78 protein-coding genes, 1 rRNA gene and 1 pseudogene are annotated in these 85,426 nt (G+C 68.7%); 45 read left to right on the plus strand and 35 right to left on the minus strand.

Annotated elements, in window-relative coordinates; genetic code table 11:
• Positions 1-135, plus strand: a pseudogene (locus ACWEKS_RS33595) (IS110 family transposase); the annotation flags it as partial.
• A gap of 175 nt (positions 136-310) precedes the next feature.
• On the opposite strand, the gene ACWEKS_RS33600 reads toward ACWEKS_RS33595, so the two are convergent.
• Together ACWEKS_RS33600 and ACWEKS_RS33605 are read right to left on the minus strand one after the other, a co-directional pair.
• Positions 311-1,762 carry a DUF222 domain-containing protein gene (locus tag ACWEKS_RS33600; RefSeq protein WP_452343822.1) on the minus strand — a complete coding sequence of 484 codons (1,452 nt, stop codon included), beginning with the start codon at positions 1,760-1,762 and terminating at the stop codon, positions 311-313.
• A 43-nt stretch (positions 1,763-1,805) separates the two neighbouring features.
• A complete protein-coding gene (locus ACWEKS_RS33605; protein WP_452343823.1) occupies positions 1,806-2,525 on the minus strand; it encodes a hypothetical protein in 720 nt (239 codons plus the stop codon).
• Between the two features lie 90 nt (positions 2,526-2,615).
• On the opposite strand from ACWEKS_RS33605, the gene ACWEKS_RS33610 reads away from it, so the two are divergent.
• Positions 2,616-3,401 carry an alpha/beta hydrolase gene (locus tag ACWEKS_RS33610; protein WP_452343824.1) on the plus strand — a complete coding sequence of 262 codons (786 nt, stop codon included), beginning with the start codon at positions 2,616-2,618 and terminating at the stop codon, positions 3,399-3,401.
• Here ACWEKS_RS33610 and rho read toward each other — a convergent pair.
• Positions 3,388-4,560, minus strand: a complete 1,173-nt coding sequence (gene rho / locus ACWEKS_RS33615) for a transcription termination factor Rho (RefSeq protein WP_452343825.1) — start codon at positions 4,558-4,560, stop codon at positions 3,388-3,390. The two genes, ACWEKS_RS33610 and rho, sit on opposite strands and share 14 nt — an antisense overlap.
• A gap of 323 nt (positions 4,561-4,883) precedes the next feature.
• On the opposite strand from rho, the gene ACWEKS_RS33620 reads away from it, so the two are divergent.
• The 5 genes from ACWEKS_RS33620 to ACWEKS_RS33640 all read left to right on the plus strand — a co-directional run bounded on the left by ACWEKS_RS33620 (position 4,884) and on the right by ACWEKS_RS33640 (position 9,071).
• The gene (locus ACWEKS_RS33620; RefSeq protein ID WP_452343826.1) at positions 4,884-5,393 is read left to right on the plus strand and encodes a PspA/IM30 family protein; all 510 of its coding nucleotides are present in this window, start codon (positions 4,884-4,886) and stop codon (positions 5,391-5,393) included.
• A gap of 34 nt (positions 5,394-5,427) precedes the next feature.
• Entirely contained in the window at positions 5,428-6,480 is a 1,053-nt protein-coding gene (locus ACWEKS_RS33625) for a hypothetical protein (protein ID WP_452343827.1), read from the plus strand.
• A gap of 127 nt (positions 6,481-6,607) precedes the next feature.
• Positions 6,608-7,036, plus strand: coding sequence for a hypothetical protein (locus tag ACWEKS_RS33630; RefSeq protein WP_452343828.1), 429 nt, complete (start codon positions 6,608-6,610; stop codon positions 7,034-7,036).
• 99 nt (positions 7,037-7,135) lie between these two features.
• Positions 7,136-8,485, plus strand: a complete 1,350-nt coding sequence (locus ACWEKS_RS33635) for an amino acid deaminase (protein WP_452343829.1) — start codon at positions 7,136-7,138, stop codon at positions 8,483-8,485.
• Positions 8,486-8,813: 328 nt separating this feature from the next.
• On the plus strand, positions 8,814-9,071 hold the full coding sequence (locus ACWEKS_RS33640; protein WP_452343830.1) for a hypothetical protein: 258 nt from the start codon (positions 8,814-8,816) through the stop codon (positions 9,069-9,071).
• Here ACWEKS_RS33640 and ACWEKS_RS33645 read toward each other — a convergent pair.
• The 8 genes from ACWEKS_RS33645 to ACWEKS_RS33680 all read right to left on the minus strand — a co-directional run bounded on the left by ACWEKS_RS33645 (position 9,047) and on the right by ACWEKS_RS33680 (position 17,652).
• On the minus strand, positions 9,047-10,156 hold the full coding sequence (locus ACWEKS_RS33645; protein WP_452343831.1) for a GlxA family transcriptional regulator: 1,110 nt from the start codon (positions 10,154-10,156) through the stop codon (positions 9,047-9,049). The genes ACWEKS_RS33640 and ACWEKS_RS33645 overlap by 25 nt on opposite strands.
• Before the next feature lie 2 nt (positions 10,157-10,158).
• Positions 10,159-11,034 carry an alpha/beta fold hydrolase gene (locus tag ACWEKS_RS33650; protein ID WP_452343832.1) on the minus strand — a complete coding sequence of 292 codons (876 nt, stop codon included), beginning with the start codon at positions 11,032-11,034 and terminating at the stop codon, positions 10,159-10,161.
• Between the two features lie 120 nt (positions 11,035-11,154).
• Positions 11,155-12,714, minus strand: coding sequence for an FAD-dependent monooxygenase (locus ACWEKS_RS33655; RefSeq protein WP_452343833.1), 1,560 nt, complete (start codon positions 12,712-12,714; stop codon positions 11,155-11,157).
• Positions 12,715-12,874: 160 nt separating this feature from the next.
• Complete coding sequence (locus ACWEKS_RS33660; protein WP_452343889.1) at positions 12,875-13,615, minus strand: dienelactone hydrolase family protein; 741 nt, start codon at positions 13,613-13,615, stop codon at positions 12,875-12,877.
• A 189-nt stretch (positions 13,616-13,804) separates the two neighbouring features.
• On the minus strand, positions 13,805-15,436 hold the full coding sequence (locus ACWEKS_RS33665; protein ID WP_452343834.1) for an AMP-binding protein: 1,632 nt from the start codon (positions 15,434-15,436) through the stop codon (positions 13,805-13,807).
• Positions 15,426-16,364 (minus strand): SDR family NAD(P)-dependent oxidoreductase, encoded by a 939-nt coding sequence (locus tag ACWEKS_RS33670; RefSeq protein WP_452343835.1) that lies wholly within the window; start codon positions 16,362-16,364, stop codon positions 15,426-15,428. The genes ACWEKS_RS33665 and ACWEKS_RS33670 overlap by 11 nt, the downstream gene beginning before the upstream one ends.
• Positions 16,364-17,083 (minus strand): TetR/AcrR family transcriptional regulator, encoded by a 720-nt coding sequence (locus ACWEKS_RS33675; protein ID WP_452343836.1) that lies wholly within the window; start codon positions 17,081-17,083, stop codon positions 16,364-16,366. The genes ACWEKS_RS33670 and ACWEKS_RS33675 overlap by 1 nt, the downstream gene beginning before the upstream one ends.
• Before the next feature lie 77 nt (positions 17,084-17,160).
• The gene (locus tag ACWEKS_RS33680; protein ID WP_452343837.1) at positions 17,161-17,652 is read right to left on the minus strand and encodes a nitroreductase/quinone reductase family protein; all 492 of its coding nucleotides are present in this window, start codon (positions 17,650-17,652) and stop codon (positions 17,161-17,163) included.
• 146 nt (positions 17,653-17,798) lie between these two features.
• On the opposite strand from ACWEKS_RS33680, the gene ACWEKS_RS33685 reads away from it, so the two are divergent.
• On the plus strand, positions 17,799-18,677 hold the full coding sequence (locus ACWEKS_RS33685; RefSeq protein WP_452343890.1) for an RNA polymerase sigma-70 factor: 879 nt from the start codon (positions 17,799-17,801) through the stop codon (positions 18,675-18,677).
• 67 nt (positions 18,678-18,744) lie between these two features.
• On the opposite strand, the gene ACWEKS_RS33690 is transcribed toward ACWEKS_RS33685, so the two are convergent.
• A complete protein-coding gene (locus tag ACWEKS_RS33690) occupies positions 18,745-20,499 on the minus strand; it encodes an LCP family protein (RefSeq protein WP_452343891.1) in 1,755 nt (584 codons plus the stop codon).
• A gap of 88 nt (positions 20,500-20,587) precedes the next feature.
• Between ACWEKS_RS33690 and argC the strand changes: the two genes are divergently transcribed.
• The 7 genes from argC to ACWEKS_RS33725 all read left to right on the plus strand — a co-directional run bounded on the left by argC (position 20,588) and on the right by ACWEKS_RS33725 (position 27,280).
• Positions 20,588-21,649 carry an N-acetyl-gamma-glutamyl-phosphate reductase gene (gene argC / locus ACWEKS_RS33695; RefSeq protein WP_452343838.1) on the plus strand — a complete coding sequence of 354 codons (1,062 nt, stop codon included), beginning with the start codon at positions 20,588-20,590 and terminating at the stop codon, positions 21,647-21,649.
• Positions 21,646-22,854, plus strand: coding sequence for a bifunctional glutamate N-acetyltransferase/amino-acid acetyltransferase ArgJ (argJ, locus tag ACWEKS_RS33700; protein ID WP_452343839.1), 1,209 nt, complete (start codon positions 21,646-21,648; stop codon positions 22,852-22,854). Before argC ends, argJ begins: the two co-directional genes overlap by 4 nt.
• Positions 22,851-23,750, plus strand: coding sequence for an acetylglutamate kinase (argB, locus tag ACWEKS_RS33705; RefSeq protein WP_452343840.1), 900 nt, complete (start codon positions 22,851-22,853; stop codon positions 23,748-23,750). Before argJ ends, argB begins: the two co-directional genes overlap by 4 nt.
• A 76-nt stretch (positions 23,751-23,826) precedes the next feature.
• Positions 23,827-25,020 carry an acetylornithine transaminase gene (locus tag ACWEKS_RS33710; RefSeq protein ID WP_452343841.1) on the plus strand — a complete coding sequence of 398 codons (1,194 nt, stop codon included), beginning with the start codon at positions 23,827-23,829 and terminating at the stop codon, positions 25,018-25,020.
• Entirely contained in the window at positions 25,017-25,961 is a 945-nt protein-coding gene (gene argF / locus ACWEKS_RS33715) for an ornithine carbamoyltransferase (protein WP_452343842.1), read from the plus strand. The genes ACWEKS_RS33710 and argF overlap by 4 nt, the downstream gene beginning before the upstream one ends.
• A gap of 29 nt (positions 25,962-25,990) precedes the next feature.
• Positions 25,991-26,488 carry an arginine repressor gene (locus ACWEKS_RS33720; RefSeq protein ID WP_354848599.1) on the plus strand — a complete coding sequence of 166 codons (498 nt, stop codon included), beginning with the start codon at positions 25,991-25,993 and terminating at the stop codon, positions 26,486-26,488.
• A 90-nt stretch (positions 26,489-26,578) separates the two neighbouring features.
• A complete protein-coding gene (locus ACWEKS_RS33725) occupies positions 26,579-27,280 on the plus strand; it encodes a hypothetical protein (protein WP_452343843.1) in 702 nt (233 codons plus the stop codon).
• On the opposite strand, the gene ACWEKS_RS33730 is transcribed toward ACWEKS_RS33725, so the two are convergent.
• Complete coding sequence (locus ACWEKS_RS33730; protein ID WP_354848509.1) at positions 27,273-27,425, minus strand: hypothetical protein; 153 nt, start codon at positions 27,423-27,425, stop codon at positions 27,273-27,275. The two genes, ACWEKS_RS33725 and ACWEKS_RS33730, sit on opposite strands and share 8 nt — an antisense overlap.
• 149 nt (positions 27,426-27,574) lie before the next feature.
• The gene (locus tag ACWEKS_RS33735; RefSeq protein WP_452343844.1) at positions 27,575-28,342 is read right to left on the minus strand and encodes a trans-aconitate 2-methyltransferase; all 768 of its coding nucleotides are present in this window, start codon (positions 28,340-28,342) and stop codon (positions 27,575-27,577) included.
• A 253-nt stretch (positions 28,343-28,595) separates the two neighbouring features.
• On the opposite strand from ACWEKS_RS33735, the gene ACWEKS_RS33740 reads away from it, so the two are divergent.
• The 3 genes from ACWEKS_RS33740 to argH are packed head-to-tail and all read left to right on the plus strand — an operon-like array spanning position 28,596 to position 32,188.
• Positions 28,596-29,798 (plus strand): argininosuccinate synthase, encoded by a 1,203-nt coding sequence (locus tag ACWEKS_RS33740; protein WP_354848500.1) that lies wholly within the window; start codon positions 28,596-28,598, stop codon positions 29,796-29,798.
• Between the two features lie 54 nt (positions 29,799-29,852).
• Positions 29,853-30,770 carry an SAM-dependent methyltransferase gene (locus ACWEKS_RS33745; protein ID WP_452343845.1) on the plus strand — a complete coding sequence of 306 codons (918 nt, stop codon included), beginning with the start codon at positions 29,853-29,855 and terminating at the stop codon, positions 30,768-30,770.
• Entirely contained in the window at positions 30,767-32,188 is a 1,422-nt protein-coding gene (gene argH, locus ACWEKS_RS33750; RefSeq protein ID WP_452343846.1) for an argininosuccinate lyase, read from the plus strand. The genes ACWEKS_RS33745 and argH overlap by 4 nt, the downstream gene beginning before the upstream one ends.
• A 60-nt stretch (positions 32,189-32,248) precedes the next feature.
• On the opposite strand, the gene ACWEKS_RS33755 is transcribed toward argH, so the two are convergent.
• The 5 genes from ACWEKS_RS33755 to ACWEKS_RS33775 all read right to left on the minus strand — a co-directional run bounded on the left by ACWEKS_RS33755 (position 32,249) and on the right by ACWEKS_RS33775 (position 37,228).
• Positions 32,249-32,431 carry a hypothetical protein gene (locus tag ACWEKS_RS33755; RefSeq protein WP_354848491.1) on the minus strand — a complete coding sequence of 61 codons (183 nt, stop codon included), beginning with the start codon at positions 32,429-32,431 and terminating at the stop codon, positions 32,249-32,251.
• A 182-nt stretch (positions 32,432-32,613) separates the two neighbouring features.
• The gene (locus ACWEKS_RS33760; RefSeq protein ID WP_452343847.1) at positions 32,614-34,329 is read right to left on the minus strand and encodes a hypothetical protein; all 1,716 of its coding nucleotides are present in this window, start codon (positions 34,327-34,329) and stop codon (positions 32,614-32,616) included.
• A 254-nt stretch (positions 34,330-34,583) separates the two neighbouring features.
• The gene (locus ACWEKS_RS33765) at positions 34,584-36,137 is read right to left on the minus strand and encodes a DUF222 domain-containing protein (RefSeq protein ID WP_452343848.1); all 1,554 of its coding nucleotides are present in this window, start codon (positions 36,135-36,137) and stop codon (positions 34,584-34,586) included.
• Positions 36,138-36,360: 223 nt separating this feature from the next.
• Positions 36,361-36,831 (minus strand): iron chaperone, encoded by a 471-nt coding sequence (locus tag ACWEKS_RS33770; protein WP_452343849.1) that lies wholly within the window; start codon positions 36,829-36,831, stop codon positions 36,361-36,363.
• Between the two features lie 49 nt (positions 36,832-36,880).
• Complete coding sequence (locus ACWEKS_RS33775) at positions 36,881-37,228, minus strand: VOC family protein (protein WP_452343850.1); 348 nt, start codon at positions 37,226-37,228, stop codon at positions 36,881-36,883.
• Between the two features lie 189 nt (positions 37,229-37,417).
• Here ACWEKS_RS33775 and ACWEKS_RS33780 point away from each other — a divergent pair, with 189 nt between their 5' ends.
• Complete coding sequence (locus ACWEKS_RS33780) at positions 37,418-40,339, plus strand: ATP-binding protein (RefSeq protein WP_452343851.1); 2,922 nt, start codon at positions 37,418-37,420, stop codon at positions 40,337-40,339.
• Positions 40,340-40,725: 386 nt separating this feature from the next.
• Positions 40,726-41,049, plus strand: coding sequence for a DMT family transporter (locus ACWEKS_RS33785; protein ID WP_452343852.1), 324 nt, complete (start codon positions 40,726-40,728; stop codon positions 41,047-41,049).
• A 27-nt stretch (positions 41,050-41,076) separates the two neighbouring features.
• Here the strand turns inward: ACWEKS_RS33785 and ilvA are convergent, their stop codons facing one another.
• Positions 41,077-42,291, minus strand: a complete 1,215-nt coding sequence (gene ilvA / locus ACWEKS_RS33790) for a threonine ammonia-lyase (protein ID WP_452343853.1) — start codon at positions 42,289-42,291, stop codon at positions 41,077-41,079.
• A gap of 150 nt (positions 42,292-42,441) precedes the next feature.
• Between ilvA and ACWEKS_RS33795 the strand changes: the two genes are divergently transcribed.
• The 3 genes from ACWEKS_RS33795 to ACWEKS_RS33805 all read left to right on the plus strand — a co-directional run bounded on the left by ACWEKS_RS33795 (position 42,442) and on the right by ACWEKS_RS33805 (position 45,839).
• Positions 42,442-43,932: an NCS1 family nucleobase:cation symporter-1 gene (locus tag ACWEKS_RS33795; RefSeq protein WP_452343854.1), complete on the plus strand. Its 1,491-nt coding sequence runs from the start codon at positions 42,442-42,444 to the stop codon at positions 43,930-43,932.
• Between the two features lie 168 nt (positions 43,933-44,100).
• The gene (locus ACWEKS_RS33800) at positions 44,101-44,559 is read left to right on the plus strand and encodes an RrF2 family transcriptional regulator (protein WP_452343855.1); all 459 of its coding nucleotides are present in this window, start codon (positions 44,101-44,103) and stop codon (positions 44,557-44,559) included.
• Between the two features lie 8 nt (positions 44,560-44,567).
• Positions 44,568-45,839: a globin domain-containing protein gene (locus ACWEKS_RS33805; RefSeq protein ID WP_452343856.1), complete on the plus strand. Its 1,272-nt coding sequence runs from the start codon at positions 44,568-44,570 to the stop codon at positions 45,837-45,839.
• A gap of 37 nt (positions 45,840-45,876) precedes the next feature.
• Here ACWEKS_RS33805 and idi read toward each other — a convergent pair whose 3' ends face one another.
• The 4 genes from idi to ACWEKS_RS33825 all read right to left on the minus strand — a co-directional run bounded on the left by idi (position 45,877) and on the right by ACWEKS_RS33825 (position 50,755).
• Positions 45,877-46,443 (minus strand): isopentenyl-diphosphate Delta-isomerase, encoded by a 567-nt coding sequence (gene idi / locus ACWEKS_RS33810; RefSeq protein WP_452343857.1) that lies wholly within the window; start codon positions 46,441-46,443, stop codon positions 45,877-45,879.
• The gene (locus ACWEKS_RS33815) at positions 46,440-47,312 is read right to left on the minus strand and encodes a geranyl diphosphate 2-C-methyltransferase (RefSeq protein ID WP_452343858.1); all 873 of its coding nucleotides are present in this window, start codon (positions 47,310-47,312) and stop codon (positions 46,440-46,442) included. The genes idi and ACWEKS_RS33815 overlap by 4 nt, the downstream gene beginning before the upstream one ends.
• A gap of 68 nt (positions 47,313-47,380) precedes the next feature.
• Positions 47,381-49,333 carry a family 2 encapsulin nanocompartment cargo protein terpene cyclase gene (locus tag ACWEKS_RS33820; protein WP_452343859.1) on the minus strand — a complete coding sequence of 651 codons (1,953 nt, stop codon included), beginning with the start codon at positions 49,331-49,333 and terminating at the stop codon, positions 47,381-47,383.
• Between the two features lie 15 nt (positions 49,334-49,348).
• Positions 49,349-50,755, minus strand: a complete 1,407-nt coding sequence (locus tag ACWEKS_RS33825) for a family 2B encapsulin nanocompartment shell protein (protein ID WP_452343860.1) — start codon at positions 50,753-50,755, stop codon at positions 49,349-49,351.
• A 366-nt stretch (positions 50,756-51,121) separates the two neighbouring features.
• On the opposite strand from ACWEKS_RS33825, the gene ACWEKS_RS33830 reads away from it, so the two are divergent.
• The 3 genes from ACWEKS_RS33830 to ACWEKS_RS33840 all read left to right on the plus strand — a co-directional run bounded on the left by ACWEKS_RS33830 (position 51,122) and on the right by ACWEKS_RS33840 (position 55,786).
• A complete protein-coding gene (locus ACWEKS_RS33830; RefSeq protein WP_452343861.1) occupies positions 51,122-54,085 on the plus strand; it encodes an AMP-binding protein in 2,964 nt (987 codons plus the stop codon).
• 114 nt (positions 54,086-54,199) lie between these two features.
• Complete coding sequence (locus ACWEKS_RS33835) at positions 54,200-54,832, plus strand: TetR/AcrR family transcriptional regulator (RefSeq protein WP_452343862.1); 633 nt, start codon at positions 54,200-54,202, stop codon at positions 54,830-54,832.
• Between the two features lie 81 nt (positions 54,833-54,913).
• Complete coding sequence (locus tag ACWEKS_RS33840) at positions 54,914-55,786, plus strand: sterol desaturase family protein (RefSeq protein WP_452343863.1); 873 nt, start codon at positions 54,914-54,916, stop codon at positions 55,784-55,786.
• A 70-nt stretch (positions 55,787-55,856) separates the two neighbouring features.
• Here the strand turns inward: ACWEKS_RS33840 and ACWEKS_RS33845 are convergent, their stop codons facing one another.
• A complete protein-coding gene (locus tag ACWEKS_RS33845) occupies positions 55,857-57,332 on the minus strand; it encodes an MFS transporter (RefSeq protein ID WP_452343864.1) in 1,476 nt (491 codons plus the stop codon).
• A 115-nt stretch (positions 57,333-57,447) separates the two neighbouring features.
• Between ACWEKS_RS33845 and ACWEKS_RS33850 the strand changes: the two genes are divergently transcribed.
• Positions 57,448-57,918 (plus strand): MarR family winged helix-turn-helix transcriptional regulator, encoded by a 471-nt coding sequence (locus ACWEKS_RS33850; protein ID WP_452343865.1) that lies wholly within the window; start codon positions 57,448-57,450, stop codon positions 57,916-57,918.
• Positions 57,919-57,971: 53 nt separating this feature from the next.
• Here the strand turns inward: ACWEKS_RS33850 and rffA are convergent, their stop codons facing one another.
• Positions 57,972-59,111, minus strand: coding sequence for a dTDP-4-amino-4,6-dideoxygalactose transaminase (gene rffA / locus ACWEKS_RS33855; protein WP_452343866.1), 1,140 nt, complete (start codon positions 59,109-59,111; stop codon positions 57,972-57,974).
• Positions 59,108-60,163 carry a glycosyltransferase gene (locus ACWEKS_RS33860; protein ID WP_452343892.1) on the minus strand — a complete coding sequence of 352 codons (1,056 nt, stop codon included), beginning with the start codon at positions 60,161-60,163 and terminating at the stop codon, positions 59,108-59,110. Before ACWEKS_RS33860 ends, rffA begins: the two co-directional genes overlap by 4 nt.
• A 403-nt stretch (positions 60,164-60,566) precedes the next feature.
• Between ACWEKS_RS33860 and ACWEKS_RS33865 the strand changes: the two genes are divergently transcribed.
• Genes ACWEKS_RS33865 through ACWEKS_RS33875 form a run of 3 tightly spaced genes read left to right on the plus strand, consistent with a single transcriptional unit; the run spans position 60,567 to position 63,485 of the window.
• Positions 60,567-62,768 (plus strand): hypothetical protein, encoded by a 2,202-nt coding sequence (locus ACWEKS_RS33865; RefSeq protein ID WP_452343893.1) that lies wholly within the window; start codon positions 60,567-60,569, stop codon positions 62,766-62,768.
• On the plus strand, positions 62,765-63,253 hold the full coding sequence (locus ACWEKS_RS33870) for a GtrA family protein (protein WP_452343867.1): 489 nt from the start codon (positions 62,765-62,767) through the stop codon (positions 63,251-63,253). Before ACWEKS_RS33865 ends, ACWEKS_RS33870 begins: the two co-directional genes overlap by 4 nt.
• A 10-nt stretch (positions 63,254-63,263) precedes the next feature.
• Positions 63,264-63,485 carry a Trm112 family protein gene (locus ACWEKS_RS33875; protein WP_452343868.1) on the plus strand — a complete coding sequence of 74 codons (222 nt, stop codon included), beginning with the start codon at positions 63,264-63,266 and terminating at the stop codon, positions 63,483-63,485.
• Between the two features lie 404 nt (positions 63,486-63,889).
• Here ACWEKS_RS33875 and ACWEKS_RS33880 read toward each other — a convergent pair whose 3' ends face one another.
• From ACWEKS_RS33880 to ACWEKS_RS33890, 3 genes are read right to left on the minus strand one after another with little or no spacing between them, the layout of a single operon-like run.
• Positions 63,890-64,501 (minus strand): TetR/AcrR family transcriptional regulator, encoded by a 612-nt coding sequence (locus ACWEKS_RS33880; RefSeq protein ID WP_452343869.1) that lies wholly within the window; start codon positions 64,499-64,501, stop codon positions 63,890-63,892.
• Between the two features lie 16 nt (positions 64,502-64,517).
• Positions 64,518-65,306 (minus strand): ABC transporter permease, encoded by a 789-nt coding sequence (locus ACWEKS_RS33885; RefSeq protein WP_452343870.1) that lies wholly within the window; start codon positions 65,304-65,306, stop codon positions 64,518-64,520.
• The gene (locus tag ACWEKS_RS33890; RefSeq protein ID WP_452343871.1) at positions 65,303-66,037 is read right to left on the minus strand and encodes an ABC transporter ATP-binding protein; all 735 of its coding nucleotides are present in this window, start codon (positions 66,035-66,037) and stop codon (positions 65,303-65,305) included. The genes ACWEKS_RS33885 and ACWEKS_RS33890 overlap by 4 nt, the downstream gene beginning before the upstream one ends.
• Before the next feature lie 229 nt (positions 66,038-66,266).
• On the opposite strand from ACWEKS_RS33890, the gene ACWEKS_RS33895 reads away from it, so the two are divergent.
• The gene (locus tag ACWEKS_RS33895; protein ID WP_452343872.1) at positions 66,267-67,325 is read left to right on the plus strand and encodes an NAD-dependent epimerase/dehydratase family protein; all 1,059 of its coding nucleotides are present in this window, start codon (positions 66,267-66,269) and stop codon (positions 67,323-67,325) included.
• 15 nt (positions 67,326-67,340) lie between these two features.
• Here ACWEKS_RS33895 and ACWEKS_RS33900 read toward each other — a convergent pair whose 3' ends face one another.
• Positions 67,341-68,726 carry a hypothetical protein gene (locus ACWEKS_RS33900; RefSeq protein WP_452343873.1) on the minus strand — a complete coding sequence of 462 codons (1,386 nt, stop codon included), beginning with the start codon at positions 68,724-68,726 and terminating at the stop codon, positions 67,341-67,343.
• Between the two features lie 125 nt (positions 68,727-68,851).
• Between ACWEKS_RS33900 and ACWEKS_RS33905 the strand changes: the two genes are divergently transcribed.
• The 4 genes from ACWEKS_RS33905 to ACWEKS_RS33920 all read left to right on the plus strand — a co-directional run bounded on the left by ACWEKS_RS33905 (position 68,852) and on the right by ACWEKS_RS33920 (position 72,144).
• The gene (locus tag ACWEKS_RS33905) at positions 68,852-69,517 is read left to right on the plus strand and encodes a glycosyltransferase family 2 protein (RefSeq protein ID WP_452343874.1); all 666 of its coding nucleotides are present in this window, start codon (positions 68,852-68,854) and stop codon (positions 69,515-69,517) included.
• On the plus strand, positions 69,514-70,203 hold the full coding sequence (locus tag ACWEKS_RS33910; protein WP_452343875.1) for a TIGR04282 family arsenosugar biosynthesis glycosyltransferase: 690 nt from the start codon (positions 69,514-69,516) through the stop codon (positions 70,201-70,203). Before ACWEKS_RS33905 ends, ACWEKS_RS33910 begins: the two co-directional genes overlap by 4 nt.
• Before the next feature lie 382 nt (positions 70,204-70,585).
• Complete coding sequence (locus ACWEKS_RS33915) at positions 70,586-71,692, plus strand: molybdopterin-dependent oxidoreductase (RefSeq protein WP_452343876.1); 1,107 nt, start codon at positions 70,586-70,588, stop codon at positions 71,690-71,692.
• On the plus strand, positions 71,689-72,144 hold the full coding sequence (locus ACWEKS_RS33920) for a hypothetical protein (RefSeq protein ID WP_452343877.1): 456 nt from the start codon (positions 71,689-71,691) through the stop codon (positions 72,142-72,144). Before ACWEKS_RS33915 ends, ACWEKS_RS33920 begins: the two co-directional genes overlap by 4 nt.
• Here ACWEKS_RS33920 and ACWEKS_RS33925 read toward each other — a convergent pair.
• Positions 72,071-73,102, minus strand: a complete 1,032-nt coding sequence (locus tag ACWEKS_RS33925) for a sensor histidine kinase (protein WP_452343878.1) — start codon at positions 73,100-73,102, stop codon at positions 72,071-72,073. The two genes, ACWEKS_RS33920 and ACWEKS_RS33925, sit on opposite strands and share 74 nt — an antisense overlap.
• Complete coding sequence (locus ACWEKS_RS33930) at positions 73,092-73,805, minus strand: response regulator transcription factor (RefSeq protein WP_452343879.1); 714 nt, start codon at positions 73,803-73,805, stop codon at positions 73,092-73,094. Before ACWEKS_RS33930 ends, ACWEKS_RS33925 begins: the two co-directional genes overlap by 11 nt.
• Before the next feature lie 278 nt (positions 73,806-74,083).
• On the opposite strand from ACWEKS_RS33930, the gene ACWEKS_RS33935 reads away from it, so the two are divergent.
• Positions 74,084-75,292: a low temperature requirement protein A gene (locus tag ACWEKS_RS33935; protein ID WP_452343880.1), complete on the plus strand. Its 1,209-nt coding sequence runs from the start codon at positions 74,084-74,086 to the stop codon at positions 75,290-75,292.
• Positions 75,293-75,298: 6 nt separating this feature from the next.
• Here the strand turns inward: ACWEKS_RS33935 and ACWEKS_RS33940 are convergent, their stop codons facing one another.
• Positions 75,299-76,018, minus strand: a complete 720-nt coding sequence (locus ACWEKS_RS33940; RefSeq protein ID WP_452343881.1) for a DsbA family oxidoreductase — start codon at positions 76,016-76,018, stop codon at positions 75,299-75,301.
• A 179-nt stretch (positions 76,019-76,197) separates the two neighbouring features.
• Here ACWEKS_RS33940 and ACWEKS_RS33945 point away from each other — a divergent pair, with 179 nt between their 5' ends.
• The 5 genes from ACWEKS_RS33945 to ACWEKS_RS33965 all read left to right on the plus strand — a co-directional run bounded on the left by ACWEKS_RS33945 (position 76,198) and on the right by ACWEKS_RS33965 (position 80,248).
• The gene (locus ACWEKS_RS33945; RefSeq protein WP_452343882.1) at positions 76,198-77,385 is read left to right on the plus strand and encodes an NAD(P)/FAD-dependent oxidoreductase; all 1,188 of its coding nucleotides are present in this window, start codon (positions 76,198-76,200) and stop codon (positions 77,383-77,385) included.
• Between the two features lie 120 nt (positions 77,386-77,505).
• Complete coding sequence (locus ACWEKS_RS33950; protein WP_452343883.1) at positions 77,506-78,429, plus strand: RNA polymerase sigma-70 factor; 924 nt, start codon at positions 77,506-77,508, stop codon at positions 78,427-78,429.
• Between the two features lie 122 nt (positions 78,430-78,551).
• Positions 78,552-78,845, plus strand: a complete 294-nt coding sequence (locus ACWEKS_RS33955; RefSeq protein ID WP_452343884.1) for a DUF3761 domain-containing protein — start codon at positions 78,552-78,554, stop codon at positions 78,843-78,845.
• Positions 78,846-78,936: 91 nt separating this feature from the next.
• Complete coding sequence (locus tag ACWEKS_RS33960; RefSeq protein WP_452343885.1) at positions 78,937-79,560, plus strand: DNA-3-methyladenine glycosylase; 624 nt, start codon at positions 78,937-78,939, stop codon at positions 79,558-79,560.
• Between the two features lie 112 nt (positions 79,561-79,672).
• Positions 79,673-80,248, plus strand: coding sequence for a Clp protease N-terminal domain-containing protein (locus tag ACWEKS_RS33965; RefSeq protein ID WP_452343886.1), 576 nt, complete (start codon positions 79,673-79,675; stop codon positions 80,246-80,248).
• A gap of 6 nt (positions 80,249-80,254) precedes the next feature.
• On the opposite strand, the gene ACWEKS_RS33970 is transcribed toward ACWEKS_RS33965, so the two are convergent.
• The gene (locus tag ACWEKS_RS33970) at positions 80,255-81,862 is read right to left on the minus strand and encodes a 2-isopropylmalate synthase (protein ID WP_452343894.1); all 1,608 of its coding nucleotides are present in this window, start codon (positions 81,860-81,862) and stop codon (positions 80,255-80,257) included.
• A 214-nt stretch (positions 81,863-82,076) separates the two neighbouring features.
• On the opposite strand from ACWEKS_RS33970, the gene ACWEKS_RS33975 reads away from it, so the two are divergent.
• From ACWEKS_RS33975 to ACWEKS_RS33990, 4 genes are all read left to right on the plus strand, one after another.
• Positions 82,077-82,778, plus strand: a complete 702-nt coding sequence (locus ACWEKS_RS33975; protein ID WP_452343895.1) for a FadR/GntR family transcriptional regulator — start codon at positions 82,077-82,079, stop codon at positions 82,776-82,778.
• A 76-nt stretch (positions 82,779-82,854) separates the two neighbouring features.
• Positions 82,855-83,280, plus strand: a complete 426-nt coding sequence (locus ACWEKS_RS33980; protein ID WP_452343887.1) for a DoxX family protein — start codon at positions 82,855-82,857, stop codon at positions 83,278-83,280.
• A gap of 208 nt (positions 83,281-83,488) precedes the next feature.
• Positions 83,489-84,778, plus strand: a complete 1,290-nt coding sequence (gene tyrS, locus ACWEKS_RS33985; RefSeq protein ID WP_452343888.1) for a tyrosine--tRNA ligase — start codon at positions 83,489-83,491, stop codon at positions 84,776-84,778.
• 560 nt (positions 84,779-85,338) lie between these two features.
• Positions 85,339-85,426: ribosomal RNA gene (locus tag ACWEKS_RS33990) — 16S ribosomal RNA — on the plus strand; the annotation flags it as partial.

Raw genomic sequence — 85,426 nt, forward strand, 5'->3', positions numbered from 1 at the left:
CGCAAACGCGCCGAAGGCAAGAAACACACTCAAGCCGTCCTCGCCCTGGCCCGCCGCCGCGTGAACGTGCTCTGGGCACTGATCCGCGAGCACCGAACCTACCAGCCAGCGCCACCCGCCGCAGCAGCCGCCTGAACCACCCATCGAACGTCAACTTCCAGGCTTGACAACTTCATTGGGAAGCAGTCCCTGGGCCGGGATCGGCGGGAGACGGCTCTCAACCCGGCGTCAGCTCGAGTCCGGTAGGGCAGACGACCCAATCACACCTCCCCGTCCCTGCGCACACCAGCAGCACACGAGCAGCCGGGAATCACGCCGCCCGTGAACCCCACCTCCGGCAACTGGAATCGATCGCAGCGGCGACCCACTGCCCCACGTGATGTCGATCGTTCACCCGAGAAATGCCGGTCGGGTCAAGACGTTTCGGGGCAATCCATCCGGTGCGTCCCCGATACGGGGAATCCTTGCCCATGACAACGGTTTTCCAACCCTCGGCACTGTCGTTGACCAGCGCATGGCAGTGATCGCAGGCCAAGGTCAGGTTGGTCAGATCGGTGGGGCCGCCCTTGGCCCAGTCGGTGATGTGGTGCACCGCGCACATCGAGGCGGGTGCCTCGCATCCCGGTCGGGTGCAGCCCTTGTCGCGGGCGATCAACGCCAAACGCTGGACGGGGCTGGCCAGGCGCTGGCAGCGACCCAGGTACAGCGGCAGCCCGTCGGCGTCGAGGACCGCCAGCACCGGGCGGGTACCCTCGGCCATCTTCAACGCCTCATTGATCGACACGTGGCCGCCGGAAGCGGTGGTCGCGACCCCGGCCCCATGCTCGAGATCCGCGACGGACATGGTCAGGATGGCCTGCACCGGCAGGCCACGGTGGGAGCCGAGCTTGGCGGGGTCGACACCGGGCTGCAGCAGCGCGAACAACGCGTCGTGGGTGCGCTGACCGGCATCGCGACGGTCGCGACGGGCCGCGGCCTCGAGGACCTTCGAGTCGACGACCTTGATTGTGGCGGCAACGCTGTCGGCGTCGTCGATGTTGCACATGCCCGGGCGCGCGAGCTTGGCGAACACCGCATCCAACAGCGCCCGCAGTTCCGGGGTGATCCAGCCCTCGATCCACGACATGCCATCCACCCCGGGACGACCCAGGATCAAGCCACGGCGACGACGACGATCGGCGTCGGAGACGACCTTGCCGTCGGGGTCGATACGGGCGAGGATGTCGCGGCCGATCTTGGGCAGGTCATCAGGCCACCCGACCCGCGAGTGGCCGACCAGAATGTCCTCGGCCTCGGCACGGGTCTCGGCGGGAATGTCAGCAGGCAGGTGGTTCATCACGTCGATGATGTTGCGGACATGATCACGTGAGATATCGCCTGTCTCATAGGCTTCGGCAGTCTCGGCGAGGGTGGCTGGGCGCAGGTGGCCGGTGGGTTCGAAGAATTCCCCGCACTGGTGGGTGATCTTCACCCGCACCGACGCGTCGTACCTCGACAACCCCAAGGTCTGCCGCAGGAACGGCACCACATTCTTCGCTCCACTGCCTTCGGGCAGCGAACGGTTGCAGGCTTCGATGATCAGGCGTGAATCCAGCGCCGACAGTTGACGTTTGCAGGTTTCCAACCGCTGCATCAACTCCACGACATCACTGTCGGAGAACGGGTTCAGGTTGCCGTGGAGGACGGAATTCGTCAGGGATTGCACGGCGGCTGCCAGGTCGGCGATGCCGCACGTGTCGAGTGTTACCCCCTTCGAATCCATGTGTCAATTCTACCGCTTACATGATCGCGATATGAGGCGAATTCTATTGTGATGCAATTTGTTTCAGAATTTCATGTGTTTCAAGCGAATTGAGTCGAGTGAGGTGAGCTGATTCGCGTGGCGGGAGTGCGAAGAAGGAATTGCTGAGGGTGGCTCGGTCGGCGGCGGGTATGTGGAGGGTCGGGTGGTTGTGGATGATCAGGTGGCCGTGGAGTGCTGACAGGTGGAGGTCCAGTTGAAGCGGTCGAGGTGGGTGTATCGGGCGGTTGAGCGGTTCAGGTCGAGTTCTGCTTGTCGGCGGGACCAGCGGTTCAGGCGGCACAGTCGCTCGATAACCTCTTGCTCCCGGCCTTTTGCTCGGGGCCAGGCCGGAGTGTTGGACCTGGTGGCAGCCGGGGCAGGGGGCAATCAGGCGTTGCAGGCGTTGGATTGGGCGGTCGGCGTGGAACTCGAAGATCCATTTCTCGTGGCAGTCGGGCCGTCCGATGCGGCCGTTGCGGATCGCCTGGTCGCCGCAGATCTCGCAGCGATCTCCGGCGGCTGTGCAGACCGGAATGCGCAGGGCATCCCAGACCTTCCGGTCCACGAGGCCGCGGACATTGGAACCGTGCGTGCCGGGCGGCAGCAGGTCGGACTGGATGGCCACGCCGTCGGGGGATTCCGGACCGGCGAGGGTGTCTGTCTGCATCAAGTCATACTCGTCGAATATGGTGTGCCGCAACATATCTCGAGTCACTAACAGAACCGTCCGGTTCGAATTCATCGTTCGAATCGAAGGTGACGAATTGGTCGAATCGGGAATTGGAGGTGAGGTCTCTCGCCGGGCGGGGAGGCAGGGAGGTAAGAAAGAACCATGTGGCATCCGGCGACCCCCATCCTCAATGCGCTCAGCTATCAGCCGGGCGACCGGCGGATTCTGGAGACTCCGGAAACATATGGCCTCGACTACGAGGAGATGTCGCTGCGCACGGCCGATGGCGAGACCGTCGAGGCCTGGTTCGTGCCGGCGGTGGGGGAGCCGCTGGGGCACATTCTGTTCGCGCACGGGAACGGCGGGAACATTGGGGATCGGTCGCCGATGCTGGGCATGCTCGCGGCGGTCGGGTTCGATGTGATGATTTTCGATTACCGCGGGTATGGGCGCAGTACCGGCCGGACGGACGAGCGTGGGACGTATCTGGACGTGCGGGCGGCGCGGGAGGCATTGCTCGCGCAGCCCGGTGTGGATGCCAACCGGTTGGTGTATCTGGGAAAGTCGCTCGGCGGCGGCGTGATGCTCGAGCTGGCGAATGCCTTACCGCCCGCCGCGCTACTGCTCATGTCGACTTTCACCGGCATGCGGGACGCGGCGGTCGCGGTATATCCGTTCCTGCCGAAGCTGTTCGTGCCCAACGCCTATCCCAGCCTGCCGCGAATTCGCAGACTGACCTGCCCGGTCATGATCATGCACGGCGACATGGACGAACTCCTGCCCGTACAGATGGGCCGCGACCTGTACGCCGCCGCGCCCGAGCCCAAACAGCTGGTGATCTATCCCGGCGGCATGCACAACGACCTCATCGGATTCCCGGGCTGGGCGGAGACGGTGGCGACCTGGGCGGCTGGGGTGCTGCCGCCCAAGCGCCTCACTTCCGGATGATATTGGCGAGGAATTCGGCATTGCTGCCGGTCTTGCGCAGGCCGTCGAGGAGCAGGTCGAGGGCGCGCTGATCGTCCAGTTCGGCCAGGGTGCGGCGGAGCCTGTCCACAGCGAGCCGCTCGTCGGGGGCGAACAGCAGTTCGTCGCGGCGGGTGCTGGACCTGGCGATGTCCACGGCCGGGAAGACGTGGCGGCTCGCCAGTCCGCGGTCGAGTTTGAGCTCGGCATTGCCGGTGCTCTTGTACTCCTCGAAGATGACGGTGTCGGCGAGCGAACCGGTTTCGACGAGTGCGGTGGCGATGATGGTCAGCGATCCGCCGTGTTCGATATTGCGGGCCGCGCCCAGGAACCGCTTCGGCGGCGTCAATGCCATGGAATCCACACCGCCGGAAAGGATTCGGCCCGAGGCGGATCCGGTCATGTTGTAGGCGCGGGCGAGTCGGGTCAGAGAGTCGAGTAGGACGACGACGTCGCGGCCCTGTTCGGCCAGCCGCTGGGCGCGTTCGATGGCCAGTTCGGCCAGCGCGGTCTGTTCGGCGGGGGAATGATCGAAGGTCGCGGCGATCACCTCGGCGGGCACCCCGCGCGAGAGGTCGGTGACCTCCTCGGGGCGCTCGCCGACCAGCACCAGCATCAGGTGCGCCTCCGGGTGGTTGGCGGCGATGCCGTGTGCGATCGCCTGCAGCACAGAGGTTTTGCCCGCCTTGGGTGGTGCCACGATCAAGGCGCGCTGGCCCTTGCCGATCGGCATCATGAGATCGGTGACGCGGGTGGTGAGCTGGTGTGGCCCGGTTTCGAGTCGCAGCCGCTCATTGGGGTGGATGGGGGTCAGGTCCTGGAAGTGCGGTCGCGGGGAGATCTCGGCGACCGGGAGGTCGTTCACGGTGTCGACCCGTACCAGGGGAGCGAGCTTGCCGTTCTTGGTGTTCGGCTGCGCCAGGCCGGTGAGGGCATCGCCGCGGCGCAGGCCGTGGCTCCGGATCAATCGGGTGGGCACGTGGATGTCGTGGGGGCCCGGCAGGTAACCGCTGCGGCGCAACACACCGCTCTGGCCATGGATATCCAGGATTCCCGCTGCGGGCGTGAGGGTTTCGATGTGTTCGAGGGCCGGGGTCGCGTCGGTGTGGGCGACCTGCGGCGTGGGATCGATGGTGGTCATGAGAGTTCTCCTTGTAAGGATCAGGTGACTTGTGCACCGGGAGTGAGTGATTGGTGTGGCCGGATGCGGCCGAAGGCGGCAGGAGACCGCCGGTGAATCCGAGTGGTTCGCCAGTGGCGGTGCAGCACCGGGCGGGAGCTACAGCGCCACCGGGTAACCGGCTCGGGGAGGGAAGAAATCGCGTGGGAGGGACTCGGTGTCGACCTGCATCCACGGGATTGCGACGTCCCCACCGTACGCCGTCCCTGAATCCCGCGCAATGTTCCGATCCCGGCGCGCTGTGCCAGGCCCCCGCGGTCCCCGTGATGCGTAGCCTGGAACCCATGAGCGATGCCAAGGAACTCGTGGCGTTGTTGGCGCAGCTGCCGGACGCCGAACTCGCGGCGGTGGTCGAGGCCGCCACCGACGGCAAGGCCGGGCTGGCCGCGCTGCACGCGGTGGCGCAGTCACTGGCGGCCACCCTGGGTCATGCACCCGATGTCATCGATGTGACTCCGGACACGCTGCCGGTGGAAAGCTATCCGCAGTCTGAGACGGTCTCGGCATCCGGGCAGGTGGGAGCGGGTCCCGTGGTCACCGGGATACCGGTACCGCCTGCGGGTATCCCCGCAGGTCCGGCGATCGGCGGCTATACCTCCGGCGGCGTCCCTACTTTCGAGTCAGTTCGCGATAAGGTCGAGCAGCGCTACGGGACATCGCAGGGGATGGGCGAACTCGATCGGCAGACACCAGTGGGCCGTAGCGTCGAGGAACAGTGGGATGCGCGGGCGAAGGCCGCGCGGGAACGTCTGGAACAGATTCGAAAATCGGTGCACGGCAACGATTCCGAGTGATCAGGCGTTCCGTCTTCAATTGATGGGTGGAACCTTGACCGAGTCCGATACGCCGTCCCGGGCGCCACGCGAAATCGCCGAGAAGCTCCTGGATCTCCAGGTCGACTTCATTGTCGCCGAGGTCAGCGGTGACCGCTTCGCCGAAGTGATCGCCCGCGATGTGGAAGCGGTGATCGGTGTCGCCGACACCATCATCGTCCGCGACGTGGTGGAGATCGATCAGGCCAAGCAGACCGTCGCCAATGTCATCGACCTGATCGGCGGCAGCCCGGTACTGGGCGAAATGGTCGGCACGCTGGCCGATTCGCTGTACGAGAACATCGCCGGGAATCATGACTACACCCTCGGTGACGTGGTGGACCGCGAGCCGGTCGAGCAGCTGCTGGAGAAGCTCTTCGGCATGCACCAGGCCCAGGAACGGATCCTGGAGCGGCTGACCGAGAGCCCCCTCATCGCGACCGTGGCCGCCAAGTTCGTGGACAAGCTGGTCGACGATCTGATGGAGACCAACAAGCAGATCGCCTCGAAGATTCCCGGCGTCGGCTCCCTGGTCTCCATGGGCACCAATGCCGCCAAGTCCGCGCGCAAGGCGGCGGAGAAGGCCGGTGGCACCTTCATCGGCGAAATGGCCGGCAAGGGCGCGCAATTCGCGCTCAAACGCACCAACAACGCCATTCGCGAAATGCTGCGCGACGCCCCGGTGCACGACGCGGCCATGGAATTCTGGGACCTGCACGCCGGTGAGCCGGTCAGCGGCCTGCGCGAGTACCTGTCCCAGCAGGACCTCCGCGACCTGGCCCTGATCATCCACCGGATCGCGCTGACCACCCGCAACAAGGAATACGTCGGCGTGCTGGTGGACCAGGGCGTCGAGGTGTTCTTCGAGAAGTACGGCGACCACACCCTGGCGGCCATGCTGCCCGAGCTGGGCCTGTCCGAGGCGGTCATCGCCGAGGAGATCCTGCGCTACGGCCCGGCCGTGGTGGAAGCCGCCAAGCGGAACGGCGTGCTGGCCAAGCTGATTCGCGAGCGGCTGGAGCCGTTCTTCCTGTCCGAGCCGGTGCTCGCGGTGCTGGCCGGGAACTGAGCCGAGTCCTGCGCACAGGGCCGCACGCCCAAACCGCGTGCGGCCCTGTTTCATTCCCTGACGGGAGAACCCGCTCATTCCCTGGAGGGAATCGCGCAGCGCATCGCGCCAACGCAGACTCGATGCCATGACGAACATCGACATCAACGAACTCGCCGACCGGTACCTGGCCATGTGGAACGAGACCGACCCGGAGCCGCGGCGCAAACTCATTCGCGAACTGTGGGCCGAGGACGGCGCGCAGATTCTCGTCGATCCGCCGGAGGATATGCGAGATGCCGCCACTCGCTTGAACTTTCCGATCCCGTCGCTCGAGGTGCGGGGGCATCATGCGCTGGAACGGCGTGTGGAGCGGGCCTACGAGATGTTCCTGGCGGCGGGCGAACACCGCTTCGTCCAGCGTGGGGAAGCGACGGTGCTGTTGAAGCAGGTCATCGCCCTCACCTGGTCGATGGTGACCGCCGATGGCACCGTGGTCGGCGGCGGGATGGACGTCCTCGCGCTGGACGAGGACGGCCGCATCCGCACCGACCACCAGCACATCGGCGTCGAGTAGGGCCTCGAGCCCGCGAGCGGGTGCACACGTCGCGGATCGTGCCGTGCATGATTGCTTCGACTCGAGCAATGCAAGGTTGCTTCGACCGAAAGGAGCGTCGTGGCCCTCGACAAGGGAGTCGCCGCAGCCCTCAGCGACAGCGTCCGCGCCGGTGGCGACGCTGTCCTGGGCCCGCGGCACAAATCGCTGCCCCCGGCCGCCTGGGGGCTGACCGTCCGCGAATACCTGGCCACGAATCCGCACCTGGACGACCTGCAGACGCCGGTCCTCACCATGGACCGCTCCGCGCTGGACACGAACCGGGCCGTCATGGCCGACTGGGCGCGCGCCGCCGGCGTCCGGCTGGCCCCGCACGGCAAGACCTCCATGTCGCCCCAGCTCTGGGCCGAACAGCTCGAGACCGGCTCCTGGGGTATCACCCTCGCCACCGGCTGGCAGGCCCAGCTCGGCCGATCGTTCGGCCTCGACCGCATCGTGCTGGCCAACACGCTCGTGGATCCGATCGGGTTGCACTGGGCGGCAACGGAAATCGCGCGTGACCCCGACTTCGAGCTCTACAGCTGGGTCGACGGCGTCGACGCGGTCCGGGAGATGGAGCGCCACCTCGCGTCCGCCCCCGACGGGGTCCAGCTGAACGTCGTCGTGGAACTCGGTGGTCCGCACGGCCGTACCGGCGCCCGCGGGCTGGCCGCGGCCCACGCCGTTGCCGACGCGGTCCACAAGTCACCGCGCCTGCGACTCGCAGGGGTCGGCGGTTACGAGGCCGCACTCGCCCATGACCGCACCCCGGAAGCCCTTGCGGCCGTGCGGCACTACCTGGACGAGCTCACGATCCTGCACCAGGAGCTGATGGCCGCGGGCCGGTATGACAATTGTGCGATCGTGACCGCCGGCGGCAGCGCATATCCGGACCTCGTCGTGGAGCGACTGGCCGGACTTGCGGATGAGGAGGGCGTGCACGGAGTTCCGACTGTGGTGGTGCTGCGGTCCGGCGCGTATCTGGTGCACGATGACGGGTTCTACTCCGGGATTTCGCCACTGGCCGATGGTCGCGCCGAGCGTCCGCTGCGGTCGGCGATGCACGGATGGGCACGCTGTGTGTCCCGCCCGGAAGCGGAACTCGCGTTGCTCGATGCGGGCAAGCGTGATCTTCCGTACGACTTGGGTTTACCTGTTCCGCAGCGGATCACCGGACCGGTGAACACCGGGCTCTCGGCGGTTGCGACCACTTCGCTGCCGGCCGACGCGCATGTCTCGGCCTTGAACGATCAGCACGCCTTCTTGCGGCTGCCGGGTGCCTCGGACGACCAGGTGCCGGTGGGAAGTGTGGTGCGACTGGGGCTTTCGCATCCCTGCACCGCGTTCGACAAGTGGCGTCTCATCCCGGTGATCGATGACGCCGACGCCGAGCGGCCGCGGATCGTCGACTTCCTGCACACGTATTTCTGAGCGGGATGCCGCAGCCGCTCCGTTTCGGCCGCGGCGGGTGGACCTCGAGGCCCCGTCCACCGCCGCGACGACGGATGCCTCGCGGCACGTGGCGCGATCCATCGGCGACAGCGATGCGGTCCGCGTTCGTGCCGTCCCCTCGCGGACACCCGGTGTCGCCGTGCGGAGTGCCGCACGGCGTGGCAAGCATCCCGATCGGCGCGGGTGCGGGTCAAGGTGAACTCCTGTCCCAATTTGTCCCAGCGGGAATAGCGGCCAGTCGAATGGATGCTGCTGGACCCGACGGGCGCGCGAGGTCATCGACGACTGGGAACGTGAAGCGCACTTCATGGTGTACGGATTCCGCTACATGGCGGCCGCCACCCACTCGCCCGAACGACTCGCGGCCGTCGTCGACCGTTGCCGTGCGGCCCCGGAGTGGGATCGCTTCTGGTCCACCGAGGTTCCGCCCGACAAGGTCGCCCGCCGGCCCGTGCGGGTGCGCGCGCCCGAGACCGGCGAGTGGGTGAGCTACCGCATGCAGATATTCAAATTCGAACTGCCGCAACGCCCCTGGTGGATCTACTCGCTGGTCCCCGCCAATTGAGCCGCGCCGGTGGCGAAATGCTGCCGGTAGCGTTCGGGCGTGGTGGCCAGGCGTCGGCCGAACACCCGGTGCAGGGTCTCGCCGTGGCGGTAGCCGACCTGGCGGGCGATCGCACCGATGGTCAGCTCGGTCGACTCCAGCAGGCGGCGGGCCGCCTCGACGCGCAGATCCTCCACGAAAGCCGCAGGCGTGCTGCCGGTTTCGATGCGGAAGGCCCGGGCGAAGTTGCGTTCGCTCATGCCCGCGCGGCGGGCCAGCTCGGCCACCCCGAGGTTCGCGTCGAGATGATCGGGCAGCCACTGCTGCACCGCGCGAATGGCGGGCGTGCGCGCGGGCTGGGTGCGCAGCTGCGCGCTGAACTGGGTCTGCCCGCCGGGACGCCGGGTGAACACCACGTACAGCCGCGCGATCATGGCGGCGACCTCGCGGCCGTAGTCGTCCTCGACCAGCGCCAGCGCCAGATCGACGCCCGCCGACATGCCCGCTGACGTCCAGCGATTGCGGTCGCGGACGTAGATGCGATCCGGTTCGACCGTGACCCGCGGATAGCGCTGGGCCATCAGGTCGGTCGAGGCCCAGTGGGTGGTGGCCCGGTAGCCGTCGAGCAACCCGGCCGCGGCCAGCAGCAGCGCGCCCGCGCACACCGAGGTCACCCGCCGCGCCTTGCGGGCCAGGGCGGGCAGCTCCCGCACCACCTCCGCCCCGGCCGGCCCGGAGGCCATGCCGCCCACCACGATCAGGGTGTCGAAGTCGTCTCCGGCGGCGATGTCGTGCAGCGAATGCTCCACCGAGAGGGTGAGGCCGCCGTCCGCGGTGATCGGGCGGCCCCCGGGCGAGGCGGTCAGCAGGCGGTAGGGCAGGGCTGCGCCGTCCGAATCCGCCTGGCCGCCCGCTGAACTGATGGGATGCTCCTGCAGGACCGGCGGCAGTTGCGCGGGCGGCCGCTCGCGGACGCCGTTGAGGAGCGCGAACACATCCAGTGGCCCGGCCAGCTCGGACAGCTGCATGCCCTGGTAGACAACGAAAACGATGGTGCGGGGTGCGGGCATCCCGCCATCATCGCAGTCGCCGGGCTCGGCTGCCATGGTCAGTGGCTGACCGATTCGGATGTGCGGCGGGCGGTGTGGCGGTCGAGGAACGGGATGACCAGTTCGGCCACTCGGTCGGCGCACTGCGCGTGCGGGTAGTGGCCGCCGCCCTCCACCATGGCGACACTGCCCAGTCCCGCCGGCATGGCCGCCACGATCGCCTCGGCCTCGGCCCGCGGGTCGGCGAAGTCCGGATCCTGGGTGCCCATGAGCACCAGTGCGGGACAGCGGATGTCGGCGATGCGAGCATGCGCGTCGGCCGGGGTGGTGGCGCCGGTCTTCATGAATTCCGCCCAGCGGTCGGGCTGCCGCAGGATGGTCCGCAGGCCGCCGAGGAACTCCGCGTGGTCGGCGGGCTTGGTCGGGTAGGCGATCTCCAGATAGCGGAACCACCACCGGAACGACCGCAGTCCCTGGGTGGCGAGCAGGCGCACCATGCCGCGGCGGTACCGGCGGCTGGTGATCATCGTGCCGATGTGCAGCTGCTGGGTGAGAGTGAACGGGTCGATTTCGACGATGGCGCTCACCAACTCGGGGGCCTCCGCCGCCGCGATGGTCGCCGAGCCGCCCGACAGCGAATGCCCGACGATGACCGCGGGACCCCCGAAATGCCGGATGACACCCAGCAGGTCGTGGGCCACGTCGGTGCGGCTGATGGCTTCCTTCCCGGTCACCGAGGGCCAGTTCGGGCTGGATTCGCCGTGCCCGCGCATATCGGCGTTCACCACCCGGTATCCGGCCGCGACCAGCGGCCCGACCAGGTGCCGGAACTCCTGCCGCCAGGTTCCCATGCCGTGCGACAGCACCACCAGCGGTCCGTCCCCGGCCACATCACACGCGATCCGCCCGTGCTCGAGCGTTACGAACTCGGTCATTTCCCGGTCCTTCCAAGCGATTTCGTTCCGGCCGCGTTTGCGGCATGCCGGAATTGAACGCCGGAAATCGATGCGGGCCGAGGGCTCGGGCCGGACGGATCAGCGGTGTGGCCGATCCGGTCAGTCGCTGACCGTGTTTCCCGCGCTCGGGACAATTACCCATGTCGGTGCGCCGAACCAGGTGGCCAGTGCGTCCCGCAGCCCGGGTTCGGCGGTGGCGGGGGATTCGCCGACCGTTGCGGCCCAGGCGATGTGGGCGTCCGGGCGGATCAGGACGGCATCGGCGGGCCGGTCGTCGGTGGCAGCGGTCCGGATGTCGACGCGGTCGCCCCACAGCTCGGCGATCTCGCGCAGGTCCGCGCGGTCGGCGAGATCGAGCAGCACCGGGCGGGCGTCGCGCAGGGACTGGGCGACACCGGGGTGCAGGTACAGATCGGGGAGGAAGGCTCCGGTCAGCTGGTGCCCGTTGGGATTCGGCAGCGGATAGCGGATGTCGGCGCCCGCGATCATGGACCCCAGTCGCTGCAGGGCCGGTGCGTCGGTGAGCAGTTCCTGGAACAGGGTCCGGAGTGCCTCGGCCGCCGGATCGTCGCCGCGGCGCAGCGCCGCCTGCGCCTGGGTGTGCACCATGGTCCGGGCCGCCGCGAAGGAACGCTCCGTGTGGTAGGTGTCGAGCAGCCCGTCGGGGGCCCGGCCGTCGATGTCCGCGGCCAGCTTCCATGCCAGGTTGACCGCGTCGAGCATGCCCGCGTTGAGGCCGACACCCGTGGCCGGGAATGCGTGCGCGGCATCGCCGGCCACCAGAATCCTTCCGGCGCGGAAGCTTTCGGCCTGCCGTGCCTGGAACTGGTAGCGGGACAACCGGATCGGCTCACCCAGCGGAAGATCGACGCCCAGGACGCGGCGGATGCTGTCGCTCAGCTCCGCGAGGGTCAGCGGCTCGTTGTCATCGGTCTCGGTGGCGGTGTCCTCGGTGGTCTGCACCATGAGCATGCCGGTGGCGAGTGAGCCGACCGCGAACACGCCGCGCTCGGTACGGGTGAAACCGGCGGGGACGACACCGTGCCCGGCGACGTCCAGATCGCCGTTGTCCAGCATGGTCACCCCGGCCGCCACGGCGACCTGGCCCAGGCGGTTGACCTCCGGATAGGTGATGCCGGGGAAGGCGATTCCCGCCAGCTCCCGGACCTTGCTGCGCGCGCCGTCGCAGCCCACGGCATAGTGGGCGGTCAGCTGATACGGGCCGTCGGGGCCCGACACCGTCACGGTGACCCCGGTGGCGTCCTGATCGATCCCGGTCACCGTGTGTCCGCGCCTGACCTCCCCGCCGCGCTCGCGCACCAGCTCGTCGAGCAGCTGCTCGAGCTGCGGCTGCGGGAGATGGAGCGCGCGCAACGGCGGATCCGCCAGTGGGCTCTGATCCACGTGCAGTCCGCCGAACGGGAAGACCGCCGCCGGAGCGACCGGCGCCCCGGCCGATTCGAACCGGTTCAGCAATCCTCGATAGCCCAGCAATTGCAGGATCTGCCCACTGAATCCATTGGCCTTCGGCACCGTCTGCAGCTGCGGACTGCGCTCCAGGACCACCGGCCGTACCCCGGCCGCCAGCAGTTCGGCGGCCAGCATCAGACCCGTCGGGCCCGCGCCCGCAATGATCACGTCGGCACTCGTCACACGCACTCGCGCTACTCCATTCCACGGATTTCGGCTACGGCCAGCGATTCTGCGGCATACCGTGGGTCTTGCCGCAAGCCCGGGGGTGCGATATATGTTGAAAAGGGAAGCGGATCACCGCTTCCCTCTTGTCGACCGTCATCCGTTGCCGGATGGACTCTTTCGGCTACCGGCCCAGATGGTGGCGCATGAATGCCGCCGCGAAATCGGGCTGGGTCCTGGCCATCTGGTTGTGCCGGCCCGGATTCGCCAGCAGCGTCTTCTCCTCCGACGCGAACGCCTCGAACAGGTCGAAGCTGGGCCGGCGGTCGATTTCCTCATCGTTCCAGGCGACTTGGAGGGTGAGCGGGATGGTGATCTTGCGTGCGGCCTCGAACAGCGCGTCGAATACGAACACGCTGTTGAAGGTCGCGGCCCGGATGCGGGGTTCGGCGGCCACCAGCATCATGCCGATGACGGTGCCCAGGGTGATGCCGCCGTAGCCGACCGGAGCGTCCGGGCCGATCTCCGGCAGCGCCTGCAGCGCGTCCAGGGTGGCCTGCCACTCCGGCACGGCCCGCTCGGCCAGGGACATATTGAACTCGGCGATGATCGAGTCCATCGGTTCCCCGGCCGCCCGCGCCGCGTGCAGCGCGTCGGCCCACCGCTGGTCCTGCTCGTTGCGCGGCCGGTCGCCGTGCCCCGGGGCGTCGATGGCGGCCACCCGGTAACCGGATTCGGTCACGAAGTGACGGGCCGTCGTGACGAGGTTCGGGGCGCGCTTGTGCACGCCGCCACTGTGACCCAGCAGGATCAGGGGTGCGTTCTCGGACGCGGATTCGGGCGACCACAGTACGCCGGTGATCTCGCCCAGCAGGAAATCGCGTTCACGGACGCCGTTTTCCGACGTCTCCGCGGTGAAGTTCAGGTGCATGATGTTCTGCCTCTCGGAATGCCTTGCAACACAGGCGCTCCCGGCGACAGCTACTTCGTACGCCCAACCGCGACCACGATGGGGAGCACCCACCTCGATACGTCGTTCATGGGTCTCACCTCCTTCGTGATGTCACGGTCCACGGCACGGTACCAACGCGGACCGGCGGCCGCAAGCGACGCGTCACGAGGCGGCCTGCTCGCCGAGCTTGTGGCGCAGCACTTTTCCGCCGGGGTTGCGGGGCAGCTCGGGGAGACGGACGAACTGCTTGGGCACCTTGTAGCGTTCCAGGCGGGTCCGGATGTGCTGTTTGAGGGCGTCGTCGCCGGGGTCGGCGTCGTTGGTCACCAGATAGGCCCGCAGTACCTGGCCGTACTCGGGATCGGCGATGCCGACCACGATGACATCGGCGACGGCGGGATGCTCGGACAGCGCGTTCTCGACCTCGCGGGGATAGATGTTCTCGCCGCCGGAGACGATCATCTCGTCGTCGCGGCCGTCGATGTAGAGGCGGCCCTGCGCATCCAGGTGGCCCATATCGCCGATATTGACGTAGCCGTCGCGCACCTCCTTGCTGGGGGCGGAGCCGCCGCGATCGGCGGTGTAGCCGTTGAAGCCCAGGCCGCCGCGCACGAAGACCGTGCCGGTCTCGCCGACCGCGGCCGGGGTGCGGTCGGCGCGCAGAATGCGTACGGAGACACCGAGAATGGGGCGTCCCACGGTTCTGGGGGAGTACGCGAGATCCGCCGGTGTGGCGATGGAGACGACGCCCGCCTCGGTGGAGCCGTAACCATTGACCAGCCGGGGACCGAAGTCGCGCAGGAATTTCGCGATGGTGTTCGGTGAGATCGGCGCCGCGCCGGTCAACGTCAGGCGCAGTGCGGACAGGTCGTAGCGGCGGCGGATCTCGTCGGGCAGGGCGGCGAGGCGCTGGATCATGATCGGGACGCCGATGAACACGGTCGCGCGGTGGCGCTGGATATCGGCCAGGGCCAGTTCGGGATCGAAGCGGCGGCGCGTGACCGCTGTCGCGCCCAGGGCCAGCTGACCGGCCAGCGCGCCGAGGCCGAAACCGTGGAAGAACGGGGGCGCGACGATCGCGATATCGCGGTGGGACAGGCGTGCGGCGGCGGCCAGCGAGGCGGCCGCCTCCAGCGCGGGACGCAGGCCGATCTTGCGGGCGACGCCCTTGGCCATGCCGGAGGTGCCCGAGGTCAGCAGGGTGATCCAGGCGGGCTGCCGGGCCGGGGGCGGGGACGGATGCCGTTGCCGGGCAAGCTGATCCAGCGTCGGCAGCTCGGATCGGACCTCGGGGTCGCGCCAGCCGCGCACCTGGATGCCGGAGTAGCCCGTCTGGGCGAGCGCCGCGAGATATTCGTCATCGTGGACGAGGATGTCCGGCGTGTGCCGTTCCAGGATGCGGGCCAGCTGGGCGGCGGGGAGTTCGGTATTGAGGAAGACCAGCTCGCAGCCCAGACGGCTGCCCGCGATCACCGCCTCGACGAAACCGTGGTGATTGCGGCACAGAATGCCCACGGTGCGCAGGTCCGGCGCGAGCGAATGCAGGGCTGCGGCAATGGCTTCGGAGCGGCGCATGAGCTCGCGGTAGGTGACCGCGCCGGATTCGTCGATCAGGGCGATCCGATCCGGGTGGCGGGCCGCGGAGACGGCGATGAGCAGACCCAGTGACGGGCCGTAGGCGTGGTAGCCGCGGGCGATCGACACCGCGGCCGCCGGTCCGATCGGGCGCAGTGCGCCCGAAGTGGCGATCGCGGAAAGCGCTGTGCCCCAATCGAGGGACGTACTAGTGCGCATCGCCCGTGCTCTTCCCGTGCACCGCGCGGAGAGCGGCCTCGGTGTCGCCGAGCCGCCGGTAGACGGCGGTGAAGGCGATCTCCAGTGGCACGCGCAGGATCGGGGTGAGTATCGAGGTCGCATACCCGTAGGCGGGAATCATCATGCGCGGCTTGGTGATCAGCGCCCGTGCCACGCCCGTGGCGGCCTCGGCGGGGGACTGGCCGGGCATCGCGGACATCCAGCGGCTGGGCGCGCTCATCCGGGTGTGCATGAGCCCGGCGTAGATGGTGGTGAGGGTGACCCCGTCCGGCCGCGCCTCCATGCCCACCGCGCGCATCCACACATCGAAGGCGGCCTTGGCGGACAGATAGAAACCCCACTTCGGGACCACCGGAAAGAGCACGCCGACCGTGGAGATGTTCACGATGTGGCCGCTGCGGCGCGCTCGCATGCTCGGCAGCAGGGCCAGCGTGAGGCTGATCGGGCCGAGGTAGTTGGCGGTCGAGGTGGCGGTGAGATCCTTCGGCCGGTCGTAGGACAGGTGGATCGAGCGGCGTAAGGACTTGCCCGCGTTGTGAATCAGATAGTCGACATGGTCGAAGCGGGCGAGGATGTCCTCGGCGAAGGCCGAGATCGATTCCGGCTCGGCCAGATCCAGGCGGATCGCCACCGCCGTGCCGCCCGCCGCGGTGATCTCCTCCGCCACCGCCTGCAGCTGATCGACCGAGCGCGCGCCGAGCACGACGGTCGCGCCGGCGGCGGCGAGCATGCGGGCGGTCTCGGCGCCCAGGCCGTGGGACGCGCCGGTGACCACGGCGATCTTGCCCTCCACCTCGCGGCGCAGGCGGGCGGGGTCGGAGATGCCGCGCGGGCCGATGAGCCACGCCGCAACTCGGCCGACGGGTCCGGCCGCCAGGGCATTGTTGGGTCGGTGGAGGAGTTCCACTAGCTCGTCTCGCTTCGTTCGGTGCGCTGTTCTCGTGGTTCGGTGCGCTGCTGCGCGCCGGTCGGGTCCAGCAGGGCGGCGATGGTGCGGGAGGTCAGGGTGATGGACGGGTCGAGTGCCAAAGTCGTTTGCACCGTGGCGAATCCGGTGGCGAGCACCAGGCTCTGCAGCTGAGCGCGATCCGGCTCCGGCTCGGTGAGCCAGCGCGCCGTGGCGCCCTCCACGAAAGCCAGCCACCCGTCCATGGCGATCCGGATGGCGGAACTCTCACCCGCGGAGACGATTTCGGTGAGCAGCGCCGCCACCAGCCGGTCCCGATGCCGCTCGTGCTGCGCCAGCAACCGCTCGTCGGCCCCCGTGCGCGGCGTCATGATCAGCGCCGTCCCGTGCTGCTGCACGAAATCCAGATAGATCCCGAACCCCAGCGTCAGCCGCTCCATCGCGGACCCCCGCAACTCCTGCAGCCGATCCCAGAAGTCCTCGAACACGGCCTCGTGCACCGCCAGATACAACTCGTACTTCCCCCCGAAGTGGTATCCGATCGACCCCACCGCGGTCCCCGCCGCCGCCGCGATCTCCGCGATCGACACCTCCTCGTACCGCCGGTCCGAGAACGCCCTCCGCCCCGCCTCCAGCAACGCCGCCCGAGACTCCCGCCCCCGCCGATTCACCTGAACCGGCCGGGCCCCACTTTTTGAACCCCGTTCAACTTCGGCCACCCCCGCAGCCTAGCCAACTTCTTGAACCAGATTCAAGAACTGATTTTCAGCCGTTACCGCCCAGGTCGCTGGCTGGTTCAGGTGTCGGCGCGGGTGAGGACGGCGATGGGGAAGTGGCGGGGGCTGAGGGCTCGGTAGGTGGTGAAGTGGGGGTAGGCGGCGGTGAGGGTTTGCCAGTGGGTGGCGTATTCGGTGTCGTCGGTGACTACGCGGGTGGTGACCGGGAAGGCTTCGCGGCCGATGCGGACCTCGGCGTGGTCGGCGGCCAGGAGGTTTTTCCACCAGTTGGGGGTGCCGGGGTTGCCGCCGTTGGAGCCGCAGACCAGGAGGGTGTCGCCGGAGCGGACCAGCATGAGCATGACGGGGCGGGGCTGGCCGGATTTGCGGCCGGGGACGGTCAATTCGAGGACCGGGTGGCCGAAGAGGGTGGCGAAGCGGGTGCCGCCGAAGCGATCGAAGAGGCGGCGGTGCAGGCGCGCGTAGAAGCGGGCGACCGCGCCGAGATGGGTGCTGGAGTAGTAGTTGAAGCGACCCGCCAGGGTCAGCGGGCCGGAATCGGTGCCGGGCATTGGAGGTCCCCTCGGGTCGGCGGTCGTACGGGCTCAATGTACATGGTGTCCAGTGAGTTGACGTAGTGGCTCCTGAAGGATGGTGTCGTGCTCGCCCGCTTCGTGATTAGGCTTCGGATATGAGCATCGGCGCTGACACCGGACCGATGAGCGGGGTGGACGCGTTCGATCGGCTGCGACCGCTGCTGTTCACCATCGCCTACGAGCTGCTCGGCAGCGCCGCCGACGCCGAGGATGTGTTGCAGGACAGCTATCTTCGCTGGCGCGAGACCGATCCGGCGCGGATCGAGCATCCGCGCGCCTACCTCACCACCATCGTCAGCCGGCAGGCGCTCAACCACCTGCGCACCGTGCGCCGCCGCCGCGAAGACTACGTCGGCAGCTGGCTGCCCGAGCCCATCCGCACCGAATCCGACGCCAGTCACGATGTGCTGCTGGCCGAATCGGTGTCGATGGCCATGCTGCTGGTGCTCGAGACCCTCGGACCCACCGAACGCGCGGTGTTCGTGCTGTCGGAGGTGTTCGGCCACAGCCTCGTCGACATCGCCGGCATGGTCGGCAAATCCGATGCCACCGTGCGTCAGATCGCGCATCGGGCCCGCGCGCACGTGCGGTCCCGGCGCAAGCGCTTCGAACCCGACTCCGAGACCAGCCGCGAGGTGATCGACCGGTTCCTGTGGGCCACGCAAACCGGTGATCTGCAGACCCTCATGGATGTGCTGGCCCCCGATGTCGTCCAGATCTCCGACGGCGGTGGCAAGGTGAGTGCGGCGCGCCGCCCGGTCGTCGGCGCGGAGCGTGTCGCCCACTATCTGATCGGGTTGAGCCGGAAAGCCATGGCGGACATGAGCGTCGAGTTCGGCACCTACAACGCGCTGCCCGCCCTGCTGCTGCGCACCGCCGACGGACGCCTCGACACCGTCGAACTGATCGAGACCTCCGGCGACCGCATCACCGGGCTGTACGCCATCCGCAACCCGGACAAGCTGGGTACCGCCGAACTGACCCGCGCCCTGGAACGGTGACCCGGGCGGTCAGCGGGCCGCTGAACCGTGGTGCGACTGGAGATTTCAGCGACCGGCCGCGGCTGGATCAGTTCACGCAGGGGATCTTCGAACCGATCTGGGTGGTGACGGGATTGCCGGAATCGGGTGCGTCCGTGGTGGTGTCGGTGGCCGCGGCGCTGGTCGAGGAGCCGCCCGCAGTGGTGGTCGGGCTGGTGGTGGCGGCGGTCGGGTCCAGCGACGCCGGAATCTCGAGATCCGCGCCGACGACCAGCTTCACGTGCCCGCTGGACACCTCGGTGGACGGGCTCACCGGGATCCCGCCGAACATCTCCGACAGCTGTTTGGCGTCGGTATCGGCGCCGGTGCCGTAATAGACGGTCGAGGTGGTGCCGTCGGCGTAGGTGGCGTTGGCGACGTCACCGGCCGGGAATCCCTTGGCGGTCAGCAACTTCGACACCTTGGCGGCCTGGCCGGGCGTGCCGCTGGCATTGGCCACGTCCAGCGTCGAGGTGGGCGTGGTGGCCGGCGCGCTGGGCGCGGCCGGGGTGGAGACGCCGAACGCCTCGCGGACCGTCTTCTTGATCGCCACCGGATCGATGACGTTCACGTCCTGGCCGTCGACCGTGTCGTAGCGCAGCACCGGCAGCGTGCGGAACTCCACCGTCGGGTTCTCCGCGCGGCCCAGCGTGGTGGCGAAATCGGTGAGGCTCCAGCCGTCCGACAGCACCACGTCCTTGTGCGCCACATCCATCAGCGCCTTGAGCCGGCCCGGGTTGGCCAACGTGTCCGAGCCCTTCAAGGAATTGGCCACCGAGGTCAGGAACGCCTGCTGCCGGTGGGTGCGGTCGAGGTCGCCGTTCTCCAGCCCGTGCCGCTGCCGCACGAACGCCAGCGCGTCGGAGCCGTCCAGGTGCTGGTGCCCGGCGGGGAACTGCGCGCCGGAGTAGTAGCTGTCGTCCACGGCGTGATTGAGGCACACGTCGACGCCGCCGAGTGCGGTCGCGAGGTCGTAGAAGCCGGCCAGGGAGATCTCCGCGAACCGGTTGATGGGCACGCCTGTGAGCGCTTTCACAGTCTGAACGATGCTGGCGCGGCCCGCTTCCCGGCCCTGACGCTCCAGGTCGGGCCCGTCGGCCATGCCCTTCGCCTTGAGTTTCTCCTCGACCGTGTACTTCTTGAGGCCGTAGGACTCCTTGATCTTGGCGTGGTCGTAACCCGGAATGCCCTGCACCGGAACGTAGTCGTCGCGCGGGATGGAGAACGCGATGATGTGCTTCAGATCCTTCGGAATGTGCACCAGGATCAGCGAATTGGCGTTGTAGCCGCCCTCCGAGCCGTCACCGGCGTGCAGCTGGTCGAGGATCTCCTTGGGCAGATCGTTGCCGTTCAGGTCTTTCCGGGTGTCCAGGCCGATCAGCAGCATATTGATGTCGCCGTCGAGATTGACATCCTCGGGTGCGATCGCGCCCGAGCGGACGAAGCCGGAATCGAAGTCGTTGCGGCCGTACCAGACCAGACCTGTTACGCCGATCACACCTGCGGCCACCAGGGCTGTGATGCCGCGTCCGGCGAGGCGCAGGCGTTTGTCGCGCTCGCGCTGGGCCGCGCTGCGCTCGGGCTTGCCGCCGCTGCGCTCGGGCTTGCCGCCGCTGCGATCACGCTTGCCGGAGGTGTCATCACGCTTACCAGCGGTGCGCCGCTTGTCCGCGCGCCGGCTGGTGGAGTCCGCCTCGGCGCGCCGCGAACGGCGGGGGGTCGGGTTTGGCGTCTCCGGTGCCCGGCGGGTGCGGCCCGGCTGGGGGCCGACGACCGGCAACGGTTGGGTGGCGTCGTCGTACATGGCGCTGTCGAGTGTGCCGTAAGCGGCGCTCTCTGTCAGATTTCCGCCCGGTTGTGAATGAGCTTGCACGGTCGTGCATAATCATCACATGGTGGATACCTCGAACGGGCCCCTGCGGGTCGCGGTAGCTGGTGCGAGCGGATACGCGGGCGGTGAAGTCCTGCGCCTGCTGCTCGGTCATCCAGCCTACCGAAGCGGGCGCCTCGAGATCGGGGCGCTGACCGCGGGGTCCAATGCCGGTACCACCCTGGGTGAGCTGCAGCCACATCTGCTGCCGCTGGCCGATCGGGTGCTCGCGCCCACCACCGTCGAGGAGCTCTCCGGCCACGATGTGGTCTTCCTCGGCCTGCCGCACGGGCAGTCCGCGGCGATCGCCACGGCGTTGCCGGAATCCACGATCATCATCGACTGCGGCGCCGACTTCCGGCTCACCGATCCGGCGGCGTGGGAGAAGTATTACGGCACCCCGCACGCCGGCAGCTGGCCCTACGGGTTGCCCGAGCTGCCCGGCGGGCGCGAGAAGCTGCGCGGCGCCACCCGGATCGCCGTCCCCGGCTGCTACCCGACCGTGTCGAGCCTGGCGCTGGCCCCGGCCGTCGCGGCCGGAATCATCGAACCGCGCGTGAATGTGGTTGCGGTGAGCGGCACGTCGGGCGCGGGACGCAAACTCGATGTGGGCCTGCTGGGCTCGGAGGTGATGGGCTCGCTGCGGGCCTACGGCATCGCGGGCGCACACCGGCACACCCCCGAGATCGCGCAGAACCTGAAGGCCGCCACCGGATCCGGCGCCGACGTGAGCGTGTCGTTCACCCCGGTGCTGGCCCCGCTGCCGCGCGGCATCCTGGCCACCTGCACCGCCCCCACCGCCGTGGACGCCGCCACCGCCCGCGCCGTCTACGAGAAGGCCTACGCCGACGAGCCTTTCGTGCACCTGCTGCCGGAAGGCGTACTGCCGCAGACCGGTTCGGTGCTCGGCTCCAATGCCGTCACCCTCCAGGTCACCGTGGACGCCGACGCCGGGCTGCTGGTGGTCATCGGCGCGATCGACAACCTGACCAAGGGCACCGCGGGCGCCGCGGTGCAATCGATGAATCTGGCTCTCGGAATCGACGAGACCGCAGGACTTTCCACCGTAGGAGTGGCACCGTGACGATCGACAACGGCAAGCTGGTGCGGACCCAGGGCGTCACCGCACCGCTGGGCTTCCGGGCCGCGGGCATCGCCGCCGGCATCAAGAAGAGCGGCAAGCCGGACCTGGCGCTGGTGTTCAACGAGGGCCCGGAGTACGCGGCCGCCGGCGTGTTCACCCGCAACAAGGTCAAGGCCGCGCCGGTGCTGTGGTCGCAGCAGGTGCTGACCGGCGGCCGGCTGCGCGCGGTCATCCTGAATTCCGGCGGCGCCAACGCGTGCACCGGCCCGGGCGGCTTCCAGGACACCCACGCCACCGCCGAGGAACTGGCGAAGGCGTTGAGCAACTGGGGAACCGAGACCGGCGCGGGCGAGATCGCGGTCTGCTCCACCGGATTGATCGGCGACCGGCTGCCCATGGACAAGCTCATCCCGGCCGTCACCGAGATCGTGCACGAGATGGGCGGCGGCCTGTCCGGCGGCGCCGAGGCCGCGCGGGCCATCATGACCACCGACACCGTGCCGAAGGAAACCGCCTTCCATCACCTGGACAAGTGGAACGTGGGCGGCATGGCCAAGGGCGCGGGCATGCTCGCGCCATCGCTGGCCACGATGCTCGTGGTGCTCACCACCGATGTGGTCGCCACCCCGCAGCAGCTGGACGAGGCGCTCCGCAATGCGACGAAGTACACCTTCGACCGGCTCGACGTGGACGGCTCCTGCTCCACCAACGACACCGTGCTGCTGCTGGCCAACGGCGCCTCGGGCGTCACCCCGAGCCAGGCGGATCTGAACGCGGCCGTGCTCGCGGTCTGCGACGACCTGGCCGAGCAGCTCATGTCCGACGCCGAGGGCGTCACCAAGCGCGTGCACATCACCGTGCAGGGCGCGGTCAGCGAAGCGGAAGCGCTCATCGGTGCGCGGGCGCTGGCCCGCGACAGCCTGGTCAAGACCGCGTTCTTCGGCTCTGACCCGAACTGGGGCCGGGTGCTGGCGTCCATCGGCATCGCGCCCATCGAACTGGATCCGAACCGGGTCTCGGTGTCGTTCAACGGATCTCCGGTGTGCATCGACGGCGTGGGCGCGCCGGGCGCCCGCGAGGTCGACCTGTCCGGCCCCGACATCCAGGTCCTGGTCGAGCTGGGTCTGGGCGACGGCGCGGCCACCGTCCGCACTACCGACCTCTCGCACGGCTACGTCGAAGAGAACTCGGCCTACAGCTCATGAGCGATGTGGTGAAACAGCTTTCGGCCCTCGACAAGGCGCACGTCCTCGCCGACGCGCTGCCGTGGCTGCAGAAGTTCCGCGACAAGATCGTGGTCGTGAAGTACGGCGGCAACGCCATGATCGACGACGAGCTCAAGCGGGCCTTCGCGGCCGACATGGCGTTCCTGCGCACCGTCGGCGTGCACCCGGTGGTGGTGCACGGCGGCGGCCCGCAGATCAGCGCCATGCTGAAGAAGCTCGGCATGACGGGCGAATTCCGCGGCGGCTTCCGCGTCACCACGCCCGAGGTCATGGACGTCGTGCGCATGGTGCTGTTCGGTCAGGTCGGCCGGGAACTGGTGGGGCTCATCAATGCTCACGGCCCGTACGCGGTCGGCATCTCCGGCGAGGACGCCCGGCTGTTCACCGCCACCCGCCGCACCGTGCAGGTCGACGGCGCGGCCACCGATATCGGCCTGGTCGGCGACGTCACCGAGGTGAATCCCGACGCGGTGCTGGATCTCATTGCGGCGGGCCGGATTCCGGTGGTCTCCACCATCGCCCCGGACGCCGACGGCGTGGTGCACAACATCAATGCCGACACCGCGGCGGCCGCGCTGGCCCAGGGCATCGGCGCGGAGAAGCTGGTCGTCCTCACCGATGTCGAGGGCCTGTACACGAATTGGCCCGACCGGTCCTCGCTGACCAGCCGCATCGACACCGACGAGCTGGCCAAGTTGCTGCCGTCGCTGGATGAGGGCATGGTGCCCAAGATGGAAGCCTGCCTGCGCGCCGTGGAGGGCGGCGTCCCGACCGCGCACGTGATCGACGGGCGCGTCGCCCACTCGGTCCTGCTGGAACTGTTCACCGGGGAAGGCATCGGCACGATGGTCACCCCCGCACAGGAGATCTCATGAGCGAGCGTAGCGAGCGGAAAATGAACACAGCCACGAGTGTGCTCGTGCTGGAGCCGAGCGCTAGCGAGGTGGAAGCATGAGCACAGCCGACATCCAGCAGCGGTGGAACACCGCGCTGATGAACAACTACGGCACCCCCAAGGTGGCGCTGGTGCGCGGCGCCGGCGCGGTCGTCTACGACGCCGACGGCAAGCGCTACCTCGACTTCCTGGGCGGCATCGCGGTCAACAGCCTCGGCCACGCCCACCCGGCCATCCTGAACGCGGTCACCCAGCAGCTCGGCACCCTGGGCCACGTCTCGAACCTGTATGCCAGCGAACCGGTCATCGAGCTGGCCGAGCGGCTGCTCGCGCACTTCGGCGACGGGCACGGCAAGGCGTTCTTCTGCAACTCCGGCACCGAGGCCAACGAGGCCGCCTTCAAGATGGCGCGGCTCACCGGGCGCCGGAAGATCATCGCCTGCGAGGAGGCCTTCCACGGCCGCACCATGGGCGCGCTCGCACTGACCGGCCAGCCCTCGAAGCGGGAACCGTTCGAGCCCATGCCGCCCGGCGTCATCCACGTGCCCTACGGCGACGCGCTGGCGCTGGCCGCCGCCGTCGACAAGGACACGGCCGCGGTGTTCCTGGAACCCATCATGGGGGAGAGCGGCGTCGTGGTGCCCCCGGCCGACTACCTGGCCAAGGCCCGCGCGATCACCAAAGAGCAAGGCGCGCTGCTGATCCTGGACGAGGTGCAGACCGGCATCGGCCGCACCGGCGCGTTCTACGCGCACCAGGCCGCGGGCATCGTGCCCGATGTCATCACCCTGGCCAAGGGCCTGGGCGGCGGCCTGCCCATCGGCGCCGTGCTGGCCCAGGGCCCGGCCGCGGAGCTGCTGCAGCCGGGCATGCACGGCACCACCTTCGGCGGCAATCCGGTGTGCGCGGCGGCGGCGCTGGCCGTGCTGCGGACCATCGACGAAGACGGCCTGCTCTCGCACGTGGAGACGGTGGGCAAGATCCTCGTCGACGGGATCGAGAACCTCGGCCACCCGCTGGTCGACCACGTGCGCGGCGCCGGTCTGCTCATCGGCATCCAGCTGACAGCCGATGCCTCCACGGACGTGGAGCTGGCCGCCCGGGCGGCCGGGTACCTGCTGAATCCGGCCAAGCCCAATGTGATTCGCCTCGCTCCGCCCCTGGTGCTCACCGAGACCCAGGCGGAGAACTTCCTGTCCGACCTGCCCGGCATCCTCGATGCCGCCCAGGCCCAGAAGGAGACCAAGTGACCATCCGGCATTTCCTGCGTGACGACGACGTCACCCCCGCCGAGCAGGCCGAGATCCTCGCGCTGGCAGCGGAACTGAAGGCCGCACCGCAGTCGCGGCGGCCGCTGGAGGGCCCGCGCGGCGTCGCGGTCATGTTCGAGAAGAACTCCACGCGCACCCGGTTCTCCTTCGAGATGGGCATCGCCCAGCTCGGCGGGCACGCCGTCGTGGTCGACGGCCGCGACACCCAGCTGGGACGCGAGGAGACCCTCGCCGATACCGGCCGCGTGCTGTCTCGGTATGTGGACGCCATTGTCTGGCGCACCTTCGAACAGGCACGCCTGGACGAGATGGCCGGCGCCGCAACGGTTCCCGTGGTCAATGCGCTGTCCAATGAGTTCCACCCCTGCCAGGTGCTGGCGGATCTGCAGACGCTGAAGGAGCGCAAGGGCTCCGACCTGAGCGGCCGCAACCTCACCTACCTCGGCGACGGCGCGAACAATATGGCGCACTCGCTCATGCTCGGCGGCGTCACCGCGGGCATGAACGTGACCATCGCCGCCCCCGAGGGTTTCGAGCCGTTCGGCTGGATCGTCGACGCCGCCCAGAAGCGGGCCGCCGAGACCGGCGCGACCATCACCATCACCCACGACCCGCAGGCCGCGGCCGAGGGTGCGGACGCGCTGGTCACCGACGCCTGGACCTCCATGGGCCAGGAGAACGACGGCCGCGACCGGGTCGCCCCGTTCCGTCCGTTCCAGGTCAATGCCGGGCTGCTGGCCCGCGCGGCCGCGGATGTGACCGTGCTGCACTGCCTTCCGGCGCACCGCGGCGAGGAGATCACCGACGAGGTCATCGACGGCCCGCACAGCGCGGTCTGGGACGAGGCCGAGAACCGCCTGCACGCGCAGAAGGCGCTGCTGGTGTGGCTGCTGGAGCGATACCAGCGAGGCGAGCGGTGAGCAGCGGCGAACGTCGCACGGCCGCACCGGTGTCGAACAAGTCCGGTGCGGCCATCGCCCGCACCCGCGCCGGCCGGCAGGCGCGCATCGTCGCCATCCTCTCCCAGCACGAGGTGCGCAGCCAGTCGGAACTGGCCGTGCTGCTCTCGTCCGAGGGCATCGAGACCACCCAGGCGACACTGTCCCGCGATCTCGACGAACTCGGCGCGGTCAAGCTGCGCGCGGCCGACGGCGGCGCGGGCGTGTACGTGGTCCCCGAGGACGGCAGCCCCGTCCGCGGCGTCACCGGCGGCACCGAACGACTCTCGAAACTGCTCGGCGACCTGCTGGTCTCCACCGACGCCAGCGGCAATATCGCCGTCCTGCGGACGCCGCCGGGCGCCGCGCACTTCCTGGCCAGCGCCCTCGACCGCGCTGCCCTGCCCGAGGTGGTCGGCACCATCGCGGGCGACGACACCATCGCCGTCATCGCCCGCGAGCCCATGACCGGCGCGGAACTGGCCGCCAAGATCGAACAGCTGGCCTGAATCGGACTGTGCCGCAGGATAATTGCGGTAATGCGGTACCAGTGCGGGCGTACGCTCGGTAGGAAGGACATCCCCGAGCAAGGAACGCACATGTGCGAAGGCTATGGACTGATCGGATCCTTCGAAGCCGGGACGCGGGAGCGGCCTCACGTTCCCGAGGTGGTCCGGCCCAGCCTGCGCCGGACCGACGACGGGGTCTGGGTGGTCATGGCCCGCAAGGTGGCACGGCGCATCGACGGGGATCGGTTCATTCCGGCGACCGGCGGCGCGCCCTACCCGCGTGACGCGATCGCCGAGTGCCGGCGCGGCCGGAGTCACGCAGTGCCGGACGAGGACTGCAGCTGTGGTTTCCACGCCGTATCCGAAGCCGCACCGGAACCCTACGGCGGCCGCTTCACCGTGCTCGAGGTGGTGCTCTCCGGGCGGATCCTGGCCGCGCACTGGATTCGCGGCGGCCTGCTCTTCCGCGCCGCACGCCAGACCGTCATCACCTGGTCGGATATCACTGTGCCGCAACCGGTCCGGCTGCCGGACCGACCCCCGCAGCCTCCCACTCCACCCCTGGAGCCGGGCGGCCGCACCGCCCGCCTGCGCCCACCCGACCCGCGTGGCCTGGATCGCGCCGGACTGCGCCTGCCGGTGCGTGAGCCCCAGGTCGTGCGGCTCGCCGACGATGCGGGCTACTGCGTGCTCGATGCTCGACAGCGAGAGCCTCGCGGACAGAGAAATCGGTGGCAGCATCGCCAGGATGCCGCCACCGACGGAGTGCCGATGCCGATCGAGATCAGTTGAACGGGTACTGGCCGGGCGGAACCGAGCCGCCCTGGCCCTGTGCGCCGGAGGCGATGAGATCCTGGACGAGCTGCAGTGCCGCTCCTCCGATGGACAGGATGTCGCGGCCGAGGGTGCCTACGATCTGAGCGAGTGTCGAGAGCATGGCGGAATCCTTCGGTTGACCCGGAAGTGACGATTTCCAGCGTGGCACAGCGGCGTACGGCGTGATCGTGAATCGCATCGAAGGGTGGGTTTCGGGCATTTGCCGGATTCGGTGCCGACTGGTCGCTCTGAGGGGGCGACCGGGTTCTCTCACTCCGGCTTGTGCGCGACCGCGAACACGCGACGGAACGGCAACCAGGTGACACCGTCCGGCTGCTGCGGATAGGCCGATCGCAGCAGTGGCGCGAGCTCGGCCCGGAAGTCCTGCCACGCGGCATCGTCGAGCGCGTCGCGGACCGGACGCAGTGCGGTTCCGGTCACCCATTCCAATACCGGATCATCCCCGGTCAGCGGCTGCAGATAGGTGGTCTCCCAGGCATCCACCCGGCATCCGGCTGCGGTCAGCACCCCGGCGTATCCGGCGGGATCGGGCACCGCCTGCCGATCCAGAATCCCCGCCGCCCCCAGTCGCTCCCGCCACCGCGGCGACGACGCGAGCTCCCGGATCGCGAGATGTGAAGGCGCATCGAAGTTCCCGGGCACCTGAATCGCCAGCCAGGCGCCGTCCGGCAGCGCTGCCACCCAATCCGGCAGCAGCGCAAGATGATCCGGTACCCACTGCAGTACCGCATTGGTCACCACCACGTCGGTGTCCGGTGCGGGCCGCCAGTCGCGGACATCGGCGACAGTTGCGTCGATGCCGTGTTCCCTTGCCGCGGCGACCATTTCGGGTGAGGAGTCGAATGCCTCGAGGGTCGCCCCCGGCCACCTGGTCGCGAGTGCCGCGGTGAGATTGCCCGGTCCGCAGCCGACATCGGCCACCCGCCGGGGTTTGTCCGCGCCGACCCGTCCGACCAGGTCGAAGAACGGCCGCGCGCGCAGGTCGTCGAAGGCGAGGTACTTGTCCGGATCCCACATGGGCCCCTCCGTATGAACGTCGAATTTCCCAAACCGTACGTACGTACTGTATTCCTCGCCGGGTTCCGGTGCAAGGATGTGACGGTCACCGGCGGCCGGATCCATGCAGGCGAGGACCCCGGTTATGAATGGGATTGCATCGTCATGCATAATCATTTGCAGGACGACGGAGCGCGCCAGAGGGACCGGGACGGGACCGCGGGGCAGCACACCGGTCGAGGGCCTATACGAACAATCGAGGAGCACACGGACTATGACCAAGCGCGTCGTACTCGCCTACTCCGGCGGGCTGGACACCTCAGTCGCCATCAGCTGGATCGGTAAGGAGACCGGCGCGGAGGTCGTCGCCGTCGCCATCGACCTCGGCCAGGGTGGCGAGGACATGAACGACGTGCGCCAGCGCGCGCTGGATTGCGGCGCCGTCGAGTCCATCGTCGTGGACGCCCGCGACGAGTTCGCCAACGAGTACTGCCTGCCGACCATCCAGGCCAACGCCCTCTACATGGGCCGCTACCCGCTGGTCTCGGCCATCTCCCGGCCGCTGATCGTCAAGCACCTGGTCGAGGCCGCCGAGTACCACGGCGCCGACACCGTCTCGCACGGCTGCACCGGCAAGGGCAACGACCAGGTCCGCTTCGAGGTCGGCATCGGCGCGCTCGCGCCCGACCTGAAGGTCATCGCCCCGGTCCGCGACTACGCCTGGACCCGTGAGAAGGCCATCGAGTTCGCCGGCGAGAACAAGCTGCCGATCAACGTGTCCAAGAAGTCGCCGTTCTCCATCGACCAGAACCTGTGGGGCCGCGCGGTCGAGACCGGCTTCCTCGAGGACCTCTGGAACGCGCCGACCAAGGACGTCTACGACTACACCGTCGACCCGACCGTCAACTTCGAGGCGCCCGACGAGCTCATCGTCACCTTCGACAAGGGTGTGCCGGTCGCCATCGACGGCCGCCCGGTCACCATGCTCGAGGCCATCACCGAGCTGAACAAGCGGGCCGGCCGCCAGGGTGTGGGCCGCCTCGACATGGTCGAGGACCGGCTCGTCGGCATCAAGAGCCGCGAGATCTACGAGGCCCCCGGCGCCATCGCGCTGATCACCGCGCACCAGGAGATGGAAGCGGTCACCATCGAGCGCGAGCTGGGCCGCTACAAGCGGCAGGTCGAACAGCGCTGGGGCGAGCTGGTGTACGACGGCCTGTGGTACTCGCCGCTGAAGCGCGCGCTGGACGCCTTCGTCGCCGAGACCCAGCAGCACGTGTCCGGTGATGTCCGGATGGTCCTGCACGGCGGCAGCGTCGTGGTCAACGGCCGTCGCTCCGACGAGTCGCTCTACGACTTCAACCTCGCCACCTACGACGAGGGCGACACCTTCGACCAGTCGCTGGCCAAGGGCTTCGTCCAGATCCACGGCCTGTCCTCCAAGGTCGCGGCGCGGCGGGATCTCAACAGCAAGTAGTAGCCTGCGACCGGAGCTGATTTCACTCGAGCGCCGGCCGAAGGAGACGCACCCATGCGAACCGATGACGACAGTTGGGACATCACGGAGAGCGTGGGTGCGACCGCCATCGGCGTGTCGGCCATTCGCGCCTACGAGACCAGCCGCGAGGACGCACTGTTCCACGACCCCTACGCGGCGAAGCTGGTGGCCGCGGTCGGGTCCGAGGGCTGGAACGCCATGATGTCGGGGGCGCTGAGCCGCCAGAGCATCAGCGACGGCGACTACCAGGCCTGGTCGTTGGGCAACGTCCTGGTGGCCCGCACCGTCTACTTCGACGAGTATTTCGCCGCGGCCGTGCGGGCCGGGATCCGGCAGATCGTGATCCTGGCCGCCGGGCTGGACGCGCGGGCCTACCGGCTCGAATGGCCCTCGGACACTCGGATTTTCGAGCTCGATCAGCCGAAGGTGCTGGCGTTCAAGGCCCGGGCGCTCGCCGATGACGAGCCGGTGGCCGATCGCCGAGAGGTGCCGGTCGATCTGCGGCAGGACTGGCCGAAAGCCCTGCTGGACAAGGGGTTCGAACCGGATCAGCCGACCGCCTGGCTGGCCGAGGGGCTGTTGCGCTACCTGCCCGGGCACGCCCAGACCCAGCTGCTCGAGCGCGTGGTGGAACTCAGCGCGCCGGGCAGCCGGATGGCGATCAACCTCGGCACCGGGTCCGGCGATCTGGCCGACGACTTCCGGGAGCGGCGCCGCAAGGTGATGGCGGATGCCGGGCTGAAGCTGGACCTGGAAGATCTGTTCTACCCGTGGGAGGGCCGCGAGGACCCCCGCAGCTGGTTCGCCATGCACCGCTGGCTGGTCACCGAGGGTGACCCGGTCGCCCTGCTCGAGGACCGCGGCCGGGCCGTTCCCGAGGCGGTCCGGGCCGCTATGACCCAACACATTCTGATGACCGCGACGAAACCGCGAGGAGACGACACGCTATGACCCAGGGCGGCAGCACCAATGAAGGCGCGCTGTGGGGTGGACGCTTCGCGTCCGGCCCGGCCGCGGCGATGGCGGCGCTGAGCAAGTCGACCCACTTCGACTGGGCGCTCGCGCCGCACGACATTCGCGCCTCCAAGGCTCACGCGCGCGTGCTGCACAAGGCCGGGCTGCTGTCGGAGACCGACCTGGCGGGCATGCTCGCGGGCCTGGATCAGCTTGCGGCGGACGTGGAATCGGGTGCGTTCGGGCCCCTCGAATCCGATGAGGACGTGCACGGCGCGCTGGAGCGCGGGCTCATCGACCGGGTCGGCACCGAGCTGGGTGGCCGGCTGCGCGCGGGCCGCTCCCGCAACGACCAGGTGGCCACGCTGTTCCGCATGTGGCTGCGGGATGCGGTGCGGCGCATCGCCTCCGGCGTACTGGACGTGGTGGACGCCCTGGTCGAGCAGGCCGCCGCGCACCCGGACGCGGTGATGCCGGGCAAGACCCACCTGCAGGCCGCCCAGCCGGTGCTGCTGGCCCACCACCTGCTGGCACACGCCCACCCGCTGCTGCGCGACATCGACCGGATCCGCGACTTCGACAAGCGGGCCGCGGTGTCGCCGTACGGTTCCGGCGCGCTGGCGGGCTCCTCGCTGGGCCTGGATCCGGAGGCTATTGCCGCCGAACTGAATTTCGACTCCTCCGCCGCGAACTCCATCGACGCCACCTCCTCGCGTGACTTCGCCGCCGAGGCCGCGTTCGTGCTGGCCATGATCGCCGTCGACCTGAGCCGCATGGCCGAAGAGGTGATCATCTGGAGCACACCGGAATTCGGCTACATCACCCTGGCCGACGCCTGGTCCACCGGCTCCTCGATCATGCCGCAGAAGAAGAACCCGGACGTCTCCGAGCTCACCCGCGGCAAGGCGGGCCGCCTCATCGGCAATGTCACCGGCCTGCTCGCGACCCTGAAGGCTCAGCCGCTGGCCTACAACCGTGACCTGCAGGAGGACAAGGAGCCGGTCTTCGACTCGGTCGCCCAGCTCGAACTGCTGCTGCCGGCCATCGCGGGCCTGGTCTCCACCCTGACCTTCCACACCGATCGCATGGCCGAGCTCGCCCCCGCCGGTTTCACCCTCGCCACGGATATCGCCGAATGGCTGGTCCGCCAGGGTGTTCCGTTCCGAGTCGCGCACGAGGCCGCGGGCGGCTGCGTCCGCGCCGCCGAGTCCCGCGGCGTCGGCCTGGACGAGCTCACCGACGCGGAGTTCGCCGCCGTCGACCCGGCCCTGACCCCCGGTGTCCGTGAGGTCCTCACCGTCGAAGGCTCCATCGCCTCCCGCAACGCGCGCGGCGGTACCGCAGGAACCCAGGTCGCCAAGCAGCTCGAGGAGGTGCGCGGCACCGCCGCCACCCAGCGCGCCTGGCTGAGCTGATACTCGAAACGGTAACGGCCCGTTGGATTTCCGGCCTGGAAACCCAACGGGCCGCTTGCGTCATCCGCGTCGGTAATTCATGTGCTTCGCGGCGGGCACCGCGGCACGACCGGCGTCGTGCACCTTGCCGTTCGCGGTGGTCTGCTGCTTCTTGTCACCCTTCCCGCGCCGTTCGCGCCGCGACAACGGGCGTTCGGCGGGGTCCTCGGCAGGGATTTCGGGCAGCGGAAAGCGCTCGGGCATGAGTCCTCCTCTGGGTATGCGTGACCGACGGACCGGGTTCGATCGCCGGTCGGAATCGGGAATGCCACAGGCACGGTCAATTCGGCAGACCGCCGGGCGTCAAGGGCGAAGCGCGCTCAGGAGAACAGGAACAGCCACATGCCGGGCACTGTAACCACAAGCGCGCATCCGCCGCATCCCATTTATTTCTCGTCAGCAGACTTGGTTCGTTCCAGCAGGTCAGTGAAGTTCGCGCGCAGCTCGTCGTAGGGTTCGATCGCGGCGGCCTCGCTTACCCACGCGCGGGGGCCGGTGGGAAGATCCTGACCGTACAGCCTGTTCAACGTGTGTAAACCGATGCGGCGCAGTCGCGTACCTTGTCCGCGCAGCGCGGTCCGAATCAATGGCAGGACGTCGGCCTCTGCCACGCGGGCATCACCGATATAGCTCAGGACGAGGTCAAGGGCACCTTCCCCGTCGGAGCTCCCGATAATCCTCTCGGGATCCGGGCCCACCGCAATCTCGTCCAATGGCAGCACCTGGCCGGCCAGTCGCACGAGGGCGGTGTATTCGGGTTCGGGGGTGTGGGTGGCTGCCCAGTACCAGACATACTGATCGTGCGGCGGTCGTCGGAGACGGGACACGGCATGCGGATACGCGTCGATTCCGACCGCCTCAGAGCACATGAGCGCCAAGCGGAAGTTGGATTCGCCAGTGGGTTGATCCAGTGCCGACCGGACATGTCGTGACCAGTCGGGGCGGGCCAGCAAGGCGGAGTATTGACCGAGCAGGCGTGAGATGTCCGCCTCTGGCCAATCGTGGTCGGGCGGAGGTTCTTTCAGCAGGTTCTTCAACCGCCCGGCGGTATCGATGAGGGTGAGATTCAGGGGCGCGGAGGCGATCAGCTCACCGAATCGAGCGAGGCAGGGGAGCGCGTCCGCGTAGTGCCGGATGTCCGAGCACGGTCCGGGCAAAGCCACGAGGGCGTCGAGGATTCCCGCGGCTCCGTGAAGGAGTTCGTCGTCGACCTCCGGTGCGAGCAGCGCGGTGTAGAGATCACCTGTGGTAGCGGCGAGATGGGCGAGGTACTCGTTCAGGATCTGATTGCGGAAGCCGCCGCGCAGCAGCCAGGACTTGATGCCGGGGTCCTGGGTTCCCCGCAAGCGCTCGACGGCGTGGATGCGACCCCAGCCGTCGACACGCTGGGCGAGGCGATGGATAGCCTGCTCTTGTTCGGGTTGGGAGTTGGCCAGGGCAACAATGGCATACAGGGTCAGGTCTTCCAGCGCGCCGAGTAGTAGCAGTAATTCCTGATCGCGTGCGTCACCTGCCACGCCCAGCATGACGATGCCGAGCGCCACGGCATTGCGGCGAGTGCCGTGTTCGGCCAGCCACCGTGCCAAGGCGCGCAGATCCTCGGCGGGGTGATCGAGTGCGCGCAGCTCTTTGATCAGGTCATCGGCAACGTCAAGGGCGCGATACTCCGCGAGCCGATCATGCAGGGCAGTCAAGGTTTCGGCGTCGGGTGCCGAGAGCGCGGCCGCAACCGCGTCGATCAGCGTGGTGATGGGTGGGGATTCGTCGGACGCCGCTAGATGATGGGTTCGAATCCCGTCGAGGACGGTCGAACTCAGCAATCGAGAGTCGGTGGATTGCTCGTCTGGGAGCGGACTGCCACCGTCCGGCCAGGGGCCGGGGCCATGTAATGCGGTGAGGCTGAGAGCGTGAGCGAGAAAAGTGGTCCGGTCATCCGAGAACTCGGGAGCCGACCACTGGCCGGGGATCACCGGCAGGGGCGCTTGGCGCCCTTTCCATTGAAGAAGATCACGGTACGACGATAGAGCCGAAAGGCTGAAGAGGCAAAAGATAAAAGATGCCTGGAGGAGGGAGAGGGTGGCCGAGCTTGGGAGCCCCCTCACCTACCAGCCCCATTACGGCCCGGCCGTTCATCGTCTCTGTGTAGTTGTCAAAGAACCATGTGCTGGGGAAATCCTTGGCGGTCAGGAGTTGTCGGTAAGCGGTCTCGAGTTGTCGGTAGAGGTGATGCGTGTACTCGGCGCGCTGGGAGGTGAGGTGTGGCTGCCGGTTGGGTGTCAGCCCCAGTGCGGCAGGGCGGGCGACCCAACTACCCCCCTCGTCCCTGCGCACACATGTAAGACACCGGCCTCGGGGCTCACGCCACCCGTGAACCCCGAGGCCCGCATCGGGATTCGATCCTCGCTGCCAGCCACTCCGCCACGTGATGACGCTCGTTGACCTGTGGGGTTTGGGTGGGGTCGATGTGTTTGGGTGCGATCCATCCGCACCGTCCGGGGTGTGGTGAATCCTGGTCCATCACAACTGTTTTCCACCCATCCCGGCTGTTGTTGACGAGTGCGTGGCAGTGATCGCATGCCAACGCCAGGTTGTTCAGGTCGGTGGGTCCGCCGGCGGCCCAGTCGGTGATGTGGTGGGCGGCGCAGATGCTCGCGGGTGCATCGCAGCCCGGGCGGGTACAGCCCTTGTCCCGGGCGATGAGGGCGAGGCGCTGACCGGAGGTCGCGAGGCGCTCGCAGCGGCCCAGGTAAAGCGGAATCTCGGTGGCGTCCAGCACTGCGAGCACCGGGCGGGTGCCCTGGGCCAATTCGAGGGCCTCGCGGATGCTTACGTGGCCGCCGGTGCTGGTGGTCGCCACACCGGCGCCGCGCTCCACATCGGCCAGGCTCATTGTCAGCACCGGCTGCACGCGCATGCCTCGGTGGGAGCCGAGTTCGGCAGCGCTGATGCCAAGCTTGACGGTGTTGACGGCGAGTTCGGCGGTGTTGACGCCGGACTCGGACGCACTGGCGCGGGGCTTGGTGGCGTTGACGCCAGCCTTGCCGATGTTGATGTCCGGTTGCAGCAGCGCGTGCAGCGCGTCGTGGGTGCGCTGTGCGGCATCGCGACGGTCTCGGCGTGCGGCGGCTTCCAGGACCCTGGAATCGGTTCGAGCTGTGGCGGTGAGGATTTCGGTGTCGTCGATGTTGCACATGCCGGGCCGGGCGAGCTTGGCGAGGATCGCGTCCAGCGATGCGCGCAGTCCGGGGGTGAGCCAGCCTTCGATCTTCGACATGCCGTCCACGCCGGGGCGGCCGATCACGATGCCGCGACGGCGACGCCGGTCGGCATCGGAGATCACGGTCCCGTTGGGGTCGAGGCGGGCGAGGATTTCGCGGCCGATCTTGGGGAGGTCGTCGGGGGAACCGGTGTGGCAGAACGTAACCAGCAGTTCCTCGGCCTCGGCTCGTGCTTGTGTGGGGACATCGGCGGGCAGGTGCGTCATGATCTCGACGATGCCGCGCACGTGGTCGCGGGAGATGTCTGCGGTCTCAAAGGCTTTGGCGGTCGCCGTCAGAGTCGCGGTGCGCAATTGCCCGGTGCGGTCGAAGAACTCTCCGCATGCACCGGCGATCTTCACCCGCACCGAGGCGTCGTGGCGGGACAACCCGAGGGTGTGGCGCAGGAACGGCCCCAGATCCTTGTCCCCATTCTTCTGCGGCAGCGAACGGTCGGAAGCTTCGATGATCAATCGCGAATCCAGTGCGGACAGTTGCCGTTTGCAGGCTTCCAGCTTGCGCATCAATTCCACGACATCACCGTCCGTGAATTGGTTCAGGTTGCCGTGGAGGATCGAATTCGACAAGGTCTCGACCGCGGTCGCCAGTTCGGCGATACCGCAGGTGTCGAATGTTGTCCCCTTCGAATTCATGTGCTAATTCTACCGCCGTCAACAATGCCTGGGAATCCGAAATGTCCAATATGCCAACGTAATTCAGTAGAATTCCGGCGAACTCGGAGTGTCCATTATTTCAATCCTATTGCTTGCCAAGGGACCAACCTACCCGCGTTGCCTGACAAGGCACTACCGGGTCGATGGTGTAATCCGCCACCACGGGTGGCGGATTACACCATCGACCTTCCCGGCGGCGGCACTAGCTCAGGGCCCGCTTCAGGAGGTCGGTGATGCGGGATTCGGTCTCGGGGGTCATGGCCTTCAGCGCGTAGTTGACGGCCCACAGGTCGCCGTCGTCGAGGTTGGCGATGTCGTTGAAGCCGAGGACGGCGTAGCGGGTCTTGAACTTGGCGGCGGTCTGGAAGAAGCAGACGATCTTGCCGTCGCGCAGGTAGGAGGGCATGCCGTACCAGGTCTTGCAGGTGAGTTCGGGGGCGACGGATTTGATGAGGGCGTGGAGGCGTTCGGCGATCTCGCGGTCGGTGCCGGTCATTTCGGCGATCTTGGCCAGGACGTCCTGTTCGCCGTCGGCCTTGGTGGAGCGGGAGCCACGGCGGGCGGCGGTCTTCAGTTCCGCGGCATGGGCTTTCATGGCAGCGCGCTCCTCGGCGCTGAAGCCGACGGTGGTCTTCTTGGCGGTGGTCTTCTCGGTGGTGGTTTCGGCGGCCATGGCTGGATTCCTTTGCGGGAGTATGGGAGAGGACTGGGTGGGGGAGCGGTCAGCGGTCCTGGATGAGGCCCAGGACATTGCCGTCGGCATCGGTGAGGGTGGCGACCAGGCGGCCGCCGCCCACCTCACGCGCGGGTTGCTGGACGGTCGCGCCGGCGGCGGTGAGCTCGGCGACCTTGGCCTCGATATCGCCGACGTGCCAGTAGGAGACGGGGGCGGCCGGGCTCTGCGGGCTGCCCGCGGGGACCAGGCCGATGTGCTGGCCCTCGGACTCGAAACCGATGTAGTAGGGCGAGTCGGTCTGGGGCTCGATGCCCAGCAGCGCGGTGTAGACGGTCTTGGCGGCGGTGAGGTCGGAGACGGGGTGCAGCACGGTCCTGATGCCCAGCGTGGTCATGATTTCTCCTGGTGAGTGGGGGTCCGAAGCGACCCTGTCGTCCGGTTGGCTCCTGCGAACCCGGTGTGCATTCAGCTTCGCTCTCGGGGCCCCTCGGTCACATCCGTGGTGACCACGGAATCCACCACGGAGAGCCACACCGAGCCCATCGGTACCGTCTTCCGGCGACCGATGCGGCAGACTGAATTCATGGCTGTGACGTCGGAAATCTCCACTCGCGAGGCGGAAGTGCTGACCCTGGTGGGCGAGCACCTCAGTAATGCCGAGATCGGTGCGCGACTGTTCATCTCGGTGCGCACGGTGGAGAGCCACGTGTCCTCGCTGCTGCGGAAACTGGATATGCCCGACCGGCGGGCCCTGGCCCTGCACGCCGCCGCGACCCGCGCCGCCGGTCCGCGACCCGCGCCGGCGTTGCCGAAACCGTTGACCTCGTTCATCGGTCGCGCCCGGGAGCGGGCCGAGCTCACGGAACTGATCAAGACGCAGCGGCAGGTGACCGCGGTCGGACCCGGCGGCGTCGGCAAGACCCGGCTCGCCCTGGCGGTGGTCGCGGACGTGGCCGCCGACTTCGCCGACGGCGTGTGGTTCGTCGACCTGGTGCCGATCGCCAGCCCGGATATGTGTGTGGTCGCGGGCACCGTCGCCATGGCACTCGGCATCGGTGAGCAGCCCGGCCGCGGCTTCGACCGCGCCGTGCTGGCCGCGCTCGCCGACCGGAACGCACTGCTGGTGCTGGACAATTGCGAACACGTGCGGGACGGCGTCGCCCCCTTCGTGGAGCAGTTGCTGGCGGCGTGCCCGGGTATGAGCGTGCTGGCCACCAGCCGCGCGCGGCTGATGGTGCCGTTCGAGCGCGTGTACACCGTCCCGCCGATGTCGCTTGCCGGGGACGGCGATTCGGACGCGGTCGCCCTGTTCATGGATCGCGCGGCGGCGGGCGGCTGGCCGCCCAACCACGCCATGCGCGACCAGGTCGCGACCTTCTGCGAACGCCTCGACGGCGTGGCGCTGGCCATCGAGCTGGCGGCCGCCCGCTGGACCATGCTCGGATTGGACGGTCTCGCCGCCGGTTTGGACGATCAGCTGCGCATGCTCTCCGGCGGCGCCCGCGCCGACGACCGGCATCGCTCGGTGCGCGCGGCCCTGGACTGGAGCCACGCCCTGCTCGGGCCCGAGGACCGGATGTTGCTGCGGCGGGTCTCGGTGTTCATGACCTCGTTCCCCGTCGAGGCGGCGGCCCACGCGGCGGGCCTCGACAAGGGCGCGGTGGCAGCCGGATTGGCGCGACTGGTCGAACAGAGCCTGCTGGTGGTGACCGATACGCCGACCGGTACCCAATTCCGCGCGCTGGAGACCATCCGGCAATACGGGCTCGAACAACTCGAGGCGGCCCGCGAGGTGACCGACGCCCGCGCCGGGCATCTGCGCTGGTGCCTGGCCGAGGCGGGCGACCTCTCGGTGGTGCGCGCCGACTGGCGGGCCCGATTCGATGCCGCCGCAGACGATTTCCGCGCCGCCCTCGGCTGGGCCTGCGAACAACCCGACCGCCGAAGCGACGCCTACGGCCTGGCGCGGTTACTGGCGCCCCTGATGTTCACCCGGCATCTCACCGGCGAATCCCAATGGCGCTACGAGCAGGCCGCCTATCTTGCCGACGACCCTTCCGCCGCCGCGGAATTGCTGCGGCACGCCGCGGCCGCAGCCGGTTGCCAGGGGAACGGTGACGACATGTACCGCCTGCACCACGCCGCCGCCGAATTCGCCCAGCGCGCAGCGGATTCCGCGGGGGCATCCATCGACCTGGCGACCGCGGCGGCCTCCGCCTACCGATTCTGGGGCAGGTTCGAGCGCGTCCCGGCCCGCGAGGATCTGGTCGCACTCATCGCCGAGGCGCGCCGCCTTGCCGCCGCGCCGACGTCCGCCGCTCCGGCCGATATCGCGTCGGCCGTTGCGGCGGGGGCGGATACCGTGGAGGATTCCGCTGCTCAGGCCGATATCGCTCGGTCCGGGGCTGTCACGATTGATCCGGCTCGGGCGGAGGCTGCTCGGGCTGCCATCGCACTGGCCGAGGCCGTCGTTCTCGCCAATCCCTTCGGTGCGCCGCAGGGTGTTACCGATGTTCCTGCACCGGAGGCGGTTTCGAGTGCGGAGCGAGCTGTCGAGCTCACGCACGGCACCCGTGACCCGTTCGCCGAATCCGCTGCCCTCGATACTCTCGCCGCCGCTCAGAGCCGAGCTGGCGAATTGCGCGCCGCCGCGGCCACCGCACGGCGGCGCATCCGGCTGCTCTCGACCACGCCGGACAACCCGGTCGGTACCCACGAACTGATCGACGCGCTCGGCCAGGCCACCGAATTCGGTCTCGGGGCGGGCGATCTGGCCGGAGCGCGCCGCTGGGGACGGCAGCTCGCCGAGCATCCGATGCTGGCCGAGGTCGGACACACCGCGACCAGCCGCCTGCTGGTGGCGGATGCGCTGGCGGGCAATGTCGATGACGTCCTCGCCCACAGCGCACGCTTCCTCGAGGCCTGGCATCGCGAGGAGCGCCCGGCCCGCTCGGCGCTCGGCGCGGCCGTAGCCGGGGTGCGCATGATCCACGGCCTGCGCGACGACTACGCCGCCGAACGCGAATGGACCGGCGTACTCCAGCAACTCGACACCCCGGCCACGGATGCCGATGGCTACCAGGCCGTTTTCGACGCACTGCTCATGCTGCACCACGGCCAGCCGGAGGACGCGCTGGAACGCACCGAACTGACCCCGGCCGAGGCGCGCACCCGGGTGACCGGCGCGTGGCTGCCGTGGTACCTGGCCCTGCACGCCGAGGCCGCCGCCATGACCGGGAACACCGCCGCATCAGGCGATCTCGCGCAGGCGCGCACCGAGGTCGCCGGAAACCCGGTGGCCACGGCCATCATCGACCGAGCCGAGGCCCTACTGGCCAAGGACCGGGACCGTTTGCTGTCCACCGCAACCACCTTCGAGGCCGCGGGTTGCGTCTACCAGTCGGCCCGGACCCGGATCCTCGCCGGTGGCGCGGACGCCACCGAGGGCGCCGCCATGCTCACCACCCTGGGTGTGTCCCCGATGACCGCACTCGTGCACCTCTGACTGTTCAGCACCGCGTATTCTGCCCCGCTGCCCCGGGCAACGACGTGACCTTCTTTGCCCGCTGAGCGTGGAGGTGCGGAAACCCACCCGGTCAACCCGGCGGGCAAGTCGCGAAATGACGATCGACAGCCTCAGCGACCGTGCGGCAACAACGTGCAGCGGCGGTTGATCAAAGCCGGTGGCAGGGCGGGAAGAGCTCGGTCCTACTCGGTCCGAACTCGCGGATCGGGCCGGGCTGAAGCAACCTGCGGTGGCGAGGTTCGAGGCCGGGGCACCATACCGACCACTCCGATGCTCGAGCGGTTTGCCGAGGTGCTGGAGTTGCGGCTGAGCGTCGAGTTTCATCGGTTGCCGGAGGCGGGAGGAAGGTTGGCTATTGTGCGGTTATGACCTTGTTGTTGCTGGCGTTGGCTATTGCGTGTGAGGTGACGGCGACTGTTTCGCTCAAGATCTCGGAAGGGTTCAGCAGGCTGGTGCCTTCGATCATCGTGGTGATCGGGTATGGGGCAGCGTTCTATTTTCTGTCGCGGGCTTTGCAGCGGGGGATGACCATCGGGGTGGCGTATGGGATCTGGTCGGCGGTGGGGGTGGTGGCGGTGGCGACCATCGGGGCGTTGTTCCTGGACGAGGGGATCACGGCGGTGCAGATCGGGGGGATCGTGCTGGTGATCGCGGGGGTGCTGGCGCTGGAACTCGGTGGGGCGCACTGACCGTGGGTAGTGCGCCCTCCGGTGTCGTCAATCCTGCACGCGCACCAGGTATCCAGCGTCCGCGAGGGCGGTGAGCATCTCGTCGCGGTGGGCGGGGCCGCGGGTTTCGAGGGTGAGCAGCACCTCGACCTCGTCGATGGCGAGCCAGGCGCCGGTGCGGGAGTGGACCACGTCGAGGACGCTGGCGCCGGTGCGGCCGAGCTCGGCGAGCAGGCGGGACAGGCTGCCGGGACGGTCGGAGATGGTGACGCGGGCGGCGAGGTAGCGGCCGGCGGCGCTGAGTCCGTGGCCGATCACGCGGGTCAGCAGCAGCGGGTCGATATTGCCGCCGGAGAGGATGGCGCAGACCGGGCCCTCCAGCGCGAGTTCGGCTGGGCTGCAGGCCATCAGCGCCGCGACGCCCGCCGCGCCCGCGGGCTCGACGATCAGCTTGGCCCGCTCCATACACAGCAGCAGCGCCTTGGACAGCGCATCCTCGTCGACGGTGACGATGGTGGGCGCGCTGTCCACGATGTGCTCGAACGGCACCTCACCGGGCCGGCCCACCGCGATGCCGTCGGCCATGGTGGACATCTGTTCCAGCGCCACCGGCTTCCCGGCCGCGAGCGAGGCGGGCCAGGCGGCCGCCTCGGCGGCCTGCACACCGATCACCCGGACCTGCGGCTTCAGCCGCTGCACCGCCGCGGCCACCCCCGCGAGCAGGCCGCCGCCGCCCGTCGGCACCAGCACCGTGCCGACATCCGGGAGCTGGTCGAGGATTTCGAGCCCGACCGTCGCCTGCCCGGCCACGATGTCGATGTGATCGAACGGGTGCACCAGCGTCGCCCCGGTGCGTTCCGCGAAATCCCGTGCGGCGGCGAGTGATTGGTCGATGGTGTCGCCCACCTGGTGCACGGTCGCGCCGTAGGCCCTGGTGGCCACCAGTTTCGGCAGCGCCGCACCCACCGGCATGAATACCGTGGCGTCGATCCCGAGCGAGGTCGCCGCCCACGCCACCCCCTGCGCGTGATTGCCCGCGCTGGCCGCCACCACCCCGTGTGCCCGCTCGGCCGCGGACAGATTGGCGATCCGGTTGTAGGCGCCGCGCGGCTTGAACGATCCCGTGCGCTGCAGGTTCTCGCACTTCAGCCAGACCTCGTGCCCGATGCGTTCCGACAGCACCCGCGAGGCCACCACGGGAGTCCGCCGAATCACCGGTGTCAGCAGGGTCGCCGCCGCTTCGATCCGCGCCATGAGCTCCATGCGGGCCATGTTGCCAGGTATTCACGCGCCTGTCGTTCGCGAAAGATATATGGATCACGCAATAACCCGGAAACCGAAAAGCAATCCACGGGGAACGGCTCGTTCCTACCTTGAGCCCACCATCATCGGCTTTCGGATCGGATACACCCCATGACCGACATCGTCACCCCCGCGTCGGCGGGCGCGGAGCCCGCCGCGGCGACACCCGCTCCAGATTACGACCCCAGGCTCACCAATGACGATCTCGCCCCCCTGAAGAAACAGACCTGGGGCTCGTACCACATCTTCGCCTTCTGGATGTCGGATGTGCACAGCGTCGGCGGATACGTCACGGCGGGCAGCCTTTTCGCCCTCGGCCTGGCCGGCTGGCAGGTGCTGGCCGCCCTGCTCATCGGCATCACGATCGTATATTTCCTGTGCAATCTGGTGGCCGCGCCCAGCCAGCGGGCGGGCGTGCCGTATCCGGTCATGTGCCGCAGCGCCTTCGGCGTGAAGGGCGCGAACATCCCGGCCATCATCCGCGGCCTGATCGCGGTGGCCTGGTACGGGATTCAGACCTACCTGGCCTCGGCGGCGCTGATCGTGGTGGCGGTCAAGCTCTTCCCGAGCCTGGCGCCGTACGCGAAATCCGGCGACTACGGTTTCCTCGGCCTGTCGCTGCTGGGCTGGTGCGCCTACCTGGTGCTGTGGGTGGTGCAGGCGGCCGTGTTCTGGCAGGGCATGGAGTCCATCCGCAAGTTCATCGACTTCTGCGGTCCCGCCGTGTATGTCGTCATGTTCTTCCTGTGCGGCTACCTGATCTACAAAGCCGGCTGGAGCGCCATCGACCTGCAGCTGGGCGCGGTGAAGTACCACGGCTGGGACGCGCTGCCCGTGGTCCTGGGCGCGATCGCGCTGGTGGTGTCCTACTTCTGCGGGCCGATGCTGAACTTCGGTGACTTCTCCCGCTACAGCAAGTCCATGGCGGCGGTGAAGCGCGGCAATCTGCTCGGGCTGCCGGTCAACTTCCTGGCGTTCTCGCTGCTGGTGGTGATCACCGCGTCGCTGACCATCCCGGTGTACGGCGAGCTCATCACCGATCCGGTCGAGACCGTCTCGCGCATCGACTCCACCTTCGCCATCGTGCTGGGCGCGCTGACCTTCACCATCGCCACCGTCGGCATCAATATCGTCGCCAACTTCATCTCCCCGGCCTTCGACTTCTCGCACGTGAGTCCGCAGAAGATCAGCTGGCGCATGGGCGGGATGATCGCCGCGGTCGGGTCGGTGCTGATCACGCCGTGGAACCTGTACAACAACCCGGACGTCATCCACTACACCCTCGAGGTGCTGGGCGCGTTCATCGGCCCGCTGTTCGGGGTGCTCATCGCCGACTACTACCTGGTGCGCAAGCGGACCATCGTGGTGGACGATCTGTTCACCATGGCCGAGCGCGGAAAGTACTGGTACCGCAACGGATTCAATCCGGTCGCGGTGATCGCCACCGTGATCGGCGCGATCGCGGCGGTGTTCCCGGTGCTGGCCAAGGACGTCTACGGCATGCACACCGCGGCCGAGTACAGCTGGTTCATCGGATGCGGTCTGGCGCTGGTCATCTACTACGCGCTGGCCACCCGCACGACGCTCATGGTCGAAGCCTGAGGGGATATCCCTGGCAGCGATGCCGGTCGCTGCCAGGGATTTGCCGGATAAGTTATAGACCGTCTCCTGAAAATGTGTCCGGCGTAACATATTCCGCACGGATTCACGTATTAAAGCGCACAGCGGGAAAACCTGCTTTTCCCAATCGGAATAAGTACCGTTGGGCCCATGCAGCTCTCCCGGTTCACCGATCTCGGCTTGCGGTCGCTCATGCGCCTGGCGGTCAGCAGTGATGCCGAGGAAAGAGTCACCGTCAAACTGATTGCGCGACAGGTGAATGCTTCCGAGAACTACGTTGCCAAAGCCATCTCCCGGCTCGCCGAACTGGGCTATGTCGAGTCCCAGCGCGGACGCACCGGCGGGATCTTCCTGACCGAGGCAGGTAAAAAAACCACCATCGGCACTATTGTTCGGCAACTCGAATGTGATAACGAAGTCATCGAGTGTGGCGGCGACAATCCGTGCCCATTGGCGAATGCGTGCCGTTTGCGGGGCGTCCTTGCTACCGCGCAGAACGCCTTCTACGCCGAACTCGATCGGTACGTCCTGTCCGATCTGGTGGATCAGCGCACCGTGGAACTGCTGTATATGCCGGTATTCCCGGCGGCTTCACTCATCGACACCTAGGAGACCTCATGAGGCTCGCGCCGGATTCCACGCTGCACACTTTCCCCGAGCTGGCTGAATCCACTACCCAAGGTCTTGGGGCCGAGCACGCCGAGGTGATCCGCGCGACCCTGCCGTTGGTGGCCGCGCACATCGACCAGATCACCCCGCTGTTCTACACCAAGATGTTCGCCGCCCATCCCGAGCTGCTGCGCGACCGCTTCAACCGCGGCAACCAGCATCAGGGCGCACAGCAGAAGGCGCTCGCCGCCTCCATCGCCGTGTTCGCCACCCACCTCGTCGACCCCGGCCTGCCGCACCCGCGGGAACTGCTGGCCCGCATCGGCCACAAACACGCCTCGCTGGGGGTCACCGAGCCCGAATACCGCATCGTCCACGAGCATCTGTTCGCCGCCATCGTCGAGGTGCTGGGCGCGGACGTGGTGACCCCGGAGATCGCCGCGGCCTGGGATCGCGTGTACTGGCTGATGGCCACCACGCTCATCGATTTCGAGCGGGAGCTCTACGACGCCGCGGGCGTCGCGCCCGGCGACGTGTTCCGCGAGACCCGGGTGGTGCAGCGCATCGACGACCCGTCGGGCGTGGCCACCTTCGTGGTCGAGTCCGCCGATCCGTCCGCACCGCTGCCGGGATTCATTCCGGGACAGTACATCTCGGTCGGCGCGCGGCTGCCCGACGGCGCCCGACAGCTGCGTCAGTACAGCCTGATCAATCGCGGCGGTGACGGCCGGCTCGCCTTCACCGTGCGGAAGGTGCTCGCCGACGCGGACACGCCGGCCGGTGAGGTCTCGAACTGGCTGCACGACACCGTCGGCGCGGGCGACACCCTCGAAATCACGCTGCCTTTCGGCGATCTCACCATCGACACCGAGGCCACCACGCCGGTCGTGCTCATCTCCGCGGGCATCGGCGTCACCCCGATGGCGGGAATCCTGGAATACCTGGCGGCCGAAACCCCCACGCGCCGGACCGTCATCCTGCACGCCGACCGCTCCACCACCGCGCACCCCCTGCGCGAGACGGTCGACGCGCTCGCCCACCGGTTGGCGGACGTGTACTTCCGCGCCTGGTACGAGGCCGACGGCCACGGGTTGCTGGACGTGACCCGGGTCGATCTGCCCGAGGACGCGGACTACTACCTGTGCGGTGGCACCGGCTTCCTGCAGTACGTCCGCGCCCAGCTCATGTCCGCCGGAATCCCTTCGGACCGAGTCCATTTCGAGCTCTTCGCGCCGAACGACTGGTTGCTCGACGCCGATCAGCAGCCCGCCCTCGCCTGACCGCGGGCGGCATCGACCCCTGGCCGCGGTCGACCGGCTAGCCGTGCGCCGCGATGATCCGCAGCACTCCGCTCAGCCACGGGGTGTAGCGCGCGGGTTCCGCCGCCACGTTCTCGGCGAGGGTGTCCGGCCGGATCCACGCGGTATCGGCGACCTCGTCCGGGTTCGGGTGCGGCGCGGTGTCTTCCAGGCGTCCGATCAGGACGTGATCGAATTCGAACTCGACGCGGCCGGTATTCGGATCGGTGGCCTGGTAGGTGAAGGTGCCGGCCTCGGACAGCTCGGCGGTGATGCCGAGTTCCTCGTGCAGCCGTTTGGCGGCCGCCTCCACCACCGCCTGCCCCGGCGCCGGATGCCCGCAGCAGGTGTTGGTCCACAGCAGCGGAAAGCGCGTCTTCACGCCCGCCCGCTGCTGCAGCAGCACTCGCCCGGCGGCATCGAACAGCAACACCGAGAAGGCCCGATGCAGCCGTCCGGGCGCGGTGTGGGCAGCGGCCACCGACAGCGAACCCCGCGCCCGGCCCTGCTCGTCGACCAGTTCGACGAGCAGGGTCTCACGGTCCACCACCGGGGTGGTGTCGGATGCGTCGAGGGTGCCGGTCACCTAACCACCTTATCGGCGGTGATCATCAGGTACTGGAAGCTGCCCTCCTTGTACGAGGTCAGGAAGGGTTTCTCGACGCCGGTCGCGAGTTCGGACCGGGTGCGCAGCTCCCAGTAGGGGATGGTCGCGGGGGTGAGGTCGGTGACCGCGATGGGGACCAGGCCGCTGGCGGCCAGCGCCTGGAAGTAGCGGCTGCGCGGATGGATATTGCAGCCGTAGTGGGCGTCGATCCAGCTCACCGAGGCCGAACGGGCGCCGAACACGTCATTGGAGCAGCCGGTGATGCAGACGTAGCGGCCGCCCGGCTCGAGCAGGCGGGAGAACTCCGCGAACAGCTCGACAAGGTCCACGTACATGGTGGTTTCATTGGTCCAGATGCCGCGCCGGGAGCCGGAGTCGAAACCGGTGTCGAGCATGTTCTTGAAGTGGAAGCGCACCTTGTCGGAGACGCCGCGCTCGCGGGCCTGCTCATTGGCGAAACCCACCTGGTATTCGGAGATGGTGACGCCGTCCACCTCACAGCCGAAGCGCTGGTTGGCCATGAAACTGGTGCCGCCGCGGCCGGACCCGCCGTCCATCAGCCGGTCGCCGGGGCGGACGTCGCCGAGCTGGTCGAGCAGGACGTCGGCCTGCGCGGTCTCCAGGCGGTGCAGCTCCTTGACGATCCGGTCCTGCCGGGTCTCCTCGGGGCCTTCCAGGACCGACAGGTCCGGCTGGCCGATGCCGTAGTGATGGTGATAGAGCCCGTCCACCTCGCCGAGCTTGGTGTTGACGCGATCATCATTGGGATTGTTGTTCCAGTAGGACGCGACCGATTTCTGGTATTCGGTCTTCAGCACGGCATCCGGCCGGGGGTGGAGCGCGGTCATGGCAGGTCATCCTCTCGAATGGGTGATATGACGCTGGAAGTACTGCGCGCATCGAAGGGTGAGGTGAATCACGGGGTTTCGTTGTAGCGGCGGCTGTCCGCGTGCCAGGCCCGGTTGCCGCCCATCCAGGCCCACAGGCCGGTCAGGAAGCGGCGCAGCTCCGGGGAGCCGGCCGCGGCGAGGGCGCCCGCCTCGGCCTCGAAGCGGTGCACCAGCTCGTCGTGGACCTCCGCGGTGCGCTGGACGGCCTGGCGGCGGGAGCACTGCTCCTCGGCGGCGAGCACGGTGGGGAGGTTGAATTCCCTTCCGCCGGAGAGGTCTTCGCGTGCCATGGAGTAGAGGTCGTTGACCATCTGGCTGGCCAGCGCGGCGGTGGTGACCACCCGGCGCACCCGCGGATCGGTGTACTCCGCGGCCGGCACCTCGTAGCCGCCGACCGCGTCGATCGGGGCCATGCAGGGCAGGAAGCTGTGCGGTTGCCGGTTCAGCAGGTATTCCCAGACCGGTGGCATGCGGCCCGCCGCGCGCCACCCCGCTTCGGCGCCCAAAGCGATGAACCAGCCCGCGATCTCGGTGCGCAGGCGCGCCACCTGGGTCGGGGTGGCGAATCGCGACAGGTGCTCGAAGGAGGTCCGGAATGCCCGCAGAATCGGATCGCTCTGCATGGCCTCCTCCACCTTGACCTGGTATCGCGGTGGCAGGTGCACGGGATCCATGGCGGCGGCGGCCAATTCGAGCCGCGGCCCGAGCTCGGCCTCCGCGCTGGACCTGCTGCCGTCCGGCGCGATATCGCTGGCGTCCTCCTCGCAGTAGTAGTCGTCCACCGACCACTCCGACACCGCGCACTTGGCCGCCGCCAGCAAGCGATCCGCGTCATCGCAATCCGGATGCGCCAGCATGATCAGCCGTCCGAAGTCGGCCTTCCGCAGATCATCCAGCCGCCCCTCGTACAGCCCGATCTCCTGGGCCCAGGCGATGATCCCGAAATTCACCGCCTCCGCCAGCGCCGGATTGTCCCGCACCGGCGGCGGACAGTAGAGCGCGGGAATAGCCGCCCCCTGCGCCCGCCGCACCGATCCGGTCCCGATGCCACTCGGACCATGCGAAACCCGCTCGGCCCCAGTGGAACTCGCGGCCTCCGATGCCCCGGCCGACATGGTGGTACCCGGCTCGACCGCCGTGGAGCCCGGAATCCCACGAGTCAGCTCGGTGATCGACCCGAGGTCCCACACCGGATCGAGGGTCTGCCCGGGATCTACGCCGGGAGCACCGGGCCGAGCGGCCGCCGAAGTCGGAACCGCCCGAACGGCATCCGCGATCTGCCCGGCGGACCGTTTGTGCGCCGGCCTGACCGCCGCCGCATCGGCGGGACCGACACCCTCCGGATCGGCGGCCATCGAGGTGGCTGCAGCCGGAGCCACCGCATCGGCCCGAACCACGGTGTCCGCCCGTGCCGCAGGCGAAGTCGGCGCGACCGGTGTGGAGCCACCGGACACCCCGCCTCGGCGAAATGCCGAGGTCGTGCCGATTCCGGTGGGGCCCTTCGCAACCCGCCGCGCTGCCGAGCCGGGCGAGCTCTGTTCCGCGGCATGGGTTTCGGCCGGTGGGGAGGGGAGACGGCCGGTGCCCAGGGTGCGGGGGATGGGGCGGAGGGGTTGGGCGAGTGGCGCGGTCGGGAGTCTGGGGGTCGGCACCGCGCCGCCGGCAGGCGACGGCGGACGCGATGCCTGTCCCGCGAGCTCCGTGATCACCTGGGGGGTGGGTAGGTTCACGCGGAGGCTCGGGGCCCCGAGGCCGGAGGGGCCGAGCAGCCGTCGGGGGGAGTGCGCCTCGGCGGCGTCGGAGGCGCCGAGGCGGGGATCATCACCGAGGGCGGCAATGGATTCCAGGGCGGAGAGGGCTTTGGTTGCCGCGAGCAGGGTTTGGGGCGCGGTGGTGTCGAGGTTGGTCAGCAGGGCGGCGACGGCCGCCGCCACCTCATGGGTGGCAGGCGGGGCCGCGGCGCGTGAGAGCACCGACATGACGGGACACCTCGCTCAGTCGGACTGACGGGCGACCAGCACATTGTCGAGAATGCCGAGCGCATCGGGGACCAGGACGGCGGCCGAGTAGTAGCAGCTGACCAGGTAGGAGATGATCGACTGATCGTCGATGCCCTTGAACCGGACGTTCAGGCTGGGCTCGTACTCGTCCGGAATTCCGGTCTGGTGCAAGCCGATCACACCCTGGTCCTTCTCGCCGGTGCGCATGGCGAGAATCGACGTGGTCTGGGTGCCGCTGACCGGGATCTTGCCGCACGGGAAGATCGGCACCCCGCGCCAGGCGGGCACGCGGTGGCCGTCCACCTCCACCGGGTCGGGATAGATTCCGCGCTTGGAGCATTCGCGCCCGAACGCGGCAATCGCCTTGGGGTGCGCCAGGAACAGCTTGGTGCTGCGGCGCATGGAGAGCAGCTCGTCCATATCGTCCGGAGTGGGCGCGCCGGACTCGGTGTAGATGCGCTGTTTCAGGTCACAGTTGTTGAGCAGGCCGAAGTCCGGATTGTTGACCAGGTCGTACTCGCGGCGCTCGTAGAGGGCCTCGATGGTCAGGCGCAGCTGCTGCTCGATCTGATCCATCGGGTCGTTGAACAGGTCGGCGACACGGGTGTGCACGCGCAGCACCGACTGGGCCAGGCTGAGTTCGTACTCGCGGGGCTGATCGTCGTAGTCGACGTAGGTGCCCTCGAGCATCGGCTCCCCGGAGTGGCCGGAGGAGATCACGATCTCGGCCTCGCCGTATTTGTTCTGCGGCAGCGCCGGGGCCTGTGCCACGGCGGAAAGGTGTTCTGCCAGTGCCGGAATGTTCTCGGTCAGCTGGTTCACGGTGGAGCGGGCGAGCACCAGCATGGTGGTGGGCGTGACCGTCTTGATGGTGACCGGCCAGATCGCGTCCGGATCGGTGAGGGTCTGATCGCCGAAGTAGTCGCCGCCGCCCAGCATGCCCAGCCTGGTGGTCTCGCCGTACTCGCCCGTGCCGATCTTGGAGAGCTTGCCGTGCACGATCAGCAGCACCTGGTCCATCGGGTTGCCGAACTCGGCGACCACGGTGCCGGCGGGCAGATCCCGCTGTTCGAAGCGGCCGGCCACGGTGGCCAGGATCTCCTCGTCCGCGAACCCGCGCAGCTGCGGCAGCTCCTGCAGTTCGAGCGGGATGACCCGGGCGTGCGGGCCGTTGATGACGTACTCCACCTCGCCGTTGCCGACGGTGTGCGTGAGGCGCCGGTTGACGCGGTAGATACCGCCCTTCACCTGGCTCCATGGCAGCGAACGGGTCAGCCAGCGGGAGCTGATGCCCTGCATCTGCGGTTCGGATTTGGTGGTGTGTGCCAGCTGGTGGGCGGCAGCGGTACTGAGGGATTTGCGCTGGCCGTTTTCGGTCTGAAGGGGCATTTCGATGGTCATGCTGCGGTCCTCACCTCGAAGGGCCACCGCGACGGGAGGCGGTGGAGTCCACGGCGAAACAGCAGACCCGAGCGGGGCCTGCGTGAATTAGTCAAGTGAGTGAATTGACAAGCGCGACAGTGCGATTCCAGCGATTCCGATGGTAGAGCCCCGGATCACCCGACGCGCCGAAATGCCAAAACATGATGCCTGGCATGTTGCTGTATCCCGTAAACCCCGAACGGCCGGTTTGCTTCGGCGCGGGCCCGGATCGCTCCGCCACGCGTAGCCCGCATGGTGCTGGTCACAGCGCCAGCGCAGTAGGGTGGACATATGGCAAGCTCATCGCGACGCGTCGGGGCGGGTGACGCTGGTCAAGGCCAGGAAATGTCTGGGAGAGAAGCCGTGAAATTCAATACGAGGTCCGTGGTGGGTCCGATCGAGCGACTCGTCGCGACCGCACAGAACGGGCTCGAGGTGATCCGGTTCGGGGGACTGGTTCACGACATCGAATCGTCGCCGTACGAGGTGGTGGAGCGGAAGCGGATGTACCGCCTGCGCCACTACTTCCCGGACGACACCGGGGCGGAGCGTCCGGTTGTGGTGCTGGTGCCGCCCATCATGGTGACCGCCGAGATCTGGGACGTGAATGCCGCCGATGGGGCGGTCGGCATTCTGCACCAGGGCGGAATAGATTGCTGGGTGGTCGATTTCGGCTCACCGGCCACCGAGGAGGGCGGCTGGGACCGGGATCTGGCCGACCACGTGCTGGCGGTCTCGAGCGCCATCGACACCGTCACCGAAATCACCGGCCGCGCCGTGCATCTCATGGGGTACTCGCAGGGCGGCATGTTCGCCTACCAGACCGCGGCCTACCGCTACGGCAAGGGCGTCGAGTCCATCGTGACCTTCGGCAGCCCGGTCGACGCCGTCGCGGGCATGCCCTTCGGCCTACCGCACGGGCTGGTCTCCGACGCCGCCGACTTCCTCACCGATCACGTGCTGAACCGGCTGCCCATCACCGATTCCATGGTGCGCCTGGGCTTCCAGGCCCTGGACCCGGTCAAGACCGCCCGCGCCCGCATCGACTTCCTGCGCCAGCTGCACAACCGTGAGGCGCTGCTGCCCAAGGAGCGTCAGCGCCGCTTCCTCGAGGTCGACGGCTGGCTCGGCTACCCCGGTCCCGCGCTCACCGACCTGCTCCAGCAGTTCGTCAAGCACAATCGAATGATGCTGGGCGGCTTCGTGATCCGTGATCAGCTCATCTCGCTGGCGGAGATCAAGTGCCCGATCCTGGCCTTCGTCGGCGAGGTCGACGACATCGGCCAGCCCGCCGCCGTGCGCGGCATCGTGCACGCGGCGCCCAATGCCGACGTGTACGAGACCAGCATTGTGGCAGGGCATTTCGGGCTGGTGTCGGGCTCCACCGCCACCAAGCAGACCTGGCCCGTGGTGCGCGACTGGGTCAACTACCTCAGCGGCCGCGGCGAACTGCCCGAGCAGGTCCAGCGCATGAGCACCGAGGTGGTCCGCAATGGCCCGCGCACCGGGCTCACCCGGGTCGTGCACGCCCTCGGCACGCTGGCCGAGGCCGGAACCAGCGTCGGCAAGACCATCGAGGGCGTGGCCGGGCAGACGCTGCGCGGTACGGTCGAACTCACCAGCGAGGCCGCCCGCGCGCTGCCCCGGCTGACCCGGCTGGGCATGATCCAGCCGCATACTCGAATCTCGCTGGGCCGCTTGGTCGCCGAGCAGGCGCAGCGCGCGCCGCAGCGCGATCTGTTCGTGTTCGACGACCGCGTGCACACCCAGGAGGCGGTCAACGAGCGCATCGACAATGTGGTGCGCGGGCTGATCTCCGTCGGCGTGCGGCCGGCCACCCGGGTCGGGGTGGTCATGGAGACCCGGCCGAGCGCGCTGGCCTCCATCGCCGCGCTGTCGCGGCTGGGCGCGGTCGCGGTGCTGCTGGCGCCGGGGAGCGAACTCTCCAAGGTCGCGGACCTGACCGGGACCAGGCTGCTCATCGCCGATCCGGAGAACCTCGCCAGCGCGGCCGCCACCGGTCACCGGGTGCTGGTGCTGGGCGGCGGCAATACCCGTGTCCTCGACATTCCGCCGGGCGCCGATGTGGTCGACCTGGAACAGATCGACCCGGCGCAGGTGGAGCTGCCCGCCTGGTACCGGCCGGATCCGGGCCTGGCGCGCGAGCTGGCCTTCATCCTGGTCACCGGCACCGGCGACAAGTTCGACGTCAAGCAGGTCACCAATCACCGCTGGGCGCTGTCGGCCTTCGGCACCGCGTCGGCGGCGAATCTGAGCCGCCACGACACCGTGTACTGCCTTGCGCCGCTGTACCATTCGTCCGGATTGCTGGTGAGTCTGGGTGGCGCGGTGGCCGGCGGCAGCCGCATCGCGCTGGCCCGCTCGCTGGAACCGGCGCGGTTCGCCGAGGAGGTGCACCGCTACGGCGTCACCGTGGTCACCTACACCTGGACCATGCTGCGCGACATCCTCGACGCCGACACCTTCGCCGACGGGCATGCGCATCCGATCCGCCTGTTCATCGGGTCCGGAATGCCCAGGGGCCTGTGGCGGCGCACCGAGGAGCGCTTCACGCCCGCCAAGGTGCTGGAGTTCTACGCCTCCATCGAAGGAGATGTGGTGCTGGCCAACGTCTCCGGCGCCAAGATCGGCTCCAAGGGCCGCCCGGTGCCGGGCACCGCCAAGGTCGAACTCATCGCCTACGACCCGCTGACCGACGAAATCCTGGTCGACGACAGCGGTTTCGCGCGGCGCTGCGCCGACAACGAGGTGGGGCTGCTCATCGGCACCGTCTCCGACCTCGTCGACCTCTCCGCGGGCGGACTCCGCGGCGTCTTCGCCCCCGGCGACGCCTGGATGCCCACCGAGAACCTCTTCCGCCGCGACAGCGACGGCGACTACTGGCTCATGGACCGCCGCGACACCGTCATCCCGACGCCGCGCGGCCCGGTCTACACCCAGCCGATCGTCGACGTGCTGAACGACATCACCGCCGTCGACATGGAGGTGGCCTTCGGTCTCCCCGCCGGGGACTGCATCCTCGCGGTCGCCGCGGTGAGCGTCCGCGCGGGCTTCGGCCTGGCTCCCAAGGATGTGACCGAGGCGGTCCGGGCCCTGGCCCCCGACCAGCGCCCCGACATCGTCTACGTCGTGGACGACATCCCCCGCAGCTCCACCTACCGTCCCTCGACGCGGGCGGTGCAGGCTGCGGGCCGCGCCGAACCCGACGACCGCACCTGGTGGTACAACCGCACCACCGAGGCCTACGAGGTCCTCACCCCCGACCTCGCCGCGCGCCTGTTCGGCTGATCGCCTCGAACGCGCCCCCGCCACCGTGTCGTACCGAAGAAGACACGGCAGGGCCGGGGCGCGTTCGCATTTCGCCTGCGATCCATCGAATTGACCGAATGGTAATTTTCGAGCATGCGATCGGATGTCGGAGGTGGGAGCGGAGCCGTGAAGCGGGTCGGCACGGCGGGGACCAAGGGGGTGCCGCGAGCCGAGCGGGAGGCGCAGATCCTCGATGTGGCGGCCGCGGAGATCGCGCGGGTCGGGTACGCGGGGCTGTCACCGGCGGTGGTGGCGGCGGGGGCCGGGGTGTCGAAACCATTGGTGTACGGGTATTTCGGGTCCAAGGACGGGTTGTACGTGGCCTGCGTGCAGCGGGCCGCGGGCGTGCTCGGGGACGCGATCGACGAAGCCATCTCGGGGACGGCCTCGCTGGAGATGGCCGAGCGCACGCTGGCCGCGATCTTCACCGCGCTGGAGCCGCGGCCCTACGACTGGAAGGTCGTGCACGACCAGTCCCATCCGGCCGAGGGACCCGCGGCGGACGCCGCGCTGGCCGCGCGCGCACGCATCGCGGCCCAGACCGATCAGGGTGTGGGCGCGTTCGTGTCGGGACACGGGCTGACCGACCCGCAGGATCTGTCCGCGCTGATCGCGGTGTGGACCGGGCTGGTCGCCGCCCTCGTCGACTGGTGGCTGGGTCATCCCGACGAGACGGCCGAGGCCATGATCGCGCGCAGCGCCCGGCTGTTCGCCGCGCTCACCTGAATTCGACCGGGAGCGGTTCGAGCTCTTGCCATTGAATTGACCGATTGGTAACTTACGAATCGGTCAATTCATGGAGGTTCGATGTTGTCGCAGGTCTGGCACGAGATCAACACGCCGCTGCTCTACGCGATCCCGGTGTTCCTGCTGTGCATCGCGGCGGAGGCGGTGACACTGCGCGACAGCGACCGCGAGCAGGCGACCGGGTACCTGACTCCCGACACCCGTGCCAGTCTGAGCATGGGCATGGGCTCGATGGTCTCGTCCTTCGTGTTCAAGACGGCCAGTCTGGTGCTGTTCGTCCTGATATGGACCTATCTCGCGCCGTGGCACCTCCCGACCGGCGCCTGGTGGAGCTGGGTGCTGCTGACGGTGGTCCTCGACCTGCTCTTCTACCTCAACCACCGCTTCTCCCACCGCGTCCGCATCGGCTGGGCTGCCCATCAGGCCCACCACTCCAGCGAGTACTTCAACTTCGGAACCGCCCTGCGGCAGAAGTGGAATCCGTGGTCCGAGGCCGTCTTCTGGGCGCCCCTGCCGCTGCTGGGCTTCGCCCCCTGGACGATCTACATCGCGTTCACCCTCAACCTGATCTACCAGTTCTTCACCCACACCGAGACCATCGGAAAGCTCTGGGCCCCCATCGAATTCGTCTTCAACACCCCGTCGCACCATCGCGTCCACCACGGCAGCGACCCCGAATATCTCGACAAGAACTACGCCGGCATCCTCATCATCTGGGACCGCATGTTCGGCACCTTCCGGCCCGAAATGCACCGCCCCACCTACGGTCTCACCAAACCGGTCGGCACCTACAACCTCCTGAAGCTGCAATACCACGAGTACGGCAACATCATTCGCGACGTCCGCGCCGCCGACGGCTACCGCAACAAACTCGGCTACATCTTCGCCCCGCCCGGCTGGCGGCCGCCGGAACTGCGCGACCAGCCCGCCTGAGCTCGCACCGCACGAAAGCCCGGTCCTGGACCGGGCTTTCGAAAATCGGCCGTGTTCCGTGCGCTCCGGTTCAGTTCTCCGCCAGTACCTTCTGTGGCTCGGCTGCTGCGGTGGTGCGGGCCGCGACCGCCTTGCGGACCGGGATCGCGAGCGCGATCACCGCGGACACCAGGCAGGCTGCGCTGCCGATCAGGAACACCGTGCGGAAGCCGTTCTCGGTCGGAATGGCATGGCCGCCAACCGAGATGGTCAGCTGTGCCAGCACCGCGCCCACGACCGCCGAGGAGACGGAGGTGCCGATCGAGCGCATCAGGGTGTTGAAGCTGTTGGCGGAGGCCGTCTCCGACAGCGGCACCCCACTCATGATCAGCGCCGGCATCGCGCCGTACGCGAGCGCCACACCCGTGCTGCAGATGATGTTCACCAGCTCCAGACCCCAGGTGGAGCCCATCGTCAGCTGTGCCACCCCGTACCCGGCGGCCATGGTCAACGCGCCGGTGAACAGGGTGATCTTCGGGCCGCGCGCGGCGGACAGGCGGGCGCCCACCGGTGAGACGAGCATCATCATGATGCCGCCGGGGGCCATCCACAGCCCCATCATGATCATCGACTGACCCAGGCCGTAACCCAGCGACGTCGGCAGCTGCAACAGCTGCGGCATGCTCAACTGCAGTGCGTACATGCCGACACCGATCGCGATACTCGCGAGGTTGGTGACCAGCACCTGCGGACGCGCGGTGGTGCGCAGGTCCACCAGCGGCTCGGGCGACCGCAGCTCCCACCAGCCCCAGGCGAGCAGGATGACGACCGCCGCAGCGAACAACCCCAGCGTGGTACCGCTGGTCCAGCCCCAGGTCGCGCCCTTCGACACGGGCAGCAGGAACGACACCAGACCGGCGCCGAGCAGCACCGCACCGGGAAGGTCGAAACGGCCCGACGGTCCTTCGGAGCTGCCCTCGGGCACCAGGGTCACGATCAACGCGGTGGCGATGCCCACCAGGCCCGCCGCGACCCAGAACATCACACGCCAGCTGCTGTACTGGGTGACGGCCGAGGCGATCGGCAGGCCCAGTGCGCCGCCGATGCCCAGCGACGAGCTGATCAGCGCGATCGACGAGCCGAGCCGTTCGGCGGGCATCACATCGCGCAGCAGGGCGATGGCGAGCGGGATGATGCCGACGCCGAGTCCCTGCAGACCGCGGCCGACGATCATCGGCACCAGCGAATCGGACACCGCACACACGATCGACCCGACGATGAGCGGAATGGTGGAAGCGATCATCATGCGCCGCTTGCCGTACATGTCGCCGAGCCGGCCCGCGACGGGGGTGGCGACGGCCGCGACGAGCAGCGTGATGGTGACCACCCAGCTGGTGTTCGAGGCCGAGGTATTCAAGATGCGGGGTAGCTCACCCAGCAGCGGCACCACCAGCGTCTGCATGAGCGACGCGATGACACCGGCGTAGGCGAGCACCGCGAGGGTGCGGCCCGCGCCCGTGCGCGCCGGCGTCGAGCCGGACGCCGTAGCGGAATCGGGTTGGGTCATGGGATCTCCTCACGATGGAATCATGTGTACTGTACACATAAAGTGCAAGATGCACATGCAGTGGCGGATGCACAACGCTAGGGTGTGGGTGAACAGGGGTTGAACCCGCAGGTCAATGCGGATCGCGGAAGGACGGGACGTGCCGAAGCCCACTGAATTGCTGGAGTTCCAGACCATGCTGATGGCCCGTTTCAGCCTCATCGCGCGCAAGGCGACCGACACCAGCCTCGATCGCAGCGCCTACCTGTTGCTGAGCCTGCTCGAAGCCGAGGGCCCGATGTCCATCGGCAGGCTCAGCGAAATCCTCGGCCTCGACGTCTCCACCCTGAACCGGCAGACCGCGGCGCTGCTCCGCGCCGGCCTCGCCGACCGCATCCCCGACCCCGACGGCGGCATCGCCCGCAAGTTCCGCCTCACCCCCGAAGGCGCGTCCCGCCTGAACGGCGAACGCGCACAGAGCATCCGCCATCTCGACCAGATCGTCGCCGACTGGACCGACGCGGAGGTCACCGCCCTCGCCGACTCCCTCGCGCGCCTGAACGCCGACATCGACCGCTACCGAAACCGTATTTCCGCGCGCCCCTGACGCGGACCCCTCGTGTGGCAACGGCATCCGCGATGCCGCCGGGCTCGCGGCTACTAGACGGTGAAGCTGGTGACGCCGTCGACGACGCGGGTCAGCTGCTCCTCGGTCAGGCCCGGCCACAGGGGGAGCCGCACCAGGGTGGCCGAGAACTCGGCGCTGCGCACGCACGGGAACGGGGTACGGCCGAGCTTGAGCCCGGCGGGGGAGGAGTCCAGGGGGACGTAGTGGAAGGGGGCCACGATGCCGCGCTGGGACAGGTGCGCGATGAGGTCGTCGCGGCGGTGCTCGGTGGGGACGCGCAGGTAGTACAGGTGCGCGGTGTGCTCGCGGTCCGACGGCACCGTCATGAGGCGAATGTCGTTGCGGGCGGCCCAGTCCGGGAGCGCGGCGGCGTAGGTGTCCCACACGCGGTGGCGGTTGCGCTGGATGGTGTCGAACTCGGCGAGCTGGGCGTCGAGGACGGCGGCGTTCAATTCGCTGGGCAGGTAGGAGGATCCGATGTCCTGCCAGGAGTACTTGTCCACCGCGCCGCGCAGGAAGCGGGCCCGGTCGGTGCCCTTCTCGCGAATGATTTCCGCACGCGCCATGAGGATTTCGTCGGTGAGCAGCACCGCGCCGCCCTCACCGCAGTGCACGTTCTTGGTGTCGTGGAAGGACAGCGCGCCCACGGTGCCGATGGTGCCCAGCGGGCGGCCCCGGTAGTAGCCGCCCAGGCCGTGCGCGTTGTCCTCGATGATGGCGAAGCCGTGCGCGTCGGCCAGCCGCTGCAGCCCCTCCATGTCGGCGGCCACACCGCCGTAGTGGATGACCATGACGGCCTTGGTGCGCGGAGTGACCGCCGCGGCCACCGACTCCGGATCCAGATTGCCGGTGGCGGCGTCGATATCGGCGAACACCACGGTCGCGCCGCGCAACGCCATGGCCGTCGCACTGGAGGTGAACGCGAAACTCGGGACGATCACCTCGTCCTCGGGCCCGAGCTCCAGCAGCAGCCCGGCCATTTCGAGCGCGTGCGTGCACGAGGTGGTGAGCAGCGCGTGCGGCGCGCCGGTGATGTCACGCAGTTTCGTGGTGGCGGTCGCGGTGAAGGGACCGTCGCCGTGGCTGTGGTCCGAGGACAGCACGGCCTCCACATTCGGCAGCTCGCGCGCGGCGCGGAACGGGCGGCTGAAGATGATGCGGTCACTGCTCACGCGCGGAGCTCCCCCTCGATGTCTTCGTCGAACCGATTCGTCGTGCCGCCGTGGTGATTTCCACCGTCGTAGCGGATTCCGCCGCGCAACTGCCGCGGCCGCGGCGTCGGCGAATCCACCGTCAGATACAGCGGCTTGCCGACCAGCACATGCAGTGCCACACCGAGGTATTCGGCGATCAAACCCAGCGAGAACAGCACCGCGCCCGAGCACAGCAGCAGCACCGTCATGAGCGAGGCCCAGCCCTCGGGGTCGGTGCCGCTGTCGGTCAGCCGGTGGTACACCACCCACCCCGCCATGGCCAGCCCGCCCAGCGCCAGCGTCACACCCAGCATGCTCACCAGCCGCAGGCCGCGAGTTCCACTGCACAGCACCATCTTCCAGAACAGCGAGAACAGCCGCCGGTAGTTGTAACCCGACTCCTCGCGGCCCTCGGCGCGCAACTGCACCGGCACCTGCGCCGCCTCGCCCACCACCCAGGTGAGCGCCACATCCAGGTACACGCCATTGGAGGCGACCTGCGCCAGCTGCCGCGCGATATCGCCGCGGATCAGCCGGTAGCTCTCGAAGCGGGTGGAGTCCGGGAAGGCGAACACCGTCGCCAGCACGATCTTCGCGCCGCGCGAGGTGACATTGCGCAGGAAGCCGTGCGGGCGGGTGTTGACCGGCTTGGAGTAGACCAGATCGGCCCGCTGCTCGAGCGCCGCGTCCAGGAAGTCGGCGATGAAGGCCGGATCGTGCTGGCCGTCCTCGTCCATGGTGACGGTCCAGTCGCCCTGCGCGGCGGCCATACCGGCGATGGTGGCGGCATCCTGGCCGTAATTGCGGCTCAACCACACGACCCGCACCTGCGGGTAGGTTTCGGCGAGCTCCTGCAGCACCACGTCGGAGCGGTCGGGCCCGTGATCGTGCACCAGCACGATCTCCTCGACCCGGAAGGTGGCGCCCTGCGGCGTGGTGACCGGCTCCCCGAGCTTGTCCAGCTCACTGACCAGTGCGGCGATCGTCTCCTCGCCGCGGTACACGGGCACCACGACGGAGACAGCGTGCACCCGCGCCGGGCGCTCGCTGCCGGAGGTCACGCTGGGGTCGCTCGCGTAGGCGCGGGCGGACGGAATCGGCATCAGCTGAATGTACTTTCGATGACGGTGTGCGCCGGAACTCCAGCCCGGAAACCGGAGCCCGAGCCGCGCTGAACTCTAACACGCTGCTCGGCGCGGCATTCGGGGCGAAGTGTCGACACCCGGCCCATCATTCCCCATGTCCATCCCCCGCAACGGCGCCCATACCTCCCAACGGCTTGGCGTAAGTGCCATCGACATCGCCGCCCTGTAGGGTCTGGAACTCGTGGTGGAAAGCTCAGTTTCCAAGGTGGTCGGGGCCGCCGAATCCGGGCAGGACGATAAGGCGGCTCGGCGCGAGGTGTATCGCTGGGGCATCGTCACTTCGATCGGGGTGACCCTCGGGTATCTGGCTGTCATCCTGGCCAACTCCCGCCACTTCTTCACCGATGACACCGAATCCCAGTACACCGGCCTGTGGGTGTTCTTCGGCCGGGCCTTCCGTGACGGCCATTTCCCGCTGCTGATTCCGGACCAGTGGATGACGGGCAACTACACCAATGAGGAAGCGGGACTGTTCAACCCGCCGCAGCTGCTGATCGATCTGATCGCGCCCTCGGTGCCGAACCTGGCCGTGTACGCGACCATCGTGAAGCTGGTCTTCGCGATCATCACCGGGCTCGGCGTGTACCGGGTGTGCCTGGTGTACGGCGCCCGCCCGCAGTGGGCCGCGGTGGCCGGGGTGGCCATGCCGTTCACCGGCTTCTTCCTGTTCTTCGACTCGGCCAGCTGGTTCACCGCCATGGCCGGCACCGCCTGGATGATCCACGCCTGGGCGTCCGCGGAGCGTTACCTGCGCGGGCAGGGCGGTCCGATCCCGGTCTTCGTGTACCTGTACCTGGCGATCTCGGTGCAGTACGTGTTCCCCGCGGTCGAGGCCGTGCTCATGCTGATCGCGGTGGCCGTCGGCTACCTGGTGTGCCGGGGGCCGCGGACCTGGCCGCAGTGGCGCGACGCCTTCGGCCCGCTGCTGCGCCTGGCCGCGGCGGCGGCCTGCGCGGGCACGGCGGGTCTGCTGACCTTCCTGCCCTCGATGCTGTCGGCGCAGGTGAGCTGGCGCGGCAATTCGCAGATCAATAACGACCAGTTCCTGACCGTGCCGTGGTCCGAATCGCTGAACGCCAGCCTGCCGACCACCATGCCCGCGTTCACCTCGTGGTGGGGCTACGTCCAGCCGCTGCCCATGACCTACATCGCCTGGTTCCTGATCCCGGCGCTGGCGTTCGTGGATTGGAAAGCGGCGCAGAAACACTGGAAGCAGTTCGTCGCGATTGCCCTGTTCGCGCTGATGGCGCTCATGTGGACCGCCGGGCCCGGCACCGTCGGCCCGCTGCGCTGGCCCGCCCGCGTGCTGCCCATGCTGGCGCTGGGTCTGCTCGTGCTGGTGTGCGTGCTGCTGGGCCGCTTCGCCACGCTGCGGGACCGCAACACGCGGATCATCTCGGCACTGGTGCTGGTCCTGGCCCTGTGGGTGCGCACCTTCTCCGCCGACCCGCACCGGGTGCTGTGGCACCTGGGCTCGGCCGCCGTGGTGATCGCCCTCGGGTTCGGCGCGGTGTGGCTGGGCCGCACCCGCGGCGCCACCGGAGCCACCGCGCTGGTCATCGCCGCCATGGTGCCGATCGCCTGGTTCCAGGTGTGGTGGGTGCAGCCCACGCCCATGTCGTGGAACCTGCCCGCCGACCGCAACGAGGCCATGGCCGCCTTCCCGAAGTTCCAGGCCGGCACCACCCTGCAGCTCTCCGACCGCGGCCTGCTGCAGCCCGCCGACAAGAACCTGCAGGGCGCGTACGGGTCGCTGGTGTGGGGCAACTACGCCAAGGACCTGCAGCAGGACTACGTCAACGGCTATACGCCCAACGGGCACTTCTACTTCGGTGAAATGCTCTGCATGCGCTGGGATTCCAGCGTCTGCCCCGACGCGTACCGCCGGCTGTTCAGCGCCGAGCCGGCCACCGGCCGCACCCTCGCCGACCTCATGCTGATCGACCGGGTCGTGTTGCAGAAGGCCATGTTCCCCGACGCCGGTGACCAACCCGCCCCGGAGGGCTGGCACTTCGTCGACGTGCCCGGGCACGAGAAGTACATCTGGGTGCTCGAGCGCGACAACGGCCCGATCTCCACGGTCAACGGCCGCGTCGGCGACGCCCACGATGTCACCGCCACCTCGCTCGACGAGACCGACACCACCAGCCGCGTACAGGTCTCCTCGGAGACCGGCGGCCGCGTCACCTTCGCGCGCCTGGGCTGGCCCGGCTACCGCGTCACCCTCAACGGCAAGACCGTCCCGTTCCACACCGTCGCGAAAGTCTTCGTGGCCGTGGACATTCCGGCCGGCACCGACAAGGCCGTGCTGGAGGTGAGCTGGCGGCCGCCGGGCTGGAAGATCGGAATCGGCAGTGCCGCGGGCGGACTCGTCGGCCTCGGGCTGCTCCAGTGGCTGTACGTTCGCTCGCGCCGGCGCGGACAGGACGTGCCCGCCGCCGAACAGCTCGACGACGATCCGGACCGCGAACTGGTGGGCACCGCCAAGTGACCGAGACGCGTCCCTCGCTCACCGGCGCCGAGCCCGCCCCGGCCGGGCCGCTGCTCCGGCTGGTGCGTCGGCAGGAGATCGCCTTCGCCCTGGTCGGCGGCTTCAACACGCTGATGGGCATGGTGCTCACCATCGTCTGGCTGACCGTCCTCGGCGGCGTGGTGTCCAAGGACGTGGCCGCCGCCCTGTCGGTGGCGCTGGCCTACGCGGTCAGCATGGTGGTGGCCTTCGTCCTGCATCGCACCCTGGTGTTCCGGGTGCGCGGCCACCTGCTGCGCGACTTCGTGGCCTTCGTCGGCGTGAACGCGGTCGGCATGGTGCTGAACATGGTGCTGCTGCAGCTGGCCGTCTCCCTGCTGCACGCCCCCGCCAAACCGGCCGCCGTGGTGGTCATGGGCCTGGTCGCGGTGGCCAGCTACTTCGGCCACCGCCACATCAGCTTCCGCCGCCCCGCCGATTCCCCTCCTGCCCACGCCGACCGGTAGGTTGTCGGACATGTCGGAGGAAACCCTGGACCCCACCCTGCTGAGCCTGCTCGCCTGCCCCCAGGACAAGGGCCCCCTGCAGCTGGTCCACACCGCCACCGGTGACACCGTGCTCTACAACCCCCGCCTGCGCCGCGCCTACCCGGTCGACAACGGCATCCCGGTCCTCCTCGTCGACGAGGCCCGCGACGTCTCCGACGACGAACACACCCTCTTCGTCACCCAATCCTGATCCCCCCGCGCGCCTTCCATGAAGGCCCGCTGACCGGGCTGCGTCCCGGCGTCGGCCGGCTCGCGCGGGCGCGGTGCCGGCCGCGGCCCTGCTGGTCGATATCGGCTCCAAGCTGATGCATGCCCGAGGCTCGCGCAGCGTGCTGCTGGGTCCTGGTTTCCGGGTTTTCACCGTTGCGGCGATTGTGGCCCTGGGGGCACTGCAGTCGCATGTCACGGCTGGGCAGCCGCAAGGTTGGGTCACTCGGCCCCAAGGGTCGTACCGCAGCCGGGGCAGCAGCAGGGTTGGGTAGCGGTGGCGCAGCAGGGGACACCGTCGCAGCGAGAAGGGGCGCCTCGCGCGCAGAGGCCCGCTGGCCAGAGTAGTAGCGGGTTCGATTCTGCCGGTGGATGTCTCGGGCTGGGTCAGCCCTGCTGGGGGAGATCGCCGGTGAAATAGCGTTGCAGGGTGGGGCCGATGGTGGCGACGAGGTCTTCGACCGGCATGGAGGCGATGGGTTCCAGGCGGACGATCTTGCGGGTTACCAGGAGGCCGGCCAGCTGGGAGGCGGCGAGGGCGGCGCGTTGGGCGCCGGTGCCGGGGGGTGAATCGACCAGGGGGCGAATCTCTTTCAGGACTATTTCCAGGATGAAGGCGCGCGCCAGGGTGGGGTCGTCGCTGGCGAGGAGACTGCGGAAGGCGGCTACGGCGGGCATGCCGACGGGGGAGTCCCAGATGCCGACGACCGTGCGGACGATGTGGGCGCCCAGGTTTTCCACGGGGACGGCGGCGAAGCCGGCGAGGATGGTCTGGGGGTCGACGGGGAGTTGCAGGGCGGCGGCGAACAATTGGTGTTTGGTACCGAAGTAGTGGTGCACCAGTGCGGGATCCACTCCGGCCGCGGTGGCGATGGAGCGGATGGAGGCGCGGTCGAACCCGACCTCGGCGAAGCGCACCCGGGCGGCGTCCAGAATCGCCTCCCGGGTGCCGGAATTGCCCGGACGCCGACCGCTGCGGGTCCCGTTGCCTGCGCTCACGCCGCGTGTCTCCCGGTCATGCGGTGCGCCGGCGCAGGGTGGCCGCGCCCAATCCCAGTGCGACGGCGGCGAAGACGGCCACGATCAGCACATCCCGCCACATCTGCCCGGTGGCCCCGGTGTGCGTGGACACCTGCTCCAGCGCGTCGACGGCGTAGCTGAGCGGCAGCACATTGCTGATCGCCTCCAGCCAGCTCGGCAGCTGCCCGCGTGGCACCAGCAGGCCGCACAGGAAGAATTGCGGCAGCACGATCACGGGCATGAACTGTACGGCCTGAAACTCGGTGCGCGCGAACGCGCTTGCCAGCAGGCCCAGCGCGACCCCGAGCATCGCGTCGACCACCGCGATCAGCACCACCAGCCCCGGGCTGCCCGCCGCGTTCAGCCCGAGCAGCCAGAACGCCACCAGGCAGGCCACCGCTGCCTGCACCGCGGCCGCGATGGAGAACGCGGTCCCGTACCCGGCCAGCAGGTCGAATTTGGACAGCGGCGTGGTCATCAATCGCTCCAGCGTGCCCGAAACCCGTTCGCGCTGCATGGCGATGGCGGTGATGAGGAACATGACCACGAACGGCAGGATGCCGAGCATGGTGATGCCGACCCGGTCGAACAGCCGCGGCGCGCCCGGCATGGTCGGATAGTTCTTGTATACGAAATACAGCAGCGTCATGAGCAGCGCGGGCACCAGCACGATCATGGCGACGGTGCGGTGATCGGCGCGCAGCTGCCGCAGGATGCGCACGGTGGTGGCGGTGTAACAACCCAGTGGCCGTGGGCCCGCCGGGCGTGAAAGGGTCGCGGTCACAGCTCTTCTCCCATCCGGATCAGCTTGAGGAAGGCGTTCTCCAGACTGGATTCGCCGGTGTCGGACCGCAATTCGGCGGGCGTGAGCTGCGCCAGCAACCGGCCCTCGCGCATCAGCAGCAGTCGGTCGCAGTGCTCGGCCTCGTCCATGACGTGGCTCGAAACCAGCAGTGTCCGGCCCTGTTTCGCGAGCGCCTGGAACTGCTCCCACAGGTCGGCGCGCAGCACCGGGTCCAGGCCGACGGTGGGCTCGTCCAAGACCAGCAGCTCCGGATCGGCCACCAGCGCGCAGGCCAGGGACACGCGGGTGCGCTGCCCGCCGGACAGCTCGTTGCCGTGATGCCCCGCATGACTGCTCAAACCCACGGCGGCCAGCGCCGTTTCGACGTCGGCGGACGAAGCCCCGTACAGCGCACCGAAATACGCGACATTGCTGGCCACGGTGAGGTCGTCGTAGATGCTCGGGTCCTGGGTCACGTACCCGACCCGCCGCCGCAGCCCGCGCGATCCGGCCTCCTCGCCGAGCACGGACACCGACCCGGATTCGATGATCTGTGTCCCGACGATGCTGCGCATGAGCGTCGTCTTTCCGCACCCCGACGGCCCCAGCAGCCCGGTGATGCTGCCCCGGGGAACGGTCAGGGAGATGTTCTGCAGAACCTGTTGCCCGCCGCGCCGCACTTCCAGGTGCTCGATGGCGATGGCGTCGGTTGTCGTCGCTGGTGCCGTCACGGGTCACCCTCAATTCATCGACTGTTGAATTCACTACGTGATGAATTGTGCGCTCATCCGGGGCCCGGGGCAAGACCCCGCTGCGTGTCGTTTTCCGGCGTGGCGATCTGGTCATATCGGCGTGGCGATCTGGTCGCATCTGACCGATTCCGCTGACCAAATCGTGACGAATCACGCGAGGTCGGCCAGTCCGGGCGCATTCCGGCGGCGGGCCATCCAGAATCGCCGCATGCGTGTACTTCTGACCGGCGCAGCCGGATTCATCGGCTCGCACATTCACCGCGCGGCACTGGCCGCCGGACACGAGGTCGTCGCGGCCGACTTCATGCTCGCCGCCGCCCACGGATCCGCCGCCGTGCCCCCGCCCGGCATCGCCCGGGTGGACGTGCGCGACCCCGATGCCCTCGGCGATCTCCTGCACGGCATCGACGTCGTCTGTCATCAGGCCGCCGTGGTCGGCGCGGGCGTCAGCGCCCAGGACGCCCCGGCCTACGCCAGCCACAACGACCTAGGCACCGCCGTGCTGCTCGCGGCCATGCATCGGGCCCACTGCCGCCACCTGGTGCTGGCCTCCTCGATGGTGGTCTACGGCGAGGGCCGCTACGTCGATTCCGCGGGCGTGCCCGCCGAGCCGGCCCCGCGCACCCGCACCGATCTCGACCACGGCCGCTTCGACTACCGCGGCCCCGACGGCCGTCCCCTCACCTGGGCGCCCATCGACGAGGACGCGCCCCTGCGTCCGCGCAGCCTCTACGCCGCCTCCAAGGTGGCCCAGGAGCACTACGCCACCGCCTGGGCCGCGGCCACCGGCGGGACCGTCACCGCACTGCGGTACCACAATGTGTACGGACCCGATATGCCCAGGGACACACCATATTCCGGGGTCGCCGCCATCTTCCGCTCCGCACTCGAGGCGGGTGAGTCCCCGCGCGTGTTCGAAGACGGCACGCAGGCCCGCGATTTCATTCACGTCCGCGATATCGCGGAGGCCAATGTCGCCGCCCTCGAACACCCGCTGGGCGCGTTCACCCCGCTCAATATCGCCTCGGGCACCCCGATCACCATCGGCGAGGTGGCCGCCACCCTGGCCCGCGCCTGCGGCGGCAAGCAGCCCGTGGTGACCGGCGACTACCGCGCCGGCGACGTCCGCCACATCGTGGCGAGTCCCGAACGCGCCCGCCGCTCACTGGGTTTCGTCGCCGCCGTCACCCCGAGTCTGGGGCTCGCCGAATTCGCGACCGCGCCGTTGCGCTCCGCCGCCGGGAACGGGGCCCCCACCTGGCGGTGAATTCGGCTGCGGCGATCACCAATTCGTCAGGATCAGGTGGTTGACGAGCAGCGCCCCCGCCGCCTGCGCGGCGAGCCAGAAGCGCGTGCTGTGGCGGGGGAGCAGCGCGGTCGCCGACAGCGCCCACACATCGAACGGCAGCCAGATGCGTTCGGTCTCGGCCTTGCTCAGCCCGCTGATGTCCGCGATGAGGATGGCGGTGATCCCGGCGGCGGCCAGTAGCGCCGCCGGATCGACGCGGGAGCGCCAGCGCGAGAGCCAGTTCCGCCACGGCTGCACCGGCAGGAACTCCAGCTCGACCAGCACCCGGCTGCCCGCGGCGGCGGTGGCCGGCCCCACCGCGCACACCGTCGCCGCGAGATTGCCCCAGACCCAGTACGAGTAGGGCCGCTCGCTGGCAATGCCCTGGTAGTAGCGCTGCACCACGAGGTGATAGCCGGTGAGCCACCAGAATCCCGCCGCCGCGAAGACTGCCACCACCGCCAGCGCAGCCGCGAGCGCCGGCAGCGCGGGCCGCAGCGACCGGGCCAGCAGCACCGCCGCGGCCGGAATCACCATGAGCACCAGGCCGTAATTCAGGAAAATGGTGAACCCGAACAGCGCCCCGGACGCCAGCGCGAGCAGGACCCAGCCGCGCTCCAGCCGGGTCGCCAACGCCAGCAATGCCACCGCCCAGGCGCCCACCCCGGCGAAGAGCCCGTCCGCGGAGACCGCGATCCAGATGACCGCGGGCATGAGCGCGAGGAAAGGCGTTGCGGCCCGGGCCCGATGCTCGGACCCCAGCGCCCGGATGGCGAACGGCACCGCGGCCGCGGTGCTGGTCCCGACCAGCACACACAGCAGTCCTGCCCAGGCTCCGCCGCCCAGTCCGATCCGGTCCAGCAGCACGAACACCAGCAGCGCGCCCGGCGGATGCCCGGACACGTGGGTGGTCCACGAATCGGGCTGGAAATCCAGGATGCGCCCGGTGAATCCGCGCAGCATGGCCCCGATGTCGTGCACTCCGCCGACCTCGTGCAGGTACTCGTCGCGGGTGGTGAGCCGCCCGGCGAAGCCGCGCTGCCAGCCGTCCACCATGGCCAGCGCGAACGCCCACGCCGCCGCCGTCGCCCACGCCGCCAGCAGTAGTCGTCCCCACGACAGCCGCCGTGCCAGATCGGGGCCGAAGCGCACCACGGCCGCGGCGAGGGCGACGGCCGGCACCGTGCCCCACCCCACATGCGGCAGCCAGCCACCGAAGATCGGCGCGGCCTCGGCGTAGAGCCGGTCCCGCCAGGGTTTGCCCTCGATTCGCGGAAACACAAAGGCGGCACAGACCAATACGAGAGCCGCGAGCGCGCAATAGCCGTCGGCACGGGTGGAGACGGAGCGCGCGACCCGGGTCGCGGAAGCGTTCGCCATGCCGGAAACCCTAGGCTCCGAAACCCGCCGGAACTGTCCGGATCGCCATTTCTCCTGCTCTTGTCATACTTTCGTCATGCGTGTCCCGGGGTCGGAAGACCCCGATTGGCCGTACGGTCGAGGCCATGACCGAGTTGGACTCCGTACCCGGGGTCACGGTGGTGATCCCCTGCCGGGACGAAGCGGAAGCGCTTCCCGGCGTACTGTCAGCAATTCCGGTGGGCTACCGGGTGATCGTGGTGGACAACGGCTCCACCGACGGCACGGCCGAGGTCGCGCGTGCCGCCGGAGCGACCGTGGTGACCGAATCGACCCCCGGCTACGGCAGCGCCGTGCACGCCGGCGTCGACGCCGCCCGCACCGAACTGGTCGCCGTCCTGGACGGCGACGGCTCCCTCGATCCCGGCGAACTTCCGCGGCTGGTGGCCGAATTCGGCCCCGGCGTCGATATGGTGGTCGGTCGCCGCCGCGCGGCGATACCCGGCGCGCAACCCTTGCATGCGCGAATCGGCAACTGGGCCTTCGCCTTCCGGCTGCGGCGCCGCTATGGCCTGTCGGTGCACGATATCGCCGCCATGCGGGTGGCCCGCCGCGACCGCCTGCAGGCGCTCGGCCACCTGCACGCCCGCTCCGGCTATCCGCTGGCTCTGCTCACCGGTGCGGCCCGCGCGGGCTGGCTGGTGCTGGAGCGCGACATCACCTATCGGCCGCGGACTCACGGCGAGTCCAAGGTCTCCGGTTCCTGGCTCGGCACCGTGCGTGCCGCCCGAGACTTCTGGAGCGTGCGATGAACCCGACCGATGTCCCCGCCACCATGCTCGTGGTGGCCAAATCGCCCATCCCCGGGTTCGCCAAAACCCGCCTCACACCGCCGTTCTCACCGGTCGACGCCGCCTACCTGGCGGCCTGCGCCCTGCTCGACACGCTGGACGCGGTGCGCGAGAGCGGCATCCGGCACAGCGTCGTCGCCTGGACCGGCGACCTCGACCGCGCCGAGCGTTCGGTCGAACTGGCCGCCGCCCTGCGCGAGGTGACCGTGGTGCCGCAGCGCGGCGACACCTTCGGCGAACGCCTCGCCAACGCCCACGTCGATGCCGCCGAGTTCGGTGTCCCGGTGCTGCAGATCGGCATGGACACCCCGCAGGTCGACGCCGACCTGCTGAACCGCTCGGCCGCGCGCCTGGTGGCCACCGGCGATGCGGTCCTCGGCCCCGCGGCGGACGGCGGCTGGTGGGCCCTCGGTCTCTCCGAGCCGCGCCCGGCGCACCTGCTCACCGACGTCCCCATGTCGACCCCCCGCACCTGCGAGCTCACCGCAACAGCCCTGCGCCACAGCGGATTCCGGGTGCACTCCCTCCCCACCCTCACCGATGTGGACACCTACGCCGACGCCGTCTCCGTAGCGGCCGTGTCCCGCGGCCGCTTCACATGCGCCGTCGCCGACCTGGTGACCGCGAAAACCCCCGCCCCACTCTGAGATTCGAGCTTGGAAAGGAGCCCGCGGCGGCCGCCCGAACCGCCCCGCCGCGGACGCCATGTCAGAACCCACCGCACCGCCCGCTGAACCCGCACCGCCCGGCGGGCCAGCCCAACCCGGCGGAAAAATCCAGTCGAGCGGGAGAGTTCAGTCGAGCGCCACAGCTCAGCCCGGCGAGACGGACCAGTCCGGTGGGGCGGCCCAGTCCGGCGGGGAAGCTCAACCCGGCGGGGCAGCCCAGCCGGGCGGGACCGGTCAGTCTGGTGGGACAGCTCATCCTGGCCCGGTCGACGGGCCCGGCCGGGTCGAGGGGGCCGGGCCGCTCCAACTGTTGCTGCCGGCCGCGCTTTCCGATCGGCTGAGTCCTGCCCGCTCCACGGCCGTGGCCGCGCGGACCGGCATTGCGCTCGGCGTCGGCATCTCCATTCTGTTCGTGACCGGCCTGATCAGCCATCTGATCCAGCATCCGCCGGACTGGTTCTGGTGGCCTGCGCATCCGGTGTGGCTGTACCGGCTCACGCAGGGCGCGCACGTGACTTTCGGGGTCATGATGATCCCCCTGCTGCTGGTGAAGTTCTGGTCGGTGTATCCGCGGTTCTTCATCAAACCGTCGTTGCGCCGGGGACTTCCGGACGCGCTGGAGCGGCTGTCGGTGGCGGTGCTGATCGGCGCGGTGCTGTTCCAGATCGTGACCGGGCTGTTCAATACCGCGCAGTTCTACCCGTGGAAGTTCTTCTTCACCACCACGCATCACGCCATGGCGTATGTGGCCTTCGGTGCGGTCCTGGTGCATCTGGCGGTCAAGCTTCCCGTTGTACGGCAGGCGCTTTCGCGCCCGATCGACGATCCTGTCCCGGATGCCGAACAGGCCGGAGAATCGGAACGCGCGCAGCCGGGTGTTTCGCGGCGCGCGGTGCTCGCCGCGGCCGGGCTGGGCGCGGTCGTGGCGGGCCTGGCGGTGGCGGGCCAGTCGATCCCGTTCCTGCGCTGGGTCTCCCTGCTCGCGCCACGCAGTGGCGAAGGCCCGCAGGGTGTTCCGATCAACCGGACTGCCACAGCCGCTGGAGTCACCGAGACCGCCCGCTCACCGCAGTACGCGCTGACGGTGAAAGTCGGTGGCCGCGAACACAGTTTCTCCCGCGCCGACCTGGAGGCCCTGCCGCAGACCGGCAGCGCACTGCCCATCGCCTGCGTCGAGGGCTGGAGCGCGCAGGGCCACTGGTCCGGTGTCCGCCTGCGCGACCTGCTGGCCCGCGTGGGCGAATACGGGGGCGGCGACGTGCGTTTCGTGTCCCTGGAGACGACCGGCATCTACGGTTCGTCCGTCCTGCCCCGCACCCACGTGGTGGATGCCGCCACGCTGATCGCCCTGCGCCTCAATGGCGAAGATCTCGCCCTCGACCACGGCTACCCCTGCCGCCTCATCGCACCCAGCCGCCCGGGCGTCCTGCAGACCAAATGGCTGAAATCGATCGAGGAACTGTCATGACGTTCACCCGAATCCTGCTGGGCGCGCTGGGCATCGGCCTGGCCGCGTACGGCGTCGAACTGCTGCTGAAGATGAGCACCCCGGACCTGCGTTCGGTCGCGATCTGGTTCATCGGCGTCATCCTCGCCGAGAACCTGGTCTTCGGCCCGGCCGCGGCCCTCGCCGGCGCGCTCGGCCGCCTCGTGCTCCCCGCCCGCTGGTGGCCCGCTTACGTCGTGGGCGCGTTCATCAGCCTGGCCCTGATCCTCATCGCCGTCCCGGTGCTCGGCCGCGAGGGTGCGGTCCCCGGCAATGCCACCATCCTCAACCGTGACTACCCGGTCGGCCTGCTGGTCGCGCTCGCCGTGGTCTGGGCGGGGGTGGCCGCCTACCTGCTGTTCACCGCCCGGCGGTGGTCAGCAGCGGCAGCCGGACCTCGAATCGCGCACCGTCGGAACGATTCTGCGCGGTGATGTCCCCGTGGTGCGCCGCCACCAGCCCCGCGGCAATGGCCAACCCCATGCCGCTGCTGCTGCCGAGTTCGGCCGCGCCGGGGGAGCGGGCTGAGCTGCCGCGGTACGCGACCTCGAAGATGCGCGGCAGATCGGCTTCGGAGATGCCGGGCCCGGTGTCGTCGACCCGGGCCCAGGCGTGCCCGGCGTCGGCGCCCGCCGAGATGTCGATGCGCCCGCCGGGCGGGGTGTGCGCGATGGCATTGGCGACCAGGTTGGTCAGCACCCGGCCCAGCGCCCGATCGCTGCCCGCCACCACGATCTTGTCCTCGGGTTGCGTTGCGGCCAGGGTGATCCGGGCGCGTTCGGCCGTCGGCCGGTTGGCCGCCAGCACCTCGTCGATGAGCTCGCGCAGATCGACCGGCTCCATCTGCAGCCGCAGCGCCCCCGAATTGATCTTCGACATCTCGAACAGGTCGTCCACCATCGTGGAGAGCCGATTCGTCTCGCGCACAATCTGGTCCGCGTACCGCTGCACATCCTCGGGACGCGACACCACCCCGTCCTGCAGCGCCTCGCCCATGGCGCGAATCCCCGCCAGCGGGGTGCGCAGATCGTGGCTGACCCAGGCCACCAGCTCGCGCCGCGACCGTTCCGCCGCGCGCTCCTGCTCGAGCATCTCGCGCTCCCACACCGTGGCGCGGGCCTGCTCGCGGCCGAGCAGAATCGCCGCGGGCACGGTGACCGCGGTGACGACGGCCAATACCACTGCCGTGCGCTCGAATTCGGCCCCGAACATGAGCCCGCTCACCGCCACCACTCCGCACAGCGTGGCCAGCGTCGGAATCAGCACCAGCACGGCCATGCTCGTGGTCATCGCGCGATTGCGGGTGTAGCGCAGCAGCAGTGCGCCGATCACCACCACCGGCAGCGTGCCGGCCAGCGCGTACCCGATCAGCCCCGGCGTATCAGTCGGCACCGGACACCTCCTCGGTTCCCGGTTCGATACCGAGATCGGCGCGGCCCCAGGCATATCCGCGACCCCACACCGTCTCGATCCGATGTGCGGCGCCCAGTTTGGCGCGCAACCGCTTCACGTGCACGGTGACCGTGGACAGGTCGCCGAAGTTCCAGCCCCACACCTCGGCGAGCAACTCCTGCCGGCTGAAGACGCGCCGCTGGTGCGCCAGCAGGAAGGCCAGCAGATCGAATTCGCGCGCGGTCAATTCGACCGGCGTTCCACCCGCCACCACGGTCCGCGCCGCCCGGTTCAACTCCACCCCGTCCCCGCGCAGCACCTCGTCGGCCACCGGCTGCGGATGCGAGCGCCGCAGCACCGACGCCACCCGCAGCGCCAGCTCGCGCGGACTGAACGGCTTGGTCACATAGTCGTCCGCGCCCGCCTGCAACCCGATCACCCGATCGTCCTCCTCGCCGAGCGCGGTCAGCAGAATGATCGGCGTCTCCGGATGCGCCCCCGCCCGCACGGCCCGCGTCAGATCGATCCCATCCGGCGGCGGCATCATCACATCCAGCACCGCCAGATCGATCTCGTTCCGGGCCAGCACGGCTGCGGTCGCCGGCCCGTCCGCGGTCTCGATCACCTCGAGCCCGTCCCGCTCCAGATACCGCCGCACCACCTCGCGCACGACGGGATCGTCATCCGCCACCAGAATCCGCATCTCCCCACCCTAGGCGGCGTCGAACCGCGAATCACCTGGTCCGAGCCATTTCCCAAGTCGCCGTCACAGTTTCGTCACCACCGGTGACCGGCTCCAACGCCCCTGCGGACCTACCGTCGAACCATGGACCCCGCGCCCGCCGAGCTCCGCGTGGTCGCCAGGTAGCGGGGCGGCCGATCGCCTGGCCGGCGCGGTGCTGAGCGCACCGAGCGCGGAATCGCCGGGAGGGCGGCCGGGCGCAGGCGGCGGCCGGCGCCGGGCGGCTCTACGCTCTGGACGTGACCAGCGATACGTCCGGCCCGGCCGGCGAGGTCGAAGCGGAAGGCGGACAGGTCCGGGCCTCGACTCTGGAACTGTTCTTCGACCTCGTCTTCGTCTTCACCATCACCCAGCTCACCCACGCCTTCACCCACCATCCCGGCTGGTCCGAGCTGGGACACGTGGCGCTCATGTTCGCCATCATCTGGTGGATGTACAGCGGGTACGTCTTCCTCACCAATGAGGTCGCCCCGAGCAATTCGTCGCGCCGCACGTTCCTGCTCATCGGCATGTTCGGTTTCTTCGTGATCGCCCTCGCGATTCCGAGTGCGTTCCAGGGTTCCGGGCTGGCCTTCGGGCTCGGGTACTTCGTGATCAACACGGTGCACAGCGTCATGTTCGCAAGGTCGGGCAGCCGGGGGGCGACCTCCGCGATCCTGCGTCTCGCGCCGCTCAATGCCGTGTCCGCGGTGCTGGTGCTGGCGGGCGGCATCGCCGAGGGCTGGGTGCGCGCCGTGCTGTGGATGATCGCGGTCGCGGTGCAGGTGGTCTCGCCGTACCTGGTCCGCACCGAGGGATTCGTCATCCGCCCCAGCCATTTCTGCGAACGTCACGGTCTGGTCGTGATCATCGCGCTGGGCGAATCGGTGGTGGCCATCGGCGCGAACCTGACCGGTATGGACCTCACCGTCGGCCTGGTCGCGACCGCGGGCCTCGGCCTCACCCTCGGATATGTGCTGTGGTGGGCCTATTTCGGCTTCGACGACGAGCGCGGCGAGCACCGGCTGCGGGCATTGCGGGGCCCGGCGCAGATCCGCACCGCGGTACTCGCCTACGGCTATTCACTGTTCGTGCTGGTGCTCGGCATCATCCTGACCGCGGCCGGCATCTCCATGACCATCGGGCACGGCAATCAGCCGGCGAGTAAGGCAGCGGCACTGGCTCTTTCGGGCGGCGTGGCCCTGTTCCTGCTGGGCCAGTGCCTGTTCCGGCTGGCCCTGGGCATTCCCCGCCCGGGTCTGCGATTCATCGCCGCGCTCGCCGTCCTGGCCACCGCGCCGATCGGCATCGCCTGGGTGGCCTGGGGGCAGCTCGTGGTCCTGATGCTGGTCGCCTACGGCTTCGTGATCGCCGACGACCTGCTCCGGCTCCGATCCGGGGAGCGCAGCGCGTACCTGCAGGACATCTCGGGGTTCGGGCACCGGATCATTCGCGACGGCGATCGCTAGCCGCGCTCAATCCCGTTGCGGCAGCGCGCAACCGTCGGGACCGCAGGCCTCGCCGTCCGCGACGATCTCGAGCTCCGGCGCGTGATCGCTCCACGCTCGTTCCAGCGCCTGCGCGAACACCTCCGACGGCTGCGCGCCCGACACCCCGTACTTGCGGTCGAGCACGAAGAACGGCACGCCACGCGCGCCGAGCCGGGCGGCCTCGGCCTCGTCGGCACGCACCGCGTCGGCGTAGGCCTCGGGATCCGCGAGCACCTCGCGTACGGCGGCGTCGTCGAATCCGGCCGCCACCGCGACCCGAACCAGTCGTTCGGTATCTCCGAAAAGCGGCTCCTCCTCGGCGAAATTGGCCGCGTACAAGGCATCCAGCAGCTGCTCCTGCTTGCCCTGCTCGAGCGAGAAGTGCAGCAGCCGATGCATGTCGAAGCTGTTGCCGAAGTCCCGCCCCGAGGTCAGATAGGGCAGCCCGACCGCCTCGGCCTGCGCCCCGATGCCGCGCTCATTGGCGGCGGCCTGCGCCTCGCTGATGCCGTACTTCTCCGCGATGTGCGGCACCACCGCGTCGCTGTGGTCCCGGGGCAGCGTCGGGTCCAGCTCGAAGGACCGGTGCACCACCGACACGGCATCCCGATGCGGGAACGCCTCCAGCGCCTCCTCGAAACGCCGCTTGCCCAGATAGCAGAACGGGCAGTTGATATCGGTCCAGATCTCGACCTGTACGGCCATCACACCTCACACTCCGACGCTGTTTCCGCAGGCCGGAGGGTCCGGCCACCCCTCTGCCAACCGGCGACCGGGCCCGAATGTTCCGCTGTGACCCAGTTCACACTGCCGGGTTGTCACGTTCCGCGGGGCTGTCCTGTCTCATGCCCGACCCAGCAGGAACGAGCCCCACGGAGCCGACCATGAACGCCACCACCGATACCCACCGAATCGTCGTCCTCGGCGCCGGCTATACCGGCATGCTGGCCGCCATCCGCCTGGCCCGCCGCACCCGCAAGCTGGACGCCCACATCACACTGGTGAACCCCTCGGAGCGCTTCACCGAGCGGCTGCGCATGCACCAGATCGCCGCCGGGCAGGAACTGGCCGACCACCGCATCCCCGAGTTGCTGGCCGGTTCGGGCGTGGTCTTCCAGCGCGCGGCCGCCGTCGCCATCGACGCCGAGGCCCGCGTCGTCACCCTCGACGACGCCACCGATCTGCCCTACGACACGCTGATCTACGCTCTCGGCAGCACCACCGACACCTCGATCGTGCCCGGCGCCGACCACCACGCCTGGACCCTCAACGACCCGCGTCAGGCCCGCCGCTTCTCGCACCGGCTCGCCGAAATCGCCGCTGCCGCAGGCACTGTCACCGTGGTCGGCGGCGGTCTGACCGGTATCGAGGCGGCCACCGAGATCGCCGAATCGCACCCGGGCCTGAAAGTCACCCTGATCAGCGCCCAGGAACCCGGACACATGATGGGCGACAAGGCCCGCGCGCACCTGAACCGCGCCCTGGACCGGCTCGGCATCGTCCGCAAGGTCGGTGTGCAGGTCGCCAAGGTGCTGCCCGATGCCGTGCGGCTGACCACCGGCGACCTGATGGCCTCGGACCTGACCCTGTGGACCGCGGGCGTGAAGGTGTCGCCGCTGGCCGCTCAGGCCGGAATCGCCGTGGACGAGCGCGGATTGATCGTCACCGACACCACCCTGCGCTCGGTCTCGCACCCGGAGATCCTGCCCATCGGTGACGCCGCCGCGGTATGCATGCCCTTCGGCGTTCTGCACGGCACCTGCCAGAGCGGCATGCCCACCGCCGCCTACGCCGCCGACAGCCTGGCCCGCCGGCTGCGCGGAAAGACCGTGAAGCCCTTCCGTTTCGGCTACATCCACCAGCCGGTGAGCCTGGGCCGCAAGGACGCGGTCATCCAGTTCACCAAGGCCGACGACACCCCGCGCCGCTGGTACCTGAGGGGCCGCGCCGCCGTCGTCTACAAGGAGCAGGTCAGCGGTAGCCCGGTGCCGGTGTACAAGATGAGCAAGCACATGAACATGCAGGTGCAGTTCGCCAACGGCGGCCGCGCCACCCGCGCGATCGCATGCTGAGATCATCGAAACGACCCGAACGTCTCTGCGGTTCGCGTCCGCCCAGGTAGCCGGGATATCGATGCGATATCCCGGCCCGTCGATGGATTCATTTCGCAAGACCCGGTAGGTATGAGTCCCATGCAGGATCACACGCCCGACCAGCCCGTACCCGCTGCCCGGCAGGACGATTCGATCGATCCCTTCGTGGCACACCGCCGGCTGCTGTTCGGCACCGCGTATCAGATGCTCGGCACCGTCACCGACGCCGAGGACATCCTGCAGGACGCCTGGATCAAATGGCACGAGGTGGACCGGGACACGGTCACCCACCCCAAGTCCTATCTGGTCCGCACCGTCACCAATCTGGCGCTCAACCGCCTCACCTCGGCGCGCGCCACCCGCGAGACCTATGTCGGGCCGTGGCTGCCCGAACCCCTGCTCACCAGCACGGCCGACGCCGCAGAGGAGACCGAGATGGCCGACACCGTGTCGACCGCCATGCTGGTCGTCCTCGAAACCCTGAGCCCGGCCGAGCGCGCGGTCTTCGTGCTGCGCGAGGTCTTCGGCTATTCGCATGCCGAGATCGCCGGTTTCCTGGACCGCCCCGAGGCCACCGTCCGCCAGATCTCGCACCGCGCCCGCTCTCATGTGCACTCGCGCCGCCCGCGCTTCGACACCGATGTCTCGATCCGCTCGGAGATCACCGAGAAGTTCATGGCCGCGGCCCAGGGCGGAGATGTCAACGCGCTCATGGAACTACTGGCCCCCGACGTGACGCTGTGGAACGACGGTGGCGGCAAGGTCACCGCCGCCCGCCGCCCGCTCTACGGTCCCGACCATGTGGCTCGCTGGATGCTCGGCGCCATGGCCAAACCGATCAGCGCGGGCATCCGCCTCGAATCCGCCTACATCAATGGCGAACTCGGCGTGCTGGCCATGATCGGCGACTACCGCGTGGGTGCTCTGACCTACGACATTCGCGATGGTCACATCGAAAACATTCGCTTCCAGGTGAATCCGGACAAACTGGCCGGTATTCAGCAACAGGGTGGCGGCGAATAGGTCGCCGAATCGGTCGGTCGACAGGAATCCGGTGTCGCGGCGATAGCGGACCCGTACTATTCGGCGCTCGTCGGGGGCATCCGCTCCCGTTTCGACACCGCTATTCTGCAAGGGATTCCGTAATGATCGGCTATACCAAGCGCCGTGCGGCGCGACACATCCTGCCCTGGGCCGCCGCGGCCTTCATCGGTGTGAGCAGCGCGCTCGCCGGTCCCGCGGTCGCCGCGCCGGTGCTCCACACCGCCTGCGCTGCCAGCGAATACGAGAACGTGAGTGGCGCCTGCGTGCCGCGCCCGGAGCAGTCTCCCACCGTCCCGGACGGGGCTACCGCCCGCTGCAAGGACGGCACCTACAGCTTCAGTCAGCACCGCAGCGGCACCTGCTCGCACCACGGCGGCGTCGCAACCTGGCTCTGACCACCGCTTCGGCTCCGGCCCCGCGGTAACCGGCCTCACACGGCCGTCCCGGCACTCCGGGCGGGACGGCCGTGCGGAACAATAGGTCGGCGTGAGTGCCGAAGAGCTTGCCGTCGAACCACTGTGCGCCGCGCGGCGCCTGCTCGGCAGCACGCTCTGGTCCGGGCCGGTGGGCCTGCGCATCGTCGAGGCCGAGGCCTATGGGAGCGACCCCGCCGGGCCGTGGCCCGACCCGGCCGCCCACTCCGGCCGCGGCCGCACCCCGCGCAACGCGGTCATGTTCGGCCCGCCCGGCGTGCTGTACGTCTACTTCAGCTACGGCATGCACACCTGCGTGAACGTCACCAGCGGTCCCGACGGCATCGCCAGTGCCGTCCTCGTCCGGGCCGGCGAGATCATCGCGGGCCACGATCTCGCCCGCACCCGCCGCCCCGCCGCCAAATCCGACGCCGACCTGGCCCGTGGCCCCGGCAATGTCGGCAGCGCCCTCGGAATTCGCCTGGACGACTACGGAACTCGTCTCTTCGACCCGGACGCGCCGATTCGCTTGGAACTCGGCCCCGAGATCACCGATCCCGCTGCCGTATCCGCCGGTCCCCGAGTCGGGGTGAGCCTGGCCGCCGACCGTCCGTGGCGGCTGTGGCTGCCGGATTCCCCGGCGGTGTCGACCTACCGCCGCAGCCCGCGCGCTCCCAAGCTGGATCGTTCCGCCTAGTCCGGATCGGTCCGCGCGCCGGGCGGGATGCGGCGCACCGGAGTCCGTATCGGCGGGCGGACCGGAGGACTACGGTGGACGAATCGACCGCTCACCCTAGGTGGAATAGCCCATGTTCGAACGGTTCACCGACACTGCCCGCCGCGCCATCGTGCTGGCCCAGGAGGAGGCCCGCCTGCTCGGGCACGACTGGATAGGAACCGAACACCTGCTGCTCGGCCTCCTGCACGGCGGTGATCCGATCGCAGGGCAGGCCCTCGCGGACGTGGGCCTGGACCTCTCCGGCCTCCGCGAGAGAGTGAACCAGGCGGTCGGCGTCCAGGAGAACGGTGCCCCCGCCGGGCACATTCCCTTCACACCCCGCTCGAAGAAGGTGCTGGAGATGTCGCTGCGCGAGGCAATGCGCCTGCAGCACAACTACATCGGCCCCGAACACCTGCTGCTGGCCCTGGTCGCCGAGGGCTCCGGCGTGGCCTCGCAGGTTCTCATCAGCGAGGGCGCCACGACCGACGACCTCCGGGACCGGATCGACGCCCGCATGGCCGCGAGCCCCGGCCCGACCGGCGTGCCCTCGGCCGAAGCCGAACTCCGGCAGCGCATCACCGAACTCGAACACCGGGTGGCCGAACTCGAGCGTCGCCTGGACGGTCCCGGCACCGGGTCCGTCCTCGGCGACATCATCGGGTAGCTCCGGCTACACGCGCAGCGGTACCGCCCGGGCGGCTCGCTCCCCGGCCGCCAGCACTGCGGAAACCGTGGCGCGGGCGGAGGTTTCACCGCTACCGAAGGCCCAGGCCACGCCATCGTCCATCCGGTACTCAAAGTAGGCGACGGCCGGATCGACTCCGGCGCGGTCCACGCTCTGATGCGTCACCGACAACACCTCGACCGAGAACCCACGCCGGCCCAGCAGACCGATGGCGTCCTCGACCGTCGTATCGGCGGGGATACCCGAATCGGCCGGGCCCCCCGCGTAGGTGGCGGTGAACAGCTCCCACAGCGTTCGCGCCGACACCTCGGTCCCGGTCCGGTCGGTGTGGTGCTGGACGTGGCGGGCGAAGTCGATCTGCAGGCGGCGCGGCAACTCCAGGCCGTACTCGGCCTCCAGCAGGTACGCGATCCCACCCTTGCCGGACTGCGAATTGACCCGGATCACCGCGTCGTAGGAGCGGCCGACATCGGCCGGATCGATGGGCAGATACGGTACCTCCCAGGCGATTTCACGTTCGGGCGCCCCCAGCCGGGCCGCCCGCTCGCGATGCTCGGCGAACCCCTTCTTGATCGCGTCCTGATGCGTCCCCGAATACGCCGTGTACACCAGATCACCGGCGTAGGGATGGCGTTCGTGCACCGGCAGCCGCGTGCAGTACTCGACGGTTCGCCGCACCTGGTCGATATCGGAGAAGTCGATCATCGGATCCACGCCCTGCGCATGCAGATTCAACGCCAGCGTCGCCAGATCCACATTGCCCGTGCGCTCTCCGTTGCCGAACACGCACCCCTCGACCCGCTGCGCCCCGGCCAGTACCGCCAACTCCGCGCACGCGATCCCGGTGCCGCGGTCATTGTGCGGATGCACCGACAGGATCACGCTGTCGCGGCGCGCCAGGTTCCGGTGCATGTACTCGATCTGATCGGCATACACATTCGGCGTCGCCACCTCGACCGTCGCGGGCAGGTTCAGCGTCACCGGCCGCTCGGGCGTGGCGTCCCACAGCGTCGTCATGCGGTCGCAGACATCCAGCACGAAATCCGGTTCGGTCAGCATGAACACCTCGGGCGAGAACTGGAACCGGACATTCGGCATGTCCCCGGCCAGTTCCAGCACATCGCGCCCGCCGGCCGTGATCAGCTCGGCCAGCTCGTCACGGGTCTTGCCCAGCACCACATTCCGCCAGGTAGGCGCGGTGGCGGTGTACATGTGGATGACTACATCGTTGGGAATGCCGCGTACCGATTCCACGGTCCGCTCGATCAGATCCCGGCGCGCGGGGGTGAAGACGACGATGGTGACGTCCTCGGGAGCCAGCCGCTCGGCCCCGATCAATTGCACGAAGTCGAAGTCGGTCTGCGAGGCGCTGGGGTAGCCGACCTCGATCTCCTTGTAGCCCATGGCCACCAGCAGTTCGAAGAACCGCCGCTTGCGGTCGGGATCCATCGGCTCGGCCAGGGCCTGATTGCCGTCGCGCAGATCCACCGGCACCCACAGCGGTGCGGTCGTGATCCGGTTGGCGGGCCAGGAACGTTCGATCAGCGGCACCGAAACGCGTTGGTACACATCGTGATACCGATGCGAGGGCATGACGGACGGCTGCTGACGATTCCAGCTCGGGGGAGTGCTCACGGGAGATTCGCTTTCGCGTCGGAGGAGGTGACCGGCGCAGCACAGCGAGCCCGCTAGCGGGGTGCCGGTCGGTCAGACCCCGCCGCGGCGGTGAAGGAGAAGCAGGGCACCCAGAAGCATGTGGACTAGACTAGAGGGGATTAACTACTCAGACAAGTAGAGAGGCCGAGCAATAGTGGCGCAGGTACAGAGGCATCCGCTCGCCGCCCAGGCCGCCGAGGTCCTGCTCTCGCGAATTCGTGCGGGGGAGTGGCAGCTGGGCCACCGCCTCCCCGGCGAGACCACACTCGCCGCCCAGCTCGGCGTCGGCCGCTCGACGCTCCGCGAGGCCATTCGCGAACTCGCGGGTAAGGGCGTGCTCGAAAGCCGCCAGGGCGCGGGCGTTTTCGTCACCGCCCTGGATGTAGCCGAGGACTGGGACACGGTGCTGCGCCGCTCGGACATCGTCACCGTCCTCGAGGCCCGCATCGCCATCGAGGCCGAGGGCGCGGCCCTGGCCGCCCGCCGCCGCACCCCCGCCGACCTGCGCGCCATGCTCCGCGCCCTGGCCGCCCGCGCCGAGAGCGGCGATTCCGTCGAGGGATTGGTCGACGCCGACACCGCCTTCCACCGCACGGTCGTGGCCGCCGCCCACAACGACATCCTGCTCGAGCTGTTCAATGCCTTCGTCCCACGCTCGCGCCACGCCATGATCGACATGCTCCGCATCCGCCCCATGCGCGATCCGGCCACCGACCACGACGCACACGAGCACCTCTACGACGCCATCCGCGCCCGCGATCCCGAGGCCGCCGCCACCGCCAGCCGCGTCCATCTGACCGCGCTCGAGGCCGCCTTCGAGCCCTGGCCAAAAAATTCTGCCGAGCGGCGATGAGTTTCCGCGACGGCCCCCGTCCTAGTGAGCAAGCGAGTTCGACACCGAACCGACAAGCCCCGGAAGGACATTCGACATGACCGCCATCGCCGCCACCCCGACCGTCGCCATCACCGCCACCTCGGGCAAGCTCCGCAACCGCGTGCTGTGGACCCTGCAGATCGTGCTCGGCCTGTTCTTCATCGTCGCCTCCGGCCTGCCGAAGTTCGCGGGCCAGGCCGACGCCGTCCGCGTCTTCCACCAGATCGGCTGGGGCGACTGGTTCCGCTACTTCACCGGCCTGGTCGAGGTCTCCGGCGGCATCGGCCTGCTGGTCGCCCGCCTGAACGGCCCCGCCGCCGCGGGCCTGTCCATCACCATGGTGTGCGCCGCCGCCACCCAGGCCTTCGTCCTCGGCTCCCCGGCCCTTGCGGTCTTCCCGCTCATCCTGGTCGGCGTCTTCGCCTGGATCGCCTACGAGCGCCGCGCCTCCTTCTCCACCTTCACCAACCTGGTGAAGTGACCCGAACAATCGCTCGACCCCAAGCCCGCCGCCGACGAAACTCGGCGGCGGGTTTCCTCGTATGTCATGCGCCAACTGATTTCGTTGCGACCGGGGTAACTCGTCGGGGACGGTCAAAATTGTTTCGGCTCTCCACCGGCGGCCGCATGCAGTACCGGCGACGGCACCAAGGCCGGGCGAAAAAGTCGCGGAGAGGCGGAATGGAAAGATGGAGGCCGTGAGCGGCGACATCATCGATGAACTGACCTGGCGCGGGTTGATCGCGCAGTCCACCGACCTGGACGCCCTGCGTGCGGCCGCGGCCAAGGGCCCGATCACCCTCTATGCCGGGTTCGACCCGACCGCGGCCAGCCTGCACGCCGGACACCTGGTTCCCCTGCTGGCACTCAAGCGCTTCCAGCGCGCCGGCCACCGCCCGATCGTGCTGGCCGGTGGCGCGACCGGTCTCATCGGTGACCCCCGCGACGTCGGCGAGCGCACCATGAACTCCACCGACACCGTCGCCGAATGGGCCGGCCGCATCCGCTCCCAGCTCGAGCGCTTCGTGGATCTGGACGGCCCGAACGCGGCGATCATCGCCAACAACATGGACTGGACCGGGTCGCTGTCCACGGTCTCGTTCCTGCGGGACATCGGCAAGCACTTCTCGGTGAACGTCATGCTGGCCCGCGACACCGTCAAGCGCCGGCTGGAGTCGGACGGCATGTCCTACACCGAGTTCAGCTACATGCTGTTGCAGGCCAACGACTTCCTGCAGCTGCGCCGCGAATACGGCTGCACGCTGCAGGTCGGCGGTTCCGACCAGTGGGGCAACATCATCGCGGGCGTGGAGCTCAACCGCCGGGTCGACGGCGAGCACGTGCACGCCCTCACCGTCCCGCTGGTGACCTCGGCCGACGGCAAGAAGTTCGGCAAGTCCACCGGCGGCGGCAGCCTCTGGCTGGACCCGGAGATGACCAGCCCCTACGCCTGGTACCAGTACTTCGTGAACACCGCCGACGCCGACGTGGTCCGCTACCTGCGCTGGTTCACCTTCCTCTCCCGCGAGGAACTCGACGAGCTCGAGAAGGCGACCGCCGAGCGCCCCTTCGCCCGCGAGGCCCAGAAGCGACTGGCCGCCGAGATGACCACGCTCGTGCACGGCGAGGCGAACACCCGTGCGGTGCAGCTGGCCAGCCAGGCCCTGTTCGGCCGCGGCGATCTGCGCGAGCTCGACGACGCCACGCTGTCGGCGGCCCTGGCCGAATCCGCGGTCGACGGCAAGGTCGCCGAGGCGACCGGAACGTCCACCATCGTGGATCTGCTGGTCGACTCGGGTCTGTGCGAGGGCCGCAGTGCGGCCCGTCGCGCGGTCAACGAGGGCGGTGCCGCGGTGAACAACGAGAAGGTGTCCGATCCGGAGTGGACCCCGTCCGACGCCGACTACCTGCACGGACGCTGGCTGGTGCTGCGTCGCGGCAAGAAGAACTTCGCCGGCGTGCGCCGCGCGGCCGACTGACCGGTTCGCCGATACCGAAACAAGATCGAAATGACCTGGGTCACAAACCAGTGGCCCAGGTCGCCGATTGCCCCGGTCAGCAGCCCGTTCACCAGCGCAAACGACTCCGCGACCAGCGGATTTGACCTCGCGTTATCCGCCGCGTAACTTAGTCCAGGTCAGAGCGACACGGACACCGACCGGGACCGAAACGCCCAGCTCAGAGGCTGGAAATCTTCGGAAACGGATACGAGGTTGGACGAGGAGCGCCGGACACGAACACGCCAGCCAGAAAATTGGCCCTTGACTCTGCGGAGGCTCGCGGCTAGGCTGGAAAAGTTGCCTCGCAGGACATCCAATCAATTTTGGATCGATTGCTTGTGCGTGTGTTCTTTGAGAACTCAATAGTGTGTCGATGAATGTCAGTGCCAAATATTTAATTTGGTTCCGGCCTCACACCCCCCGTGTGCTGGGGTCGGACATTTAAGTCAGCTAATTTCCGGCTGGCGTTTTTATCGCTAGGTTTTCGGACTCTGCGAACATTCTTCTGATTGGCTCCTTCGGGAGTGGATCGAGAGTCTTCAACGGAGAGTTTGATCCTGGCTCAGGACGAACGCTAGCGGCGTGCTTAACACATGCAAGTCGAGCGGTAAGGCCCTTCGGGGTACA

The sequence above is a fragment of the Nocardia sp. NPDC004711 genome, from assembly GCF_053601595.1.

Excerpts from the sequence above, each read along its gene's own strand:
- ACWEKS_RS33600 (WP_452343822.1), bottom strand. The coding sequence starts at position 1,762 with ATGGATTCGAAGGGGGTAACACTCGACACGTGCGGCATCGCCGACCTG.
- ACWEKS_RS33605 (WP_452343823.1), bottom strand. The coding sequence starts at position 2,525 with ATGAATTCGAACCGGACGGTTCTGTTAGTGACTCGAGATATGTTGCGG.
- ACWEKS_RS33610 (WP_452343824.1), top strand. The coding sequence starts at position 2,616 with ATGTGGCATCCGGCGACCCCCATCCTCAATGCGCTCAGCTATCAGCCG.
- rho (WP_452343825.1), bottom strand. The coding sequence starts at position 4,560 with ATGACCACCATCGATCCCACGCCGCAGGTCGCCCACACCGACGCGACC.
- ACWEKS_RS33620 (WP_452343826.1), top strand. The coding sequence starts at position 4,884 with ATGAGCGATGCCAAGGAACTCGTGGCGTTGTTGGCGCAGCTGCCGGAC.
- ACWEKS_RS33630 (WP_452343828.1), top strand. The coding sequence starts at position 6,608 with ATGACGAACATCGACATCAACGAACTCGCCGACCGGTACCTGGCCATG.
- ACWEKS_RS33640 (WP_452343830.1), top strand. The coding sequence starts at position 8,814 with ATGGTGTACGGATTCCGCTACATGGCGGCCGCCACCCACTCGCCCGAA.
- ACWEKS_RS33645 (WP_452343831.1), bottom strand. The coding sequence starts at position 10,156 with ATGGCAGCCGAGCCCGGCGACTGCGATGATGGCGGGATGCCCGCACCC.
- ACWEKS_RS33650 (WP_452343832.1), bottom strand. The coding sequence starts at position 11,034 with ATGACCGAGTTCGTAACGCTCGAGCACGGGCGGATCGCGTGTGATGTG.
- ACWEKS_RS33665 (WP_452343834.1), bottom strand. The coding sequence starts at position 15,436 with ATGCGCACTAGTACGTCCCTCGATTGGGGCACAGCGCTTTCCGCGATC.
- ACWEKS_RS33680 (WP_452343837.1), bottom strand. The coding sequence starts at position 17,652 with ATGCCCGGCACCGATTCCGGCCCGCTGACCCTGGCGGGTCGCTTCAAC.
- ACWEKS_RS33685 (WP_452343890.1), top strand. The coding sequence starts at position 17,799 with ATGAGCGGGGTGGACGCGTTCGATCGGCTGCGACCGCTGCTGTTCACC.
- ACWEKS_RS33690 (WP_452343891.1), bottom strand. The coding sequence starts at position 20,499 with ATGTACGACGACGCCACCCAACCGTTGCCGGTCGTCGGCCCCCAGCCG.
- argC (WP_452343838.1), top strand. The coding sequence starts at position 20,588 with ATGGTGGATACCTCGAACGGGCCCCTGCGGGTCGCGGTAGCTGGTGCG.
- argB (WP_452343840.1), top strand. The coding sequence starts at position 22,851 with ATGAGCGATGTGGTGAAACAGCTTTCGGCCCTCGACAAGGCGCACGTC.
- ACWEKS_RS33710 (WP_452343841.1), top strand. The coding sequence starts at position 23,827 with ATGAGCACAGCCGACATCCAGCAGCGGTGGAACACCGCGCTGATGAAC.
- ACWEKS_RS33725 (WP_452343843.1), top strand. The coding sequence starts at position 26,579 with ATGTGCGAAGGCTATGGACTGATCGGATCCTTCGAAGCCGGGACGCGG.
- ACWEKS_RS33730 (WP_354848509.1), bottom strand. The coding sequence starts at position 27,425 with ATGCTCTCGACACTCGCTCAGATCGTAGGCACCCTCGGCCGCGACATC.
- ACWEKS_RS33735 (WP_452343844.1), bottom strand. The coding sequence starts at position 28,342 with ATGTGGGATCCGGACAAGTACCTCGCCTTCGACGACCTGCGCGCGCGG.
- ACWEKS_RS33740 (WP_354848500.1), top strand. The coding sequence starts at position 28,596 with ATGACCAAGCGCGTCGTACTCGCCTACTCCGGCGGGCTGGACACCTCA.
- ACWEKS_RS33745 (WP_452343845.1), top strand. The coding sequence starts at position 29,853 with ATGCGAACCGATGACGACAGTTGGGACATCACGGAGAGCGTGGGTGCG.
- argH (WP_452343846.1), top strand. The coding sequence starts at position 30,767 with ATGACCCAGGGCGGCAGCACCAATGAAGGCGCGCTGTGGGGTGGACGC.
- ACWEKS_RS33755 (WP_354848491.1), bottom strand. The coding sequence starts at position 32,431 with ATGCCCGAGCGCTTTCCGCTGCCCGAAATCCCTGCCGAGGACCCCGCC.
- ACWEKS_RS33765 (WP_452343848.1), bottom strand. The coding sequence starts at position 36,137 with ATGAATTCGAAGGGGACAACATTCGACACCTGCGGTATCGCCGAACTG.
- ACWEKS_RS33770 (WP_452343849.1), bottom strand. The coding sequence starts at position 36,831 with ATGGCCGCCGAAACCACCACCGAGAAGACCACCGCCAAGAAGACCACC.
- ACWEKS_RS33775 (WP_452343850.1), bottom strand. The coding sequence starts at position 37,228 with ATGACCACGCTGGGCATCAGGACCGTGCTGCACCCCGTCTCCGACCTC.
- ACWEKS_RS33780 (WP_452343851.1), top strand. The coding sequence starts at position 37,418 with ATGGCTGTGACGTCGGAAATCTCCACTCGCGAGGCGGAAGTGCTGACC.
- ACWEKS_RS33785 (WP_452343852.1), top strand. The coding sequence starts at position 40,726 with ATGACCTTGTTGTTGCTGGCGTTGGCTATTGCGTGTGAGGTGACGGCG.
- ilvA (WP_452343853.1), bottom strand. The coding sequence starts at position 42,291 with ATGGAGCTCATGGCGCGGATCGAAGCGGCGGCGACCCTGCTGACACCG.
- ACWEKS_RS33795 (WP_452343854.1), top strand. The coding sequence starts at position 42,442 with ATGACCGACATCGTCACCCCCGCGTCGGCGGGCGCGGAGCCCGCCGCG.
- ACWEKS_RS33800 (WP_452343855.1), top strand. The coding sequence starts at position 44,101 with ATGCAGCTCTCCCGGTTCACCGATCTCGGCTTGCGGTCGCTCATGCGC.
- ACWEKS_RS33805 (WP_452343856.1), top strand. The coding sequence starts at position 44,568 with ATGAGGCTCGCGCCGGATTCCACGCTGCACACTTTCCCCGAGCTGGCT.
- ACWEKS_RS33815 (WP_452343858.1), bottom strand. The coding sequence starts at position 47,312 with ATGACCGCGCTCCACCCCCGGCCGGATGCCGTGCTGAAGACCGAATAC.
- ACWEKS_RS33820 (WP_452343859.1), bottom strand. The coding sequence starts at position 49,333 with ATGTCGGTGCTCTCACGCGCCGCGGCCCCGCCTGCCACCCATGAGGTG.
- ACWEKS_RS33825 (WP_452343860.1), bottom strand. The coding sequence starts at position 50,755 with ATGACCATCGAAATGCCCCTTCAGACCGAAAACGGCCAGCGCAAATCC.
- ACWEKS_RS33830 (WP_452343861.1), top strand. The coding sequence starts at position 51,122 with ATGTCTGGGAGAGAAGCCGTGAAATTCAATACGAGGTCCGTGGTGGGT.
- ACWEKS_RS33835 (WP_452343862.1), top strand. The coding sequence starts at position 54,200 with ATGCGATCGGATGTCGGAGGTGGGAGCGGAGCCGTGAAGCGGGTCGGC.
- ACWEKS_RS33840 (WP_452343863.1), top strand. The coding sequence starts at position 54,914 with ATGTTGTCGCAGGTCTGGCACGAGATCAACACGCCGCTGCTCTACGCG.
- ACWEKS_RS33845 (WP_452343864.1), bottom strand. The coding sequence starts at position 57,332 with ATGACCCAACCCGATTCCGCTACGGCGTCCGGCTCGACGCCGGCGCGC.
- ACWEKS_RS33850 (WP_452343865.1), top strand. The coding sequence starts at position 57,448 with ATGCGGATCGCGGAAGGACGGGACGTGCCGAAGCCCACTGAATTGCTG.
- ACWEKS_RS33875 (WP_452343868.1), top strand. The coding sequence starts at position 63,264 with ATGTCGGAGGAAACCCTGGACCCCACCCTGCTGAGCCTGCTCGCCTGC.
- ACWEKS_RS33895 (WP_452343872.1), top strand. The coding sequence starts at position 66,267 with ATGCGTGTACTTCTGACCGGCGCAGCCGGATTCATCGGCTCGCACATT.
- ACWEKS_RS33900 (WP_452343873.1), bottom strand. The coding sequence starts at position 68,726 with ATGGCGAACGCTTCCGCGACCCGGGTCGCGCGCTCCGTCTCCACCCGT.
- ACWEKS_RS33905 (WP_452343874.1), top strand. The coding sequence starts at position 68,852 with ATGACCGAGTTGGACTCCGTACCCGGGGTCACGGTGGTGATCCCCTGC.
- ACWEKS_RS33910 (WP_452343875.1), top strand. The coding sequence starts at position 69,514 with ATGAACCCGACCGATGTCCCCGCCACCATGCTCGTGGTGGCCAAATCG.
- ACWEKS_RS33920 (WP_452343877.1), top strand. The coding sequence starts at position 71,689 with ATGACGTTCACCCGAATCCTGCTGGGCGCGCTGGGCATCGGCCTGGCC.
- ACWEKS_RS33930 (WP_452343879.1), bottom strand. The coding sequence starts at position 73,805 with ATGCGGATTCTGGTGGCGGATGACGATCCCGTCGTGCGCGAGGTGGTG.
- ACWEKS_RS33940 (WP_452343881.1), bottom strand. The coding sequence starts at position 76,018 with ATGGCCGTACAGGTCGAGATCTGGACCGATATCAACTGCCCGTTCTGC.
- ACWEKS_RS33945 (WP_452343882.1), top strand. The coding sequence starts at position 76,198 with ATGAACGCCACCACCGATACCCACCGAATCGTCGTCCTCGGCGCCGGC.
- ACWEKS_RS33950 (WP_452343883.1), top strand. The coding sequence starts at position 77,506 with ATGCAGGATCACACGCCCGACCAGCCCGTACCCGCTGCCCGGCAGGAC.
- ACWEKS_RS33955 (WP_452343884.1), top strand. The coding sequence starts at position 78,552 with ATGATCGGCTATACCAAGCGCCGTGCGGCGCGACACATCCTGCCCTGG.
- ACWEKS_RS33965 (WP_452343886.1), top strand. The coding sequence starts at position 79,673 with ATGTTCGAACGGTTCACCGACACTGCCCGCCGCGCCATCGTGCTGGCC.
- ACWEKS_RS33970 (WP_452343894.1), bottom strand. The coding sequence starts at position 81,862 with ATGCCCTCGCATCGGTATCACGATGTGTACCAACGCGTTTCGGTGCCG.
- ACWEKS_RS33980 (WP_452343887.1), top strand. The coding sequence starts at position 82,855 with ATGACCGCCATCGCCGCCACCCCGACCGTCGCCATCACCGCCACCTCG.
- tyrS (WP_452343888.1), top strand. The coding sequence starts at position 83,489 with ATGGAGGCCGTGAGCGGCGACATCATCGATGAACTGACCTGGCGCGGG.